The organism is Olleya sp. Ti.3.14 (genome assembly GCF_038154885.1).
Taxonomy (GTDB): Bacteria; Bacteroidota; Bacteroidia; order Flavobacteriales; family Flavobacteriaceae; genus Olleya.
Window position 1 is genome coordinate 346,029 of the sequence record NZ_JBAKAO010000002.1, and the last position, 87,188, is coordinate 433,216.

Here is an 87,188-nt window from a genome sequence, read left to right on the forward strand (position 1 = left end):
CCATATCAATTTTTTGATCTAGTTTTTTAGCTTTTATTTTAAGCTTTCCAACTTCTAGCATACCACTACTAATGTCTAAACCAATAATTTTTTTTGCGCTAGTTTCAGCAAGGTTAATAGCTAAATCACCAGTTCCTGTGGCAATATCTAAAACATTATCTGGATTAGTAGCTTTAATAATGTCAACTACTTTTTTTCGCCATTTAATATCTATTCCAAAAGAAATTACTCGGTTTAAACCATCATATTCACCAGAAATGGTATCAAACATTTTAGTTACCTGTTCTTTCTTTCCTAAGTCGCTATCTTTGTATGGATTTACTTTTGTCAAAATCAATTTTTTTACAAAGATAATGCATATATAATAGTCTGTAAAACTTCAAAAGAATAAATAATTGACCCTTAAATCTTTAAATTAATTATCTTTGCACTCCGTTTATTAAAGAAACTATGAAAATAATTATTGCTGGAGCTGGTGAAGTTGGATTTCATTTAGCAAAATTATTGTCTTACGAGTCTCAAGAAATTACACTTATTGATACAGATAGAGACAGTTTGTCTTATGCAGATAACCATTTGGATATTAAAGTCTTAAAAGGTGATGCAACATCCATTGCTATTTTAAAAGAAGCTAAAATAGATCGTGCAGATTTATTAATTGGCGTAACAGCATCCGAAACTACAAATATTACAGTCTGTGTATTAGCCAAGCAATTAGGTGCTAAACGCACGATTGCTAGAATTTCTAATACAGAGTTTATTAAACATAAAGATGAGGTTGGTTTTACCCGATTTGGTATTGACGAGCTGATTTCGCCAGAAAGTTTAGCTGCTGCAGAAATTGAGTTGCTTTTAAATCAATCTGCCTTTAAAGATAGTTATGAGTTTGAAGGTGGTGCACTAACAATGGTTAGTTTAAGTTTGACCAGAACAGCAGGTTTTGTTGGTAAAACAGTAAAAGAGGCTGCCGAATCATTTTCGGAAATACATTTTGTGCCAATTGCAATACAACGTTTTGGTACGCAATATACTATTATACCTAGAGGTGATACCGAGTTTAGAGAAGGTGATAATGCAGTATTTATTACTTGTGCAGGAGGAGGTGATGAGTTGTGTAAAATGACAGGTAAAACAAATACACCTGTTAAGGATGTCATGATTTTAGGTGGTAGTAAAATTGGTTTTAAAACATCTAGAGATCTGTCATTAAGCGGGTTTAATGTAAAATTAATAGAGAATAATAAAGATATCGCTTTTGATTTAGCGGACGACTTACCTAAAGTTTTAGTTATTAATGGAGATGGTCGTAATGTTGAATTGTTAGAAGAAGAAAATATTAGCGAAATGGATGCTTTTATATCTGTAACAGGTAATTCTGAGACTAATATCATGTCCTGCCTTGTTGCTAAATCTAAGGGTGTTAAAAAGACAATTGCCTTAGTAGAGAATATGGATTACTTTGAGTTATCCCAATCTATTGGTATTGACACGCTAATTAATAAAAAACTTTTAGCTGCCAATAACATTTTTAGATACATACGTAAAGGTGAAGTTATTGCAATGACTAAACTTAACAACATGAATGCCGAGTTGTTAGAGTTTAAGGTTAAGCCTACTTCAAAAATTTGCAATAAGTTAATTAAAGATGTCGAGTTTCCTAGGTCTGCTATTGTTGGTGGTGTTATCAGGAACGGTAAAGGATTGATTGCCTTGGGTAGTTTTAGAATAGAAGAAGGCGATTATATTGTGGTGTGTTGTTTACCACGATCAATTAAGGAAGTTGAAAAACTATTTTTATAATGGGAAAACGATTACGCCTTAACTACAAAATTATATTTTACTTTTTTGGTTTACTATTAGTCTTTAATGGTGGTTTTATTTTATTGTCAGCATTGGTAAGTTTAATTTATCAAGATGGTGTGACTTTACAATTGGTGTCTTCAGGTTTAGGGATTTTGATTTTTGGGCTTTTAGGGATGATTAATCATCGTAACCATAATAAAGAAATGAATAAGCGTGAAGGTTACATTGTTGTAGCTTTTGGGTGGATTGTTATGTCCTTATCAGGTGCAGTTCCGTATTTAGTTACAGGAGCAATTCCTAACTTTACAAACGCTTTTTTTGAAACCATGTCTGGTTTTACAACCACTGGAGCATCCATTTTAAATGATATCGAAATTGTACCTAAAGGGGTTTTGTTTTGGAGAAGTTTAACCCATTGGATTGGTGGTATGGGTATTATTGTTTTAGCAGTTGCCATATTACCATTACTGGGAATTGGAGGTATGCAGTTATTTGCAGCTGAAGCACCTGGACCTAGTGCAGATAAATTACATCCTAGAATTACAGATACCGCAAAACGTTTGTGGTTAATCTATTTTGGGTATACAGCAGCAGAAACTATTTTGCTTCAAGTGGCAGGAATGAGCTTTTTTGATGCCATAAATCACTCTATGTGTACGTTGTCTACAGGTGGTTTTTCAACTAAAAATGCAAGTGTTGCTTATTGGAATAATCAACCAGTTATACAATATATTATTATCGCTTTTATGTTTTTAGCAGGTTCTAACTTTGTACTAAGTTATTTTGCTTTTAAAGGTAAAGTTCAAAAAGTGATACATGATGAAGAGTTTAAACTGTACTTTAAATTTGTAGCTATATTTACAATAATTGCTGCATTAATTATTTATTTTAGAGCAGATTTAACGATATCTTCTATAGACCATCCAATGGTTTGGGGTAAAGCCGAAAGTGCTTTTAGACACGCTTTGTTCCAAGTGTTATCTGTAATTACTACTACAGGATTTGTAACAGCAGACTATACATTGTGGACTCCGTTTTTGGTGGTATTTTTCTTTGGACTAATGTTTTTAGGTGGATCTGCAGGAAGTACAGCAGGAGGTGTAAAAGTTGTGCGTCATTTAGTATTAATTAAAAATGGATTTTTAGAGTTTAAACGTACTTTGCATCCTAATGCTATTTTACCAGTAAGATATAATAAAAGAGCTATATCAGGAGATATTGTATTTAATATTTTAGGCTTTTTTATTTTATACATGATTGCTTTTATAATTGGTGCCTTAGGTTTTTCTATGATGGGTATTAATTTTGAATCCTCTATTGGTATTGCAGCCTCAAGCTTAGGAAACGTTGGTCCTGCTTTAGGTCAATTTGGACCAGTAAATAATTATGCAGCATTACCAGATGTTGGTAAATGGTGGTGTAGTTTTTTAATGTTAATTGGTCGTTTAGAGTTGTTTACTGTATTGATTTTGTTGACGCCTTTTTTCTGGAGAAATAGATAGTTTTCTAAATAGTCTTGTTGTTTTTTTGGGTTGTACTGTAACATTTTAAAGTCTACTTCGTCTTTATTATATAACCAATACATCAATCAATCATGGCATTATCAATTAACACACAGTCTTTACAAACGGACTCAGTAACTACATTAAATAATTATTCTGGGATTTTAAATTCTAATTACAAGTCTATTGTAATAAGTAATTTTAAAAACATTTCGTCTAAATCTTTATTTAGCAGTAAGCAACGTCTAAAAAGTTGGTCTTATAATAAAAGCTGTTGTACAGTTGCTACATCACTTAAACTGTTATTGTTTGTAGTCATGATAATTCTCGCTATTATTTAATTTCTATTAGTCTATCGTTATTTTCTTTAATCAGGAATGTAACATTTTATAAAAAGCTGCTACATATATGTAAAGCAGCTTTTTTTATATAATAATTTTGATAGCAACTAATGTATAATGGTTTGCTAAAAAGATTTCACTGTTTAATTTCTGAAAATATTCAGACTAAAATATAGATTTTATGGGTGGAGAAGGTTCAATGATGGCTGCCAACCAATCATTAAAAAGTAATAGAAATATGTTAGCAAAACGAAAAGAGAAATCTTTTAGTTTTGTTAGTAATTCTAAAGAAAAAACAAAATACAATTTACCAAAAGCATCAGATAAAGATATAGCGTTGTTACGTAATAAGCTTAAGAAAGAGCATAAGGTGAGACGTGTCAAACAAATAGTATTACTTATTATAACTTTGGCTGTTATGTTATCTATTTTTACATATTTAGTGTAAATAAAGTGATGTTAGTTTGTTTTTTTTAGATTTAAGCTCATGTCTAATTAAACCTTGCTTTTTTTATTTAGTTATTAAATTTTCCCTTTATGAAAAACTTAGTATTGGGGTTAGTATTTTTCGCATTAGCATAAGTATTATTTTTATTAAAACAATATTATGGATACCAATCTGACACAGATTATAATTGGTTATACTATTTAGTGTTTCTTTTTATAGCTTTAGGTGTTTACTATAAGTTTAAATGGATTTATTTTATTTTGAAAAAAAGAAAAAGTATTTAATAAAAAAAGCTTCACAATTGTGAAGCTTTTTTTATAAGTAATATGTAGTGTGTTAATTAACTAACCGCTTCTTTAATACGCTTTATAGCTTCAGTGATCTCTTTTTGTGAAGCTGCATAACTTAATCTAATGCAATTTGGATTTCCAAAAGCTTCTCCAGTAACTGTTGCTACTAAAGCTTCTTCTAATAAATATAACGAAAAATCTGTTGCGTTATGTATTGTTTTTCCTCTTAATGTTTTTCCGAAAAAATAAGAAATATCTGGAAACACATAAAAAGCGCCTTCTGGTGTATTTGTATTAAAACCTTCGATGTTACTAAGTAAATCTAAAACTAAATCACGACGTACTTTAAACTCGTCAATCATAAATTTTACAACACTTGGGTCGGCATTTAAAGCTGTGATTACTGCTTGTTGTGCAATACAATTTGCTCCACTAGTCACTTGACCTTGCATTTTGTTACACGCACGTGCAATCCAATCTGGAGCACCAATGTAACCAATACGCCATCCAGTCATTGCAAATGCTTTAGATACCCCGTTTACAGTAATGGTATTGTTAAACATACCATCAACAGTAGCCATACTTGCATGTGGTTTTCCGGTGTAATTAATATGTTCGTAAATTTCATCAGAAACAACGTAAATATTTGGATGTTTTTTTAAAACTTCAGCTAAAGCTTCTAATTCTGTTTGACTATATAATGATCCGCTTGGATTACAAGGACTACTAAACCATAACATTTTAGTTTTTGGTGTAATAGCAGCTTCTAATTGTGCAGCAGTCATTTTAAAATCTGTGTCAATACTTGTTTGTACTTCTACAGGAACACCTTCACTTAACTTAACAATATCAGAGTAACTAACCCAATAAGGACATGGTAAAATAACCTCATCTCCTTTGTTTAACATTACAGCTGCAATATTTGCCAAACTTTGTTTAGCACCTGTAGATACTACAATTTGTGGTAAGGTGTAAGTTAAGTTGTTATCACGCTTAAATTTAGTAATAACCGCTTCTTTTAACTCAACATAACCATCTACTGGAGAGTATGAATTGTAATTGTCATTAATGGCTTGGATAGCAGCATCTTTAATAAAGTCTGGTGTATTAAAGTCTGGCTCGCCTAAGCTTAATCCAATAATGTCTTTACCTTCAGCTTTTAGCTCTCTAGTTTTTGCTGCCATAGCTAAAGTGGCAGAAGTGGACATGTTTAAAATACGATCAGAAAGTGGTTGGCTCATGTGTGTGTTGTTATATTGTGCAAAAATTAATTATGCCATGTTAGGGTTTTGACCTAACATTTTTAGTTGTTGGTAGTGTTCTCCAATAGCTTTCCAAATAGAGTTATATTCATTGTATGGTAAGCTAAATTCATGTGCAGTTTCTTTGACTATTTTTGCTATGTTTTTGTAGTGTACATGGCTAATATGTGCAAATAAATGGTGCTCTACTTGTCTGTTTAATCCACCTGTATAAAACTCTACTAACCAATTTTTAGGCGAAAAGTTAGATGTTGTAAATAACTGGTGAATAGCCCAAGTGTTTTTCATGTTACCATTTTCATCTGGTAAAGGCATCTCTGTATTTGGCATAACGTGTGCTAATTGGAACACAACACTTAAAATAATTCCTGCAGTGTAATGCATGATTAAAAAGCCAATTAAAACTTGCCACCAAGCATATCCTAATGATAAAGGTAAAACCACCCAGATGGTATAATATAAAATTTTACCAATGATTAATTTAGTCCATTGTGTTGCTGGTTTAGGAAAATCACCATAAGATAATTTTCTTTTTAAATACACATAAGTTTGTTTGAAATCTGTTGTAATTGCCCAATTTACAGTTAATAAACCATAAAGTAAAAAGGCATAATATTTTTGATATTGGTGTATTTTTAACCACTTAGAGTGCTTAGAAAAACGTATGATTCTTCCAGCGTCAATATCCTCGTCATGTCCTTCAATGTTAGTGTATGTATGGTGTAAAACATTATGTTGTACTTTCCAATTGTAATCATTACCAGCTAAAATATGGATACTACTTCCCATTAAACGATTAACCCATTTTTTGCTAGAAAAGGACCCATGATTAGCATCATGCATCACATTCATTCCAACACCAGCCATACCAATACCTATAACCATTACTGATATAATCTGTAGCCACGTTGGTAAATCTACGGTTAAGATAAGTACTAATGGACCTAGTAATAAGGTAAACATTACTATGGCTTTAATGTATAATTTCCAATTTCCTGTTTTTTTAATATTGTTTTCTTTAAAATAATTGTTGACACGTTTATTAAGTGTCTTAAAAAATTTTGCAGAGTCTGTTCGAGAGAACGTTACTGTTTGTTTTGTCATTGTAATTGTATTCTTTTTACTATAACGGAAAAATCCGTTAAATAATATTTCTTACAAAGATAATTAATTAAGCAAAACAGATACTCCCTTTTTAGTGTTAAAATGCATATTTTTGTCGAAAATTATAAACGTTTATGGAGCTGATTTTAAAGTATTTTCCTGATTTAACCCCTTTACAAATAGAACAATTTACTAAGCTTGAAGCATTATATCAAGATTGGAATTTAAAAATTAATGTTGTGTCTAGAAAGGATATTGACGAGTTGTATTTGCGTCATGTACTACACTCTTTAGCAATTGCTAAAATCATTAATTTTAAAGAAGGAAGCTCAATGATGGATGTAGGCACAGGAGGAGGTTTTCCTGGTATTCCTTTAGCTATTTTATTTCCTGAATGCGAATTTCATTTAGTAGATAGTATTAACAAAAAACTAAATGTAGTTAGAGAGGTTGTTGCAGGTTTAGAATTGCAAAACGTTAAAGTAACCCATAGTCGTGTAGAAGAAATTAAAGAAACCTACGACTTTATTATCAGTCGTGCTGTTGCAGCAATGCCAACGTTTGTACATTGGATAAAAGGAAAAGTGTCAAAAACACAGCAAAACGAACTTAAAAATGGAATAATTTACCTTAAAGGTGGTGACTTAACGGAAGAGCTTCAGGATTATAAAACCACTACTATTTATAATATATCAGATTATTTTGAAGAAGAATTTTTTGACACTAAAAAAATTGTGCATTTGCCAATAAAATGGAAAGCCAACTAATAAATAAAAAAGCCTCTCAAATAATTTGAGAGGCTTTTTATATGATTAAGGCAAAATGTTACAAGCCAAATTCAGCTTTTACTTCATCTACGAAGTTTAATTTTTCCCAAGTAAATAATTCAACATCTAAAGTAATGTCTCCTCCATTTGGTCTAGAAAATGTTTTAGACACGGTTTCGTTTTGTCTTCCCATATGTCCATAAGCAGCTGTTTCGCTATACATTGGATTACGTAATTTTAAACGGTCTTCAATAGCAGATGGACGCATGTCAAATATCTTCGATATTTTTTGTGCAATTTCTCCATCAGTCATATTAAATGGACAAGTTCCGTATGTGTCTACAAAAATTCCCATTGGCTCAACAACACCAATTGCGTATGATACTTGTACTAAAATTTCATCAGCAACGCCTGCTGCAACTAAGTTTTTAGCAATATGTCTTGTCGCATAAGCAGCACTTCTATCAACTTTACTTGGATCTTTTCCTGAAAAGGCACCACCACCATGGGCTCCTTTTCCTCCGTAAGTATCAACAATAATCTTACGTCCTGTTAATCCTGTATCACCATGAGGTCCACCAATAACAAATTTTCCTGTTGGATTAATGTGGTATTTAATGTCGTCATTAAATAATGCTTGTGTCGCTTCTGGTAATTTAGCAACGACTCTAGGTATTAATATCTCGACAATGTCTTTTCTAATTTTAGATAACATCACCTCATCGTTAGCGTCAAAATCGTCATGCTGAGTTGATACTACAATTGCATCAATACGTTGTGGTACATTATCATCACTATACTCAATAGTAACTTGACTTTTAGAGTCAGGTCTTAAATAAGTAATGTCCTTGCTTTCGCGACGTAACTCAGCTAATTCAATTAAGATTTTATGAGATAAATCTAAAGCTAAAGGCATGTAGTTTTCCGTTTCGCGCGTTGCATAACCAAACATCATACCTTGGTCACCAGCACCTTGCTCTTCTTTGCTAGCTCTGTCAACACCACGATTAATATCGTCCGATTGCTCATGTATTGCACTAAAAACACCACAAGAATTACCATCAAACATATACTCACTTTTAGTATATCCAATCTTATTAATGGTGTCTCTTGCTATTTGTTGTACGTCTAAATACGTGTTAGATTTAACCTCTCCAGCTAAAACAACTTGTCCTGTTGTTACTAAAGTTTCGCAAGCAACCTTACTGTCTTTGTCAAATGCTAAAAAATTATCTATTAAAGCATCACTAATTTGATCTGCTACTTTGTCTGGGTGTCCTTCAGACACACTCTCTGATGTAAATAAATACGCCATATTTGTTTTTTAAAATGTATATAATAGATTTGACGAAAGCGTCTAAGGAAGTTTACACTGCCTTTAGCATTTTTTAATGAGGTTGCAATCAGTCAAATCCGTCCTCTAATTTATTGAGCAGCAAAAGTAAGAAAATAAAGTAGTTTTTATCAAAACATACCGTTAAAAATAGTTAATTGATGGAATTGCCAATCATAATTACATTTAGTGAAAATCAAAATATGAACATTTAATTATGTAATTCATACAAAGCAGTGCTATTAGTTAATAATTCCTAAAAATTTCAATCATTTTATCAAAGTCACCTATTGTTCATTAACTTTATAACTTATCTAAAAATAAAAATTATGCCTTTACAGCCTAAGTTAACGCGTTTCAATCAAAACGTATTGTCTAAATATCAAATATACAATGGTATTTTTATGACCCTTCCTTTTGATACAATTACTAAAACAGGTGTTTTATTACCATTGTTTCATGAAACATGCAAAAATGGGTTTGAAGATGGTCATAATCCAACCGTTATTGTAGATACGTTTTTTAAAAAATATCAAGCTAGACGTTCAGACAAATCCAAGATAGATTTGTTGTTTAGGTTTATTCAATATATAGAAAGACAAGTGGTGTTATTTGATGCAATAGAGGATGCTGCTTTCCCGATTGTTAATAATATGGACGGAATTGGTACACTTAGAAGTTTAAAAGAAAGTGCTGCTGCAGAAGGAAAGCTAGATAAGTTACGTCATTATTTAGAAGAATTTAAAGTTAGAATCGTCTTAACAGCACATCCAACACAATTTTATCCTGGTACTGTTTTAGGAATTATCACAGACTTGACAGAAGCAGTTAGAGAAAACGACTTACTTCGTATAAATGATTTGTTAGCGCAATTAGGAAAAACACCATTTTTTAAACATGAAAAACCAACACCTTACGATGAAGCGGTTAGCTTAATCTGGTATCTAGAAAATGTGTTTTATGAGTCTTTCGGAAAAATATATGATTACATCCAACAAAACATTTTTGATGGAAAACATATAGATAACGATATAATTAATATTGGTTTTTGGCCAGGAGGAGACAGAGATGGTAATCCATTTGTTACACCAGAAATTACAGTTAAAGTAGCAACTAGACTGCATGAAACTATTATTAAAAATTACCATAAAGACGTCAGAAAATTAAAACGTAAATTAACCTTTCAAGGTGTTGAAGCGCGTATATCACATATAGAAACACAGTTATATAAAAAAGTGCTTCATGAAGAATCAAGTTTAACTTTAAACGAATTTGTTTCAGAATTAAAAGCCATCAGACAAATTATAATTGATCAGCATCAATCGCTTTACGTTACCGAAGTAACTAGTTTACTTAACAAAATTCATTTATTTGGTTTTCATTTTTCAAGCTTAGATATACGTCAAGATAGTAGAGTGCATCATTCAATTTTTATAACAATGGTGGATAGTATGATTGCAAACGGAAGCAAGGATATACCTAGTAACTATCATGATTTAACGGAAGCAGAACAGGTTAAAGTATTATCGGAGGTTAAAGGAACTGTGGATTTAGCTTTAATTAAAGATGAAGAAACCCTAAAAGCACTAAATACTATTAAGGCTTTAAAATCTATTCAGGAAACTAATGGAGAGTTGGCTGCAAACCGTTATATTATTAGTAATAATCAAACCACTTTAAATGTTATGCAGTTATTTGCAATGCTTAAAGTTGTAGCATTTAATGATAAGCTTACGGTTGATATTGGACCTCTTTTTGAAACTATTACAGATTTAGAAAATGCACATATAGTAATGGAGGATTTATATATAAATCCTGCTTATGCTAAACACTTAAAATCTAGAGGAAATAAGCAAACTATTATGTTAGGCTTTAGTGACGGAACTAAAGATGGAGGTTATTTAATGGCTAATTGGGCTATTTATAAAGCAAAAGAACGTCTAACAGCTATCTCTAGAAAATATGATGTAACTGTCATATTTTTTGATGGTCGTGGTGGACCACCAGCAAGAGGTGGTGGTAAAACACACAATTTTTATGCGTCATTAGGACCAACTATAGAGGATAAAGAAGTGCAATTAACCATCCAAGGACAAACTATTAGTTCTAATTTTGGTACTTTAGATTCTTCACAATATAACTTAGAGCAATTAATAAGTTCTGGTATATATAATAGTTTAAGTGATACGGATTTACGCATGGTTCCGGAAAACAGAGTTGTTATGGATAATTTAGCAAACCTAAGTTACCAAGCGTATGTAGATTTTAAAAACCATCCAAAATTTATCTCATATTTAGAGCATATGAGTACACTTAAATATTACGCAAAAACTAATATTGGAAGCAGACCTTCCAAACGTGGTAAAGCAGAAGGCTTAGTGTTTGAAGATTTAAGAGCTATCCCATTTGTAGGATCTTGGAGTCAATTAAAACAAAATGTACCAGGATTTTTTGGTGTTGGTACTGCTTTAAAACATTACGAAGATGCTGGCGAATTTGAAAAAGCGCAAAACTTATTTAAAACCTCTAGCTTTTTTAGAACATTAATTGAAAACAGTATGATGTCCTTATCAAAATCGTTTTTTGATTTGACTAAATACATGAGTGATGATCCAGAATATGGTGCCTTTTGGAATGTTATACATACCGAGTATTTAACAACAAAAAGATTGATTTTAAAATTAACAGGTTATACAGACTTAATGGAAGAAGAGCCATCAGGTAAAGCCTCAATTAGGGTTAGAGAATCTATTGTATTGCCACTATTAACAATACAACAATATGCTTTAAAACAAATTCAGGAATTAGAAAAAGCAGATGTAAAAGACACCGATTTGATTGCTGTTTATGAAAAATTAGTAACACGATCGTTATTTGGTAATATAAATGCGAGTCGTAATTCGGCTTAATTATAACCAATTAACATTTAATATAACTTTAAATAGCAAGTTTAAATTTTTTTGAACTTGCTATTTTTAAATATAACAGAATATTAATCTGTTTATTTTAATATTATATGAATTATTTTCTGTTTAATTAATAAAAAGTTAATTTTTTAGAAAATTATTCCGTTTTGTTTGTTTCTAAAATATTTATTTTGCAATATTTGTACTCACAAAGTTCAAAAACTTACTGAAATGTTATCAAGAAAGGTGGAGGGATTAGACCCATTGAAGCCTTAGCAACCCTTAGACTTACTAAGAAGGTGCTAAATTCTACTTAATTTTCGATTCATTAATCGATACATTGGATAGATAACTAAAAACTAATTACTCATCTGTAGTTAGTATTTTTCTTTTTAACATTTTTCTATTAAGTATGCTTCAAACGAAGCTTATTTGACTTTTGGTTTAATTTATTTATTAACTCAAAAATTAGAAAAATGAGTACTCAAAAATTTGCAACACAAGCATTACACGCAGGACATGACACTGCTAAAACAGGAGGGACAAGAGCAGTTCCTATTTATCAAACTACTTCATACGTTTTTGACGATTCGGATGACGCAGCAGGACGCTTTAATCTGTCTGTCCCTGGATTTATTTATACACGTTTAAATAATCCAACAAATGATGTTTTAGAACAACGTATTGCAGCTCTAGAAGGTGGTATTGCAGCAGTAGCAACTGCTTCCGGAACAGCTGCCATTTCTACAACATTATTAACCTTATTAAAAGCAGGAGATCATATTGTGGCTTCTAGTAGTTTGTATGGTGGTACCTATAATCTATTAAGCGTAACCTTACCAAGACATGGTATTACAACCACATTTGTAGATCCTTCAGATCCGGAAAATTTTAGTAAAGCAGCTCAAGAAAATACAAGAGCTGTATTTGTAGAGTCTTTGGGTAATCCAAAATTGGATGTATTGGATTTAGAGGCTATTTCTAAATATGCAAAAGCCCATAAAGTGCCATTAATTGTGGATAATACAGTAGCGACACCTTACTTGTTAAATCCAATTGAATATGGAGCAAATATAGTCATCCATTCGCTTACAAAATATATTACAGGTAACGGAACTTCTTTAGGTGGTATCATTATAGATGCAGGAACTTTTGACTGGACTAATGGTAAGTTTCCAGAATTTACAGAGCCTTCTGCTGGATACCATGGTTTAGTCTATAGTGATGTTATTGGACCAGCAGCATTTATTGCAAAGGTAAGAATTGAAGGTTTACGTGATTATGGTGGCGCTTTAAGTCCTTTTAATGCATTTCAGATTATTCAAGGATTAGAAACCTTAGAATTAAGAATTTTAAAACACTCTCAAAATGCTTTACAATTAGCTAAATGGTTACAAGAACAGCCAGAAGTAACTTGGGTAAATTATCCAGGACTGCAAACTAGCAGATACAATACGTTAGCTAAAAAATATTTACCTAAAGGACAAAGTGGTGTGGTGACATTTGGAGTTGAAGGTGGTTTTGAATCGGCTAAAAAAATAGCAGATACGACTAAGTTATTTTCACTATTGGCTAATATTGGTGACACTAAATCACTAATTATTCATCCAGCAAGTACAACGCATCAACAACTAAGTGATGAAGCGCAACAAGCCACAGGAGTTACAAAAGACTTAATCAGATTGTCTGTTGGAATAGAAAATATAGACGATTTAAAAGCAGATTTAAAAGAAGCCTTTGCTGTCGTCAATAAAATCGTTTTAGCTTAAGCCTAATTTAATTTTAATTATTTAACCCGAAATAACGTCACACTTTTTAGTTGCCATTTTAAAGTGTGATGGTTATTTCTAATGCAATAAAATATGAGTGATTTAAAATTTACAGTAACAGGAAACAGTACTTCTGCTACTCAATTTATAGGACAAGCTAGACAGTTTAAATTAGTGGTTGATGAACCAGATACGTTAAATGGAACAGATCAAGGTCCAAATCCTGTCGAGTATATTTTAGCAGGTTTTGCAGGTTGCGTAAATGTAGTTGGACACCTAGTAGCAAAAGAGCTTGGTTTTAAAATAGAAAAACTTGATATCGAAGTTTCAGGACAAATCAATCCAAATAAATTCTTAGGAATCTCGCAAGACGAGCGTGCTGGTTTTAAAACAATAGAACTAAACCTAATCCCTAAAACAGATGCAAGTATAGAAACACTTGCAAAATGGTTAGAGATTGTTGAGGCACGTTGTCCTGTAAGAGACAATTTGTCCAATAAAACGCCAATAAAAATAGCTGTTGAAAAAGAATATAGTTTAAAGTAAAATGGAGAATTTAAAATATATAAATATCCCTGAGTTTGTTAACAATAATGGTAAGACATCAGATATTAAGTTGTCTTACCAATTATTTGGCAGACCATTACATACAGCACCAATTATATTGGTTAATCATGCGCTTACTGGTAATTCTAATGTGGTTGGAGACCAAGGATGGTGGAATGATTTAATAGGTGATAATAAATGTATTGATACCTTACATTATACCATTTTAGCTTTTAATATTCCAGGTAATGGTTATGATAATCTAGAAGAAAATCTGATACATAATTACCAGGAATTTACAGCTAGAAACATAGCCGAAATTTTTGCTTTAGGACTTCAACATTTATTAATTAATAAATTGTATGCCATCATTGGAGGTTCAGTTGGTGGTGGAATTGCATGGGAATTAGCAGTGTTAAAACCCGATTTGGCAGAGCATATAATACCAATTGCTACAGATTGGAAAGTAACGGATTGGATCATAGCTAATTGTCATATTCAAGACGCTATTTTAAATAATTCAAGCCAACCATTAAAGGATGCCAGAATGCATGCTATGACCTTGTATCGTACACCAGAGTCTTTAACAAAAAAGTTTTCCCGTAGTAAAGATTCGCAACCTTTATTTGAAGTTCAAAGTTGGTTAAATTATCATGGAGACCAGTTGGATAGTAGATTTCATTTGTCAGCTTATAAATTAATGAATCAAATTCTAAAGACTATTGATATAACAAAAGGACGATTACCTTTTAAAGACGTGGCTTCAGTCATTAAAGGTCACGTACATATTATAACAATTAATAGCGATTTGTTTTTTAAGGCTGATGAAAACTGGGAAACTTATATTGATTTAAAATCAGTCAAGCAAAATGTAACTATTGGCGAGATTAAATCACTGCATGGTCATGATGCTTTTTTAATAGAATTTGATCAATTGTCTAGATTATTAAACCCAATTTTTGAAATCAAACAAGTACCAAACCATAGCAAATTTGAAACAGTATTAAAAAAGTGTGTATGAGTAGTATCAGAGATGTCATTAAGAAACGAATTTTAGTGCTTGATGGTGCAATGGGTACCATGTTACAACGCTATAACTTTACCGAAGAAGATTTTAGAGGCGACCGTTTTAAAGACTATCCATCTTCTTTAAAAGGAAACAACGATTTACTATCATTAACACAGCCCAATGCAATTGCAGACGTACATCGTAAGTATTTTGAAGCTGGAGCAGATATAGTTGAAACTAATACATTTTCTGGTACAACCATCGCTATGGCAGACTATAATATGGAAGATTTAGTATATGAACTTAATTTTGAATCGGCTAAAATTGCTAAACATGTTGCTACGGAATTCACTAATAAAAACCCAGATAAACCTCGTTTTGTAGCAGGAAGTATTGGTCCAACAAATCGTACAGCAAGTCTAAGTCCTGATGTTAACAGACCAGAATTTAGAGCTGTAACTTTTGATGAGTTACGTATAGCTTATAAGCAACAAGTAGAAGCATTAATAGATGGAGGAGTAGACTTATTGTTAGTCGAAACTATTTTTGACACTTTAAATGCAAAAGCAGCATTATTTGCAATTGAAGAAGTAAAAGAAGAACAAAATATAGACATTCCAATTATGGTATCTGGTACCATTACAGATGCTTCTGGTCGTACACTGTCTGGTCAAACAGTTGAGGCTTTTTTAGCCTCAATTTCTCACGTGCCTTTATTAAGTGTTGGCTTTAACTGTGCTTTAGGCGCAAAGCAATTACAACCTTATTTAAAACGTCTATCAAATCAAATAGATTTTTATACTTCTGCACATCCAAACGCTGGATTACCAAATGCTTTTGGAGAATATGATCAAACTCCAGAAGAAATGAAAAATTTAATTGAAGGATATTTAAAAGACGATTTAATTAATATTATTGGAGGTTGCTGTGGGACAAATCCAGAACATATTAAAGCAATTGCTCAGGTTGTAAAAAGCTATAAACCAAGACAAATAAAACAATTAGCATAATGGACGACTGCGACTGTCAAAAATATTTAACGCTTTCTGGTTTAGAACCCTTAATTGTAACACCAGAAAGTAATTTTATAAACGTAGGAGAGCGTACCAATGTTACAGGTTCTAGAAAGTTTTTACGTTTAATAAAAGAAGAAAAGTATACCGAAGCTTTAGCTGTAGCAAGAGATCAGGTAGAAGGTGGTGCACAAATTTTAGATGTCAACATGGACGAAGGTATGTTGGATGGCGTTTATGCGATGACTACCTTTTTAAATCTCATTGCTTCAGAGCCAGATATTTCCAGAATCCCTATAATGATTGATAGCTCTAAATGGGAAATTATTGAGGCTGGTTTAAAGGTGGTTCAAGGTAAATCTGTTGTAAATTCTATAAGTTTAAAAGAAGGTGAAACCGAGTTTATACGTCAAGCTAAACTAGTAAAACGTTATGGAGCTGCTGTAATTGTAATGGCTTTTGATGAAAATGGTCAAGCAGATACGTATAAGCGTCGTATTGAAATTTGTGAACGTTCTTATAAAATATTGGTTGATATTGTCAATTTTCCTGCACAAGACATCATTTTTGATCCTAATATTTTTCCTGTTGCCACAGGAATGGAAGAACATCGTAAAAATGCACTAGATTTTTTTAAGACAACTAAGTGGATTAGACAAAACTTACCATTTGCTAATGTGTCTGGAGGTGTAAGTAATGTGTCCTTTTCTTTTAGAGGAAACAATACTGTGCGTGAGGCTATGCATGCTTCGTTTATGTTTCATGCCATAAAAAACGGAATGAATTTAGGAATTGTAAACCCAACGATGTTGGAGATTTATGATGAAATTGATAAAGAGTTACTGCAATGTGTTGAAGACGTTTTGTTTGACAGACGTGAGGATGCTACTGAGCGTTTATTGGAGTTTGCCGAAACCGTAAAGGGCAATAAAAAAGAAACTACAGAAACGGTTCAAGAATGGAGAAATACCGACTTGCAAAGCAGGATTACACATGCTTTAGTAAAAGGGATTGATACGTTTATAATTGAAGATGTTGAAGAAGCAAGACAATCTGTTTCAAGACCAATAGAAGTCATTGAAGGTCATTTAATGCAAGGTATGAGTGTGGTTGGAGATTTATTTGGAAGCGGAAAAATGTTTTTGCCACAAGTAGTGAAATCGGCTAGAGTCATGAAAAAAGCTGTAGCTTATTTACAACCATTTATTGAGGCTGAAAAAGATGGAAAACAAGAATTTGCTGGAAAAATTTTGATGGCAACTGTTAAAGGAGATGTGCATGATATTGGTAAAAATATTGTGAGTGTAGTTTTAGGTTGTAATAATTACCAGATTATAGATTTAGGTGTTATGGTTCCGCCAGAAAAAATAATTGATACTGCTATTAAAGAGCAAGTTGATATTATTGGTTTAAGTGGTTTAATTACACCATCGTTGGATGAGATGGTTTATGTGTCCAAAGAAATGGAAAAACAAAACTTAGATATACCTTTAATAATTGGAGGAGCAACGACGTCTAAAGCACATACGTCTGTTAAAATTGCACCTCATTATAAAGATGCTGTGGTACATATTAATGATGCATCAAGAGCTGTAACTGTTGTTGGCGAATTATTAAATAAAAACAATGTTGTTTATAAAGAACAAATTAGAGAGGAATATGATGCTTTTAGAGAAAGATTTTTAAACAGAACTAAACAAAAAGATTACATAAGCATTGAAGAGGCTAGAGATAGAAAGTATAAAATAGATTGGCAAACCTCTAAAATTTTGAAGCCAAAACAATTAGGAATTCAAATAATTGATGATTTTGATATTGCAAAATTAGAAGCGTATATAGATTGGTCTCCTTTTTTTAGAAGTTGGGATTTACATGGCAAGTATCCTGATATTCTTACAGATAGCGTCGTTGGAAGTCAAGCAACAGATTTGTTTATTGACGCTCAAGAATTATTAAAAAGAATTTTTGATGAAAAGCTATTAAAAGCAAAAGCCATCTTTGGGTTGTTTCCTGCTAATACCATAAATGATGATGATATTGAGGTAAGTTTGTCGCCTCGAGCGCAGTCGAGAGGTCTTGCAAATGAAGATAAAATTAAATTTCTAACCTTACGTCAACAATTAAAGAAAAGAGAAGGCGTGCCTAATCATGCCTTAGCAGATTTTATTGCTCCAAAAGAAACAGGAATTCAAGATTATATTGGTGCTTTTTGCGTGTCTACAGGTTTTGGTACTGCAGAATTAGCTGAGCAATTTGAGGCTGAAAACGACGATTATAATTCGATTATGATTAAAGCGTTAGCAGATAGATTAGCCGAAGCTTTTGCAGAATATCTACATAAAGAAGTAAGAACAAAATATTGGGCTTATGCACAAGATGAAAGTTTAACTAATCAAGAATTAATTAAGGAAAGTTATAAAGGCATTCGTCCAGCTCCTGGTTATCCTGCTTGTCCAGATCATTTAGAAAAGCAAACCATTTGGAAGCTATTAAATGTGGAAGAAAATATTGGTGTAAAACTTACCGAAAGTCTTGCTATGTGGCCTGCAGCAAGTGTAAGTGGATATTATTTTGGTAATCCTGAGGCTAAGTATTTTGGCTTAGGAAAAATCACGAAAGATCAATTATTGGATTATTCAAAACGAAAAAATATTAGCATAGAAGAAGCTACCAAATGGCTAAACCCAAATTTAGCAGACTAGTGCGTTAGCGATTGATGTGGCATCCTTTTTACGTCAGTTTGAGTGATACGACGTTAGGAGTATTGTAACGAGAACAAGTAAAAAGATATAACGGAAAGCGCGACCCTTGTGGTAACGCCATAAAAATAACTGAGATATAATTTTAGGTAATACATGAAAGTAACAGAGCATATAACTAAAGGAAAGGGGAAAACGCAATTTTCGTTCGAGATTTTACCGCCTTTAAAAGGACAGCATATCCAATCTATTTTTGATAATATTGATCCCTTAATGGTATTTAATCCGCCTTTTATAGATGTTACTTACCATCGTGAGGAGTATCATTATAAAGATTTGGGTGATGGTTTGCTTAAAAAACAGGTGGTAAAAAAGCGTCCTGGAACCGTTGGTATTTGTGCTGCTATCCAAAATAGATATAATGTGGATGCCATACCGCATATATTATGTGGTGGTTTTACTAAAGAGGATACTGAGAATTTTTTGATTGATTTAGACTTTTTAAATATCGATAATGTTATGGCATTGCGTGGTGATGCTGTTAAAACCGAAACCTATTTTACGCCAGAAAAAGAAGGTCATGCGCATGCTAGTGATTTGGTAAAACAAATAGCAGCTTTAAATAAGGCTAATTATTTGGATGATCAACTACTTAATTGTAGTGCGACGGATTTTTGTGTTGGTGTTGGTGCGTACCCAGAAAAACATATGGAAGCACCAAGTTTGGATAGTGATATTCATTTTTTAAAAAAGAAGATTAAAAATGGTGCTGAATATGTGGTGACACAAATGTTTTTTGATAATCAAAAGTATTTTCAATTTGTAAATAAATGCAGAAGCGAAGGGATTACTGTGCCTATTATTCCTGGTTTAAAACCAATATCAACTTTAAAGCAGTTAAATGTTATTCCGCATCGTTTTCATGTGGATTTGCCAGAAGCTTTAATTAAAAGTATTATTAAATGTAAAACTAATGTTGAGGTTAGACAGGTTGGTATTGAGTGGTGTATCCAGCAATCTTTAGAGCTTAAAAAAGCAGGCATACCAATGCTGCATTACTACTCGATGGGAAAAAGTGATAATATTAAAGCAATTGCCGAAGCTGTTTTTTAATAACAAAAAACGCTTACTTTTGTAATATGCTTTCTAAGAAAACAAAATACGGAATTAAGGCTTTAGTACATTTAGCAAAAAAGGATCAACGCTGTCCTGTGCAAATTAGTACAATATCTTCAGCTGAAAATATTTCTCAAAAATTTTTAGAGACAATCCTGCTTACATTAAAAAAAAATGGGATTTTAGGTTCTAAAAAAGGAAAAGCAGGTGGTTATTACCTTTTAAAGGAACCTAAAAATGTTAGTATGGCAGATGTCATGCGTATTTTAGAAGGACCTATTGCAATGGTGCCTTGTGTAAGTTTAAATTTTTACGAAGCATGTAGTGATTGTCCAGATGAAACCATTTGCGCTGTTCACACCTTAATGGAAGAGGTTAGAGATAGTTCTCTTAAAATTTTTAACAACAAGACTTTAGCAGATTTTATTTAATTTATTTGTGCAAACAAGCTGCAAGCTATACATTTGCATTTAATCTACTATTCCGATAGGAATTAAAGAGTAATTGAATTTAGATATGATTTTAGATGCGTTTTTTAAAGTAGAAAACAAAAAGAAGGAAGCTAAGTCATCCGAAGAGAACATTAATAGAAGTATCCTTAAAACAATAAGTTGGAGAGTTATTGGTACGTTAGATACTTTAGTAATTACCTATTTTATTACTGGTACTTTACAAATGGCTTTAAGTATTGGTTTTATAGAGTTTTTTTCTAAAATGTTACTTTACTTTTTTCATGAGCGTGCTTGGAATAAAATTAAATTAGGAAAATGATACAAATAGATATAGATAGTATTAACCAAAAATTAAAAGATAAAACACCACAGGAGATTGTCAATTGGGCTATTAGTATTGCCAAAAATCCTTTGGTTACTACTAATTTTAGACCTTATGAAGCTGCAATATTACATTTAGTATCCAATCAAAAAAAGGATATTAAGGTAATTTGGTGCGACACAGGATATAATACGCCTAATACCTATAAACATGCCGAGTCGGTTATTAATATCCTAAATTTAAACGTAAAACTTTATGTGCCAAAACAGACTGTTGCACATCGTGATGTCGTTTTAGGTATTCCTGATGTAAATGATCCTAATCATAAACTATTTACTGAGCAGGTTAAGCTAGAGCCATTTACTAGAGCATTTTTAGAGCATAAACCAGATGTTTGGTTTACTAATTTGCGTAAAGGTCAAAGTGCTTTTAGAGATAGTATTGATGTTGTATCTGTAGATAAAAATGGCGTAATTAAAGTTAGTCCATTTTATAATTTTACAGATGAAAGCCTTGATGCATATCTTGAAAAACATCAACTACCAAACGAGTTTAAATACTTTGATCCAACTAAAGTTTTAGGTAATAGAGAATGCGGTTTACACGCATAAATGATAAATAAAATAATGAAAAATACCTCACAAATAAATCCGTTAGAAAACGAAGCTATTTATATTTTTAGAGAAGTGGCAGCACAATTTGAAAAACCAGTTTTACTGTTTTCTGGAGGAAAAGATTCTATAACATTAGTAAGATTAGCTCAAAAGGCATTTTATCCTGCTAAGATTCCGTTTCCATTAATGCATATAGACACAGGTCATAATTTTCCTGAAACTATAGCCTTTAGAGACCGTTTGGTCAAAGAATTAGGTTTAGAATTAATAGTGAGAAATGTTCAAGATTCTATTGATCAAGGAAAAGTTAAAGAAGAATCTGGACGATACGCTAGCCGAAACCAATTACAAACAACAACACTTTTAGATGCTATTGAAGAGTTTAAATTTGATGCATGTATTGGAGGAGCCCGACGCGACGAGGAAAAAGCAAGAGCAAAAGAACGTATCTTTTCAGTAAGAGATGACTTTGGACAATGGGACGAAAAAAATCAACGTCCAGAATTATTTGATATGCTAAATGGACAAATTGAATTGGGACAAAATGTACGTGTATTTCCTATTTCCAATTGGACGGAATTAGATGTTTGGTCCTATATAGAGAAAGAAAAAATTGAAATTCCTTCTATTTATTTTGCACATACAAGAGCTACTTTTTTAAGAGATGGATTAATATGGTCTGCTGATGATGATGTTGTGTATAGAGATGAAGATGAAGAAGTGATTGAAAGAATTGTTCGTTTTAGAACCGTTGGAGATATGAGTTGCACAGCAGCTGTCTTATCCGAAGCTTCAGATATATCTAGTGTAGTACAAGAGATTCGTGATTCTTCAATATCAGAGCGAGGTGCCAGAATAGATGATAAGCGTTCTGAAGCTGCAATGGAGAAACGAAAACAACAAGGGTACTTTTAGAGATACCCTTTTCTTTCCTTTAAAAAGTAATATTTAATTTAATAATAAAAACTTCATTTTGAAGTCAAACATATAATATGGACGTATTAAAAATAGCAACAGCAGGTAGCGTTGATGATGGAAAAAGTACATTAATTGGAAGATTGTTGTACGATACAAAATCACTTACTTCAGACAAATTAGAAGCTATAAAAAATAAAAGTCAACAACTAGGTTATGATTATTTAGATTTTTCTTTGGCTACTGATGGTTTGGTTGCCGAGAGAGAACAAGGAATCACTATTGATGTTGCACATATTTATTTTTCTACAATTAACAAAAGTTACATCATTGCAGATACTCCAGGTCATGTTGAGTATACTAGAAATATGGTAACTGGTGCGTCAACGTCTCAAGCAGCTATTGTCTTAATAGATGCAAGAAAAGGAGTGATTGAGCAAACTAATCGTCATTTTTTTATCAATAATTTATTACGAATTAAGACTGTTATTATAGCTATAAATAAGATGGATTTAGTTGATTTTTCGGAAGAGAGATATAATGAGATAAAATCTGAATTTGAAGTTTTGATGAGCAAACGAGACTATCAAGACCAAAACATTAAATTTATTCCAGTAAGTGCTTTAAAAGGTGATAATGTTGTTAATAAATCAGAAAATACACCTTGGTATACTGGTGAAACATTATTGGAGCATTTGGAAAATATTAATCAAAAAGATGTATTAAATTCAGGAACACCTAGGTTTCCTGTGCAATATGTTATTCGTCCTAAAACAGAAGAATTTCACGATTTTAGAGGTTATGCTGGTAAGGTTTATGGAGGTGAATTAAGTGTTGGAGATGAGGTTGTTATTCTTCCTTCTCAGACTAAATCCAAAATTAAAGAGATTCATTTTTATAATCAAAAAGTACAAACTGCATCAAGACGCTCGTCGGTATTAATTACTTTAGATGATGATGTAAATATTAGTAGAGGAGACATGATTGTTAAAGCAAACGATTTACCTGTTATTGATAAACAATTTACAGCGACCATTTCTTGGATGGATTCTCAAAATTTAGCCTCAGGTAATAAGTATGTTATACAACATGGTGTTAACAAAGTATTAGCAAAAGTGGATACCATTCATCATAAAATAAATCCTGATTATTCTGGGATTGATCAGTCTGCACAGGTGTTAAACATGAATGATATTGCATCAGTGACTTTTAAATTAAATAAGCCTATATTTTATGATGCATTTAAAGACCATAGGACAAATGGTTCTTTTATTATTATAGATAGTAAATCTAATAATACGGTAGGTGCAGGATTTATACAATAGTAATTATTAAACAAATGCAATGGTATTATCTAAGTAATTGTTATTATTTTAAATAGTTAAACTCCTATTATAAATACGCTAAATAGTCTAAAATTAGAAGTAACTTTATAGCCTCAAATAAAAACAGGTTATGCAGGAGACGTTACAAATTCCATTTAGGTTTAAAGAGAAAGTAGAAGACTTAGCAAAAGAGTTGTTTTATTGTGCGTTAGAGACTTCTGACCAACAGGAACAGCTTTTTAAAAATATTAAAGATGCCTTTTTTTATGTTTCTCAGGCATTAGATTGTGGTGTTTGTAATACAAAATGGGATCAGTTTAAAACAGGAGTTAAAGCTTTAAAACCAAAATTACAATTAGATGCAGAAGCTGCTTATAATAATGATCCTGCAGCAAAAAGTATTAAAGAAGTCTATTTGGCTTACCCTGGATTTTACGCTATAGCAATGTATAGATTAAGTCATATTTTATGGCAATTAGATGTGCCTGTTTTACCACGTATGATATCGGAATATGCGCATGGTATTACTGGTGCAGATATACATCCTGGTGCTACTATTGGAGACTCATTTTTTATAGATCATGCTACAGGAGTTGTTATTGGAGAAACAGCAATTATACATAACAATGTCATTATTTATCAAGGAGTAACTCTTGGTGGTATTAAAGTCGAAAAAGCTTTAGAAAACACCAAAAGGCACCCAACAATTAAGGATAATGTTACCATTTATGCCAATGCCACGATATTAGGAGGTGACGTTATTATTGGAGAAGGATCTGTAATTGGAGCTAATGTATGGATTACTAAATCTATTCCAGAACAGTCTTTAGTCACTTACAAATCAGATATTAAAATCACCAATAAATACAGCAAATGAGTATTTTAAAACAAATAGGAAACACACCATTAGTAGAAGCTAATAATTTAGTTTCAAAACCTAACGTTAAGTTGCTTTTAAAACTAGAAGGTGATAATCCAGGCGGAAGTGTAAAAGATAGACCTGCTTACAATATGATTGCCGAAGCTGTAAAACGTGGCGACATAAAAAAAGGGGGACATATAGTAGAAGCTACAAGCGGTAACACTGGTATAGCTTTGGCTTATGTAGCCAGTTTATTTGGGATAAATATTTCTTTAGTAATGCCAGAAAACTCCACTATCGAGCGTGTCAAAACAATGCGTGCTTATGGAGCAGAGGTTGTTTTAACAGATGCCCAACGTGGTATTGAAGGCTCAAGAGATGTTGCTTTTAAAATGAGAGATGAAAAAGGTTATTTATTGTTAAATCAATTTGAAAATAACGACAACTGGAAAGCGCATTATAAAACGACAGGTCCAGAAATTTGGAGAGATACAAAAGGAAAAGTGACGCACTTTGTATCTGCAATGGGTACTACAGGAACCATTATGGGGACTTCAACATTTTTAAAAGAACAAAATAAAGACATTCAAATAATAGGTGCGCAACCAGCGGATGGATCTAGTATACCAGGAATCCGTAAATGGTCTCCAGACTACGTCCCAAGTATTTTTAATCCGTCTAAAGTTGATCAAGTTATCGAAGTTAGTCAAGAAGAAGCAACAGCAATGACTAAACGATTAGCAAAGGAAGAAGGTATCTTAGCAGGTATGAGTAGTGGTGGATCTGTAGCAACCGCTTTAAAATTAATCGAAACTTTAGATCAAGGCGTTGTCGTTGCAATTATTTGTGACAGAGGTGACCGTTATTTGTCTTCTACCTTATTTGATTAATAATATGCATTAACGCTGTTTATAATTTAATTACTTTTGCGACCTAATTACAGTGTTAATGAAGTCTTATTTTAGTTGTTTATTTTTATGTTGTGTCTTTTTAGCTACAGCACAACAAGAAAAAAATCCGTTTACCTTAGATGCTAATTTTTTCTATGGAAATATAACAGAGCATAACAGTGATATTTCACATTTAATAAAAGGACACCCAACTGGTTTTATTTTAAGTTATAATAAAAAGACATTTGGTCAAAATGCTTGGGAAAGCAGATATAACTATCCAGATTATGGAGCGTCAATTATTTATCAGGATTTTAAAAATGAAACGTTAGGTAACAACCTTGGTGTCTATGCGCATTATAATTTTTACTTTTTAAAACGAAACTTAGTATTCAGAATAGGTCAAGGCTTAGCATACAATTCTAATCCATATGATAAGGTAGATAATTACCGTAATAATGCATTTGGTACGCGCTTGTTAAGTAGTACTTATGTGATGCTTAATTATAAAAAAGAAAATATTTTTCAAGGATTTGGATTACAAACGGGTTTATCTTTAATCCATTATTCAAATGCTAACATTAAAGCACCAAACAGCTCTATTAATAGTATTACATTAAATCTAGGAGTTAATTATCTTTTGGATTCAAATAATTCACCAGAATATATCAAGCATATTGACGAAGCATTTACAGAAAAAGTAAAGTATAATTTTGCTTTCAGAACAGGTGTTAACGAAAGTGATATTATAGATTCTGGACAATACGTTTTTTACATTTTTTCTGCATATGCAGATAAGCGTTTAAATAAAAAAAGTGCCATACAATTAGGGACAGATGTCTTTTTCTCTAATTTTTTAAAAACTCATATTAGATATAAATCAGTTGCCTTTCCTTTAGATAATGTCTCTGGAGACGAAGATTATAAACGCGTAGGTGTTTTTGTAGGTCATGAGTTATTTATTAGTAAAACATCATTAATTACACAACTAGGCTACTATGTGTATTACCCATTTGATTTTGAAGGTCGTGTTTATAATAGAGTAGGTTTAAAACGCTATTTTGGAGATAAAATTTATGGCGCTTTAACCCTTAAGTCTCATGGTGCCAAAGCAGAAGCAGTAGAATTAGGAATAGGAATAAGATTTTAAGATGAAAAAAATAATATACATACTATCAGTAATAGTTCTATTTAGTTGTGATTCTGAAAACGCACCAGATTGTTTTCAAAATTCGGGAGATATCGTACAACAAGATATTGCTGTAGATGGGTTTACCAAGATTACGGTATATGAAAATATCGAATTATTTATAGAACAAGGTCTGACGCAAAAAGTAGTTTTAGAAACTGGAGAAAACTTAGCAAACGATGTTGATGTCTATGTAGAAAATGGACGATTGATTTTAAAGGACAATAACGGTTGTAATTTAACAAGGGATTATGGGATTACTAAAATATATGTTACTACACCTAACTTGACAGAAGTTAGAAACAGTAGTAATTTAGATGTACATAGTATTGGTGTTTTAAATTTTCCAGATTTAAAATTGTATTCTGAAGATGATTCTGGAGATTATTACAATGTAGGTGTTTTTAATATGGAGGTCAATTGTACCGATTTAGTAGTGGTAATTAATAATATAACTACAAATATAATCTCTGGTACAACAGAGAATTTAAGAGTTAACCATGCGTCTGGTAATGGGCGTTTTGAAGGACGCTATTTAATAGCTCAAAATGTAACCATTTATCATCGTGGTACAAATGATATCATAGTAAATCCGCAACTTAGCTTAATAGCTAGTTTGGTTAGTACAGGAGATGTTATCGCTGTTAATACACCACCAACAATTACAATTTCGCAACAATTTGATGGACAAGTAATTTTTGAGTAACTAACTTGTTAGTTCTCTAAATAGACTTTCTAAACTTGCGTTTTTTTGATTAAGTTGTAAAATCTTTAATTCGTTATCATGAGCAAAATCAAAGACATGACTACGCATATCTTCTGACGTTCCAAACGTGATTTCGTAAGTAAAATCGTGGATGTTTTTAACATGTTTTGCATTAGGTAATTTTAATAAAAAAGCTTCTTCAATTCTATAATCAAATTCCACAATAACAATTTGTTGCTGTCCATCGCGCAATTCTTTTAGTTTTTTATTGGTAACAATTTCTCCTTTATTAATAATAATAACACGATCACACATGGCTTCAACTTCCTGCATAATGTGTGTAGATAAAAATACAGTTTTATCTTTTCCTAAATTTTTAATTAGATTTCTAATGTCAATTAATTGATTAGGATCCAAGCCTGTCGTAGGTTCGTCTAAGATTAAAACCTCAGGATTATGTAGTAAGGCGTTTGCTAAACCAACACGTTGTCTGTAACCTTTGGATAGTTGTCCAATAGTTTTATGTGCCTCAGGTGTTAATCCAGTAAGCGTAATAACCTCTTCAATACGCGATTTGTCAACATTATAAACATTAGCGTTAAAGCTTAAATATTCTCTTACATATTGTTCTAAATACAAAGGGTTGTGTTCTGGTAAATAGCCAACACTTTTTTGTACATTTTTTGTGTCAGTTAAAATATGATGTCCATTAACTTCCGCATCGCCTGATGTAGGATTTATGTAGGTTGTTAAGATTTTCATCATAGTAGATTTTCCGGCACCATTAGGTCCTAAAAAACCAACAATTTCGGGACGATTAATTTCAAAAGAAATATTGTTTAAAGCCTTCTGCGAGCCATAAACCTTAGTTATGTTTTCTACTTTAATTGACATGGTTATAATCTTTACTCAAAAATAGACATTCTGTAATTTAAACCATAGATTATTAGTAAATCTTTAAATCTTTACTAAAAACCACAAAAATAGGTGCTTAGTGTTTTGTTATATCATTTTATTAATTACTTTAGCAATATTATTACAAACATGAGCACAATAAACAATACATATTTTAGCTGGTATTATTTCTTTTTTAACAAAAGGAACGAGACGCTGTATATGTAATTTAGCAACATATATTTTTTAAAAAAGTCTCGATATATATCGAGACTTTTTTTTGTTTTAATAAGTCAGGATTACACAAAACAAATAGGATAACTCAATTAAAAAAGAATAATAAATTGATAAAATCAGTAGCTATACAAGGTATAAAAGGATCATTTCATCACATTGTGTCTCAAAATTATTTTCAGACTAATGTTAGTATTGTTCCGTTTATGTCTTTTGACCAAACAGTGGAAAGTGTCCTTAATAAACGGACAGATGCAGCAATAATGGCTATTGAAAACTCAATTGCAGGCTCCATTATACCTAATTATGCGCTAATAGATACTAATAATTTACACGTAGTAGGAGAGTATTATTTAGATATTCAACACAACTTAATGGCTTTGCCAAATCAAAAGATTGAGGATATTACAGAAGTATATTCTCATCCTATGGCTTTGTTGCAATGTAAAGCTTTTTTTAAGCAATATCCACATATCAAACTTATAGAAGATAAGGACACTGCAGAGGTTGCGGAACGTATTCATAATAAACAATTAAAAAATACAGGAGCTATTGCAAGTACTTTAGCTGCGCAGATATTTGAGCTAGATATTTTAGCAAAAAGCATCCAGACTATTAAGCATAACGAAACCCGTTTTGTTATTGTAAAACAAGATAATTCTGAGATCGCTGAAGCGGAAATTAATAAAGCGTCTATCAAATTTGAATTAGACCATAAAAGAGGAAGTTTAGCAACCATTTTAAATGTCATGAGTGATTGCAAATTAAACTTAACAAAAATACAGTCTTTGCCAATCATTGAAACTCCTTGGAAATATGCCTTTTTTGTGGATGTAACCTTTCAAGATTATCAAGATTTCAAAAAAGCAAAATCTATAATGGATATTATGGCCACCCATTTTAAAGTTATTGGTCAATATAAAAATGCAAAAAAATAATGAAAGTAGCTAACAGATTACATAGTGTAGAGGAATACTACTTTTCTAAAAAATTAAAGGAAGTCAATGCTTTAAAAGCATCAGGAAAACCTATAATTAATTTAGGAATTGGAAGTCCAGATTTACAACCATCAAGCCAAGTTGTTGCAGCGTTAACAGCAGGTTTATTAGATGTTAATGCACATAAATATCAAAGCTATCAAGGCTTACCAGAGTTTAGACAAGCTATTTCAGAATTTTATAAAAAACAATATCAAACACAGATTAATCCAGAAACAGAAGTGTTACCATTAATGGGAAGTAAAGAAGGGATTATGCATATCTCTATGGCTTTTTTAAATGAAGGTGATAATGTCTTGATTCCTAATCCAGGCTATCCTACATATGCAGCTGTGACTAAATTAGTGCAAGCTAATCCTATCGCTTATAATTTAGATGAAAGCAATAATTGGCTGCCTAATTTAGACGAGATTGAAACTTTAGATTTAAGTAAAGTTAAACTAATGTGGATCAGTTATCCTCATATGCCAACAGGAGCAAAGGCTAAAAAAGCAGATTTAAAAAAGTTAGTCGATTTTGCTAAAAAGCATGATATTTTACTAGTAAATGATAATCCTTATAGTTTTATTTTAAATAATAATCCATTAAGTATTTTAAATGTTGAAGGTGCAAAGGATGTTTGTTTGGAGCTAAATTCTCTAAGTAAAACTTTTAATATGGCTGGTTGGAGAATTGGAATGGTTTTAGGAAGTCCAGAACATATAAACGCAATTTTAAAAGTAAAAAGTAATATGGATTCTGGTATGTTTTACGGGATTCAAAAAGGAGCAATAGCAGCATTAAATAGTCCGCAAGAGTGGTTTGATAGTTTAAATACGGTATACACAACACGTCGTAAATTAGTTTGGCAGTTAGCAGATAAATTAAACTGTACCTATGATAAAGAAGCTTCAGGTTTATTTGTTTGGGCAAAAGCACCAGAAGGTTACAAATCAGAAACATTTATAGATACTTTGTTGCACGATAAAAGCCTATTTATAACACCAGGGACGGTTTTTGGAACACAAGGCGAAGGGTATGTAAGATTTTCGTTATGTGCAACAGTAGAACAAATAGAAGAAGCAATAGCAAGAGTATGATACAAAATATATACATAATTGGTGTTGGATTAATTGGCGGTAGCTTGGCTTTGGACATAAAAAATAAACGTCCTGGAGTTACAGTTTATGGTATTGATAAATCCGAAGACCATATAAATCAAGCTTTAGAGCTTGGTGTTATTGATCATAAAGCCACTTTTGAAGATTTAGATAAGGCAGATTTAGTAGTATTAGCTATTCCTGTGGATGCTTCTGTTAGTGTTTTGCCCGATGTGCTTGATAAAATATCAGATTTTACGTTAGTTGCTGATGTTGGTTCGACTAAGTCTGATATTTGCAAAGTGGTAGAGAACCATCCAAGGCGACGCAATTTTTTAGCTATGCATCCTATTGCAGGAACTGAGTTTTCGGGACCAAAAGCAGCAATCAGAGATTTGTTTAATCAAAAGACAAATATTATTTGCGAAGTAGAAAAAACAGCCTTCAAGCTACAAGAAAAAGCAGTCGGTTTGTTTACGGAAATAGGAATGCGTATGCGTTATATGAATCCAGAATCTCATGATAAACATATTGCTTATGTGTCGCATTTATCACATATTAGTGCATTTATGTTAGGAAAAACGGTCATTGAAAAAGAAAAGAATGAGCGTGATATTTTTGATATGGCAGGTTCAGGATTTGAAAGTACTGTAAGATTAGCCAAAAGTAGTCCAGCCATGTGGACACCAATTTTTAAACAGAATAAAACTAATGTAGTCGAAACATTAGAGGATTACATCGCTAATTTAACACAGTTTAAAAACCTTATAGAAAACGATGATTTTGAAGGTGTCTTTAACGAAATGAAAGACACCAATTACATCAAACAAATATTAAACGGAATACAATAAATAGTAACATTCTATAAAATTTTATAGGATTAGATAAGAAGATTATGGAAAACAAAAAAGAAATGAGAAACTGGTTGGATGACATGAAGTTAGATCATCCATTAGTAATCGCTGGACCATGTAGTGCAGAGACAGAAGAGCAAGTGTTAAAAATAGCACACGAGCTAAAAGATACTGACGTTAGCTATTTTAGAGCAGGTATATGGAAACCACGTACAAGACCAGGAATGTTTGAAGGTGTTGGTGCTTTAGGTTTAAATTGGCTTAAAAAAGTTAAAGAAGAAACAGGCATGAAAACCTGTACTGAAGTTGCTAATGCTGCACACGTAAAATTGGCTATCGAAAATGATGTTGATTTACTTTGGATTGGTGCACGATCTACAGTTAGTCCATTTATCATGCAAGAATTAGCAGATGCATTAGCAGGAACAGATAAAATTGTATTGGTTAAAAATCCAGTAAATCCAGATTTAGCGTTATGGTTAGGTGGTATTGAAAGATTATATACTGCAGGTATTAAAAACTTAGGTGCTATCCATAGAGGGTTTTCTACTTACGAAAAAACGAAGTATAGAAACATTCCAGAATGGCAAATTGCTATTGAGTTTCAAAACAGATTTCCAGATTTACCATTAATAAACGATCCATCGCATATTACTGGAAAACGAGATATGGTTTTTGATGTCTCTCAAACAGCATTAGATTTAAATTTTGATGGTTTAATGATTGAAACTCATACAGATCCTGATAATGCATGGAGTGATGCGGCACAGCAAGTAACTCCTGCATCTTTAATTCAAATGATGGTAGATTTAAAGATTAGAAAAGAATCTGATCCAGAAGCAGAATACAATCAGGAATTAACTAACCTTAGAGCGCAAATTGATGTTGTGGATAATCAGATTATCGAAGCTTTAGGTAAGCGTATGAAAATTGCTGACGGAATTGGAGGTCTTAAAAAACAGAAAAACGTTGCAGTTTTACAAAGCAAACGTTGGAACGAGATTTTAGGAAAAATGGTTTTAGAAGGAGAATCTAAGGGATTGAGTGAAGAGTTTATCTTAAAAATGTTTAAGGCAATTCACCAAGAATCAATTAATCATCAAGAAAAAATTATTAAAGGATAATTTTAATTTTTAGTATAAAAAAGCCTCTTAAATTTAAGAGGCTTTTTTGTGTTTTAAAGTGTTCGTTTAAACGTGTATCTTGTAATAAAAATACCTTTACCATCACCTTTTCCTCCTTCACTTTCAACACCAGTATTAATAAAGGCTAATTCCCATCCTTGAGCAACCATGTCGTTAACTTTTGAAGTCATAACAGCATCGTTGGCAGCTATATTTTGAAATCTAATTCCACCTAAATTATAAAAATTTAACAGCTTAGTTTCGTCATAATTTTTAACTCTGATTTCATTTCTTTTAGATTTGTTTTTTTCATCAGAATCTTTATCATCAGAGCGCACAGTTGTAAATTCTTTGTAGTCTTTAGTTTCATTTGCAGATATCATTCTAGAACGACCCAAACCATTAGGTACAATAGATTCTACAACAGTCACAACCTTATACTCTACCTGACCACTTTTGTCAGATTTAGTAATAAATGAGAATGAAATAAAGCCAAGAATGGCTAATGCGATAAATAAATAGTTTTTTTTCATAATATAAGTTTATGTTAAGACACGAAGTTAATAAAAATTTTAAACCAACAAAGGATGCCATTTGGTGCTGATTTTTGTTGGAATAGAAGATAATAATTTTCATATTTGTAGTAATGACAGGACGCGTATACAAATCTACAGGTAGTTGGTACACAGTAAAGACCGAATTAGGTCAGACTTACGAGTGTAGAATAAAAGGGAAGTTTAGACTTAAAGATATAAAAAGCACAAATCCAATTGCTGTTGGAGATTTTGTGGACTTTGAATTGGATACAAAATCTGACCAAGAAACAGGTGTGATTAACACCATTCATGACAGACAAAACTATATTGTCCGTAAATCAGTAAATCTATCTAAACAAACACATATCATTGCATCAAACATTGATCAAGTTTTTTTGTTGGTGACTATAGATAATCCACCAACATTTACAAGTTTTATAGATCGGTTTTTAGTAACAGCAGAGGCTTATGATATTAAAGCGGTTTTATTATTTAATAAAATTGATACATACGATCAAGACACTTTAGATGAGGTAAGATATTTGGCTCATGTTTACAGACAAATTGGATATGAATGTATAGGTATTTCGGCTACGACCGGAAAAAATCTAGACCAAGTTAAAAGCTTAATGGAAGGTAAGGTTAGCATGTTTACAGGACATTCTGGTGTTGGAAAATCAACATTGGTAAATGCTATAGAGCCTACTTTAGACCTAAAAACTAAAGCCATATCCATGCAACACATGCAAGGTCAACATACCACAACGTTTGCTGAGATGTTTGATTTAAGTTTTGATGCTAAAATTATTGACACACCAGGAATTAAAGGTTTTGGCGTGGTTGATATGGAAAAGGAAGAAATTGGAGATTATTTTCCAGAGTTTTTTGCTTTAAAACAAAATTGTAAATTTAACAATTGTTTACATATCGAAGAACCTAAATGTGCTGTTAAAGAAGCTTTAGAGAAAGATGAAATTGCAGCATCACGATACAAAAGTTATGTGCAAATTGTAGAAGGAGACGAGGAACATTATAGAACCGATATTTGGAATCAGGAATAAATGAGAGCAGTCATTCAAAGAGTTAGTAAAGCAAGCGTAACTATTGAAGGTGATTTAGTAGCTAATATTAACAGTGGTATACTAATTTTACTAGGTGTTGTAGAGCAGGATACGCAAGATGATATTGATTGGTTAGTCAACAAAATTAGTAATTGTCGCATATTTAATGATGACAATCAAGTAATGAATAGATCATTAATAGACATAAATGGAGAGGCTATTGTTGTAAGCCAATTTACATTACATGCAAGTACCAAAAAAGGAAATAGACCAAGTTATATCAAGGCTGCAAAACCTGATATTGCAATCTCTTTATATGAAGCTTTTGTAAAACAAATACAATCTGTTTTAGATAAACCTGTACAAACAGGTCAGTTTGGCGCAGATATGAAAGTGGAGTTGTTAAATGATGGTCCTGTAACCATTATTATAGATTCTAAAAACAAAGAATAAAGTGAAAAAAAAGGTGATCACATTTTTTGTAGCAGCATTGTTTTATGGTGTTTTAAGTTATCTAATTAATTATTTTGTTAAATCTGATTATACAAATAATCAAATCATAAATATGTCCATCTTTTTTGGTGTGGCAATGGGTTTATTTGAAACGTTAGTTAGACCACTAATTTTTAAAAAAATAAAGTAAAATGGACATTAAAAACGCACAGCTAGAGGTAGACAATTGGATTAAAAATCATGGTGTTCGTTACTTTAACGAGCTTACCAATATGGCACAATTAACAGAAGAGGTTGGTGAAGTTGCACGGATTATAGCTAGACGCTATGGTGAACAAAGCGAAAAAGAATCTGATAAAAATAAAGATTTAGGAGAAGAGTTGGCAGATGTTATGTTTGTAGTATTGTGTTTGGCAAACCAAACAGGAATAGATCTTCAGGAAGCTTTTGATAAAAAGTTAGACCTTAAAACTAAGCGTGATCACGACAGACATCATAACAATCAAAAATTAAAATAAAGTACTACTTTCTGTTATTACAGAAATCCTTTACATATGAATTTACATTTACACCAATCAACAATACATCAAACAAACGCTATCCAAATTACTGGGTCAAAAAGCGAATCTAATAGACTGTTATTGTTGCAAGCTTTATATCCCGAAATAAAAATAAATAATATTTCAAACAGTGACGATTCGGTATTAATGGCTAAAGCTTTAGCGTCAAAAGATACTTTTATAGACATACATCACGCTGGAACAGCGATGCGATTTTTAACAGCATATTTTTCAACACAAGAAGGCAGAACTATCGAGCTTACAGGATCTAAACGTATGAAAGAACGTCCTATTGCTATTTTGGTTGATGCCTTAAATCAATTAGGAGCTCAGATTACTTATAAAGAAAACCAAGGGTTTCCACCATTATTAATTACTGGTAAAAAGTTTACTAAAAATAAAGTCACGCTTAAAGCTAATGTGAGTAGTCAGTATATATCAGCACTATTATTAGTGGCTTCAAAATTAGAAAACGGATTAGAATTAACCCTTGAAGGCGATATCACATCTGTACCATATATTAAAATGACGTTAAGCTTATTGGAAGAAATCGGTACAAAAACAAAGTTTCAGGATAATGTAATTACCATTTACCCACAACAGCAACTAGCTGATAAAACGCAACAATTAACCGTAGAAAGTGATTGGTCATCAGCATCCTATTTTTATAGTATAGTAGCAATGTCTGCAATAGGTACAACAATTTCGTTATCATCATATAAGCAAAATAGCCTGCAAGGAGATTCCGCTTTAGCGACAATTTATAACGCATTTGGTGTGACCACAACCTTTAAAAATAATACAGTTGTCCTTCAAAAAACCGAAGCTACATCATCAGATACATTAATTAATTTCGATTTAAAAAATGCACCAGACATAGCACAAACTATTTCGGTAACCGCATTTGGATTGGGATTAGAGTGTCACTTAACAGGATTACATACCCTAAAAATTAAAGAAACAGACCGTTTAGTAGCCTTAAAAACCGAAATTGAAAAATTAGGAGGACAAGTAACCATTACAAACAATAGTTTAACATTAAAAAAAGCGACTAATAGACATCAAAATGTTACAATAGCAACCTATAACGATCACAGGATGGCTATGGCATTTGCACCATTAGCCTTAAAAATTCCAATAATTATAGAAGACTCAAAAGTAGTCTCTAAATCTTACCCAACGTTTTGGGACGATTTGGCTGCTTTAGGCTTCATTTTTAGTGTTTAATAAATAATAATTGGTCATTTACTTGACAACGCCTATCTCCAGATTGTATATTTGCAATCTTGTTAACTTAACAACTAATTAATAAATGAAATTATCACACTTCAATTTTGAATTACCTGAAGAGCTATTAGCGGAATATCCTGCAGAAAACAGAGACGAGTCTCGTTTGATGGTGTTAAACCGAAAAGAGCAAACCATCGAACACAAAATGTTTAAAGACTTAATCGAGTATTTTGACGAGAAAGATGTGATGATTCTTAACAACACCAAAGTATTTCCTGCACGTTTATTTGGTAACAAAGAAAAAACAGGAGCAAGAATCGAAGTGTTTTTATTACGCGAGCTTAACCAAGAACAACGTCTTTGGGACGTATTAGTAGATCCAGCACGTAAAATACGTATTGGTAACAAACTTTATTTTGGTGATGACGAGACGTTAGTAGCAGAGGTTATTGACAACACAACATCTAGAGGACGTACCTTACGTTTTTTATACGATGGATCATACCAAGAGTTTAGAATCAAACTACAAGAGCTAGGAGAAACACCTTTACCAAAATATATTAAAAGAGAAGTAGAGCCAGAAGACGAAGACCGTTACCAAACCATCTACGCAAAAGAAGAAGGTGCAGTAGCAGCTCCAACAGCAGGACTTCACTTTTCTAAGCACTTATTAAAGCGTTTAGAAATCAAAGGTGTAGACTTTGCAGAAGTAACTTTACACGTTGGTTTAGGGACTTTTAATCCAGTAGAAGTAGAAGATTTATCTAAACATAAAATGGATAGCGAAGAGCTTAAAATTGAAGCTAAAGCAGTAGAAGTTATCAATAACGCTAAAAAAGAAAAACGTCGCATTTGCGCAGTAGGTACAACAGCAATGCGTGCAATAGAAAGCTCAGTATCATCAAGCGGAACACTAAACGAAGTAGAAGGATGGACCAATAAATTTATCTTTCCACCATACGACTTTAGCATCGCAAACGCAATGATTACTAACTTCCACACGCCAAAATCAACACTTTTAATGATGGTGTCAGCATTTGCAGGACACGACTTCATGAAAAAAGCATACGAAGAAGCAGTAAAAGAAAAGTATAAATTTTACAGTTATGGAGACGCGATGTTAATCATCTAATCCTTTATAAATAAATAATCAAAACCTCTTTTATCCTTAATAAGTAAAAGAGGTTTTTTTTATGGCATTACCCAAGGGTCGAGCTCTCGACAGTCGCTTTGCATTTGCTTTAAGGCAAAAGCAAGAGCTTCAACAAATGTCTCCATCGCTAATGCACAACCCAAAGACCAGTTTTAAAATAATCTATAGTAAATCGTCAATCGTAATTCGTAAATCAATAAACGATTCACTATTTTTGCAATCCAATGGAAATCAAGAAAAAAGACATACGCGCATTAAGCAAAGACCAACTTAGGGACTTTTTCCAAAAAGAAGGCGATAAAGCCTTTAGAGGAAATCAAGTGTACGAGTGGCTATGGAGCAAAGGTGCACACACCTTTGAGGATATGACCAACCTATCCAAAGACACGCGTCAAATGCTAGAAGATAACTTTGTTATAAACCATATCAAAGTAGACGTTATGCAGCGTAGTAGTGATGGTACAGTAAAAAATGCAGTTCGATTGCATGATGACTTAATAGTCGAGTCGGTTTTAATACCTACAAAAACAAGGACCACAGCCTGTGTGTCAAGTCAAGTAGGCTGTAGTTTGGACTGTAAATTTTGTGCGACAGCACGATTAAAACGTATGCGTAATCTAAATCCAGACGAGATTTATGATCAAGTAGTAGCAATTGACAGAGAAAGTAGATTATACTTTGACAGACCATTAAGTAACATTGTATTTATGGGAATGGGAGAACCATTAATGAACTACAATAACGTACTTAAAGCAATAGATAAAATAACATCACCAGAAGGATTAGGCATGTCGCCAAAGCGTATTGTGGTGTCTACATCAGGAGTGCCAAAAATGATTAAAAAAATGGCTGACGATGAGGTTAAGTTTAAATTAGCAGTCTCACTGCACTCAGCAATTGATGAGGTCAGAACATCTATAATGCCTTTTAACGCAACATTTCCGTTAGCAGATTTAAGAGAAGCATTAGTCTACTGGTACGAGAAAACAAAAAATCGCATCACCTATGAGTATGTGGTTTGGGAAGGGATTAATGACAAACGCAAAGATGTTGATGCACTAGTACAGTTTTGCAAATTTGCACCAAGCAAAGTCAATATTATAGAATACAATCCCATTGACGATGGTCAATTCCAGCAAGCAAGATCACAAGCAATAGATATGTATCAAAGCGTTTTAGAAGAAAATAACATAACCGTAACTATTAGACGTAGTAGAGGTAAGGATATTGACGCAGCATGTGGGCAATTAGCTAACAAAGAATAGTTTAAAAAAATAGTTTAACATAAAAAAAGCGACTTTCAATTGAAAGTCGCTTTTTTTTATAACTATAACAAGGTTATTCTTTAACAAATTTAAGCGTTTGCTTTTTGTCTTGAGTATTAATTGTTATTAAGTAAATTCCATTATTTAAAGAGGCTACATTAATTGAGTTTTCTAGAATATCTGTACCTTTTCTTTTAATTACTAGTTGTCCTAGTTGGTTGTATACTTCAACAGATTCAATAGCTAAGTTTGTTTTAATAGTTATAACATCACTAGCAGGATTAGGATAAACGCTAAAATTATTATCTAATGTAAACTCATCAGTAGATAAAGCAGGATCTGTCTCAGTTGTAAAAGACCAAACAGCACTAGCAGTAGACCCAAAGCAATTAAAAGACTCTATAGACCAATAGTATGTAGTGTTATAAGCCCAGTTGAAAGTAATTCCGTTTCCATTAGTCGCTCCTGGTATAGTACCAATATTTGTTCCTGCTGGATCTGTACCCAAAGATAAATTAAAAACGGTTGCAGATGGTCCAGCAATCCAGTCAAACGGAGTAACTAAGGGTGTTGTACCTGTAACATCTATAGCTACATTTGTTGCACCATTAGCAGGAGTAGTTACAGTTGCAGCAATTGGTGCAGCAGTTTCTGTACAAGCAAAAACCTTTACGTTATCAAAAGCCCAAAAATAAGAATAATCTCCAACCCATCTAAATCTAACTTTTGCATTGCTAACACCTGCTAATAGTGCAGATACATCATAAGATTTAAAACCAAAATCAAGTTCGTTGGCTCCACTTGTGTTGTTTGTACTGTTAAATAAAACCACTTGTACCCAAGCAGTACCATCAAATACTTCAACAAAACCATTACCACCAAATTCTGCACGAATAACATGATTAAATGTTAACTGTACATCTGTTAATGCCGAAGCATCAAAAGTTGGGCTTTCTAAATAAGTATCTTCAGCTTCACCATCATTACCCAAAATATCACTATCAAAAATTGGATAACTTCCAGAGAAACCTTCGTCATACAAAACAACGTTGCCTACTCCAAATCCAGGAGCTTCTCCGGTGTTATTAAAAGACCAAACACCTCCATTAGCAAGGTCAGTATTAGACCAGCCAGCAGGTGTACTTAAACCTGCATTAAAATCTTCATCAATCAAAACTTGACCAAATGCAAATGAAGCAGTTAGAAATAAAAATAAAAATGTAATTTTTTTCATGTGTGTGTGTTTAAGGATTAATACGCTTTAAATATACCACAAAATTAAAGCACTAGCTTTTTTTAGTATAAATATTGCGAATTATTAACATTTCAATCCATTAGATTATTCGTATTTTTGATATTACTAAAAGTTACACCATTATTTTGAAAATAACAGAACAAATAAAACAGCCTATTGCTTTTGAGATGGATCTTTTTGAGCAAAAATTTAGGCTTGCCATGTCCTCTAAAGTTGCTCTGTTAAATAGGATTACATATTACATCGTCAATCGTAAAGGAAAACAAATGCGTCCAATGTTTGTTTTTTTAGTGGCTAAAATGGTGTCTAATGGTGAGGTTAGTGAAAGGACGTATAGAGGTGCATCTGTCATAGAGTTGATTCATACAGCAACATTAGTGCATGATGATGTCGTGGATGATAGTAATAAGCGTCGTGGTTTTTTCTCTATAAATGCACTATGGAAAAATAAAATAGCAGTTTTAATTGGTGACTTTTTATTATCAAAAGGATTATTACTATCAATAGATAATAATGATTTTGATCTTTTAAAAATCATTTCTATTGCTGTAAGAGAGATGAGTGAAGGCGAATTACTTCAAATAGAAAAAGCTAGAAAACTAGATATAACAGAAGCTGTTTATTATGAAATTATTAGACAAAAAACAGCGACACTTATTGCTGCTTGTTGTAGTCTTGGAGCAGCATCAGTAAAACCCAATTCTGTTGAGGTAGAAAGTATGCGTAAGTTTGGAGAGTTAATAGGTATGGCATTTCAGATTAAAGATGACTTGTTTGATTATGGTACCCAAAGCATCGGTAAACCTACAGGTATTGATATCAAAGAACAAAAAATGACCTTACCTTTAATTTACGTATTAAACAATTGTTCTAAAAAGGACAAAAAGTGGTTAATCAATTCGGTTAAAAATCACAACACAGATAGAAAACGGGTTAATCAAGTCATCCAATTTGTAAAAGACAATGGAGGATTGGATTATGCTGTTTCAAAAATGAAAGCATTTCAGGAAGAGGCATTATTACTGCTAAATAATTTTCCTAAATCAGAATATAAAGACTCGCTTGAGTTAATGGTGAATTATGTCATAGAAAGAAAAAAATAATTTTTTTTCGTACTTCAGGCAACCTTCTTAAAAGCTTTTGCGTCTTTATAAATAGAAGACCAAACTAAAAAACACTATCTGTGAAAGTCGTTACCTTATTTAATAACGAAGTAAAGCTAATTAAAAAAGCTGCTCAGAATAATCGTGAAGCCCAACACGTATTGTTTGAGCTGCATGCACCTAAAATGTTAAGTGTATGTCGTTACTATATTAAGGATATGCAACATGCAGAAGAGGTCATGTTAAATGGTTTTTTAAAAGTGTTTACTAATTTAAAAACCTTTAAACATGAAGGCAGTTTTGAAGGTTGGATTAGACGTATAATGGTTAGAGAGTCTATCTCTTTTTTAAGACAAAAAAAGACGATTCAGTTTGTAGGTGAAGAGTATCAACACATCGAGATTCAAGATGAAGCATCGCAACAATATGATGTGGCACAACTTCAAGAATTAATAGACAATTTGCCAGAGGGTTATAAAATGGTTTTTATAATGTACGCAATTGAAGGCTACAAACATGCTGAGATAGCAACACTTTTAAACATAAGTGTTGGGACGTCAAAATCTCAATTATGTAAAGCAAGAAAAATGCTGCAGGACAATATTAAGATATTAAATATTAAAGAATATGGCACCAAATAAATTTGAAAAGCAATTAAAAGACACGCTAGAGCGTCGCACAATTGCGCCAAGCAAAATAGCTTGGAGCCAACTAGATACGCAATTAGATAATCAAAAAAACAAACGAAAATTCCCATTTTGGTGGTTTAGTATTGCAGCTACTTTTCTAGGTGTATTTATGGCAATTTTTATTTTTAATGACAAACCTGATCCAATTAATGTAGTTGTTGAGGATGTCAAAAATGAAATACTGTTACCAAGTAAAATCAATCAAATTAACAAGCAAAATAAAGTAACTAAAACGATAACAAGTCCAGAAGTAGTCGTTGATAAGGTAAATGTTAAACCAAAACATAAAGCAGTAACAAATAAAGCAACAATACAAAGTGTTGAAGCAGATAAATCTAATACTGTTTTGGTTGTAAATGACAATACTAAATTTCAAGATAAAGTAACTATAGCATCTGCTACTAATTCACAAAAACCTAATGATAATATCAGTCAAACGACAACAATAACATCTGAAGCTGACCTATTATTAAAAGAAGCATACTCAGATGTGCAAAACAACTACACTACTTATAAACCAGAAAAAATTGACGCTAACTCATTGTTGGAAGATGTAGAGATGAAATCTGAAAAATCTCTAAAAAATCGTCTGTTTCATGCTGTAAAATCAGGCTACGAAACATTAAAAACAACAGTGGCAGAGCGTGATTTTTAAATCAATTAATCATTAAAAAAAACGAACAGTTATGCAAACCATTACAAAACACTTAGTTTATCTAATTATTTTATTTACTGTTAGCCAAATCAGCGCACAAGTAAAAGACACAATTCCTAAAATTGAAACTTTAAAACAAAACATTATTACACAAGAAAGAGATGCTTTAAAAGTTGAAATTGATGCTATTAATGACAGGTTAGAAGCGGATGAGATTACTTTTGATGAAGCAGAAAGCTTGAAAAAAGAAGTCGCAGAAAAAAGAGCTTTAAATATTGAAAACAGAGTAGCAATTGCAGTTAATAGATTAGAGTTTTTAAAACGAAACAAACAATTACAAGATGATGAAGATAATGTTAATGTCTTTTCAATTAAAATTGGAGCATCAGATAAAGAGCTAATCGGAGTTACAGCAAATCGTACGCCTCCAAAACAAGACATACGCACAGGTAATCAATTACTATTTGCAATGGGTTTTAATAACGCAATTATTGATGGTGTTAGCTTAAGTGACTCGCCATATAAATTGGGTGGTTCTGGTTTTGTAGAATTAGGATGGCTTTGGAATACGCGAGTCTTTAAAGAGTCTAACTTTTTAAGATTAAAATATGGGCTTTCAGTACAATGGAATAAACTAGATATAAAAAACGATATGTACTTTGTGCAAGAAGGTAATCAAACCACATTACAACGTTTTGATGGCGATTTAAAACGTGCTAAGTTTAGAACAACAAGTCTTGTTGTTCCTGTGCATTTTGAATTTGGACCTTGGGATAAAAAAGTGTACGAAGATGGTAGAGTCCGTTATAATAATTACAATAAATTTAAAATAGGTTTAGGTGGATACGTTGGTGTTAATGGAAAAGCAGTGCAAAAGCTAAATTACAAATCCGATGGAGAGCGTGTAGAAGAAACTATTAGAAGAGGCTATAATACTAATACATTTACATATGGTGTTAGTGCATATATAGGTTTTGGGGATTTAAGTTTGTATGCTAAATATGATTTGGCACCAATATTTAAAAACCAAATAGTGGATCAAAACAACTTATCTTTAGGTGTTAGACTAGATTTAGATTAAACAAAAAAGTATTTATTTTTAAAAGCGTCTTTTTTATTATTAAAAAAGACGCTTTTTAGCGTTAAAAGGGTTGTAAATACTGATGTTATCAAATCTTCAAAAAAATATTATTTTTTTCAAAAAAAAGTTTTTAATTAAAAAAAAAGTATTTCATTTGCATCATATTAGCTGAACACCTTGAACTCTGTTTCTATGTTCGGGCTTTTGGAAATTAGGAAGTCATATTCAAAAGCAGCTTACAGATTAAGTGACCGAATTTTAAAGCTAACTTCCGCTTTCACTACAATATTTGCTAGCCAGCATCAGTTTGGCTTCATACCTACTTGTGAGCTAAAAATTCAGATTTGATAGAATTATTTTGACATAACAGCATAATAAAAATATTATGTTTTATCTTTAAAGTAATTTCTAAACAAAATAATGAATACAAAATATATAGACTTAATAAGTCAAACCTTTGATTTTCCTCAACCAGAATTTAAACTAGAGGAAAAAACCCTACAATTTCACGACATCAACTTAATGGAGTTAGTAGAAGAGTATGGTGCACCATTAAAATTTACGTACCTACCACAAATCTCTAATAACATACAACGCGCTAAATCATGGTTTAGTGATGCTATTAAAAAGCATGATTATAAAGGGAATTATAACTATTGTTATTGTACAAAAAGCTCGCACTTTAAACATGTTTTAAATGAAGCTTTAAAAAACGATATACATATAGAGACCTCTTCGGCTTTTGATATTGACATTGTTGAAAATTTAAAAAAAGAAGGTAAAATAACAAATAAAACATTTGTAATAAGTAACGGTTTTAAACGTGACCAATACGTTACAAATATTGCTAGATTAATTAATGGTGGTCAGGAAAACTGTATTCCGATTATTGATAATTATGAAGAGATAGAATTGTTGTCAGAACAAATCGAAGGTAACTTTAAAGTTGGTATTAGAATAGCATCTGAAGAAGAACCTAAATTTGAGTTTTACACTTCTAGATTAGGTATTGGATATAAAAACATTGTACCTTTTTTCAAAAATCAAATAAAAGACAATCCTAAGATTGAGCTTAAAATGCTTCACTTTTTTATCAATACAGGGATTAGAGATAATGCCTATTATTGGAATGAATTATTAAAGTGTTTAAAAGTGTACACAAGCTTAAAAAAGATTTGTCCAAGTTTAGATAGTTTAAATATTGGAGGAGGTTTTCCAATTAAAAACTCGTTAGCGTTTGATTTTGATTACGAGTATATGATTGATGAAATTATTAATCAAATTCAGCAAACTTGTGAAGACGAAGAAGTAGACGTACCAAATATATTTACAGAGTTTGGAAGTTTTACAGTAGGAGAAAGTGGAGGCGCAATTTACGAGATATTATACCAAAAGCAACAAAACGATCGTGAAAAGTGGAACATGATAAACTCCTCTTTTATTACAACATTACCAGATACTTGGGCTATAAATAAACGTTTTATAATGTTAGCCATAAACCGCTGGAATGACTCTTATGAGCGTGTTTTGTTAGGTGGATTAACATGTGATAGTGATGATTATTACAATAGTGAGCAGCACATGAATGCCATCTATTTACCAAAATACAATAAAGACAAACCATTATATATAGGCTTTTTTAATACAGGAGCCTATCAAGAAACTATAGGTGGTTTTGGAGGACTACAACATTGTTTGATTCCGTCACCAAAACATATTTTAATAGACAAAGACGAAGATGGTAACATCACCAAAACATTATTTTCAGAACAACAAAAAAGTGAAGACTTACTTAAAATTTTAGGCTATGCAAAGTAAAACTTATGCTGGTATTCCAGAAGAATTAGCAAAATTAGAACAAGCAAAAATTGTCTTAATTCCAGTTCCTTATGATGGGACAAGTACATGGCAAAAAGGAGCAGATAAAGGCCCAGAAGCTTTTTTAAATGCTTCAGAGAATATGGAACTTTATGATATCGAAACCGATACAGAAGTTTATCAACAAGGTGTCTTTTTAGCAGATCCTGTTTCAGAAAATAGCTCGCCAGAAGCTATGGTTGAGGCAGTACATCAAGCAACAAAAAAGTATATTAAAAAAAATAAATTTGTAACCATTTTTGGAGGAGAACACTCAGTATCTATAGGTACTATTCGTGCCTTTAACGAGATGTTTCCTAGCTTAACTGTGTTACAATTAGATGCACATGCAGATTTACGTAAAGAGTATGAAGGCTCTAAATGTAATCACGCTTGTGCAGTTTATGAAGCTAGTCAAACCACTAATTTAATTCAAGTTGGAATTAGATCTATGGATGCTATTGAAAAAACAGTTATGGACGAAGAAAAAACATACTTCGCACACGAGATGGCTGTTGACGATACATGGATGGATAGTGCAATTGATCAAATGACGGACAATGTATTTATTACCATAGATTTAGACGCGTTTGACCCATCAATTATGCCAAGTACAGGTACACCAGAACCAGGTGGTTTATTATGGTATGAAACCTTAGAGTTTTTAAAACAAGTATTTGAAGAAAAAAATGTGGTAGGTTTTGATATAGTAGAGTTATGTCCAAACACAGTTGACAAATCATCAGACTTTTTAGCAGCAAAGTTATATTACAAAATGCTAAGCTATAAGTTTATGGATCAAGGTGTAGAGGACGAGTACGACAATACTTACGACAGTAACAAACAAAAAAATAATAGTTCAAAATTTAACGAAGACGATGAGTACTAAAGGACCAATATCACAATTTATTCAACACCATTATTTACACTTTAACGCAGCAGCTTTAGTCGATGCAGCAAAAGGGTATGAAACGCAATTGGATAATGGAGCTAAAATGTTAGTGTCATTAGCAGGAGCTATGAGTACTGCTGAGCTTGGAAAAAGTTTTGCAGAAATGATTAGACAAGATAAAGTGCATATTATTTCTTGTACAGGAGCAAATCTTGAAGAAGATATAATGAATTTAGTTGCACATTCACATTACAAGCGTGTACCTAATTATCGTGATTTAACACCTCAAGAAGAATGGGACTTGTTAGAAAAAGGACTTAATCGTGTAACAGATACTTGTATTCCAGAACACGAAGCATTTAGACGTTTACAACACCATATAGAAAAAATATGGAAAGATGCAGAAGCAAAAGGCGAGCGTTATTTACCGCATGAATACATGTATAAAATGTTATTATCTGGTGTTCTAGAGGAATATTATGAGATTGACTTAAAAGACTCTTGGATGTATGCTGCAGCAGAAAAAAACTTACCAATAGTATGTCCAGGTTGGGAAGACAGTACAATGGGTAATATTTTTGCTAGTTATGTATTAAAAGGAGAACTTAAAGCAAGCACAATGAAATCTGGTATTGAGTACATGACCTTTCTTGCAGACTGGTACACAGACAACTCTCAAAAAGGAATCGGATTTTTCCAAATAGGTGGAGGTATTGCAGGGGATTTTCCAATATGCGTGGTACCAATGTTATACCAAGATATGGAGCGTACAGAGACACCTTTTTGGAGTTATTTTTGTCAAATTAGCGACTCAACTACAAGCTATGGATCGTATTCTGGAGCAGTTCCAAACGAGAAAATTACTTGGGGTAAATTAGATATTGATACACCAAAATTTATTGTTGAAAGTGACGCAACAATTGTTGCACCACTTATCTTTGCATATATATTAGGATTATAATTGCTATATAAAAATGAAAAAGCCAGACAATTTAAAACGCGTCATTGTTGATTTTAAAAAGCTAACACCAGAAATTTTAAAGCTGTTAGTGGATAAATATCCAGAAGGATACGATGAAGATCATATTATCGAATTTAGAAACGCTAAAAACGAATTAATTGAAGCTGTAGAAGTAACTACAGAAGACACTAAATATCTAGTTAAGGTTAGTACTAAATTAGTAAAAACAATGGAAAACTATGATGAGGATGACTATGAGGATTTTGAAGATGATGATCCAGAAGCAGTACAAGACCCTCAATTAGAAGAAAGTGAAGAGCAAGATCACGATTTTTAATATAAAATTTAAACTAAAAAAATAGTTTCATAATCTAAACAGATACTACTAAACGTATTTAAAGTAAAACCACGTGTTATTGTTTTTAAGGAAAACAATACTAAAAGCAGATTCGGACTTGAGGTGGCTAAAATCCGAACCCTATTAACACAATATCAACTTTAATATAGTATTAAAATGAAAACAAAAATTTTAGTTTTAACAATTGCTTTTTTAAGCCTAACTTTAAGTTCTTTTACAATTTCAAAAAATCAAGTAGTATCTGGAGTTTATGATGGTGTAGAAGATACTAATTACGTATTTACAATCACTAAAGGTGATAAGACAGAAAAAATGGAATTTAACTATCTTTCAGAAGATGTTTTTGAAAATTTTGATCTTGATTCTGATGAGTTAATCGGAACAAGCTTTACTATCACTTACGAGAAAGAAAAAGAAATGATTGTAAATGATGAAGGTGATGACGAAGAAGTAGAGTATTTAACTATAACTAAGTTAAGCGTTAATGACTAGAAATAGTTGTTTTACTTAAATAAAATGAAAAACCGGAATATATTCCGGTTTTTTTTGCCTTAAAACTAATTATATGTTTCCCAATGCTATTTATATTTAAAGGTTTAAAAAATTAGTATTATTAACGCAGTTTCAATCTTATTTAATTCTAAAAACGTCAAAACTTAAAAGTTTCTGAATTGAAAACCGTCTTATTTTGTATTACTTTTACATTCTAAAAATTCAATAAAATTTAATCTTGATTACAAAATCTACCATAGACCAAGTATATGAAACAGCCAGACTGGAAGAGGTTATTGGTGATTTTGTTCAGCTAAAAAAAGCCGGAAGCAATTTTAAAGGATTAAGTCCTTTTTCAGAAGAGCGTTCTCCAAGTTTTGTGGTGTCACCAGTTAAGCAAATCTGGAAAGATTTTTCAAGTGGAAAAGGAGGAAACGTCGTTGCTTTTTTAATGGAGCATGAACATTTTACCTATCCAGAAGCTATTAAATATTTAGCTAAAAAGTATAATATTGAAATAGAAGAAACAGAGCAGTCTAACGAGCAAAAACAAGCGCAAGATAAGCGTGAAAGCTTATATTTAGTTAGTGAGTTTGCTAGCACTTATTTTCAAAATACACTACATAATACAGATCAAGGTAAAGCAATAGGATTAAGTTATTTTAAGGAGCGAGGCTTTACAACAGAAACTATCAAAAAGTTTGAACTTGGTTACAGTTTAGATCAATGGAGTGCCTTTACAGATGCAGCCTTAAAAAAAGGATATAATTTAGAGTTTTTAGAGGCTACAGGACTAACTATAGTCAAGGAGACTAAGCAGTTTGACCGTTTTAAAGGACGTGTTTTGTTTCCTATACAAAGTATGAGTGGTCGTGTTTTAGGATTTGGTGGTCGTATTTTAACTAATGATAAAAAAGCTGCTAAATATTTAAACAGTCCAGAAAGCGACTTGTATCATAAAAGTAAAGTTTTATATGGTATTTATCATGCTAAACAATCCATTGCAAAGGAGGATAATTGTTATTTAGTAGAAGGTTATACAGATGTAATCCAATTTCATCAAACAGGAATTAAAAATGTAGTTTCTAGTTCTGGTACAGCCTTAACTAGTGACCAAATCAGATTAATTAACCGTTTAACAAAAAACATTACTGTTTTATTTGATGGTGATGCTGCAGGTATGAGAGCCTCTTTAAGAGGTATAGATTTAATCCTAGAGCAAGGTATGAATGTTAAGGTTTGTACGTTTCCAGAAGGAGAGGATCCAGATAGCTTTGCAAAATCAAATACATTAGAGGAGCTAACAGCCTATTTAGATCAAAATGCTAAGGATTTTATTCAGTTTAAAGCTTCCGTTTTATATGAAAGTGCTAAAAACGATCCAATTAAAAAGGCCGAAACCATTAGAGATATTGTAAATAGTATTGCTAAAATTCCGGATAGAATTAAAACAGAAATTTACATCCAAGAGTGCGCAAGGATAATGGATATAAGTGAAGAGGTTTTGTTTTCTACTCTAGCTCAAATGACTAATAAAGAACAAAATGAGGCAGCAAAACAACCTCAAAACCCGCAAGCTTTTGAAGTTATTAAAAGTCAACCAGCAGTTAAAAAGGTTGATGTGCAATATACCTTAGAGCGAAAAATTATTGAGATACTACTACTTTACGGAAACAGAAAAGAAGATTTTGAAGACTTAGTTTTAAAAGAAGCAGACAATGGTCAGTTAGAGTTAGAACCAGTTGTTCAAGAAGCTAAAGTGTTTGAAAAAATATACTTAGACTTACAAGAAGACGAAATGGAATTTTTAAATCCACAGTTTAAAGATATTTATTTTGCAATAATTGAAGCTTTAAATCAAAATCCAGAATTTAAAATAGAAAGCATTATTAACACAATAGATCCTGTTTTAGCCTCAGAAATCACATCTATTTTAATGGAGGATGAGCGTTATGCGTTATCCGATTGGCATCGTAATAATATTTTTCCAAAAACAAAAATAGACTCTGTTGCGCAATTAGTTAGCGAGACTATTTTGACTTTACGTTGCTTTTTAATTGATCAAAAAGTATTACAGTTTCAAAAAGAAACATTAGAAGATAAAAACACTATAAACCGAGAAATCCTTGAAGAAGTCAAGGATTACTCAGGTTTAAAAATGTTGTTGTCAAGAAAGCTAAATAGAGCTTTATAGATCTAAACTTTTTGCTTGGTTTACTAAATCAATTAAGTTAGTTACATTAAGCTTTTTCATTAGCCTTGCACGATAGGTACTAACCGTTTTCTCATTAATCTGTAATTCCTCAGCAATTTCTTTGTTACGTCTACCGTTAGATAAAAGCTTTAAAACTTCAACCTCTCTTGTAGATAGTTTTTTGTAGTAATTACTTTTTCCACTGTTTTTATCCAATGCAATTTTTCTAGATAAATTTGGGCTTATGTAAAGTCCGCCCAAATACACTTTCATTATAGCATCTTTTAAAGTTAGTAAGTCAGTGGATTTGTTAACATAGCCATCTGCTCCAGCTTTAATAGCACTTACAGCATAAACTTCTTCTTGCTGTGCGCTGTAAATAATAACTTTTACTTCTGGGTTTTCTTTTTTAATGCGACGTAATACACTTATACCATTAAGTTTAGGTAAGTCAATTTCGCAAAGTAAGATGTCTGTTGTGTACTGTTTTAGTGCGTCAAAAATAGCTTCGCCATCTGCAACCGATGCGACAAATTTTATGTCTCTAGAGTTAGCAAACACCAATTCTAATCCTTTAGTTACTATAGGATGATTATCCGCAACCATTAGTTTAACCATGGTCAATTAGTTTTTTAGGGCCTTTTTAATTAAAAAAAGACTTGAGTTATAGAAATAATAATAGCGTCGTAAAGGTATATAAAATTATAGGATTACGGACTATTAGATTAAATCTTTAGGGATATTACAGACAGGAATTGCAACCATTTTGTGTAAGTTATTGGTATTGTATCGTTTAAATATTTTAAAGACTTCTAATTCTCTTCCTTCAAAGTCAGATATAGTTTTCCCTTCATCTTTCATTTTCATAGCCCATTCTAATTCTGGGTAAGATGCACCAATTTGGTCTTCGTCACTTCGTGCATCTCCAAACAAACCATCACTAGGTGCAGCTTTAATTATGGATTCTGGAACATTTAAAAATTCACCTAACTTATACACTTCACTTTTCATTAAATCTGCAATAGGACTTAAATCTACTCCACCATCACCATACTTTGTGTAAAACCCAACACCAAAATCTTCTACTTTATTCCCAGTACCTGCAACTAATAAACCTAGTAAACCAGCATGATAATATAACGTCGTCATACGTAATCTAGCACGTGTATTGGCAAGAGCCATATCCACCACTTCTTTTTTACCTTCTAGGGACACTTCAGTTTTAAACTCTTCAAAAACAGGTGTTAGGTCAGATATAATCCCTTCCACATTGGGATAGCGTTTTTTTAATTGCTCAATATGTTCTTGACCTCTAGAGACGTGACTAGCAGCCTGATGTATAGGCATTTCTACACAAAGTACCTTTAACCCAGTTTGCGCGCAAAGGGTAGAGGTTACAGCACTGTCAATTCCGCCAGAAATACCTACAACAAAACCATTTACTTTTGCGTTATTAGCATATGTTTTTAACCAATCTACAATATGTTTTACAACTTTTTCTGTTTGCATAATCAAAGAATTTAAAGCAAAGTATAGTACCTTTGCCTAACAAAAATAAAGTAATCCCTTTAGTAATAAAAATTAAGAGACCTTAAGTTTTATGAGAGTATTCATTTTAATAATATCATTGTTTTTTACATTGTTTTCTTGTCAAGATGATAATAAAGAAGCAGCCAAAATAGCTAAGATTGAGATAAATCTTGCTGTAGAGCGTTTTGATATCGCTTTCGCGGAAGCTAAGCCAGAAGATTTACCGCAATTAAAAATGGCTTATCCATTCATGTTTCCTAAACAGTTTGACGACCAATTTTGGATACAAAAATTGAATGATACTTTGCAAAATCAATTAAGCGAAGAGACCATTAAAATATTTCCAGACTTAAAAACAGTAACGCAGGAAATTAAGCAATTGTTTATGCACTTAAAGTATTACTTTCCAAATTTTAAGACGCCTAGAGTTATCACATCGACCTCTGATGTTGATTACCGCAACAAGGTAATTGTAACAGATACTATTGCTATTTTAGAGTTAGATACCTTTTTAGGATCAGATCATTTTTTTTATCAAGGCTTACAAACTTATATTTCTGCTAACATGACTGAGGATCAGATAGTCGTAGACTTGGCAAATGCTTATGCAGAGAAGATGGTGCTAAACACTAAACGTACAAACCTGTTAGAAGAGATGATCTATTCAGGGAAGCTTTTGTATATAAAAGATAAGATTATACCATTTAAAACCGACGCTCAAAAAATAGGTTACACACAATTGCAGTTAGATTGGGTATATGCCAATCAAGAGCAAATTTGGCAATACTTTATTGACAAAGAGTTATTGTACAGCACAGACTCTAAATTACCTAATCGTTTTATTAATCCAGCACCTTTCTCAAAATTTTATTTAGCAGAAATAGATAATGAGTCACCAGGTAAAGTAGGACAATTTGTTGGCTGGCAAATTGTTAAAGCCTACATGGATAATAACTCTGTTACATTAACAGAGTTGCTTAATACTCCAGCACAAATCGTATTTAATAAATCTAAATATAAACCAAGACAGTAATGGCTAAAATAACATCAGAAATAACTTTAAAAGTTGAGTTAGACGAAAACAGAGTGCCTGAAAAATTAAATTGGACAGCACAAGATGGAGGTATTAAAAATGCTGAAGCTAAAGCAATGATGCTATCCGTTTGGGATAATGTAGCGCAGGAATCTTTAAGAATTGATTTATGGACTAAGGATATGCCAGTGGATGAAATGAAAGTGTTTTTTCATCAAACATTAGTAGCTATGAGTGATACTTTTAATAGAGCAACTCAGGACGAAAAAATGACTGCTACAATGAAGGATTTTTGCGATTACTTTGCAGAAAAATTAGAGCTTAAAAAGTAAATTTAGTTTTACTAAAGTGAATAAAACAAAAAACGCGAACCATTTGGTTCGCGTTTTTTTATGTGTGATAGTATAGTTAAAGTACTATTCTCCTAAAAAAGGATATCTGTAATCAACAGGAGTTACAAAAGTCTCTTTAATCATTCTTGGAGATACCCAACGTAATAAGTTTAATGCGCTACCAGCTTTATCATTTGTTCCAGATGCTCTTGCACCTCCAAATGGTTGTTGTCCAACGACAGCACCTGTTGGTTTGTCATTAATATAGAAGTTTCCAGCACAGTTTTGTAACGCTTTAGTTGCTTGTACAACTGCGTATCTATCTTGTGCTAAAATTGCTCCAGTTAAAGCATACTCGCTTGTTTGATCAACTAATGTTAATGTTTCAGTAAATTTATCATCATCATAGACATAAATTGTCATTACTGGACCAAATAACTCTTCACGCATTGTAGTATAGTTAGGGTCTTCAGTAACAATAACTGTAGGCTCGATAAAGTAACCTTTAGTTTTGTCGTGGTTTCCTCCAACAATAATTTCTACATTACTATCTGCTTTAGCTTGATCTATATATTTAGCTAACTTATCAAAAGATCCTTCATGGATTACAGCAGTAACAAAGTTGCTTAAATCTTCTGGAGATCCCATTTTAAATGAGTTAACATCTTCAATTACATAACCTTTAACCTCGTTCCAAATACTTTTCGAAACATAAGCTCTAGAGGCTGCACTACATTTTTGTCCTTGAAACTCAAAAGCACCTCTTACAATTGCAGTAGCTACTTGTTTTGGATGTGCAGTTTTGTGTGCAACTATAAAATCTTTCCCTCCTGTTTCTCCAACAATTTTAGGGTACGTTTTATAGTTGTGTATGTTATTACCTATTTGCTTCCATAACTCTTTAAATACATAAGTAGAACCTGTAAAGTGTAAACCAGAGAAATCTGGACTAGCTAAAACGGTATCTGTAATCATGACTGGGTCACCAAATACAACGTTAATTACACCTGCAGGTACACCTGCTTCTTTAAATACATCCATGATTACTTTAGCAGAATATATTTGAGAATCACTTGGCTTCCATACGACAACGTTACCCATTAATGCCATACAAGCAGGTAAGTTTCCAGCAATTGCAGTAAAGTTAAAAGGTGTTACAGCATATACAAAGCCTTCAAGAGGTCTGTATTCTAGACGGTTCCAGGCATCACTTGTGCTTTCTGGTTGGTCATGATAAATCTCTGTCATGTACTGTACGTTAAAACGTAAAAAGTCAATTAGCTCACAAGCAGCATCGATTTCTGCTTGGTGTACAGTTTTTGATTGTGCTATCATTGTAGCAGCATTAATCTTAGCTCTGTAAGGACCTGCGATTAATTCGGCTGCTTTTAAAAAGATACCAGCTCTATGTTCCCAAGGTGTATCTGCCCAAGCTGTTCTAGCTTCTAAAGCAGTTGATATTGCTTGGTCAATATGTTTTTTTTCCGCAATAGCGTGTGTTCCAACAACATGTTTGTGGTCATGTGGAGGAGACATTGTATGTGTTTTTTCTGTTGTAACATCTTGTCCATTAATGTACATAGGCACATCAATTTTGCTGTTAAACATTGTTTTATAAGCGTCTAAAACTGCTGCTCTTTCTGGAGAGCCAGGAGCGTAACTTTTTACAGGTTCATTCACCGCAATTGGTACATTGAAAAATCCTTTTCCCATGATAAGTGTTGTGTTTTTAGTTTAAAAATAATACTACAAAGTTACAATTTTTTGTTGGGTTATTATGGTTAGTAAAACCGTAAAATATTTGTAGTTAAAGGTAGAATGGTTCTTTTATATAGAAAGAATCAGAGTATGTGGTTTTAGTTAAGTGCAAATGGAGCACTTAATTTAAAAGTAGGAATGATAACTTCAAAGTTTTTAGCAGTTGTGTAATTTATCATACTATAAAAACCTTTCATGGCTCCAAATGGAGAGGTAAGTAAACAGCCAGAAGTATAGGTGTGACTCTCACCAGGTTGTAATACTGGTTTTTGTCCAATTACGCCTTCTCCTGCTACAATCTCAATATTATTTAGGGCATCCAAAATAGTCCAATGTCTAGCATTAAGCTGGACAACATCCTTACTTTGGTTTTCAATGGTTACGTCATATCCAAAAGCAAAGTTAATTTTATAGTTTTTATAAAACGTGCCTTCAAATTTAGTGTCTACGGATATTTTTATCCCTTTTGTAACTTGTTGTACCATGTCAGTATGTAGTTGCTTATTGTAAAAATAAGAAAATTATATATTTATTTGGTCGATATAATGGGATAAAACTTACTTTTAATGAGTGTTAATTGGTAATCCCAACCGAATTAGCTTCGCCTAAACCAATAATTTTGTCATATCTAGCTCCTAATTCTTTGTAATACACTAAAACTTTATAGTTGTTCTCTGTTTGCCAAAAGCTGCCTCCAATAGTATGTTCGTCTATGTTGCCACTTTTGTCGACAATTGCATATTTATAATTATAAAAACCTTGCTTTAATTTTATAGCAATACTGTAAACACCTTCTTCTTCAAAATGTTCAAGTTTAGTTTGTGGTTCAATATCATAATTATTAAAATTTCCATAAACATGAATGGATTGACCTTCTTCAATAGTTGGGTATTGTAAAGAAAAATGTACCCAAGCATAATCTGCTTCGGTTTCTGGTTTGTCCGAGTTTAAAGCTGTTATAAAAAAGTTTCCGTTTATATCTGGATTGTAGGTGTATTCTAGGTCAGCGCGAGAGGTGTTGGTATATAAATAGGTTTGATATAGATCTTCTAAACTAATATATTGTACACCATTATTTGCTGCTCGTATTTCTTTGTTTTCAAAACTCAAAAACTCATTACCTCCAAAAAAGCTAGAGGCTTCATTGTATCTGTAGCTTAACTCGTTACCTAAGATGTATTGAGGTTTTAATTCCGTAATAGCTGTTTTTAAATTATTATTTTGAATTATTAATGTTTTTACAGTCTCGGTAGGATTTACAAATTGTAATTGACCCGAACTTATTGTGATGTCTACAGATTGTTTTTGTTCGATTGTTGAAACGTCGCGAGAGCGTCTAATTTGTAGGCCAACATTAGCTTGTTGATGGTATACCATAAATTTTCTGCTAAAAATAATATCATCATAATCATCATAAATAGTGATAATATAGTTTCCGGTAAGTTTAATGCTTTTAGTAAATTGGTTTGGAATGCTAACTTTATAATGAGAAAAAGTTTGTAAAGTGTTAAACGAGTTTTCGTATTCTCTAATACGCTGTTCATCAAAACCATCTAAATATTCTGACTCAACTAATATGGAAGGTGTCCAATCAAAATTATAGTGCTTAATCTCGTAATAATAATCGTCTTCATTACCATTTAAAACGTCAAATTCTAAAAGTAAAGGTTGACCAAGTGGAATGATTGGTAATTGACTTTCTGATGTTCCTCCATTAAAATAGATTGACTTTACATAATCAGGCGGTATTATTTCTTTAACTTGAGCAAAGCTAATAGTAGTGATTAAAAAAGTAAAAAAAATATGTTTAATGTTGTTAAGCATTTGTAAGCAGTTTTATATAACAAAGATAAACAAAATCTATGCCTAAAAGTTTTTCTTTATAAATAGTCAATTAATTATCTATTTATTATTAAATTTGCACCGATTTTTAAGCCTATTAAAATCACAATCAGTATAACTATTAACCAATAGATTTATAATATGTCAAACGACATTAAGATTAAAAAAGGTCTGGATATTAAATTAGTCGGAGCAGCCGAAAAGGTTACCGAAAACGCTATTGTTAGCAATTATTATTCAATTAGACCTGAAGATTTTCATCAAGTTACACCAAAATTAATTGCTAAAGAAGGCGATAAAGTAAAGGCAGGACAGCCTGTTTTTTACGATAAGTCTAATGAAGCTGTAAAATTTGTATCTCCTGTTTCAGGACAGATTATAGAGGTAGCTCGTGGTGAAAAAAGAAAAATACTTTCAGTAAAAATTCAAGCAGACAAGGAACAAGCGTTTCAAGATTATGGTAAGCTAGATTTAAATTCAGCTAATGCTGAAGCTATTAAATCACGTTTATTAGAGTCAGGATGTTGGGCTTTTGTAAAACAACGTCCATATGATGTTATTGCAAATCCTGCAAACATGCCTAAAGCTATATTTATATCAGCTTACGCAAGTGCACCTTTAGTCGCAGATTTAGATTACGTCCTACAAGGGAAGGAGGCTGAGCTGCAAGCTGCTGTTACTGCTTTAAGTAAATTAACTAATGGTAAAGTACATGTAAGTGTTGCAAAAAATGGTAATTCGCCATTAGCAGGACTTTCAGATATAACTTTGCACAAGGTGTCTGGTCCGCATCCATCAGGAAATGTTGGAACCCAGATTAACAAAATAGATCCAGTTAATAAAGGTGAGGTTGTTTGGACAGTTAATGCTCAGGACCTTGTTATAATTGGTGAATTATTGTTAACAGGACGCTTTAATGCAGAGCGTATTGTTGCTTTAGTAGGTTCTTCAGTTAAAAAACCACGTTATTTCAAAACTAAATTAGGAAGCGAAATAGCAACTATGGTTTATGATAATGGTGTGGATAAAAACGGTAACGATCGTATCATTTCTGGAAATGTATTAACCGGAAAACAAGTTAGACCAGATGGGAATTTAGATTATTATAGTAATACAATTTCTGTAATCCCTGAAGGTGATGATTATGAGTTTTTTGGATGGAACAAACCAGTTTTTAATAAAGTTTCTACTTCTAGAGCTTTAACTTTTTCATGGTTAACACCAAATAAAAAGTTTGACTTAAATACTAATACTAACGGAGAGCATAGAGCTTTTGTTATTACAGGTAGTTATGAAGAAGTATTTCCTTTAGACATCTTTCCAATGCAAATTTTAAAAGCTTGTATGTACAAAGATCTAGACGAAATGGAAGCTTTAGGTATGTATGAAGTAGCACCAGAAGATTTTGCTTTAACAGAATTTGTATGTGTGTCAAAACAACCACACCAAAAGATAATTAGAGAAGGTTTAGACTTAATGCTTAAAGAAATAGGATAATGGGCTTAAAAAGTAATTTACATAATTTAAAAGAAAAGTATAAAGGGACCAAGATGGCTCCTGCGTTTAACGCAATTCATACTTTTTTATACTTGCCAAATGAAACCACTCATGGTGGAACGCACATTAAGGCAGCAGATGATTTAAAACGTACAATGAATATTGTAATCATGGCATTAATACCATGTTTAATATTTGGTATTTTTAATGCAGGTTACCAATATTATGCAGCTATTGATGCAGCAGCAGGTATAACTAGAGAAGCATCATTATTTGCAAACTTTATCACTTGGGATAACTTTGTAGTTGGTGCTTGGACAGTATTACCATTGGTAATTGTATCTTATGGAGTAGGTCTTATTGTCGAATTTATTTTTGCAGTAATTAAAGGTCACGAAGTGGAAGAAGGTTACTTAGTAACAGGTATGTTAGTGCCATTAATAGTTCCAGTTGATATTCCATTATGGATGTTATCTGTAGCAGTAATTTTTGGTGTAGTCATAGGTAAAGAAGTTTTTGGGGGAACAGGAATGAATATCCTAAACCCAGCATTAACCATTCGTGCTTTCTTGTTTTTTGCATATCCAACATGGATGTCAGGAGATAAAGTTTGGGTACATGAAGCGGTTGAGCGTGCAGGAACTGCAGATGCAATATCAGGAGAAACATTACTTGGTGCTTATGCGCAAAATAGTAGTCTTGCAGGTATTGATTATATGGATATGTTTTTTGGATTTATTCCAGGATCAGTTGGAGAAACCTCTAAGTTATTAATCATCATTGGAGCTCTATTTTTAATCTTTACTAAGGTTGGAAGTTGGAGAATTATTGTCTCTACTTTAATAGGAGCTTTAACAATGGGATTGATATTTAACGGAGTTGTTTCTGCTGAGTGGATTGGAGAATCTAGCAAATTTTACGGATTAATGAATGTACCGTTCTGGCAACATTTAATTATTGGTAGTATTTTATTTGGTGCTGTTTACATGGCAACGGATCCAGTAACTGCATCTCAAACAAATAAAGGTAAATGGATTTATGGATTTTTAATTGGTTTCATTTCAATAATGATCCGTGTATTTAATCCAGCGTATCCAGAAGGTGTTTTCTTAGCTATTCTATTAATGAATGTCTTTGCACCAACTATTGACCATTACGTAATACAAGGAAACGTAAAACGCAGAAAGAAACGTTTAAAAGTTAAAACAGCATAATCATGGCAATGAACACAGATAAAAATTCATACACCTTAATATTTGCAATTGTAATGGTACTAGTTGTAGGATCATTATTAGCGTTTACAGCATCTACTTTAAAACCAACAATTGTAGAGCAAGAACGTATGGAAAAGCAACAGAATATTCTGTATGCAATGGGTGTAAATGGTAATGAAGGGACAGGAGATATAACTTTTGTTTCAAAAGAATTAGTAGACAATGGTTCTGGTAAAAAATCACCAAAAGTATCAGTAGAATTCGCAAAATATATCACAAAGCAACTAGTTATAGAAAACGGAGTTGCTAAAGAAGATAAACAAGCCTATTTAATTGATGTTAAAAAGGAACAAGCTAAAGCTAAAAACGGAGGAACAAGACGTTTACCTTTATTTATAGGGGAAAAAGATGGTAAAACATTTTACATCGCACCAATAAGAGGTAAAGGACTTTGGGATGCTATTTGGGGTTATGTTGCTTTAGATGAAAACATGGTTGTTCAAGGTACATTTTTTGATCACAAAGGAGAAACACCAGGTTTAGGAGCTAATATTAAGCAACGTTACTTTATGGATGATTTTTATGGCGAAAAATTACTAACTGACGCAGGTGTCTTTAAAGGTATTACGGTTGCAAAAGGTAATAATGATCCTAAAAATGAAATTAAAGACGATTACGAAGTTGATGCATTAGCAGGAGCAACTATCACAGGAGATGGAGTAACAGCAATGATTAAAAAAGATTTAAAGTTATACCAACCGTATTTCGAGAACTTAAAAAAACTAGCTAGCAATTAATTATGGGACTACTTTCAAAAAAAGACGCAAAGTTAATAACAGATCCTTTAGCGGATAATAACCCTATTACTATCCAAGTATTAGGTATTTGTTCTGCTTTAGCTATTACCGCAGAGTTAAAAGCGTCGTTGGTAATGGGTATTGCTGTAATGTTTGTATTAGGAATAGGTAACGTGGTAATATCATTAATGCGTAACATAATTCCTTCTAAAATCAGAATTATTGTACAACTTATTGTAGTTGCTTCATTAGTAATTATTGTAGATCAAGTGTTAAAAGCGTTTGCTTACGAGCTAAGTAAAACACTTTCAGTATTTATTGGATTAATTATTACTAACTGTATTATTATGGGACGTTTTGAAGCTTTTGCTTTAGCTAACAAACCTTGGAGGTCTTTCCTTGACGGAATTGGAAACTCTTTAGGTTATGCAGTCATCTTAATAATTGTTGGTTTTTTTAGAGAACTTTTAGGGTCTGGTACACTTTTCGGAATACCAGTATTAGGAGATCCAATCGAAAAAACAGGAGTCTATTCTATAGGATACGAAAACAACGGATTTATGTTAATGCCTCCTATGGCATTAATAATTGTTGGACTTATCATTTGGGTACAACGTAGTAGAAATAAAGCATTAATCGAAGACTAAAAATATTATGGAACATTTAGAATTATTTTTCAAGTCGATTTTTATAGACAACATGGTATTTGCAGTATTCTTAGGAATGTGCTCTTACCTAGCAGTATCTAAAAAAGTAGCAACAGCTGTAGGTTTAGGTGCAGCAGTAATATTTGTATTAGCTATTACAGTACCATTAAACTGGTTACTGGATCAATATATTTTGCAACCAGGAGCATTATCGTGGTTAGGATCAGAATATGCTGATTATGATTTAAGTTTCTTATCATTTATTATGTTTATCGCTACCATTGCAACAATGGTACAATTAGTAGAGATAGTGGTAGAAAAGTTTTCGCCATCATTATATAACTCTTTAGGTATTTTCTTACCACTTATCGCAGTAAACTGTGCGATATTAGGAGGATCATTATTTATGCAGTCAAGAGAAATCGAAACTTTAGGTTTAGCATTTAATTATGGTATATCTTCAGGTATTGGATGGTTTTTAGCTATTCTTGCAATTGCAGCAATTAGAGAAAAGATTAGATACAGTAATGTACCTGCTCCATTAAGAGGATTGGGAATCACATTTATCATTACAGGATTAATGGGAATTGGTTTCTTGAGTTTTGGAGGTATGTTAACTGGAGGAGATGAAGAAGCACCTAAAAAAGAAAAGACAGTTAAAGTAGATACTAAAACTGTTGAGTCAAAAGAATTAGCTAACAATACTAAAATAGTAGAGTAACATGATTTTAGCAGCAGGAACATTAGGGACAGTATTAGCAACCGTAGCAGCATTTTTACTAATTACATTAGTATTAGTAAGTTTACTGTTGTTTGTTAAACAAAAATTATCGCCATCTGGTCCAGTAAAGATTTTAATAAATGGCGAACGCGAAATAGAAGTGTCTTCAGGAGGTACTTTACTATCAACATTAGGAAACAATAAAATTTTCTTACCATCAGCTTGTGGTGGTGGTGGAACTTGTATCCAATGTGAATGTCACGTATTATCTGGTGGAGGTGAAGCTTTGCCTACAGAAACACCTCACTTCTCAAGAAAAGAACTAGCACATGGTGCACGTTTATCTTGTCAAGTAAAGGTTAAACAAGACATGGAAATTACCATTCCCGAAGAAGTATTCGGGATTAAAAAATGGGAAGCAACTGTTGTATCTAACTACAACGTAGCGACTTTTATTAAAGAGTTTGTAGTGGAGATCCCTGAGGATATGAACTACAAAGCAGGTGGTTATATTCAAATTGAAATTCCAAATTGTACAGTTAATTATTCAGACATGGATATCACTGCACATCCAGAAGATCACCCAGGAGAGCCAGATAAGTTTGAAGCAGATTGGGATAAATTTGGTTTAAGACCATTAGTGATGAAAAATGACGAGTTAGTTGAAAGAGCTTACTCTATGGCTTCTTACCCTGCCGAAGGAAGAAAAATTATGCTTAACGTACGTGTTGCAACACCTCCTTTTGATCGTGCTAAAGGTGGCTGGATGGATGTAAATCCAGGAGTAGCATCGTCTTATATCTTTAACCAAAAAGTTGGAGATAAAGTAACAATTTCTGGACCTTACGGTGAATTCTTTATCAACGAGTCTGAAGCAGAAATGCTTTACGTAGGTGGTGGAGCTGGTATGGCACCAATGCGTTCTCATTTATATGAATTATTTAGAACTATCAAAACTGGTCGTAAAGTAACGTATTGGTATGGTGGACGTTCTAAAGCAGAATTATTCTACATTCACTATTTTAGAGCTTTAGAAAAAGATTTCCCGAACTTCAAGTTCTTTATTGCATTATCAGACCCAACGGAAGCTGATAATTGGAAATTAAAATCAGATATTAATGATGAGTCAGGTGATGGGTTTGTTGGATTTATTCACCAAGTAGTAATAGACCAATATTTATCTAAGCATGATGCTCCGGAAGATATAGAGTTATATTTCTGTGGACCACCATTAATGAATCAAGCAGTACAAAAAATGGGAGAAGATTTTGGTATCGATGATGAAAACATCAGATTTGATGATTTTGGAGGCTAAAATGCTCAACTTCTAATTATTATATTTTAAAGCCAGAACTTAACAGTTCTGGCTTTTTTTTGGTATACCAAAATAGTGTGTTAAAGTTTTGTCTTTTTTTTATTATGTTCCGTAAATTCGGCAAAAAGTAACATTTTAACGTTTATTAAAACATCAATATGAACAAAATTACACTTAAAGGTTTATTTTCCTTTTTATTTTTGAGTGCTAGTGTTTCCGCAGTAGCGCAAATTCAAAGTAGTAATTCTAGTTTAAATTCAAACCTTCAAATTAATGGAGGTCCTTTTGAATTAACAGAAGCTACTAAACAGTCTATCGAAGTCACTGGTTATGCTAAATGTTTAACTGATGAAAACGAACTTTTACTTCAACAAAAATATCCAAATAGAGCAAATGATGCTCAATTTGAAGAATGGTTAGCGCCAAAGTTGTCTCAAATTCAAGCAGACAGAGCAAGTGGTAGAAGCCAGCAAGTAGTATATAATATACCTGTAATCATCCACGTTGTTCACGATGGTGATGCTTTGGGTACAGGAGAAAATATTACAGATGCACAAGCGTTATCTCAAATTCAGGTAATGAATGAGGATTATAGAAGATTAGCAGGTACACCAGGAGGTGTAAATAGTACTGGAGCAGCTGTTGATGTTGAGATAAATTTTTGTATTGCGCAACAAGATGAAAGTGGTAATCCAACAACAGGAGTAGTTAGACACGTAATAACACCATACAGTAATAACCAGACGCCATCTAATACTGGAGATTGGGAAATTAGATCTGATGTGGAAACTATGAAAACAAATACGCAGTGGGATCCAACAATGTATTTAAATATGTGGACTATACGTCCAGGTGGAAATGCTTTGGATGATAATGTTAATCCAGGTTTAGGAGGTTTGTTAGGATACGCACAGTTTCCTAGTAATTCGGGTTTAATCGGATTGAGTACAAGTGGAGGAGCGGCTAACACAGATGGTGTAGTTGCAGCTTTTGACTCAATGGGTACATTAGCTGAAGATGATGGTACATTTATGCTTAACCCAACGTATAATTTAGGTAGAACAATGACGCATGAAGTTGGACACTGGTTAGGTTTACGTCATATTTGGGGAGATAATTCTAACTGTGTTGGAGGTAGTTCAGCAGGAGATTTTTGTGCAGATACACCAGATTCTAATCAACCAAATTACTCTTGCGTAACAGTGGATAATTGTGTTAGTGATGGTTTAGGAAATGACCAAGTACAAAACTATATGGATTATACACCAGATGCGTGTATGGATACTTTTACACAAAATCAAAAAGATAGAATTGTTGCTGTTATGCAGTCTAGTCCTAGACGTATGGAGTTAAATGCATCTAACGTATGTAATCCTTCTCAACCAACTATTAGTTTTACTACAACAGCACCAACGTCAGCATTAGAAGGTAGCGATTGTGATTTTGTAGATTATAATTTTGATTTAAATATATCTGAAGGTGGTGATGCTACAGCTACAGCTACATTGGTTGCTACAGGTACAGCAGTTGAAGGAGAAGATTTTGAATTATTAAATAATTCGGTTGTATTTGCAACAGGAGCAACTACTGCTACAGGAAGTAATGTAGTAACTTTAAGAGTTTATAATGATAGTTTTGTAGAAGCTGATGAAACAGTTATACTAAATGTAAATGTTACTACAACAGGTAGCACATTGGCTTCGGCAGCGACTCATCAATTAACAATATTAAATGATGATGCAGCAGCAGCATTAACAACTACTGTTAATGTTTATAGTAATAATTTTGATGATGGTACAGGTTTATTTGTATATGATAGAGATGGAGATGGTAACGCATGGTATGCAGGTGTTGGTGGCTTAGATGGTTTTGGAGATATTGTAGGTGATACAGCTCTTTCTGAGTCTAATGGTACACTTTTAGGTACAGGAACAGGTGGATATACACCAGACCAATATTTAGTATCTGAAACATTTACTATTCCAGCTAGTGCAACCAATATTGCGGTATCTTATGTAGTTGGATCTTATAATACGAGTGGTGGTTATCAGGAACACTACTCTGTATATTATACCACTGTTAGTGCTCCAACAGCGTATACAGATTTAGAAGAGTTTGTATTAGAAAACGATAGAATAGTACCTGCTACAGGAACAGAGATTAGAACACACGATTTAACGCCTTATGCAGGTACAACAGGTCAAATTGTAATCAGACACCATAATACACCTGGTGATGGGTTATTACTTTTTGATACATTAAGTGTAGATGCTACCACAGGGACTTCTATTCAAACAGTAGAGAATTCTGCAACTTTAGATCAGTTAAGCTTATCAACTTCAGGAACAGTAACGTCTAGTGATGATGTGAGTTCTGATTTAATGTTAGATATTACTAATAATGGAATTGAAGACTTTGGTTGTTTAGATGTATTTGTATCTAGAGCAGGAACTAGTGCACAAAGTTATAATGGTAATACTACACCAAACTTTTTTGCAGATAAAACGTTTACTATTACACCAACAAATGCTTTAACAAGTACTGATGCTGTAATCGAGTTTTACTTTACTAGTGCAGAATTAGCAGGTTGGGAAGCTGTAACAGGACAAACAACAGCATCTTTAAGTATTATTAGAGAGCATGGGACAGAAGTAGAAGTTGTGCCAGCAGCAGTAACTGCTTTTGGATCAGAGTTTGTGGTATCTGGAACATTTACGACTGGAATTGACGGAACATTCTACTTTGGTGTACCGCAAGAAAATTTATCTACTGCAGAGTTTGCTTTTGATCAATTTAGCGTATATCCAAACCCAACTTCTGGATCGATTACTTTATCAATAAGTACTGGTGAGGATGTAACACTTACAGTATATGACATTAGAGGACGTCAAATATTAAACGACAAGTATACTAACACAGGATCTTTATTTAATAAGACAGTAAATTTAAATGCTAAATCAACAGGAATTTATATTCTTAAAGTTGAAGCAGGTAATAAATCTGTATTTAAAAAGATTATTGTAAAGTAATTTTAAGATAATTTTAGATATAAGCCCAATACGAAAGTATTGGGCTTTTTCGTTTTAAAGCTCTATGAGAAAAATAATCCTTATTATTTTAATATTTATAACCTTGTTACTTTTAGTCTACAAGCTTAATCCAAAACCTGTTAAGCAGTTTGTAAATAAGCTATCTAAAAGTGTTACATCAACAAATATTAATAAGGATAGTTCAACTATTGCATCTAGGGTAAATCCTCCAAAAGGATATAAAAGAGTTGATTATCCGATTGGAAGCTTTCAGGATTATCTCAGGAATTATTCTTTAAAACCTTATGACAGTAAGATTATTAATTATGATAATTCTTTATACTATTGGCAAAAAGGACATGAAGGTATATTAGATATTAGCGTACCTAAAAATGGATTACAACAATGCGCAGATGCACTAATTAGAATAAGAAGTGAATACCTTTGGGAAACCAATAAAAAAGACCAAATAGGGTTTAATTTCACCTCAGGTCATTACTGCTCATGGTCTGATTATGCTAAAGGATATAGACCTAAAATAAATGGTAATAAAGTCACTTTTAGTAAGACAGCAACAGCAAATAATAGCAAGGCTAATTTTTATAACTATTTAAATTTAATATATATGTACTCTGGCACCTTATCACTTTTTAACGAGTTAGAGTCAGTAACCAAAGTAGACGATTTAAAAATAGGCGACATGCTTATTTTAGGTGGTAGTCCAGGTCATATTGTAATGTTAGCAGATCAAGTTGTTAACGATAAAGGTGAAAGCTTGTTTTTATTATTTCAAGGTAATACGCCTGCACAAAGTGTTCATTTAGTAAAAAACCTTGATGATGCTTCAATGTCTCCTTGGTATAACTTAAAAATGGATACTGTAATTCCAGTTTCAAATTTTACATTCTACAGCTCTAAATTTGCAAGATTTAAGTAATTTGTTAGTCGGCTTTTTTTCCGCGAAAGCGAAATAAACTTTATTTTTGTAATATGAAAGCACTATCAAAACAAGAGTTACATAATCTAGCCATGAATCATGTAGGTAAAGACCTAGAGAAACGTGGTTTTGAGTTTATAGCAATTAATAGTCAACTTAAAAGTAATCCGCAATTTGTAGTTATGGATAAAAATAAACAATACTTTTTTGTGGTTGTTCGCGCTGTGCTGTTACCTGATAATGCTAATAATTACGACGTTATTTGGATGGAGTCATTTAAAAAGCACGCCACAGATAATAATTCTAAAATATTATATGCTGGCGTTGGATTGGGTAACCCAAAAGGAGAAGACTTGCCTATTTATCTTAATCAAGAATATTTAATCGAATATAATGGGATTCAATTAATTGAAACCAACTTAAACTAAGACTAAGACCTAAAATTAGTAGTCTTTTAAACTTACAGCATAGCCTATATGAAAAAATACACGCTTTTATTTTCTGTCTTATTTATTGTTTTCTCTTGTAAAAAAGAACCACAATTACTTAAAGTATCAGGTCCTGTTTTCGGGACAAGTTATAGTATACAGTATTTTGATTTGGATGGCACAAGTTATAACAAACAATTTGATAGTCTGTTTGCAATTATCAATAAATCCATGTCTAATTATCAAGATAACTCTGATATTTCACGGTTAAACCGAAATGAAGAAGTTGAAGTAGATAATCATTTTACAACCGTTTTTAAAGCATCAAAGCAAATTTATCGCGAAACCGAAGGTGTTTTAGATCCAACTATTGGAAGGATTGTTAATGCTTGGAATTTTGGTTCAGAAAAAAATACAATGACTTTGGATAGTGTTAAAATTGATAGTTTAATGCGCTTTGTTGGCTTAAACAGAGTTGGATTAGTTGATCGTAAAATAAAAAAACCAGAAGCCTCTTTTATAGATTTTAACGCGATAGCTAAAGGGTATGGAGTAGATGTAATTGCAGATTTTTTAGAATCTAAAAATATTAAAAATTATATCGTGGATATTGGTGGAGAGTTAAGAGCAAAAGGTATTAATATTAGCAAAGCTAAAGGTTGGACTGTTGGTATTGAAAATCCAAATTATGATGGCTCTCAAAGCTACAACAAGACGTTAGTTTTAAAAGACCAAGCTATGGCAACTTCTGGGACATACCGTAAATTTAAAATTGACGAAAACGGAAACAAATACGCACACATTATTAATACTAAAACAGGTTATCCATCTAAAACCAATGTTTTAAGTGTCTCTGTTATAGCTCAAACCTGTATGATGGCAGATGGTTATGCTACTGCTTTTCAGGCAATGGGAATAGAAAAAGTAGATTACTTTATGGCAAAACATCCTGAGTTAAAAGCGTTCTTGATTTTTGAAAACGATAAAGGAGAATTGGAGTCTAAAGCATTTAATAATTTTCCAGTTAATTAATCTTATTACCATTTAAATAGGTTTTTATACCGTTCGCTAATAATTTGTAATTTAATAGCAGTCAATTTTGTAGCTTTGAGAAAAGCATAACTAATTGATCCATCGCTATTTTATATTATTTTTAATCTTACTCGCTAATCAAATAAGTTTAGCACAACAACCTGTGTCCATACATCTTACTGAAAAAGATGGTTTACCAGATATAGAATTTTATGATTTACTAGAGGATAATAAAGGCTTTATTTGGTTAGCAGCAGATAAAGGTTTGTATAGGTATGATGGTAGAAACTATAAATTATTTACCAATCCAGATAAAAGAGGACGCTCGCTTTTTGGTTTAAAATTAGACAATCAAGGACGACTTTGGTGTAATAACTTATCAGGTCAATTTTTTTATGTCCAAGATGAGGAGTTAAAGCTTTTTGAGGAATATGGCCATATTAAAACGTTAGTAGATTTTAATATTTACGATAATCATTTAATAATTTATGAGCCATCCAGAATAGTAACTGTAGATATTAACACAAAAAGTATCACTGCTATATTGGATAGTGGGACAAGGTCTTATATGGGAGATCTCAACCATAATCCAAAAGGGTTTTATTATAATAAAAATAGTATTATATGTTTTTCTTCAACAGTGGATTTTCAAGATGCTAAAACTTTAAATAATTCGCCAATTGCAGCATTTAACAAACGAGTTATAAGTAAATTTTTTAAATGGAGTGACCAGATATATTATTTCAACCAATTACAAACGATTAGTAAAACTAGTTTGTATCAATTATTAGATGGTGGTATAAAGGAAGTTGACATTCCAAAACAACTTCAAAATGTAATTGTAATTCATTCTTATAACAACAATAATAACTTATGGGTTTTAACAAATAAAGGCGTTTTTATATGTCAGTTAGATAGTGATGTTTTAATAGTAAAAGAACATATTTTTAAAACCCAATATATCACGGATCTTGTTGTCGATAAGGATAATAATTATTGGTTGTCAACGCTTAATAATGGTGTTTTTGTACTACCAAATAAGCAACTAAATAAAATAAATTTACCTGATAATGTTGGTGTACAAGCTATAGAGAAAGTTAATGACGATTTATTATACATCGCTACTAACTCAAATGAGGTTTTTAGTTATAACCTAAAAAAAAATAAATTTAAAAAATTACCAGAAAGCTTTAATAACAAGATATATAATATTTGCTATAACCCTTTAGCAAAGGACTTGTTAATGGTTGCGACTACGGATTCAAAAATTTATAATCTAGACACCAAGCAAAGTCAAAGCAGTAACCTGATTGTTACAAAATCAATTGATGTGTTGGATCATAATCAATATTTAATTAGTCTTCCACATTCACTTTCTATTTATAATAAAAATAAAGACTCTATTTATAATCTTAGGACATTAAGAAGCTATGGATCTGTATTAAATAAAACAAAAAGCAAAGCGTATTGTAGTTTTGTAGATGGCTTAGGTTGGGTAGATTTAAAGACTAATAAGTATAAAAAAATAACACATAATAACAGTCCTATTTATGCCTTAAAAATCGCGATAAGTCATGACGATATGGTTTGGGTTGCTGCAGATGAAAAAGGCTTATTAGGGTTTAAAAATGATAGTTTAATAAAAACAATAAATATAAATAACGGACTAGCATCAAACTTAATTAATGTACTAGTAGCAGATAAAAATGTAATTTGGATAGCTACAGATAAAGGCTTACAAAGCTATAATTATAAAACAAAAACATTAAATACTATTAATAAACAAGATGGTATAGACTCTTACAATATTAATGCTATTGAAGTTATAGGAAATCAAGTTTTTTTTAGTTCAAATACTGGTTTGTATCAATTTAATAGTAATAAAATTAATACTGTTAGAAGTACTTCTCAACCTTATTTTACTAATGTATCCATCCAAGAAAAAGACACTATAATTAAGACATCATACACCTTAAAGCAAACAGAAAGCGAAATTAGATTTGGATTTAATGTCAATGGATTTCAAACAAATCAATTTGTCGATTTTGAATATCAGTTAGAAGGTTATGATAAAAATTGGATAGCCTTAGACAATGGATTAAACTTTGTTAAATTTAATACATTGCCAGCAGGACAATTTAAATTTAATGTAAGAGCAAAAAACACATCCCAAAGTAATTACACAAATCCAATAAGCATTGCCTTAACAGTCCGTTTGCCATTTTATAAAACTTGGTGGTTTTATCTATTGTTTTTACTAAGTTCTGTTGGGTTGGTTTGGTGGTACTATTCCCAAAAAACAAAACGATTAAATATCGCACAATTTCAAGCCTTAGAAAAAGCAAAGATCAATCAGCAATTGGTGTTTTCGCAATTAGAAAATTTGAGATCACAAATGAATCCTCATTTTATATTTAATGCATTAAACTCTATCCAAGATTATATTATTTTAAACGAAAGTAAATTAGCGCGTCAATATCTAGTTAAGTTTTCTAGACTTATAAGGACCTATTTGGAACATAGTCAAGCCAATGAAATTACTTTAAATGAAGAAATTAAAACGCTTAGACTTTATCTAGAACTTGAAAAAGATAGATTTGATGACGATTTTAAATTTGAAATTAATATCCATCAAGATCTAGATTTAGAAAACACTTTTGTCCCAACATTATTTATTCAGCCTTATGTTGAAAATGCTTTAAAACATGGTTTGCTTCATAAAAAAAACAATAAAAAATTAGTGCTTAATTTTAAACAGGATATTAATAATCAAAGTCTAATATGCGAAATTATAGACAATGGTATTGGACGTAAAGCATCCGCAATTATAAAAAACCAACGTCAAGATAATTACAAGTCTTTTGCAACCTCTGCAAATCAAAAAAGGATAGAGCTACTAAATCGTAGTCATAATAAAGCAATTACATTAACTATTGAAGATGTTATTAATGCAAAACATGACATTTGCGGTACAAAAGTGGTAATTAAAATACTAGTAACAGATTAAAAATTAGACAATGAAAGCGATAATTATAGACGACGAAAAAAGAGCTAGACGTATTTTAAAAACCTTAATAGAGGAGGAGTGTCCAGAAATTGTAACCGTTTTTGATGCAGAAAATTTATTGGAAGGTGTAGCAATAATAAAAGCAGAACAACCAGACGTCGTGTTTTTAGATATAGAAATGCCTAACCATTCTGGGCTTCAAATTTTAGAGTTCTTTAAAAATGATACTATTAATTTTCAAATCATTTTTACGACTGCTTACGGACATTATGCGATTGATGCGTTTAAGTTATCAGCTGTAGATTATTTATTAAAACCAATTGATATAGACGAATTGAAAATAGCTATTAATAAAGCATCTGATAGTTTAGAAGAAAATTTTATAAAAGAAAAATTACTTAATCTAGAGCGTAATTTTCAACAATTAGCATTAAATAAAATAGCATTAGAAGTCCCTAAAGGAATACGATTTGTTTCGCATGAAGATATCTTGTTTTTTGAAGCAGATGGTGTATATACCAAAGTGTTTTTGCAAAATGGTAAAACAGAATTAATTTGTAAAACGCTAAAACATTTTACAGAGCAATTAAGCAATAAACCATTGTTTTATAAACCACATAGATCATATTTAATTAATCTTAAGTACATGACGGAAATTACTAAAAAAGATGGCCTTCAAGTTATAATGAGTAATAATAAAAGCATTCCAATTGCAAGAGACCGTAAGGATGAATTTATGGATATTATTAATCGTGTATTTTAAAATAACCATTCATTTACAAATACTTACCATTCACTAAAAAGTTTAAAAATTAAAGTCTATAGTTTAGCATTTTTGTTCCATAATTTTAAAATTAAATATATTATGAGAATAAAATTACTTTATGTGTTGCTTCTAGTTAGTGGTTATGCTTTTGCGCAATTCCCATCAGATGCAACTAAGCACTATTCCTTTACAAATGGTGATATAACCAATCAAGTAGGTAGTAATTATGATTTGGTTGTTAATACAGGTTATGGGACTCCAACTTTTGTAGATGACCGTTTTGGTAATTCAAATTCCGCTGTCGACTTAAATAACGGACATTATAACATGGGTGTAATGCCCAATCGTTCTGGTTATTCTGGTAACCAACTATCTTTAAGTTTTTGGATCAAATCGACTACAGATGGTATTTTATTTCATCAATACGATAATGTGCAAGAAAATGGTTGGATTTTAGGACTAACAGGTAATTCTATATTTTATAGGACTGGGTATTTTTGTTCCTATGGATTTTCTTGTGGTAGTTTTCCAGACAACCAATATATAGCTAGTAACGTTTTAGATAATAATTGGCACCATATTGTAGCTATTGTCGGAAAGGAAAATGATGGTGTTGATCAACAGTATATCAAACAATTGTACATTGATAATGTACTACAACTCGACTTTGTTTTAACCACTGTGCCTTTTAACGGTGTTCAGGAAGTTGGGATGTTAAATAGTGGCGATTTAAATAATGCTTTAACAGGTGGTACAACTGGTAATAATAGATACGACGGAGTAATGGATGATATTTATTATTTTGAGCGTAAAATTACAGCTGCCGAAGTAAATGCGTTGTATAATAATGGATTGGTAGTAGATATTCCAGATGCTAATTTAAAATCAAACTTGATATCTAATCCAGCCATCAACACTAATGGAGATAATGATATACAAACTGCTGAAGCCATAAATTATACAGGAGCTATTAATGTATCTAATTTAGATATAAGTAATAGTCAAGGTATCGAGGCATTTGTAAATATTACTAGTTTAGATATTAGTAATAATAATTTAGAATCTTTAGACTTATCATCCAATATTGCATTAACAAGTTTACAGGCTCAAAACAATAATTTAGTAAGTTTAAACATTAAAAACACAAATAATAATGCTATTAGTAATGCTAATTTTAATGTGTCAAACAACTACGCTTTATACTGTGTAGAAGTTGATAATGTCAATTACAGTCAGGCAAATTGGACCAATGTTAATGCATACACAATTTTTTCTCTTGATTGTAATACAGCAATTGTTAATATTCCAGATACGTCACTTAAGACTAGTTTATTAAATAATATAACTATAAATAGTAATGGTGATTCCGAAATACAAGTGTCTGAAGCTAAAAGTTTTACAGGAGGTGCTTACTTAGGGGTTAACGGGATCCAAAGCATAGAGGGTTTACAAGCTTTTGCATATATAACGAGTTTAGATTTAGATAATAATAATATCTCTAACATGGACTTGAGAGCGCATAAATACTTAACCAATATTTACATTAGTAATAATCCATTAATGACTTTAAATATCGATGGATTAAAATTAGCGACTTCCATTGTAGTAAGTTTTACAGGGTTAACAAATATTGATGTATCAACTATTACTAATTTGCAATATTTTGAAGCCCAAAATGTACATAACTTAGGTAATTTAGATTTTTCTTCAAATTTGGATGTAAATTATATTTACGTTAGTGGTAATTCTCTAGCAAATATTGATTTAAGAACAGGAACCAATGTGGCCAATAATTTATATATAGAAACTATTGGATCGCCTAATCTGACTTGTGTTTTTGTTGATGATCCTTCATTTAGTCAAAGTAATTCTTTTAAAAATTCAATTACCGAATTTTATCAGTTAGATTCAGAGTGTACTAATTTCACATTAAACATAGAGGATTTTCAAATTCAATCTAACTCAATCTCACTATACCCAAACCCAACAAAATCTACCTTAAATATAAAAACAGCAACAGCTATTTCTAATATATCTGTTTATTCATTATTAGGAAAACAAGTTGTTAAAACTAACTCTGAAATCGTAGATGTTTCTAGTCTTTCAAACGGTGTTTATCTAATAAAAATATTGGATGTAAACGGAAATCAACATGTAAAGCGATTTATTAAAGAATAAAGCTATCTATTAATTTTATAAAAAAGGAAAGTCAATTTGGCTTTCCTTTTTTTTGTTGCTATTCATTAATAAAACCCTACCATTCACAAAAAAGCAGAAAATGGATTACTATTATCGCTTCATATTTGTATCAAACCAGAAACAAATATATTATGAAGTACATTATTTTATTTTTTATTGCATTAGTAACCACAAGTACATTTGCTCAAAACACAATTTTCGAAAATTTAGAACAACATGGAGATAGTATTACCTATTTAGAATATGGAGCTATTAGAAAAGATAATAAAGGCAAGCTTTACGCACATCTTAATCCAGGAAGACAACCAGAAGAAGTACAGATAAAAATAAGAAGACACGAAAATATCCCTTGTGGTATAGAAATCTTATCTATTTCAGAAGATGGAGAGCAATCTGTCAAATATTGGCAGGACATGACTAAACAAACCTATATAGATTTAATTAACTACCCATTTACCTCTATTGCTTTTCATAATGGGTATTATGAAGGTTATGTGGCAATAGGCAACTACGTGTTTTTCCTTAAAAACTTTAAAAGCAAAACCGAATTCTCAGAAATTAGTCGTGTTTATGTATTAAAAGGTACAACACCAGATGGAGAAGAACCAGCAAAAAAGAAAAAGAAGAAAAAGTTTGGTAAATTTTTAAGTAAAGTAAAAGACGTTGCGTTAAACACAAAGTCCGAAGTAGATTATACCAAAGCACCAGAGTATAAAGCATTGATGTCTCAGGATAATAAAAAAATGATTACCGATTATTTAGTAGCAATGAAAGCAAAACAAGCAGCACACACAACAACAGCTAAAGAAGAAGCAGATTTAGAGATTGTAAAAGCTGAAGGTAAAAAATATGCGGAGTACATTAAGACTTAAAACGATGCCTACTGGCAAAGTCCTGAAGGTCAAAAAACACTCAGAGTTTGGAAATTAAGAGACCAGCATAAAGCAAGTTGTCCTAAAACAGCAGAGTCGTGTGACAGTTCCTATCATTAATAAAGACGTTACTAATAATCTAAAAATTCAACTAATTATGAAAAATTTTAAAACCCTAATGTTATTATGTTTAACTGTATTACTATTTAATTGTAATGCAGACGACGATCAATCACAAGTAAATAATAATCCAAGTACTTTTACCTTAACTGAAGGTGTCGCTACAGCAGATGGTATAACTTTTAATTGGACTGCATCTGTAGATCCCGATAATCAGGACGTCGTTTATGCAATTTATTTAAACGGAGATTTATTATCCGATAACTTAACTGTATTGACTTATATTATAGACTATAATTTATTTGTAGGAGGAGAGGATACTATTGTAGTTGTAGCTTCCGACGGTTTTGGAGGTGTTACTGAGCAGCAGATTGTTGTTAATTTGATATCGTAATCAAATAAGACCAAAACAAAAAAGGCTACTTAAATGTAGCTTTTTTTATTTTAAAATATAGTAACAATCAATAACAACCAACCTGTCACTAAAAGTAAACCGCCAATTGGTGTTATAGGACCTAAAAATTTTAATTTTTTACCTTTAGCATCAGATAAAATTAAACCATAAATACTAAACGAAAACAGTAGTATTCCAATAACAAAACACCAATAAATAGCAGTAGTCATTGGACCTTGACCATAACCTAAAGCAAGTAAAACAATAGCGTGATACATTTGGTATTTAACGCCAACTTCAAAACTATGTAATTGATCAGTAGTTAAAATCTTTTTTAAAGCATGTGCTCCAAATGCTCCAAAAATAACAGATAGCATACCAAATAAAGCTCCTGTTGCAATTAATATTTGTGCAGTCATAATTTAAAATCTTAGGTTATTGTTTTTTGTAAACGACAGGTATAATTTCGCCTTTTGCTAAGCAGTATTTTTCTATCGCTTTCGCGGAAAGTTTGCCAGTATAATCTACTTCATTCACCATAAAACCAATGTCTCTTAGTTTGTTAAAGTAGTCGTAGCCATATACACGTACATGGTCGTATTGGCCAAAAATTTCAGCACGTTCTTTTTTATCAGTAATACTATCGTCTTCAAAAGTAGTTTGTCTAGTCAAATCCTGCGGAATTTGAAATATGCCATAACCACCAGGTTTCATAACACGATATAACTCTTGCATAGCCTTAGTGTCATCTGGAATATGTTCTAGCACATGGTTGCATAAAATAATGTCATAACTGTTATCCTCAAACGGAAGATTACAAATGTCTGCTTTAACATCTGCAATTGGAGATAATAAATCTGTTGTTGTATAATCAATATTGTCTAAGGCTCTAAAACGTTTTAAAAAACATTGCTCTGGTGCAAAATGTAGTACCTTTTTTTGATTTGTAAAAAAATCGGTTTCGTTTTGTAAGTATAACCATAATAACCTATGACGCTCTAAACTTAGGGTAGAAGGAGACAAGACGTTATTGCGTTGTGTGCCATAACCATATGGTAAAAAGCTTTTAAAGCTTTTGCAATCAATTGGGTCTGTAAACGTATCTCCTTTTAAAAAAAAAGCTAGAATAGGACGTACTATGTAACTAAGCCTTATTAGTAAAGGTCTAGGTATTAGATTTAATATAAGTTTAAATAGTTTTTTCAAAGGACTTAAGCTTCAACTGCTACGTGTGCTGTTATTAAGTTGTAAATACCATCCCATAACTTAATACGGTAGTTTAATGCTTGTTTAGAAACGTCTAAAACATCGTCCCATTTATTGGCATCATTAGCACAAAGTTCTTCAATCATTTTTAAAGATAAAGGACCATGCTCATCACCATCTAACTCGATATGACGATTTAAATAATAGGTTAGTTTGTTAAAGCTATTTTGATCGGCTTTAGATTGATTTATAATCTGAAAAAACATGTCAGGTATAACATCTTCACGACCAAAAGTAAATGCTGCTGCTATTTTATGTGCTTGATTTGTTTTAATTATTTCAAATGTGAAATTTACAAACGCTAAAGTTTCAGGGTTTAACTCGATTTTATTTAAAGCCTCATTAATTGAAAAACCTTGTTGTAAATAGGATATTAAATGATGTATTTGATCTGTATTAGCTCCAACTTGTTGCATCGCTTCTAGATACATTTCAAAGTGGCTTTTTGCTTGACCTAACTCATTTATATCACTTTCTTCACCTAAAACTATTTCATTTATAAATCTAGCAGTAGATGGATTTGCAACAGGAATCCAAGGTAAAGTTGTTGTAGTTAATTGATTTTGAAGCGCTTTTAATAACGACATAAAATCCCAAACAGCAAACACATGTTGTTCCATAAACACCTTAACATCTTCAATGTTAGCTAAAACAGAATATAATTTGTGAGTATTTAATGCTTGTCTTAAAGGCTGAAGTTGATCTTCTAAATGGCTAATGGACATCTTTAAAATTTATAAAACTAATGGGTTTTGTCTAAACTCGTCTTCTTCATTGCTAACAATACCTAAAGCATCATAAATATATGCAAAGGTTGATAACAACTCAGGTTTACCATCTACGATAGCAACATCATGCTCAAAATGTGCACTTGGTTTACCATCTAATGTAGTAATTGTCCAACCATCTCTGTGTTGTTTAATACGTTGCGTACCAAGGTTAATCATAGGCTCAATAGCCACAACCATACCTTCTATAAATTTTTTACCACGACCACGTTTACCGTAGTTTGGCATTTCTGGATCTTCATGCATTTTAGTTCCTAAACCATGACCTACCAATTCACGTACAACGCCATAGCCATGATCTTCGCAATATTTTTGAATGGCATAACCAACATCTCCAACGCGATTACCAACTTTAAACTCTTTAATACCAACGTATAAAGACTCTTTAGTCACTTGTAGTAATTTTTCGGTTTCAGGATCAATGTCACCTACAGCAAAAGTATAGGCGTGATCACCATAGTAACCATTTAAAATTGAGCCACAATCTATAGATATAATGTCTCCATTTTCTAAAGGCGTATTATTAGGAATACCATGCACCACTTGAGAGTTTGGACTCATACATAAGGTGTTAGGAAAATCGTATAATCCTAAAAATCCTGGAACAGCACCTAAATCCCTGATGTGCTCTTCAGCAATTTTATCTAATTGTAAAGTGGTAACACCTGGTTTTACTGCTTTAGCAACTTCACCTAATGTTTTAGAAACAACTAATGCAGCTGCGCGCATTAATTCTATTTCTTCTTTTGTTTTTACTATAATCATGGTTAAAAAAATATGTGCAAATATACTTAAAATAAACTGCTTTTTTAATTTTGAAGACATGACATTTAGCAGGTTTTAAAGTATTTTGATGTATTATTTTTGTACTCTAAAAATTACAATTATGTTTACATCAGTCACAGCGGAAGACGCTGTAAAAGTTATAAAATCTAATGATCGTGTTTATATTCAGGCAGCAGCAGCAGCACCTCAGTCGTTAATTCAGGCGATGACTAAAAGACATGAAGAGTTAAAGCATGTAGAGGTTTGTCACTTACATACCGAAGGAGAAGCACCTTACGCTAATCCAGAATTAAAAGATAGTTTTCATGTTAATTCTTTTTTTATAGGAAAAAACGTTAGACATACTTTAAGAGCAGGCAATGGGTCCTACACACCTGTTTTTTTAAGTGAACTACCTGTATTGTTTAAAAGAAACATTATTAATTTGGATGTGGCTTTTATACACGTATCTGTACCAGACAAACATGGGTATTGCTCTTTAGGTGTTTCTGTTGAAGCTACTTTAGCAGCAATTGATAATGCAACAACAGTTATTGCTCAAGTAAATAAATTTATGCCAAGAACACATGGAGCAGGAATTATACATGTGTCAGAAATTGATACGTTTGTTGAAAGTCATCAACCTTTACCTGGACATGACATGGTGTTACCAAATGCTATAGAAAATACTATAGGTGATTATGTGGCTAATTTAATCGAAGACAGAAGCACTTTACAAATGGGAATAGGGTCTATACCAAATGCTGTGTTGACTAGATTAACAAACCATAAAGATTTAGGGTTGCATACCGAAATGTTTTCGGATGGTGTAATTGACTTAATTTTAAAAAATGTAATAAACGGAAACTATAAAGCTATTAACAGAGGTCGTGCTTTATCTACCTTTTTAGTGGGATCACAACGTTTGTATGATTATGTTGACGATAACCCTTTTGTAGAAATGAGAGCGTCAAATTATACTAATGATGTCTCAATTATTAAACAAAACCCTAAAATGGTAGCCATTAATAGTGCAATTGAAGTTGATGTTACTGGTCAAGTTTGTGCAGATAGTATTGGTGCACATATGTACTCTGGTGTAGGAGGACAAATGGACTTTATTAGAGGAGCATCTTTAAGTGATGGCGGAAAAGCAATTATAGCACTACCATCGGTTACTAAAAATGGAATTAGTAGAATTGTCCCAACATTAAAACCTGGAGCAGGCGTAGTAACAACACGATCGCATGTGCATTATGTAGTTACAGAATATGGTGTTGCTAATTTATATGGAAAAACCATAAAAGAACGTGTCAAAGCATTAGTTAATATTGCACATCCAGACCACCGAGAACTTATTGATAGGCAATATTTTGATTTAATAAAGTATTAAAATTTAAACCAACTTTTTTTCTTTGGTTTAGGTATTTGGGGAGTGTCGTTAGTTAACATCTGATAGATTTCTCCCCAACCTAATATACCACCAATATTACGGTCGTCTATAAATAGGTCTGCATGGATTTTTCTACTTACTTCACTGTTAAAGGTTTCTTCAGGAAAACTTTGGTTTACAGCATAAAATGTGATACCATTTTCTTGGCAATAAGCAACAGCTTCGTCAAGTTTTTTTCCGTGTCTGTAAGTCCATAAAATTAATCGATGACCATCAGCTTGCAGGCGTTTTAAGGTTTCAAAAGCAAAAAGACGTTCTTGTCCAATACCAGGATACGCGTCTTCTACTATGGTTCCGTCAAAATCTACTGCAATTATAAGTCCTTTGGAAAGCTTCATTTAATATAAAAATTGAATCCAAAAATACAATAATTATTGATAAAGTAAAGGGTAATCTTAATAGTGGTACTTCAATTAGAATGAAACTCAAAATTAATTAAAACGGAGTTCTCGATACACTTTTTTCGTGCCTCAAAAAGCACTCGAACTGACGTATGAGTAGAATAAGGTGTATTATAAATTAATTGGGTTGTTTTTTAGCTGTCCTCTTGTTTTAAGAGCAGAATGAATTTTTATTTCACTTTAAAAGAAATAAAAAGAAAGAGGAGTTAAGTAATACTAAGACATTATAAATGTTTGATTTAGTTTTAATTTTTGAAACATAAAAAACGTCCTATCGATTATAATAGAACGTTTTTTGATATTTAATATTAAATTTTTGCTACACTAAACTATGACAAGTCATTGCTTTTGGTTGTTCTACACCCATTAATTTTAATATAGTTGGAGCCATATCACCTAAAACACCATCTTTAATTGTTTTTAATTCTTTATCAATTAAAATAAGTGGCACTGGATTAGTGGTATGTGCTGTATTTGGAGATCCATCAGGATTAATCATTGTTTCGCAATTACCATGATCTGCTATCAGTAACGTTGTGTAGCCATGTGCTAAAGCAGTAGTCACCACTTTTTCTACACATTTGTCCACAACCTCACAAGCTTGTATTGCAGCAGGCATAGAGCCTGTATGACCTACCATATCACCATTTGCAAAATTTAAGCAAACAAAATCCGTAGTTTCTTTTTCTAATTCTGGGACTAAAGCATCTGTTAACTCAAACGCAGACATTTCTGGTTTTAAGTCATAAGTTGCAACTTTAGGCGAATTTTTTAAGATGCGACTTTCACCTTTAAAAGGCGTTTCTTGTCCTCCAGAAAAGAAAAATGTTACGTGAGGATATTTTTCTGTTTCGGCAATTCTTATTTGTGTTTTATTGTGTTTTTCTAATACTTCACCTAAGGTTTCAGTAATATTATCTTTATCAAACACCACATTAATTCCTGTAAAAGCATCACCATAATTTGTCATTGTCACGTAGTACAATTTCAATTTATGCATGTTTTGCTCATGATGGTCATTTTGATATAACGCATCTGTTAGTTCGCGTCCACGATCTGTTCTGAAATTAAAAAAGATAACAACATCATCTTCTTTAATGGTAGTTAACGGAAGCCCTTCAGCATTTGATTTTATGATTGGTTTTATAAATTCGTCTGTAATATCTGCATCATAATTGTTCTGCACACTTTGTGGTAAGTTATTTGATATTTCTCCTGTACCATTAACTAAAGCATCGTATGCTAATTTAATGCGTTCCCAACGATTATCACGATCCATTGCATAGTAACGACCTGTTAAACTAGCAAGTTTTGTATTAGTGTTTAGAGTGAAATCTTCGATGTCTTGAACAAACCCTTTTCCTGATTTTGGATCAACATCACGACCATCTGTAAAGGCATGAATATAAGTGTTTTTTACACCAGAAGCTTCTGCTGCAGTAATAAGTCCTTTTAAATGATTAATGTGAGAGTGGACTCCACCATCACTTAATAACCCTAATAAATGAACATTTTTATTTTCCGCTTTAGCGTAATTAAAAGCGTTAATTAAGACGAGTTCTTGTGCTAATGTATTATTATCAATTGCTAAGTTAATTTTTGCTAAATCTTGGTATACAATTCGTCCTGCACCTAAATTCATATGACCAACTTCGCTGTTACCCATTTGACCTTCTGGTAAGCCAACATGTAATCCGTCTGTGCGTAATTGTGCATTTGGGTAATTGTGATATAAACTATCTATAAAAGGTGTGTTAGCATTATCTATTGCAGAGACTTTTGGGTCAGGAGATTTTCCCCAACCATCTAAAATCATTAAGATTACTTTTTTGTTCATTTTATTAGATTTTGTTTATACAAATATAAAAACAAAAGTCCTGCAATTGCAGGACTTTAAGGCTTATTTACTATATCGTTTTAGTTAAGACTATACTTTTTAATAGACGCTCTAATATGTTCAATGCGGTTGTCTGGGTCAGGATGTGTGCTTTGCATCTCTGGTTGTCTGTTAGGTCCTGCAGCACGTTTTAAAATTTCCATTACATCTATCATTTCTTCTGGATTATAGCCTGCACGCAGCATAAAACGAACACCTAAATCATCGCTTTCTAACTCATCATCACGACCATTAGTTAGTAATTTTGTCATTCCGTACTGTTGTATAAATCCTCCAGCATCAGCACCTACAGATCCAGCAGTTGATAGACCTTGCCAAAGCTCTGAATTAGCAATACGTTCTGCGCTATGTTTTCCTAACACGTGACCAATTTCGTGACCTAAAACGCCAGCTAATTGGTCCTCGTTTTCTAATTGAGAAAATAAGGCGTATGTGATAAATATTTGTCCTCCTGGTAATGCGAATGCATTAATAGTATTTGGATCTGCTAATAAGTGAAATTCATATTTATAAGGTGTGTCCTTAGCAATACTGTTGTTGACTAGTTTGTTTCCAACATTGTCTACTAATGCTTGATAATTTTCATTGGCGTATAAACCACCATGTTGAGCAGCCATTTGATCACGACTTTGCAATCCCATTTGGATTTCTTGATCTGGTGTCATGGATATGGCTTGTTTTTTTCCTGTGTAAGGATTTATTTCTTGTTGACTGCAATATTTAAAGCCAAAAAAAGCAGCAATACATAGGCCAATTAATAGTCGTCCTTTTAAGTTTCCTCTCATTATATCAATGTGTTAATGTTACAATTTACAAAAGTTCTGGGTTAATATCTAAAATATTTTGAGAGATATATTTTTTGATGAAATCTGCTGTAAATGAGTCGATTCCGGATAATCCTTCAGTTTTTAATATTTCTGTGATATTTAAGTTTTTGTAAGCTTTTAAATATGGAGCTGAAAGTGCCTTGTAGCTAAAGTGCCAAGGTTCGTATTTGAAGCCTCTACGATTAGCATTGTCAGTATATACTAAATAAAAACCATAAGTGGAAGCGTTAGTATCCATCCATTCTTTTAGCTTACAATATGGACCATTGTTATGATAGTTTTTAGGCAATAAAACATTGTTTGGCTGCTTAACATTGGTTTGGTAAATATCAATATCTGTTCCCCAATGATGACGTGATGTCCCAGGAATTGTAGAGTATTCTATTATTTTTTTGATATTATCATGACTAGATAATCCTTTTGCTTTATTACTTTTAAATTTGCGTTCCCAAATGCGTTTTTGATGTGCAAAACTTCTGTAACTTGAAACTGTACCAATACTAATTCCGTCTTTTAAAGCTGCAGCTTGCATTTTTTTAAAGGCTATATGGGCTTCTTCTCTTAGATTATATCCATTTCCAAATAATTGAGGGTTACCTTTTCCTATTAATTCTTGTTCAGAAATACTAGATTGATTAAATGCAAGTTGTGGTAGTGTAGCTATTGAAATTACAATAAATACTATAAAGTTTAATAGTGTGTTTTTTTTCATTTTATAGATTTGTGCATGACGTAATGCGGTCCAACTTCTGGGATGTCAAAAATTTCTCCAATAGTTTCAAAACCATTGTTTTTATAAAAGTTTAAAGCTTTAATTCTGGCATTAAACCATAGTCTATCAATTTTCTTAGTTTGTAAAAACTGAACGCCATAATTTAGTAGCTGTTTGCCAAAATGCATGCCTTGATAGTTTTCTAAAACACCCATAGCGCGCAGTCTGTATTGTGTTTTATCATTAAATAGAGGAGAGCGATCCGCAACAAATGTGCATACAGCAACTAAATTGTTTTGGTAATACAATCCAAAATGATATGTGTTTTCTAAATCATCTTGCTGAATATAACAGGCTTCAATAGGTTTGCCTTGTCTTAGTACAGCATGTCTAATAGGTATGGTTGCTTTACCAGATATTTGTTTTATAATTATATCGGTATTTATAATCTGATTTAAATTAGGTTGCATATGTTTAAGTCTATTAGTCTTGTGAAAGTCACATGTCAAAATTAACTAATTTTGACTTAAATTATTGCTATGGTTTTTTGCTTTACATTAATTAAAATCTCAAGCATTCTAAAAAAAATAAACTAATACTAGGAAAAAAACACCCTTTGCATAAATTCATTATGGCAAAGGGTATTAGTTTTATTATAAAAAACTTCTAGATTTTAATAAGTTATATAAATATATCCTGAATAACTCTTGTTGTCATCGGTAAGTTTTAATACGTAAAAATAAGTGCCGACAGGTAATTTTTCGCCTTGATTACCAACTACAGTTTTATTAGATACGCCATTAAAGGTATTGTCGTAATTTTCGGTTTCGTACACAATTCTTCCCCAACGGTTAAAAATTTGTAGATTATTTTTAAATAACTCGACACCTTCTATTATAAAGTTTTCATTTAACCCATCATTATTTGGACTTATACCATTGTAGACCGTTAGTCCATCGCTACCAATTAGGGCTCCAAAAGTTATAATTTCATAATCTTCAGGAGTAAAAACAAATGAATTTATAGTACCATTATTAAGGGTTCCAGTTGTTGCGGAATTACCAAGGTCTAACCATCTGTTTTCAGCCTTACTCCAACCAACAACTCTTAAATTTATAAGATCCGTAACTAAGTTGTTTATTTGGCTTTCTTGGTCCCAAGTTAATGTGATATAAGTTGCTTTACGTCCATTAAAGTCCCAAAATTCTTCAGTGCTGACAGTATTTATAATTCCTTCAGAATTATTGGTGTCAAAAGTGTCGCTGAAAGTAGAAGGGAAGTTAGGGTCTTCATTAAAATAAGCTGCAGTAAATTTTTCTAATGCTAATTGAGACGGAGTAATTAAAGGTCTAAGTTTATCATCTTGTCCTATAGGGAAGTTGAAGGCTTCAGTGCTAATTACAGTAGCATAACCGTCGACATGTCTTAGGTCATCTTCTAGTGTGTAAATGGCATTGTCAAAGTATTCAAGCGAAACTTCTGGAGTTTCACGTGGTGTAATGATGTCTCCAATTAAATAGTCTAAGCCATTTGTTACTTGCGTACTTATTTCTAAAAATAAATGATTGTCAACCGCAACTTCCATATCATAAAACCTTGGAATGCTAGTTCCTGAAATGGTTAACGGATTATCTTCATTGTAAAATCCAGCAACTCCTAAGTTTTCATTAAATGCGCCATCATTTTCTAGGTTAGTATGAAATCCAATTTGTCCTTGGTTGTGTATTTGCACGTTTCCAAAATTGTGAAATGCAGTTTGTGCATTTCCATTTTGAGAAAATAAAATCGCTAACACTATTATAATGTGATGTAACTTATTCATATGCTGTGAAGATTACAAGTATGTTTTCAGTTCTATTATCTACGTTTACAGTAAACCCAGTAGGATTAAATGAAACAAAACTAGCTGAAGTTAGTCCTAAATTATCTCCATTATTATTAGAATACCTTATCCCAATACAATGAGAACTTGAAGCGTAACGAGAGATATCGTTAATTGAAGAACCGCTACCTCCAACATATATAACTTGTTGCGTCGTACCTCTAACATATCCTGTCATAGATCCAAAAGAATTATTAAATCCATTATTGTTATTTCCTAAGCCATTATCAGCATTTATATTTTCACTTTCTACATTAGGATATGCTTGAAAGCTAATTTGAGAAGGTTGAAAAGGAAGACCAGTGATTGTTTGATTTCCTGTTGCAGAGATTATAAAATGTCCAATATATGTACCTGAAGGACCAACAGGACCTTGTGGACCAGTTGCTCCATCAGCACCATCAGTTCCGGGAATACCCTGAGGACCTTGTGGACCAGTTGCACCATCTGCACCATCAACTCCTGGAGCACCTTGAGGACCTTGAGGTCCTTCAGGTCCTGATGTTACAGGTATATTGATTGTTCCTCCACCATTACTAAGAGTAACATCCTGTCCACTAATAGATAACGTTTGAATTTCATTAGTTGCATCAGTATCTTCATCAGCAGTAATATGATCCGCAATTGCAGTTTCGTTAGCAGTAATTGCTGTGTTTTGAGTAATTTGTTCCGCTTCGATTGCATCAATATCATCAGCGTTTTCTGTGATTTGAGATTGAAGTGGAGCATCATCAAAAGGAGTTACGCTTAAATCAAAGTCATTACCATTAGTAGTAATTGCAACAGAACCGTCAGTCGATTCTACTGTTTGTAATTCATTAGTTGCATCAGTATCTTCATCAGCAGTAATATGATCAGCTATTGCAGTTTCATTAGCAGTAATAGCAGCGTTTTGCGTGATTTGCTCAGCTTCTAAAACATCGATACTATCTGTATTAGTTGTAATATTTGTAGTATTATCAGCTATAGTTGTGTTTTGAGTAATTTGTTCCGCTTCGATTGCATCAATATCATCAGCGTTTTCTGTGATTTGAGATTGAAGTGGAGCATCATCAAAAGGAGTTACGCTTAAATCAAAGTCATTACCATTAGTAGTAATTGCAACAGAACCGTCAGTCGATTCTACTGTTTGTAATTCATTAGTTGCATCAGTATCTTCATCAGCAGTAATATGATCAGCTATTGCAGTTTCATTAGCAGTAATAGCAGTGTTTTGCGTGATTTGTTCCGCTTCTAAAGTATCAATACTATCTGTATTAGTTGTGATGTTTGCAGTATTATCAGCTATAGCAGTGTTTTGAGTAATTTGTTCCGCTTCGATTGCATCAATATCATCAGCGTTTTCTGTGATTTGAGATTGTAATGTTGAGTCATCAAAAGGAGTAACGCTTAAATCGAAGTCATTACCATTAGCAGTAATTGCAACAGAGCCATCAGTAGATTCTACTGTTTGAATTTCATTAGTTGCATCAGTATCTTCATCAGCAGTAATATGATCAGCTATTGCAGTTTCATTAGCAGTAATAGCAGTGTTTTGCGTGATTTGCTCAGCTTCTAAAGTATCAA

Annotated in this window: 83 protein-coding genes and 1 riboswitch (1 of these 84 only partly in view); of the genes, 60 read left to right on the forward strand and 23 right to left on the reverse strand. The window is 32.3% G+C overall.

The window, feature by feature from the left end; translation table 11 throughout:
- On the reverse strand, nt 1-331 hold the start of the coding sequence (gene ubiE / locus V6251_RS05720) for a bifunctional demethylmenaquinone methyltransferase/2-methoxy-6-polyprenyl-1,4-benzoquinol methylase UbiE (protein WP_445933616.1). Its footprint begins 398 nt before the window's first position; the window shows 331 of its 729 coding nt (coding positions 1-331); the start codon lies at nt 329-331; its stop codon lies beyond the left edge, outside the window.
- Between the two features lie 119 nt (nt 332-450).
- Between ubiE and trkA the strand changes: the two genes are divergently transcribed.
- The 4 genes from trkA to V6251_RS05740 all read left to right on the forward strand — a co-directional run bounded on the left by trkA (nt 451) and on the right by V6251_RS05740 (nt 4,094).
- The gene (gene trkA / locus V6251_RS05725) at nt 451-1,800 is read left to right on the forward strand and encodes a Trk system potassium transporter TrkA (RefSeq protein ID WP_341587381.1); all 1,350 of its coding nucleotides are present in this window, start codon (nt 451-453) and stop codon (nt 1,798-1,800) included.
- The gene (locus V6251_RS05730) at nt 1,800-3,305 is read left to right on the forward strand and encodes a TrkH family potassium uptake protein (RefSeq protein ID WP_341587382.1); all 1,506 of its coding nucleotides are present in this window, start codon (nt 1,800-1,802) and stop codon (nt 3,303-3,305) included. The genes trkA and V6251_RS05730 overlap by 1 nt, the downstream gene beginning before the upstream one ends.
- A gap of 92 nt (nt 3,306-3,397) precedes the next feature.
- Nucleotides 3,398-3,646: a hypothetical protein gene (locus V6251_RS05735; RefSeq protein ID WP_145006180.1), complete on the forward strand. Its 249-nt coding sequence runs from the start codon at nt 3,398-3,400 to the stop codon at nt 3,644-3,646.
- A gap of 181 nt (nt 3,647-3,827) precedes the next feature.
- Complete coding sequence (locus V6251_RS05740; protein ID WP_341587383.1) at nt 3,828-4,094, forward strand: hypothetical protein; 267 nt, start codon at nt 3,828-3,830, stop codon at nt 4,092-4,094.
- A 340-nt stretch (nt 4,095-4,434) separates the two neighbouring features.
- Here the strand turns inward: V6251_RS05740 and V6251_RS05745 are convergent, their stop codons facing one another.
- Both V6251_RS05745 and V6251_RS05750 read right to left on the reverse strand, forming a co-directional pair.
- Nucleotides 4,435-5,625: a pyridoxal phosphate-dependent aminotransferase gene (locus V6251_RS05745; RefSeq protein WP_341587384.1), complete on the reverse strand. Its 1,191-nt coding sequence runs from the start codon at nt 5,623-5,625 to the stop codon at nt 4,435-4,437.
- Between the two features lie 30 nt (nt 5,626-5,655).
- Nucleotides 5,656-6,750 (reverse strand): fatty acid desaturase family protein, encoded by a 1,095-nt coding sequence (locus V6251_RS05750; RefSeq protein ID WP_341587385.1) that lies wholly within the window; start codon nt 6,748-6,750, stop codon nt 5,656-5,658.
- Nucleotides 6,751-6,884: 134 nt separating this feature from the next.
- Here V6251_RS05750 and rsmG point away from each other — a divergent pair, with 134 nt between their 5' ends.
- Complete coding sequence (gene rsmG, locus V6251_RS05755; protein WP_341587386.1) at nt 6,885-7,517, forward strand: 16S rRNA (guanine(527)-N(7))-methyltransferase RsmG; 633 nt, start codon at nt 6,885-6,887, stop codon at nt 7,515-7,517.
- A 58-nt stretch (nt 7,518-7,575) separates the two neighbouring features.
- Here rsmG and metK read toward each other — a convergent pair whose 3' ends face one another.
- Nucleotides 7,576-8,832 (reverse strand): methionine adenosyltransferase, encoded by a 1,257-nt coding sequence (gene metK / locus V6251_RS05760; RefSeq protein ID WP_341587387.1) that lies wholly within the window; start codon nt 8,830-8,832, stop codon nt 7,576-7,578.
- Between the two features lie 347 nt (nt 8,833-9,179).
- Here metK and V6251_RS05765 point away from each other — a divergent pair, with 347 nt between their 5' ends.
- The 16 genes from V6251_RS05765 (at nt 9,180) to V6251_RS05840 (ending at nt 27,183) form a co-directional block, all read left to right on the forward strand.
- Entirely contained in the window at nt 9,180-11,759 is a 2,580-nt protein-coding gene (locus tag V6251_RS05765) for a phosphoenolpyruvate carboxylase (RefSeq protein WP_341587388.1), read from the forward strand.
- A 228-nt stretch (nt 11,760-11,987) separates the two neighbouring features.
- A riboswitch (SAM riboswitch) is annotated at nt 11,988-12,111 on the forward strand.
- A gap of 121 nt (nt 12,112-12,232) precedes the next feature.
- The gene (locus V6251_RS05770; protein ID WP_341587389.1) at nt 12,233-13,525 is read left to right on the forward strand and encodes an O-acetylhomoserine aminocarboxypropyltransferase/cysteine synthase family protein; all 1,293 of its coding nucleotides are present in this window, start codon (nt 12,233-12,235) and stop codon (nt 13,523-13,525) included.
- Nucleotides 13,526-13,618: 93 nt separating this feature from the next.
- A complete protein-coding gene (locus tag V6251_RS05775; protein ID WP_292947027.1) occupies nt 13,619-14,071 on the forward strand; it encodes an OsmC family protein in 453 nt (150 codons plus the stop codon).
- A gap of 1 nt (nt 14,072) precedes the next feature.
- A complete protein-coding gene (locus V6251_RS05780) occupies nt 14,073-15,092 on the forward strand; it encodes an alpha/beta fold hydrolase (RefSeq protein WP_341587390.1) in 1,020 nt (339 codons plus the stop codon).
- Nucleotides 15,089-16,090, forward strand: a complete 1,002-nt coding sequence (locus tag V6251_RS05785; RefSeq protein WP_341587391.1) for a homocysteine S-methyltransferase family protein — start codon at nt 15,089-15,091, stop codon at nt 16,088-16,090. Before V6251_RS05780 ends, V6251_RS05785 begins: the two co-directional genes overlap by 4 nt.
- Nucleotides 16,090-18,795, forward strand: coding sequence for a methionine synthase (gene metH, locus V6251_RS05790; RefSeq protein ID WP_341587392.1), 2,706 nt, complete (start codon nt 16,090-16,092; stop codon nt 18,793-18,795). Before V6251_RS05785 ends, metH begins: the two co-directional genes overlap by 1 nt.
- Nucleotides 18,796-18,948: 153 nt before the next feature.
- Complete coding sequence (gene metF, locus V6251_RS05795) at nt 18,949-19,905, forward strand: methylenetetrahydrofolate reductase [NAD(P)H] (protein ID WP_341587393.1); 957 nt, start codon at nt 18,949-18,951, stop codon at nt 19,903-19,905.
- A 26-nt stretch (nt 19,906-19,931) separates the two neighbouring features.
- On the forward strand, nt 19,932-20,339 hold the full coding sequence (locus tag V6251_RS05800) for an RrF2 family transcriptional regulator (RefSeq protein WP_292947041.1): 408 nt from the start codon (nt 19,932-19,934) through the stop codon (nt 20,337-20,339).
- Nucleotides 20,340-20,424: 85 nt separating this feature from the next.
- The gene (locus V6251_RS05805) at nt 20,425-20,679 is read left to right on the forward strand and encodes a DUF2061 domain-containing protein (protein ID WP_292947239.1); all 255 of its coding nucleotides are present in this window, start codon (nt 20,425-20,427) and stop codon (nt 20,677-20,679) included.
- Complete coding sequence (locus tag V6251_RS05810; RefSeq protein ID WP_341587395.1) at nt 20,676-21,293, forward strand: phosphoadenosine phosphosulfate reductase domain-containing protein; 618 nt, start codon at nt 20,676-20,678, stop codon at nt 21,291-21,293. Before V6251_RS05805 ends, V6251_RS05810 begins: the two co-directional genes overlap by 4 nt.
- A 15-nt stretch (nt 21,294-21,308) precedes the next feature.
- Nucleotides 21,309-22,211 (forward strand): sulfate adenylyltransferase subunit CysD, encoded by a 903-nt coding sequence (gene cysD, locus V6251_RS05815; RefSeq protein WP_292947047.1) that lies wholly within the window; start codon nt 21,309-21,311, stop codon nt 22,209-22,211.
- 77 nt (nt 22,212-22,288) lie between these two features.
- On the forward strand, nt 22,289-23,536 hold the full coding sequence (locus tag V6251_RS05820) for a sulfate adenylyltransferase subunit 1 (RefSeq protein ID WP_341587396.1): 1,248 nt from the start codon (nt 22,289-22,291) through the stop codon (nt 23,534-23,536).
- Nucleotides 23,537-23,666: 130 nt separating this feature from the next.
- Nucleotides 23,667-24,413 carry a serine O-acetyltransferase EpsC gene (epsC, locus tag V6251_RS05825; RefSeq protein ID WP_341587397.1) on the forward strand — a complete coding sequence of 249 codons (747 nt, stop codon included), beginning with the start codon at nt 23,667-23,669 and terminating at the stop codon, nt 24,411-24,413.
- Nucleotides 24,410-25,288: a cysteine synthase CysM gene (gene cysM, locus V6251_RS05830; protein ID WP_341587398.1), complete on the forward strand. Its 879-nt coding sequence runs from the start codon at nt 24,410-24,412 to the stop codon at nt 25,286-25,288. Before epsC ends, cysM begins: the two co-directional genes overlap by 4 nt.
- Nucleotides 25,289-25,346: 58 nt before the next feature.
- Nucleotides 25,347-26,438, forward strand: a complete 1,092-nt coding sequence (locus V6251_RS05835; protein WP_341587399.1) for an acyloxyacyl hydrolase — start codon at nt 25,347-25,349, stop codon at nt 26,436-26,438.
- A gap of 1 nt (nt 26,439) precedes the next feature.
- Nucleotides 26,440-27,183: a head GIN domain-containing protein gene (locus V6251_RS05840; RefSeq protein WP_341587400.1), complete on the forward strand. Its 744-nt coding sequence runs from the start codon at nt 26,440-26,442 to the stop codon at nt 27,181-27,183.
- Here V6251_RS05840 and gldA read toward each other — a convergent pair whose 3' ends face one another.
- Entirely contained in the window at nt 27,184-28,077 is an 894-nt protein-coding gene (gene gldA / locus V6251_RS05845; protein WP_341587401.1) for a gliding motility-associated ABC transporter ATP-binding subunit GldA, read from the reverse strand.
- Between the two features lie 344 nt (nt 28,078-28,421).
- Here gldA and V6251_RS05850 point away from each other — a divergent pair, with 344 nt between their 5' ends.
- The 4 genes from V6251_RS05850 to V6251_RS05865 are packed head-to-tail and all read left to right on the forward strand — an operon-like array spanning nt 28,422 to nt 32,366.
- Entirely contained in the window at nt 28,422-29,249 is an 828-nt protein-coding gene (locus tag V6251_RS05850; RefSeq protein WP_341587402.1) for a prephenate dehydratase, read from the forward strand.
- The gene (locus V6251_RS05855) at nt 29,246-30,388 is read left to right on the forward strand and encodes a pyridoxal phosphate-dependent aminotransferase (protein ID WP_341587441.1); all 1,143 of its coding nucleotides are present in this window, start codon (nt 29,246-29,248) and stop codon (nt 30,386-30,388) included. The genes V6251_RS05850 and V6251_RS05855 overlap by 4 nt, the downstream gene beginning before the upstream one ends.
- A complete protein-coding gene (locus tag V6251_RS05860) occupies nt 30,388-31,239 on the forward strand; it encodes a prephenate dehydrogenase (protein ID WP_341587442.1) in 852 nt (283 codons plus the stop codon). Before V6251_RS05855 ends, V6251_RS05860 begins: the two co-directional genes overlap by 1 nt.
- 44 nt (nt 31,240-31,283) lie before the next feature.
- Nucleotides 31,284-32,366, forward strand: coding sequence for a bifunctional 3-deoxy-7-phosphoheptulonate synthase/chorismate mutase type II (locus tag V6251_RS05865; RefSeq protein WP_090837809.1), 1,083 nt, complete (start codon nt 31,284-31,286; stop codon nt 32,364-32,366).
- Between the two features lie 53 nt (nt 32,367-32,419).
- On the opposite strand, the gene V6251_RS05870 is transcribed toward V6251_RS05865, so the two are convergent.
- A complete protein-coding gene (locus V6251_RS05870; RefSeq protein WP_341587403.1) occupies nt 32,420-32,899 on the reverse strand; it encodes a hypothetical protein in 480 nt (159 codons plus the stop codon).
- A 113-nt stretch (nt 32,900-33,012) separates the two neighbouring features.
- Here V6251_RS05870 and rsgA point away from each other — a divergent pair, with 113 nt between their 5' ends.
- From rsgA to rlmN, 7 genes are all read left to right on the forward strand, one after another.
- Nucleotides 33,013-33,963 carry a ribosome small subunit-dependent GTPase A gene (gene rsgA / locus V6251_RS05875; RefSeq protein WP_028284337.1) on the forward strand — a complete coding sequence of 317 codons (951 nt, stop codon included), beginning with the start codon at nt 33,013-33,015 and terminating at the stop codon, nt 33,961-33,963.
- Entirely contained in the window at nt 33,964-34,416 is a 453-nt protein-coding gene (dtd, locus tag V6251_RS05880) for a D-aminoacyl-tRNA deacylase (RefSeq protein WP_341587404.1), read from the forward strand.
- Between the two features lies 1 nt (nt 34,417).
- The gene (locus tag V6251_RS05885) at nt 34,418-34,606 is read left to right on the forward strand and encodes a hypothetical protein (protein ID WP_341587405.1); all 189 of its coding nucleotides are present in this window, start codon (nt 34,418-34,420) and stop codon (nt 34,604-34,606) included.
- A gap of 1 nt (nt 34,607) precedes the next feature.
- Entirely contained in the window at nt 34,608-34,934 is a 327-nt protein-coding gene (locus tag V6251_RS05890) for a nucleotide pyrophosphohydrolase (RefSeq protein ID WP_028284341.1), read from the forward strand.
- A gap of 36 nt (nt 34,935-34,970) precedes the next feature.
- A complete protein-coding gene (locus V6251_RS05895) occupies nt 34,971-36,203 on the forward strand; it encodes a 3-phosphoshikimate 1-carboxyvinyltransferase (protein ID WP_341587406.1) in 1,233 nt (410 codons plus the stop codon).
- An 85-nt stretch (nt 36,204-36,288) separates the two neighbouring features.
- On the forward strand, nt 36,289-37,338 hold the full coding sequence (queA, locus tag V6251_RS05900) for a tRNA preQ1(34) S-adenosylmethionine ribosyltransferase-isomerase QueA (protein WP_292947097.1): 1,050 nt from the start codon (nt 36,289-36,291) through the stop codon (nt 37,336-37,338).
- A gap of 245 nt (nt 37,339-37,583) precedes the next feature.
- Entirely contained in the window at nt 37,584-38,624 is a 1,041-nt protein-coding gene (gene rlmN, locus V6251_RS05905) for a 23S rRNA (adenine(2503)-C(2))-methyltransferase RlmN (protein WP_292947100.1), read from the forward strand.
- 73 nt (nt 38,625-38,697) lie between these two features.
- Here rlmN and V6251_RS05910 read toward each other — a convergent pair whose 3' ends face one another.
- Nucleotides 38,698-39,858 carry a T9SS type A sorting domain-containing protein gene (locus V6251_RS05910; RefSeq protein ID WP_341587407.1) on the reverse strand — a complete coding sequence of 387 codons (1,161 nt, stop codon included), beginning with the start codon at nt 39,856-39,858 and terminating at the stop codon, nt 38,698-38,700.
- Between the two features lie 146 nt (nt 39,859-40,004).
- On the opposite strand from V6251_RS05910, the gene V6251_RS05915 reads away from it, so the two are divergent.
- The 10 genes from V6251_RS05915 (at nt 40,005) to dnaG (ending at nt 50,161) form a co-directional block, all read left to right on the forward strand.
- Complete coding sequence (locus tag V6251_RS05915; protein WP_341587408.1) at nt 40,005-40,982, forward strand: polyprenyl synthetase family protein; 978 nt, start codon at nt 40,005-40,007, stop codon at nt 40,980-40,982.
- A gap of 80 nt (nt 40,983-41,062) precedes the next feature.
- Nucleotides 41,063-41,623, forward strand: a complete 561-nt coding sequence (locus tag V6251_RS05920) for an RNA polymerase sigma factor (RefSeq protein ID WP_341587409.1) — start codon at nt 41,063-41,065, stop codon at nt 41,621-41,623.
- On the forward strand, nt 41,610-42,326 hold the full coding sequence (locus tag V6251_RS05925; protein ID WP_341587410.1) for a hypothetical protein: 717 nt from the start codon (nt 41,610-41,612) through the stop codon (nt 42,324-42,326). Before V6251_RS05920 ends, V6251_RS05925 begins: the two co-directional genes overlap by 14 nt.
- Nucleotides 42,327-42,357: 31 nt before the next feature.
- Entirely contained in the window at nt 42,358-43,407 is a 1,050-nt protein-coding gene (locus V6251_RS05930) for a hypothetical protein (protein ID WP_341587411.1), read from the forward strand.
- A 420-nt stretch (nt 43,408-43,827) separates the two neighbouring features.
- A complete protein-coding gene (locus V6251_RS05935) occupies nt 43,828-45,225 on the forward strand; it encodes an arginine decarboxylase (RefSeq protein WP_292947118.1) in 1,398 nt (465 codons plus the stop codon).
- Nucleotides 45,215-46,153, forward strand: a complete 939-nt coding sequence (speB, locus tag V6251_RS05940; protein WP_028284351.1) for an agmatinase — start codon at nt 45,215-45,217, stop codon at nt 46,151-46,153. The genes V6251_RS05935 and speB overlap by 11 nt, the downstream gene beginning before the upstream one ends.
- Nucleotides 46,143-47,117 carry a deoxyhypusine synthase family protein gene (locus V6251_RS05945; protein WP_099567961.1) on the forward strand — a complete coding sequence of 325 codons (975 nt, stop codon included), beginning with the start codon at nt 46,143-46,145 and terminating at the stop codon, nt 47,115-47,117. Before speB ends, V6251_RS05945 begins: the two co-directional genes overlap by 11 nt.
- Before the next feature lie 13 nt (nt 47,118-47,130).
- The gene (locus tag V6251_RS05950; protein WP_145006307.1) at nt 47,131-47,454 is read left to right on the forward strand and encodes a hypothetical protein; all 324 of its coding nucleotides are present in this window, start codon (nt 47,131-47,133) and stop codon (nt 47,452-47,454) included.
- A gap of 177 nt (nt 47,455-47,631) precedes the next feature.
- Nucleotides 47,632-47,967 carry a hypothetical protein gene (locus V6251_RS05955; protein ID WP_145006310.1) on the forward strand — a complete coding sequence of 112 codons (336 nt, stop codon included), beginning with the start codon at nt 47,632-47,634 and terminating at the stop codon, nt 47,965-47,967.
- A gap of 238 nt (nt 47,968-48,205) precedes the next feature.
- On the forward strand, nt 48,206-50,161 hold the full coding sequence (dnaG, locus tag V6251_RS05960) for a DNA primase (protein ID WP_341587412.1): 1,956 nt from the start codon (nt 48,206-48,208) through the stop codon (nt 50,159-50,161).
- Here the strand turns inward: dnaG and V6251_RS05965 are convergent.
- A complete protein-coding gene (locus tag V6251_RS05965) occupies nt 50,156-50,779 on the reverse strand; it encodes a response regulator transcription factor (protein WP_341587413.1) in 624 nt (207 codons plus the stop codon). The two genes, dnaG and V6251_RS05965, sit on opposite strands and share 6 nt — an antisense overlap.
- 102 nt (nt 50,780-50,881) lie before the next feature.
- Nucleotides 50,882-51,670, reverse strand: coding sequence for an NAD(+) synthase (nadE, locus tag V6251_RS05970; protein WP_341587414.1), 789 nt, complete (start codon nt 51,668-51,670; stop codon nt 50,882-50,884).
- Between the two features lie 91 nt (nt 51,671-51,761).
- Here nadE and gldB point away from each other — a divergent pair, with 91 nt between their 5' ends.
- Both gldB and gldC read left to right on the forward strand, forming a co-directional pair.
- Nucleotides 51,762-52,724 (forward strand): gliding motility lipoprotein GldB, encoded by a 963-nt coding sequence (gene gldB, locus V6251_RS05975; protein ID WP_341587415.1) that lies wholly within the window; start codon nt 51,762-51,764, stop codon nt 52,722-52,724.
- Complete coding sequence (gene gldC / locus V6251_RS05980) at nt 52,724-53,056, forward strand: gliding motility protein GldC (protein ID WP_090841916.1); 333 nt, start codon at nt 52,724-52,726, stop codon at nt 53,054-53,056. Before gldB ends, gldC begins: the two co-directional genes overlap by 1 nt.
- Before the next feature lie 84 nt (nt 53,057-53,140).
- Here the strand turns inward: gldC and pruA are convergent, their stop codons facing one another.
- From pruA to V6251_RS05995, 3 genes are all read right to left on the reverse strand, one after another.
- Complete coding sequence (pruA, locus tag V6251_RS05985) at nt 53,141-54,769, reverse strand: L-glutamate gamma-semialdehyde dehydrogenase (protein WP_292947142.1); 1,629 nt, start codon at nt 54,767-54,769, stop codon at nt 53,141-53,143.
- A 143-nt stretch (nt 54,770-54,912) separates the two neighbouring features.
- The gene (apaG, locus tag V6251_RS05990) at nt 54,913-55,299 is read right to left on the reverse strand and encodes a Co2+/Mg2+ efflux protein ApaG (RefSeq protein ID WP_341587416.1); all 387 of its coding nucleotides are present in this window, start codon (nt 55,297-55,299) and stop codon (nt 54,913-54,915) included.
- An 88-nt stretch (nt 55,300-55,387) separates the two neighbouring features.
- A complete protein-coding gene (locus tag V6251_RS05995; protein ID WP_341587417.1) occupies nt 55,388-56,638 on the reverse strand; it encodes a type IX secretion system plug protein in 1,251 nt (416 codons plus the stop codon).
- Between the two features lie 159 nt (nt 56,639-56,797).
- Between V6251_RS05995 and V6251_RS06000 the strand changes: the two genes are divergently transcribed.
- From V6251_RS06000 to V6251_RS06070, 15 genes are all read left to right on the forward strand, one after another.
- Nucleotides 56,798-58,153 carry a Na(+)-translocating NADH-quinone reductase subunit A gene (locus V6251_RS06000; RefSeq protein WP_341587418.1) on the forward strand — a complete coding sequence of 452 codons (1,356 nt, stop codon included), beginning with the start codon at nt 56,798-56,800 and terminating at the stop codon, nt 58,151-58,153.
- Nucleotides 58,153-59,367, forward strand: coding sequence for an NADH:ubiquinone reductase (Na(+)-transporting) subunit B (locus V6251_RS06005; protein WP_341587419.1), 1,215 nt, complete (start codon nt 58,153-58,155; stop codon nt 59,365-59,367). The genes V6251_RS06000 and V6251_RS06005 overlap by 1 nt, the downstream gene beginning before the upstream one ends.
- Before the next feature lie 2 nt (nt 59,368-59,369).
- Nucleotides 59,370-60,164: a Na(+)-translocating NADH-quinone reductase subunit C gene (locus V6251_RS06010; RefSeq protein WP_145006340.1), complete on the forward strand. Its 795-nt coding sequence runs from the start codon at nt 59,370-59,372 to the stop codon at nt 60,162-60,164.
- Nucleotides 60,165-60,166: 2 nt separating this feature from the next.
- The gene (locus V6251_RS06015) at nt 60,167-60,811 is read left to right on the forward strand and encodes an NADH:ubiquinone reductase (Na(+)-transporting) subunit D (RefSeq protein ID WP_341587420.1); all 645 of its coding nucleotides are present in this window, start codon (nt 60,167-60,169) and stop codon (nt 60,809-60,811) included.
- Nucleotides 60,812-60,818: 7 nt separating this feature from the next.
- Nucleotides 60,819-61,532: an NADH:ubiquinone reductase (Na(+)-transporting) subunit E gene (gene nqrE / locus V6251_RS06020; RefSeq protein ID WP_339809153.1), complete on the forward strand. Its 714-nt coding sequence runs from the start codon at nt 60,819-60,821 to the stop codon at nt 61,530-61,532.
- Between the two features lies 1 nt (nt 61,533).
- Nucleotides 61,534-62,847 (forward strand): NADH:ubiquinone reductase (Na(+)-transporting) subunit F, encoded by a 1,314-nt coding sequence (gene nqrF / locus V6251_RS06025; protein ID WP_341587421.1) that lies wholly within the window; start codon nt 61,534-61,536, stop codon nt 62,845-62,847.
- Between the two features lie 158 nt (nt 62,848-63,005).
- On the forward strand, nt 63,006-65,876 hold the full coding sequence (locus V6251_RS06030; protein ID WP_341587422.1) for a T9SS type A sorting domain-containing protein: 2,871 nt from the start codon (nt 63,006-63,008) through the stop codon (nt 65,874-65,876).
- A gap of 64 nt (nt 65,877-65,940) precedes the next feature.
- Nucleotides 65,941-66,813: a DUF4846 domain-containing protein gene (locus V6251_RS06035; RefSeq protein WP_341587423.1), complete on the forward strand. Its 873-nt coding sequence runs from the start codon at nt 65,941-65,943 to the stop codon at nt 66,811-66,813.
- A 53-nt stretch (nt 66,814-66,866) separates the two neighbouring features.
- Entirely contained in the window at nt 66,867-67,241 is a 375-nt protein-coding gene (locus tag V6251_RS06040) for a Na(+)-translocating NADH-quinone reductase subunit F (protein WP_341587424.1), read from the forward strand.
- A 48-nt stretch (nt 67,242-67,289) separates the two neighbouring features.
- A complete protein-coding gene (locus V6251_RS06045; protein WP_341587425.1) occupies nt 67,290-68,273 on the forward strand; it encodes an FAD:protein FMN transferase in 984 nt (327 codons plus the stop codon).
- Between the two features lie 163 nt (nt 68,274-68,436).
- Complete coding sequence (locus tag V6251_RS06050) at nt 68,437-71,280, forward strand: sensor histidine kinase (RefSeq protein ID WP_341587426.1); 2,844 nt, start codon at nt 68,437-68,439, stop codon at nt 71,278-71,280.
- Between the two features lie 10 nt (nt 71,281-71,290).
- Nucleotides 71,291-72,043: a LytR/AlgR family response regulator transcription factor gene (locus tag V6251_RS06055; RefSeq protein ID WP_289045975.1), complete on the forward strand. Its 753-nt coding sequence runs from the start codon at nt 71,291-71,293 to the stop codon at nt 72,041-72,043.
- Nucleotides 72,044-72,145: 102 nt separating this feature from the next.
- On the forward strand, nt 72,146-74,224 hold the full coding sequence (locus V6251_RS06060; RefSeq protein ID WP_341587427.1) for a T9SS type A sorting domain-containing protein: 2,079 nt from the start codon (nt 72,146-72,148) through the stop codon (nt 74,222-74,224).
- 152 nt (nt 74,225-74,376) lie between these two features.
- A complete protein-coding gene (locus V6251_RS06065) occupies nt 74,377-75,117 on the forward strand; it encodes a hypothetical protein (RefSeq protein WP_341587428.1) in 741 nt (246 codons plus the stop codon).
- Nucleotides 75,118-75,274: 157 nt separating this feature from the next.
- Nucleotides 75,275-75,631, forward strand: a complete 357-nt coding sequence (locus V6251_RS06070; RefSeq protein WP_341587429.1) for a hypothetical protein — start codon at nt 75,275-75,277, stop codon at nt 75,629-75,631.
- 50 nt (nt 75,632-75,681) lie between these two features.
- Here V6251_RS06070 and V6251_RS06075 read toward each other — a convergent pair whose 3' ends face one another.
- The 4 genes from V6251_RS06075 to map are packed head-to-tail and all read right to left on the reverse strand — an operon-like array spanning nt 75,682 to nt 78,450.
- Nucleotides 75,682-76,050: a DUF423 domain-containing protein gene (locus V6251_RS06075; protein ID WP_341587430.1), complete on the reverse strand. Its 369-nt coding sequence runs from the start codon at nt 76,048-76,050 to the stop codon at nt 75,682-75,684.
- Between the two features lie 16 nt (nt 76,051-76,066).
- A complete protein-coding gene (locus V6251_RS06080; RefSeq protein WP_341587431.1) occupies nt 76,067-76,837 on the reverse strand; it encodes a class I SAM-dependent methyltransferase in 771 nt (256 codons plus the stop codon).
- Nucleotides 76,838-76,842: 5 nt separating this feature from the next.
- The gene (locus tag V6251_RS06085; protein ID WP_341587432.1) at nt 76,843-77,622 is read right to left on the reverse strand and encodes a DUF3050 domain-containing protein; all 780 of its coding nucleotides are present in this window, start codon (nt 77,620-77,622) and stop codon (nt 76,843-76,845) included.
- A 9-nt stretch (nt 77,623-77,631) separates the two neighbouring features.
- The gene (map, locus tag V6251_RS06090) at nt 77,632-78,450 is read right to left on the reverse strand and encodes a type I methionyl aminopeptidase (protein WP_341587443.1); all 819 of its coding nucleotides are present in this window, start codon (nt 78,448-78,450) and stop codon (nt 77,632-77,634) included.
- A 121-nt stretch (nt 78,451-78,571) separates the two neighbouring features.
- Between map and V6251_RS06095 the strand changes: the two genes are divergently transcribed.
- Entirely contained in the window at nt 78,572-79,843 is a 1,272-nt protein-coding gene (locus V6251_RS06095) for an acetyl-CoA hydrolase/transferase family protein (protein ID WP_099567935.1), read from the forward strand.
- Here V6251_RS06095 and V6251_RS06100 read toward each other — a convergent pair.
- From V6251_RS06100 to V6251_RS06130, 7 genes are all read right to left on the reverse strand, one after another.
- Entirely contained in the window at nt 79,840-80,241 is a 402-nt protein-coding gene (locus tag V6251_RS06100; RefSeq protein WP_341587433.1) for a BT0820 family HAD-type phosphatase, read from the reverse strand. The two genes, V6251_RS06095 and V6251_RS06100, sit on opposite strands and share 4 nt — an antisense overlap.
- A gap of 382 nt (nt 80,242-80,623) precedes the next feature.
- Complete coding sequence (gene gpmI, locus V6251_RS06105; RefSeq protein WP_341587434.1) at nt 80,624-82,141, reverse strand: 2,3-bisphosphoglycerate-independent phosphoglycerate mutase; 1,518 nt, start codon at nt 82,139-82,141, stop codon at nt 80,624-80,626.
- Nucleotides 82,142-82,221: 80 nt separating this feature from the next.
- A complete protein-coding gene (locus tag V6251_RS06110) occupies nt 82,222-82,989 on the reverse strand; it encodes a M48 family metalloprotease (protein ID WP_145006400.1) in 768 nt (255 codons plus the stop codon).
- A 22-nt stretch (nt 82,990-83,011) separates the two neighbouring features.
- Nucleotides 83,012-83,740: a M15 family metallopeptidase gene (locus tag V6251_RS06115; RefSeq protein ID WP_341587435.1), complete on the reverse strand. Its 729-nt coding sequence runs from the start codon at nt 83,738-83,740 to the stop codon at nt 83,012-83,014.
- The gene (locus V6251_RS06120; RefSeq protein WP_341587436.1) at nt 83,737-84,210 is read right to left on the reverse strand and encodes a GNAT family N-acetyltransferase; all 474 of its coding nucleotides are present in this window, start codon (nt 84,208-84,210) and stop codon (nt 83,737-83,739) included. The genes V6251_RS06115 and V6251_RS06120 overlap by 4 nt, the downstream gene beginning before the upstream one ends.
- 203 nt (nt 84,211-84,413) lie before the next feature.
- Nucleotides 84,414-85,562: a gliding motility-associated C-terminal domain-containing protein gene (locus V6251_RS06125; protein WP_341587437.1), complete on the reverse strand. Its 1,149-nt coding sequence runs from the start codon at nt 85,560-85,562 to the stop codon at nt 84,414-84,416.
- On the reverse strand, nt 85,555-87,188 hold a 1,634-nt coding region (locus tag V6251_RS06130; protein ID WP_341587438.1), incomplete at its 5' end, for a collagen-like triple helix repeat-containing protein. The genes V6251_RS06130 and V6251_RS06125, both read right to left, overlap by 8 nt.

Bases quoted from the DNA above. Each gene is read 5' to 3' on its own strand.
- trkA (WP_341587381.1), top strand. From the start codon at position 451: ATGAAAATAATTATTGCTGGAGCTGGTGAAGTTGGATTTCATTTAGCA.
- V6251_RS05730 (WP_341587382.1), top strand. From the start codon at position 1,800: ATGGGAAAACGATTACGCCTTAACTACAAAATTATATTTTACTTTTTT.
- V6251_RS05735 (WP_145006180.1), top strand. From the start codon at position 3,398: ATGGCATTATCAATTAACACACAGTCTTTACAAACGGACTCAGTAACT.
- V6251_RS05740 (WP_341587383.1), top strand. From the start codon at position 3,828: ATGGGTGGAGAAGGTTCAATGATGGCTGCCAACCAATCATTAAAAAGT.
- V6251_RS05745 (WP_341587384.1), bottom strand. From the start codon at position 5,625: ATGAGCCAACCACTTTCTGATCGTATTTTAAACATGTCCACTTCTGCC.
- V6251_RS05750 (WP_341587385.1), bottom strand. From the start codon at position 6,750: ATGACAAAACAAACAGTAACGTTCTCTCGAACAGACTCTGCAAAATTT.
- rsmG (WP_341587386.1), top strand. From the start codon at position 6,885: ATGGAGCTGATTTTAAAGTATTTTCCTGATTTAACCCCTTTACAAATA.
- metK (WP_341587387.1), bottom strand. From the start codon at position 8,832: ATGGCGTATTTATTTACATCAGAGAGTGTGTCTGAAGGACACCCAGAC.
- V6251_RS05765 (WP_341587388.1), top strand. From the start codon at position 9,180: ATGCCTTTACAGCCTAAGTTAACGCGTTTCAATCAAAACGTATTGTCT.
- V6251_RS05770 (WP_341587389.1), top strand. From the start codon at position 12,233: ATGAGTACTCAAAAATTTGCAACACAAGCATTACACGCAGGACATGAC.
- V6251_RS05775 (WP_292947027.1), top strand. From the start codon at position 13,619: ATGAGTGATTTAAAATTTACAGTAACAGGAAACAGTACTTCTGCTACT.
- V6251_RS05780 (WP_341587390.1), top strand. From the start codon at position 14,073: ATGGAGAATTTAAAATATATAAATATCCCTGAGTTTGTTAACAATAAT.
- V6251_RS05785 (WP_341587391.1), top strand. From the start codon at position 15,089: ATGAGTAGTATCAGAGATGTCATTAAGAAACGAATTTTAGTGCTTGAT.
- metH (WP_341587392.1), top strand. From the start codon at position 16,090: ATGGACGACTGCGACTGTCAAAAATATTTAACGCTTTCTGGTTTAGAA.
- metF (WP_341587393.1), top strand. From the start codon at position 18,949: ATGAAAGTAACAGAGCATATAACTAAAGGAAAGGGGAAAACGCAATTT.
- V6251_RS05800 (WP_292947041.1), top strand. From the start codon at position 19,932: ATGCTTTCTAAGAAAACAAAATACGGAATTAAGGCTTTAGTACATTTA.
- V6251_RS05805 (WP_292947239.1), top strand. From the start codon at position 20,425: ATGATTTTAGATGCGTTTTTTAAAGTAGAAAACAAAAAGAAGGAAGCT.
- V6251_RS05810 (WP_341587395.1), top strand. From the start codon at position 20,676: ATGATACAAATAGATATAGATAGTATTAACCAAAAATTAAAAGATAAA.
- cysD (WP_292947047.1), top strand. From the start codon at position 21,309: ATGAAAAATACCTCACAAATAAATCCGTTAGAAAACGAAGCTATTTAT.
- V6251_RS05820 (WP_341587396.1), top strand. From the start codon at position 22,289: ATGGACGTATTAAAAATAGCAACAGCAGGTAGCGTTGATGATGGAAAA.
- epsC (WP_341587397.1), top strand. From the start codon at position 23,667: ATGCAGGAGACGTTACAAATTCCATTTAGGTTTAAAGAGAAAGTAGAA.
- cysM (WP_341587398.1), top strand. From the start codon at position 24,410: ATGAGTATTTTAAAACAAATAGGAAACACACCATTAGTAGAAGCTAAT.
- V6251_RS05835 (WP_341587399.1), top strand. From the start codon at position 25,347: ATGAAGTCTTATTTTAGTTGTTTATTTTTATGTTGTGTCTTTTTAGCT.
- V6251_RS05840 (WP_341587400.1), top strand. From the start codon at position 26,440: ATGAAAAAAATAATATACATACTATCAGTAATAGTTCTATTTAGTTGT.
- gldA (WP_341587401.1), bottom strand. From the start codon at position 28,077: ATGTCAATTAAAGTAGAAAACATAACTAAGGTTTATGGCTCGCAGAAG.
- V6251_RS05865 (WP_090837809.1), top strand. From the start codon at position 31,284: ATGGAAAACAAAAAAGAAATGAGAAACTGGTTGGATGACATGAAGTTA.
- V6251_RS05870 (WP_341587403.1), bottom strand. From the start codon at position 32,899: ATGAAAAAAAACTATTTATTTATCGCATTAGCCATTCTTGGCTTTATT.
- rsgA (WP_028284337.1), top strand. From the start codon at position 33,013: ATGACAGGACGCGTATACAAATCTACAGGTAGTTGGTACACAGTAAAG.
- dtd (WP_341587404.1), top strand. From the start codon at position 33,964: ATGAGAGCAGTCATTCAAAGAGTTAGTAAAGCAAGCGTAACTATTGAA.
- V6251_RS05890 (WP_028284341.1), top strand. From the start codon at position 34,608: ATGGACATTAAAAACGCACAGCTAGAGGTAGACAATTGGATTAAAAAT.
- V6251_RS05895 (WP_341587406.1), top strand. From the start codon at position 34,971: ATGAATTTACATTTACACCAATCAACAATACATCAAACAAACGCTATC.
- queA (WP_292947097.1), top strand. From the start codon at position 36,289: ATGAAATTATCACACTTCAATTTTGAATTACCTGAAGAGCTATTAGCG.
- rlmN (WP_292947100.1), top strand. From the start codon at position 37,584: ATGGAAATCAAGAAAAAAGACATACGCGCATTAAGCAAAGACCAACTT.
- V6251_RS05910 (WP_341587407.1), bottom strand. From the start codon at position 39,858: ATGAAAAAAATTACATTTTTATTTTTATTTCTAACTGCTTCATTTGCA.
- V6251_RS05925 (WP_341587410.1), top strand. From the start codon at position 41,610: ATGGCACCAAATAAATTTGAAAAGCAATTAAAAGACACGCTAGAGCGT.
- V6251_RS05930 (WP_341587411.1), top strand. From the start codon at position 42,358: ATGCAAACCATTACAAAACACTTAGTTTATCTAATTATTTTATTTACT.
- V6251_RS05935 (WP_292947118.1), top strand. From the start codon at position 43,828: ATGAATACAAAATATATAGACTTAATAAGTCAAACCTTTGATTTTCCT.
- speB (WP_028284351.1), top strand. From the start codon at position 45,215: ATGCAAAGTAAAACTTATGCTGGTATTCCAGAAGAATTAGCAAAATTA.
- V6251_RS05945 (WP_099567961.1), top strand. From the start codon at position 46,143: ATGAGTACTAAAGGACCAATATCACAATTTATTCAACACCATTATTTA.
- V6251_RS05950 (WP_145006307.1), top strand. From the start codon at position 47,131: ATGAAAAAGCCAGACAATTTAAAACGCGTCATTGTTGATTTTAAAAAG.
- V6251_RS05955 (WP_145006310.1), top strand. From the start codon at position 47,632: ATGAAAACAAAAATTTTAGTTTTAACAATTGCTTTTTTAAGCCTAACT.
- V6251_RS05965 (WP_341587413.1), bottom strand. From the start codon at position 50,779: ATGGTTAAACTAATGGTTGCGGATAATCATCCTATAGTAACTAAAGGA.
- nadE (WP_341587414.1), bottom strand. From the start codon at position 51,670: ATGCAAACAGAAAAAGTTGTAAAACATATTGTAGATTGGTTAAAAACA.
- gldB (WP_341587415.1), top strand. From the start codon at position 51,762: ATGAGAGTATTCATTTTAATAATATCATTGTTTTTTACATTGTTTTCT.
- gldC (WP_090841916.1), top strand. From the start codon at position 52,724: ATGGCTAAAATAACATCAGAAATAACTTTAAAAGTTGAGTTAGACGAA.
- pruA (WP_292947142.1), bottom strand. From the start codon at position 54,769: ATGGGAAAAGGATTTTTCAATGTACCAATTGCGGTGAATGAACCTGTA.
- apaG (WP_341587416.1), bottom strand. From the start codon at position 55,299: ATGGTACAACAAGTTACAAAAGGGATAAAAATATCCGTAGACACTAAA.
- V6251_RS05995 (WP_341587417.1), bottom strand. From the start codon at position 56,638: ATGCTTAACAACATTAAACATATTTTTTTTACTTTTTTAATCACTACT.
- V6251_RS06000 (WP_341587418.1), top strand. From the start codon at position 56,798: ATGTCAAACGACATTAAGATTAAAAAAGGTCTGGATATTAAATTAGTC.
- V6251_RS06005 (WP_341587419.1), top strand. From the start codon at position 58,153: ATGGGCTTAAAAAGTAATTTACATAATTTAAAAGAAAAGTATAAAGGG.
- V6251_RS06010 (WP_145006340.1), top strand. From the start codon at position 59,370: ATGGCAATGAACACAGATAAAAATTCATACACCTTAATATTTGCAATT.
- V6251_RS06015 (WP_341587420.1), top strand. From the start codon at position 60,167: ATGGGACTACTTTCAAAAAAAGACGCAAAGTTAATAACAGATCCTTTA.
- nqrE (WP_339809153.1), top strand. From the start codon at position 60,819: ATGGAACATTTAGAATTATTTTTCAAGTCGATTTTTATAGACAACATG.
- nqrF (WP_341587421.1), top strand. From the start codon at position 61,534: ATGATTTTAGCAGCAGGAACATTAGGGACAGTATTAGCAACCGTAGCA.
- V6251_RS06030 (WP_341587422.1), top strand. From the start codon at position 63,006: ATGAACAAAATTACACTTAAAGGTTTATTTTCCTTTTTATTTTTGAGT.
- V6251_RS06035 (WP_341587423.1), top strand. From the start codon at position 65,941: ATGAGAAAAATAATCCTTATTATTTTAATATTTATAACCTTGTTACTT.
- V6251_RS06040 (WP_341587424.1), top strand. From the start codon at position 66,867: ATGAAAGCACTATCAAAACAAGAGTTACATAATCTAGCCATGAATCAT.
- V6251_RS06045 (WP_341587425.1), top strand. From the start codon at position 67,290: ATGAAAAAATACACGCTTTTATTTTCTGTCTTATTTATTGTTTTCTCT.
- V6251_RS06055 (WP_289045975.1), top strand. From the start codon at position 71,291: ATGAAAGCGATAATTATAGACGACGAAAAAAGAGCTAGACGTATTTTA.
- V6251_RS06060 (WP_341587427.1), top strand. From the start codon at position 72,146: ATGAGAATAAAATTACTTTATGTGTTGCTTCTAGTTAGTGGTTATGCT.
- V6251_RS06065 (WP_341587428.1), top strand. From the start codon at position 74,377: ATGAAGTACATTATTTTATTTTTTATTGCATTAGTAACCACAAGTACA.
- V6251_RS06070 (WP_341587429.1), top strand. From the start codon at position 75,275: ATGAAAAATTTTAAAACCCTAATGTTATTATGTTTAACTGTATTACTA.
- V6251_RS06075 (WP_341587430.1), bottom strand. From the start codon at position 76,050: ATGACTGCACAAATATTAATTGCAACAGGAGCTTTATTTGGTATGCTA.
- V6251_RS06085 (WP_341587432.1), bottom strand. From the start codon at position 77,622: ATGTCCATTAGCCATTTAGAAGATCAACTTCAGCCTTTAAGACAAGCA.
- map (WP_341587443.1), bottom strand. From the start codon at position 78,450: ATGATTATAGTAAAAACAAAAGAAGAAATAGAATTAATGCGCGCAGCT.
- V6251_RS06095 (WP_099567935.1), top strand. From the start codon at position 78,572: ATGTTTACATCAGTCACAGCGGAAGACGCTGTAAAAGTTATAAAATCT.
- V6251_RS06100 (WP_341587433.1), bottom strand. From the start codon at position 80,241: ATGAAGCTTTCCAAAGGACTTATAATTGCAGTAGATTTTGACGGAACC.
- gpmI (WP_341587434.1), bottom strand. From the start codon at position 82,141: ATGAACAAAAAAGTAATCTTAATGATTTTAGATGGTTGGGGAAAATCT.
- V6251_RS06115 (WP_341587435.1), bottom strand. From the start codon at position 83,740: ATGAAAAAAAACACACTATTAAACTTTATAGTATTTATTGTAATTTCA.
- V6251_RS06120 (WP_341587436.1), bottom strand. From the start codon at position 84,210: ATGCAACCTAATTTAAATCAGATTATAAATACCGATATAATTATAAAA.
- V6251_RS06125 (WP_341587437.1), bottom strand. From the start codon at position 85,562: ATGAATAAGTTACATCACATTATAATAGTGTTAGCGATTTTATTTTCT.